The sequence below is a fragment of the Streptomyces sp. NPDC015532 genome, assembly GCF_043078065.1.
In the GTDB taxonomy this organism is placed as follows: domain Bacteria; phylum Actinomycetota; class Actinomycetes; order Streptomycetales; family Streptomycetaceae; genus Streptomyces.
Genome location: NZ_JBIBSY010000010.1, coordinates 1 through 112,369, shown reverse-complemented (window position 1 = coordinate 112,369; position 112,369 = coordinate 1). Strand labels below are relative to the sequence as shown.

The following is a 112,369-nucleotide window of genomic DNA, read 5'->3' as shown; positions in this document are numbered from 1 at the left end:
TCGGCACGTTCGTGCTCAACGCGGCCTTCTGGAACCCCGTGCTGCTGGCCCGTGAGGTGGCCACCACGGACGCGCTGACGGGCGGCCGTCTCGAACTCGGCCTCGGCACCGGATACGTACCGGCCGAACACGAGACGGCGGGTCTGCCCTTCGGCACCCCGCGCGAGCGGGTCGATCATCTCCTGCGCACGGTCGAGGAGTTGGAGCACCGACTGGGCGCGGACGGACTCTCCGACGGCACTCCGTGGCCGGGCGGGAAGGCGCCTGAGCAACCGAGCGGCGGGCCGTCGCGGGTACCCCTGCTGATCGGGGCCAACGGCGACCGGATGCTCGGTATCGCCGCGGAACACGCGGACATCGCGGCGTTCACGGGAGCGCGCACCGGACGGAACGGCACGCTGGAACCGCTCACGGCCACCGAGCTCGACGGACGGGTCGCGCTCCACCGGAAGGCGTCCGCCGCCCGCGAGGAACCCGCCGAGCTCAACCTGCTGATCCAGATCGTCGCCGTCACCGACGACCGCGCCGCCGCGGTCCGGCCGTGGCTGCCCCGGCTCCCGCATCTGACCGAGCGGGAGGTGCTGGAGCTGCCCATCGTCCTGATCGGCGCTGTGGACCAGCTCGTCGACCAGGTCCGCGAGCTGCGGGAGCGCTACGGGTTCTCGTATCTGACGGTGCTGGAGCCGAACCTGGAGGCCTTCGCTCCCGTGGTCCGCGAACTGAGCGGCCGATGATCGTCCGCATGACGGAAACGCCGTTCCGGCACCCTGTCGGCGTGATGGGATCGGACCATGACCGACTTGCGGATACGGGCCGCCCGGCCCGAGGACCTCGACGCCGTGCTCGCCTTCTGGAAGGTGGCCGCCGAGGGCACCAGCATCAGTGACGACCTCGGCGGCATGGAGGGGCTCGTCACCCGGGACCCCGGGGCGCTCCTGCTCGCGGAGCACACCGGGGAGCTGGTGGGCACGGTGATCGCCGGCTTCGACGGCTGGCGCTGTCACCTGTACCGGCTGGCGGTCCATCCGGGCCGGCGGCGCCTCGGCATCGGCTCCGCGCTGCTCGCCGCGGCGGAGGAGCGCTTCGTCCGGCTCGGGGGACGGCGCGGGGACGCCATGGTCCTGGAACGGAACGAGACCGCCCACCATGCCTGGCGGGCCGCCGGGTATACGCCGGAGGAACACTGGCGGCGCTGGGTGAAGCCGCTCACCGACTAGCCAGGACTCCTGGTCGTCGTCGGGGGCGGTCGCCCGCCGGGAATTGGTCGCTCCCCCGAACCCGGCGGGGGCGGCCGGCACCGGTCGGGCGTCACCACCCGGGAAGGTCACTTTGCCGATCCTTTACTCTTGTTGGACCAACGTACCTTCGACGAAAGGCGTGAGCGTCCATCCATGGGCGAGCCTCCCCGTACCCGCGGCCGTGATGCGCACGGCGGCCCGGGACATCGCGCGATCCCCCGGTCCCTGGCCGATCATGGGACGGAGGTGACCCGATGACCGAAGTGTTCCTCCTGCTGGTCGCAGTTCTGCTGTCGCTGGCCTGCGGCGGCTTCGTGGCGGCCGAGTTCTCCCTGACCACCGTCGAGCGCAGCGAGCTGGAACGCGCCGTGGAGCGCGGCGAGCGCGGCGCCTCCGGAGCCCTCAAGGCCGTACGGAACCTCACCTTCCAGCTCTCCGGGGCCCAGCTGGGCATCACCGTGACGAACCTTGTGGTCGGCATGCTCTCCGAGTCGTCGATCGCCAAGCTCATCGCGGGCCCCCTGGAGTCACTGGGTGTCCCGCCCTCCGCGTCGAACTCGGTGGCGCTGATCATCGGTACGGCGCTGTCGACCGTCTTCCTGATGGTCGTCGGCGAGCTGGTGCCCAAGAACTGGGCGATCTCCTCGCCGCTGGCCGTGGCCAAGCGGGTGGCGACGCCGCAGCGCTGGTTCAGCGCGGCGTTCCGCCCCTTCATCGCCCATCTCAACAACACCGCGAACCACGTCGTACGCCGCTTCGGCCTCGAACCCGCCGAGGAGCTGGCCTCCGCCCGCGGGCCCCAGGAGCTGGTGGCGCTCGCCCGGCACTCCGCCAAGGAGGGCGCCCTGGAGCCGGACACCGCCGAGCTGTTCGTGCGCACCCTGAACCTCGCCGACCTCACCGCGGAGAACGTGATGACACCGCGCGTCCAGGTCATCGCGCTGGACGTCCAGGCGACCTGCGAGGACGTGGCCAACGCGACCCGGGCGACCGGACTCTCGCGCTTCCCCGTCTACCAGGAAACCCTCGACGAGGTCGTCGGCGTCGCGCACATCAGGGACGTGCTGACCGTGCCCGCCGCGAACCGGACCCAGACTCCCGTCTCGCAGATCATGCGCGAGCCGCTGCTCGTACCGGAGTCGCTGACCGTCGACAGACTCCTGGACCGGCTGGCCGGCAAGCGCACGATGGCCGTCGTCATCGACGAATACGGCGGTACGGCGGGCGTCGCCACCCTGGAGGACATCGTCGAGGAGGTCGTCGGCGAGGTACGCGACGAGCACGACCCGCACGAGACGCCCGACCTCGCCCCGGTCGGCACGGACGCCGAGGGCCGGGCGCTGTACTCGGCCGACGGGTTCGCCCGTACCGACCAGCTCGCCCGGGTCGGACTGCGGGTGCCCGACGGACCGTACGAGACCCTGGCCGGTTTCATCGCGACCGAGCTCGGCCGGATCCCCGCCGAGGGCGACAGCGTCGTGGCCGACGACTGGCGGCTCGATGTCGTGGACGCCTCGGGGCGGCGGGCCTCACGGGTGCTGCTGCACGCCCCGCACGACGCCGAGGAGAGCACGCGATGACCGTCGTACAACTGCTGATCGGACTCGCGACCCTCGTCGTGAACGCCTTCTTCGTCGGTGCCGAGTTCGGGCTGATCTCGGTGCGCCGCAGCCAGATCGAACCGCACGCCGAGCGGGGCGACCGGCGTGCGCGGAGCGTTCTGTGGGGCCTCGAACACGTCTCGGCACTGCTCGCGACCGCGCAGCTCGGCATCACGCTGTGCACCCTGGTGCTCGGCATCGTGGCCGAACCGGCCATCGCCCACCTGCTGGAGCCGGTGTTCCACGCGGTGGGCGTCCCCTCCGGCGCGGGCCACGTGGTCTCCTTCGTCATCGCGCTCACCCTGGCGACGTATCTGCACATGCTGCTCGGTGAGATGGTGCCGAAGAACGTGGCACTCGCGGAGCCCGTCCGCACGGCACTGGTGCTCGGACCGCCGCTGGTCGCGCTCTCCCGCGCGCTGCGCCCGGTGATCTTCGCGGTCAACGCCTTCTCCAACGGGCTGCTGAAGCTGCTGCGGGTCGAGACGAAGGACGAGGTCGCGGCGACCTTCTCCGACGATGAACTCGCCCGCCTGGTCAAGGACTCCAGTGCGGCGGGGCTCATCGACCACCGTGCCCAGGAGCGGCTGCGTGACGCCCTGGAGCTGGGCCGCCGCCCGGTGCACGACGTCGTGCTCCCGGTGGAACGCGTCGTCTACGCGCGCGTGGGCGTCACTCCGGAGGAGCTGGAGCGGTTGTCCGCCGAGTCGGGGTTCTCCCGCTTCCCGGTCGTGGACGAGGGGCGCCGGATCGTCGGTTATCTGCACGTCAAGGACGCGCTGGACGCGGTCCCTCGCGAGGTGCCGTTCCGCGTGGAGGACATGCGGCACATCGCCCGCGTCCGCGAGAGCACCCCGCTGGACGACGTCCTGACCGCGATGCGCCGCAGTCGTACGCATCTCGCGGCGGTCATGGGCAGCGACGGGCGGCTCACGGGACTGGTGACGATGGAGGACGTCCTGAGAGAACTGTTCGGACAGCCGGCGTAGGCGGGACGCCCGGGCTCCGGTGCGGGAGAGCGGCGGGAACCCGGGGCCCGCTCGGCGCCAGGGTCACTCCCGGTCGACGCCGGGGCCACCCCCGGTCCACGCCGAGGTCACCCCGGGTCGACGCCGGGGTCACCCCCGCTCCGGTGGGACGGTCCGACCGACCGACGGGTATGTATTCGGGTTACCATCTTTCTCGCCATGCAGATAAATGCCTCATACACCAGCCTCGTCGCGGTCGGCGACTCCTTCACCGAGGGCATGTCGGACCTGTTGCCCGACGGTTCCTACCGAGGATGGGCCGACCTCCTCGCGGCCCGGATGGCCGCCCGGACGCCCGGTTTCCGCTACGCCAACCTCGCGGTGCGCGGCAAGCTGATCGGGCAGATCGTCGACGAGCAGGTGGCCGTGGCCGCCGCCATGCGCCCCGATGTCATCACGCTGGTGGGCGGTCTCAACGACACCCTGCGGCCCAAGGTCGACATGGGACGCGTCCGCGGTCTCCTGGAGGAGGCCGTGGAGCGGCTCGCCCCGGCCTGCGAGCAGCTCGTCCTGATGCGCAGCCCCGGCCGCAACGGTCCGGTCCTCGAACGCTTCCGGCCCCGCATGGAGGAGCTCTTCACCATCGTCGACGCCCTCGCCGAGCGGCACGGCGCTCTGGTGGTCGACCTCTACGGAGCCCCCTCGCTCGCCGACCCCCGCTCCTGGGACGTCGACCGGCTGCACCTGACCGCGGATGGACACCGCCGGGTCGCGGAAGCCGTGTGGCAGACGCTCGGACACGAAGCCGAGGACCCGGAGTGGCACGTCCCGTCGGCGCCCTCCGCGCCTCCCGGCTGGGCCTCCCGCCGCACCGCCGACGCCCGCTTCGCCCGGCAGCATCTGCTGCCGTGGATCGGGCGACGGCTGACAGGGCGCTCCTCCGGCGACGGACGGCCGGCGAAGCGGCCTGAGCTGCTGCCCTACGAGGATCACGTCACGGGCGGCCACGGCGGCTGAGTCCACGATCCACCGGGACGCCCCGGGCACCGCGACCCCTGTCACCCGCCGGCGGACCCGAACAGGGTGACCGCGAAGGCTGGGCCGAGCGCCGGGCGGGCGGCTTCCGCCGTGCCGCTCTCGCGAGTGACACGGCGGCCCATGCTCCGCATAGGGGAGAACGCTACCGGTTCACCCCGCGACCGCCACAGGGCGCACAGGGGGCGCTCGACAGCGTGGGAGCACCGTGGACGCGCCTGGGACTACGGCCGGGCCCGGCGCGTACGCCGGGCCCCGCCGACGGCCCCTCCAGCTTTGCGGAGCATGGAGAGGAGCCGTCTCGCCACCCTGGAGGGGATGGCAAGTAACAGGCCAGCCGGGAGTTCCCGCTGGAATCAGCATCCAAGCACTCAAGCGTGGGCCTGAGAAGTACGCCCCAGAGCACCGCCCGGCGAACTTGCCGGCACCTGTCCATGGGCGTGGCCGGGGCAAAGGCACGTGCGTACCTTTTGGCACCGACACGCCACCGGTGGACCGATCAGGGCCGATGTGCCCCATCGGCACCCTTGCGACGGACTGTCGGCAGGGTGGGAAACCAGCCATACCGAGCAACCTCGCCTGCAACAGGCCAGGGTCGCTCTGCGCCAGGTGCATTACACGGACGGTGAGCATGTGTGGACGCGTCGCCCCGGTTCGCCTCATGCAGAGGCGCGGTGCACCAGGAGTGAGAAACAGCCAGCCGGAACGGCGCCCCGGCTGCGGTCACGCGATGTCCCCGGCGATTCCGCCGGAGGGCAGGGGGGTCGCCGTCAGCGGGCCGTGCGCCATGACGATGGACGCGAGCGGATAGGGGGGACCGTCCGTACCGCGCAGGACCAGCAGGGGCATCCCCCGTTCGTCCTGGCGCCGGCCGAGCGACAGCCAGATGCGGTCGGCGCGGTCGACCTGCCCCACCCCGAGGTCGTAGATCCGCCCCCAGAGGAAGAAGGGATCGGCGGCCGTGTCGCTCGCCTCCTGGAGGAGTTCGGGGACACCGTGCGCGGTGAGGTGGACGGCGACTCCGTCGAGCGTCCCCGCGGCCACCTGAGCGTGCCCGGCCGTCCTGGTCCGGACGTTTCGGGGAGCACCGATCGCGTCGAGCCAATACTCCCAGTCGTCCAGACAGGTGGCCTTGATCGCCACCGTCACCCGCTCGCCGTCCGCCGTGATCTGCATGGCTTCCAGGCGGGCGAGGTGGTCGGACTGAAGGCTCGCTGCGACGGAGACCGCGCGGGCGGAGGCGCTGCCCCATCCGACCGGGCGCGACCGCGCGGAGGCCGGCCGCACCCGCGGGACCTGGCCCTCGACGCGTTGCGGCACCGATGCCGGCCCGTGCTCCGCCATGGCCCGTCCGGCACCGCGGTCGGCGAGATGCAGGACGATCGCACCCCGTGCGGGCGGCACGAGCGGCGAGGCGACGGAAGCCCGGTCGTGCCGCGGCTCGGGGTCCCCGCCACCGGAAACCGGCTCGCCGCGGTCCGGCACGGACGCGGGAGCGCGATCGTGCCGCGGCTCGGACTCATCGCCCGCGGGAACAGCTTCCCCGACGTCCGGTCCGGGCGCCGGGGCACGGTCGTGCCGTGGCTCGGCACCGTCGGCGACGACCTCTCGCGACTCGCGGTCAGGGACGGACGCCGGCGCACGCTCGTGCCTCGGCTCGACGTCGTCGCCGGGGATCAGTCCCTTGCGGTTGAGCGCGGTGGCGATCCGCATCGCGACCTCGCTCGGGTAGCCGCAGTCCTCGACGATCGTGTCGACGGCCGCGTGATAGGCCTCGGGACAGTTCTGCCCCGCCTCGACCTGCGTCCGCAGCCGTTCGAGAACACCTGCCCCGCCCGCTTCCACCAGACGCCCCTGCGCCTCCAGATCGGCAACGAACTCCCGGGCGAAAGCACTGAGTTGCTCGGCCAGATTGGCTTCGACGGCGGAACGGATCCCAGGCACGGTGGTCATGCCGCCACCCCCAGATACTCGCTGCGCAGCTTGGCCAGAGCCCGGAACTGCAGGGTCTTCACCGCGCCTTCGGACCGTGACATCTGACGTGCCGTCTCCAGCACCGAGAACTCCATGAGGAACCGGCGTGTGAGGACCTCGCGTTGGGGCGGCCGCAGTTGCTCCAGAGCCCGGCGCAGCAACTCCTCGTCCAGACTGATCAATACGGTGTCCTCGGTGCTGACCGTGAGATCCTCGTCGAAGCCGAGCATGTCCTCTACGACGAACTCGCGCCGCTGGGCACTCTTGCAATGGTCGATGACCTTGTTCCGGGCGATGGTGATCAGCCACCCCACGAAGCCGATGCCGCGGTACGTGAAAGTCTCGCGTTTCATCCAGGCGTTGAGAAAGGTCTCGCCGGTGATGTCCTCGGCGACCTGCCGATTGCGTACACGGCGCTGTACGTAGGCCAGGACCGCGGGGTGATGCAGAGCGTAGAGCTCCCCGAACGCGTCCCGGTCACCCGCGAGCGCACGGGCGATAAGGGCCGGTTCTCTGGTGTCGAACCGCGGTGGGGCGGCGTTAGCCTCGGCGATCAAGGCCTACTCCGTTCATGAGTGGATGAACTGTGGTGGGCATGTGCTGCGACGGTCCGCTCCGGCCATGGCCGGGCTCGGGCGCCGGATGACCGGGTCGTCGTGTCCGAAGGTTTCGAGGCGTCCCCCGCAGATGCCTCGCAGCTCCGGAGCCTGGTCGAGCCGATGCCGAGGCGGTGCAATCAGGGTCCCCTCAAAGGGACTTGCATACGTGCGACTAACTCACAGTCATGCAACATATGCAACTTGCGTACACGTGCGCAAGTTGCTTCGCCGGTATCACGACGAGACTTTTTGGTGGGAACTGGAGTGCGAGGCGTCCCCCTTGGCCTGGCATGACACATAAACGCCTACTGACCTGCGAAGATGCACGCATGCAAGTCGCGTGCAACTTGCATACACGCGCGCTACTCTCCGGAACATGCGGAGCATGGAAGAGTCCCCCCACGAGTCCCGCGGTGAGCGACAAGCTCTCGCAAGGAGGGTGGGCGAGTACCTCACAAATGCCGCGACAGCGGCCGGGTACGACGTACGCCCACGAGCCGGTGGCCGGGCTCAGCTGGCCATCGCGATTGGAGTGAGCCTGACGACGATCAGCAGAACACTGGAAGGCAGGACCCTCCCCCTTCCCTCGCAACTGACGACATGGGCGTCAGTACTTGGCCTCGACCAGCGAGAGATGTTGGTGAACAGCGGCATGCTTCCGCCGGAACACGGGCCTCAGCCCGCGGTGCGGAGGGTAGCCTCAGTAACACTCACCCCGGAGGAGGCCATGGACGCATGGGGAATCACTGATCTCAGAATCCGCACATTGCTCAGCGGGAACATCGTCCAAGCTATCGAGCTCCAGAAGGATCTCGACGCCGACGACAGCCGGGGGGCCACTGCAAGGGGGTAACGAAACGTGGCGTACAGACTGGCATCCGCGTCCACCGCCAGCTGCACAGCCGGCTGGGCATTCGTGGGCGCGGGTGTCTGGCACCATACATGGGAGTTGGCGACCGTCGGGATCGGCCTGTTAACCATGGGCGTGGCCGGGGCACTTGCGGCCGTACTCCGTCACACGGTGACGCAGGTCGACGCCCGCACCCGACATGATCTCAGCGTCATGGCTGAGCACAGACGCCGCCTCGAACTGGACATGCACAAGCGCGAGCTGGACCTCGCCCAGCGAGAGAAAGCCATGGCCCGCAGGGCCACCGTCACCGCCATCAGACTCGGCAGTCATGCCAGAGCCCTCGACGAGGCGCGGAACGCGAACACGGCACTCCGCGCCAAGAACTCCCAGCTCATGCAGGAGATCGAGGAAGTCAACGACGAGCGCAACCAGCTGATCACGGCAGAGCTCACCTTCGCCCACGACCGGTTCACCTCAAAGACGTACGGGGGTCTGCGCGCTGTCGTCGGCAGCGAGCAGCCCCACCCCGATCCCCACGCACAGGCCGGTTACGGAAGCCGTCCCCCGCGTTCCGGGTCCTGAGCACCGCCCTGCGAAAACGTTCCACCGAACCATCCACCCATCCATACGGTGAACAACTCCCCTCTGTTCAAAGGAGTTGAGCGTCAATCCGCCGGAGTCACCGGCGGACGCAGGAGCGACGACGTGGTCTGCGATGCGCGCCGAGCGCGACACCTCCGTCCCGTCCCCGCACCTCTCACGCACGCCCCGGTCCGCCGGGGGGTGCCGCTCCGCCGCGACCTGCGCATCCGGGACGCCTCGGACATATCAGGAGTCACGCCGGACAGCCGGTATGCTCCATGCACGTGACTGCCGCGCCTGCAAAGCCCCGAATCCCCAACGTCCTCGCCGGACGTTACGCCTCCGCCGAGCTCGCCACTCTCTGGTCCCCCGAGCAGAAGGTCAAGCTGGAGCGTCAGCTCTGGCTCGCCGTGCTGCGGGCCCAGAAGGACCTCGGGATCGAGGTGCCGGACGCCGCCGTCGCCGACTACGAGCGCGTCCTCGACCAGGTCGACCTCGCCTCCATCGCCGAGCGCGAGAAGGTCACCCGGCACGACGTGAAGGCGCGGATCGAGGAGTTCAACGACCTCGCCGGCCACGAGCACGTGCACAAGGGCATGACGTCCCGCGACCTCACCGAGAACGTCGAACAGCTGCAGATCCGGCTCTCCCTCGAACTGATGCGCGACCGTACGGTGGCGGTCCTCGCCCGGCTGGCCAAGCTCGCCGGCGAGTACGCCGAGCTCGTCATGGCCGGCCGCTCGCACAACGTGGCCGCACAGGCCACCACTCTGGGCAAGCGCTTCGCGACCGCCGCGGACGAGATGCTCGTCGCGTACGGCCGCCTCGAGGAGCTGCTCGCCCGCTACCCGCTGCGCGGCATCAAGGGCCCGGTCGGCACGGCCCAGGACATGCTCGACCTGCTGGGCGGCGACGCGGCCAAGCTCGCGGACCTGGAGCGGCGGATCGCCGGGCACCTCGGCTTCACGCAGGCCTTCACCTCCGTGGGCCAGGTCTACCCGCGCTCCCTGGACTACGACGTCGTGACCGCGCTGGTGCAGCTCGCCGCCGCCCCGTCCTCGACCGCCAAGACGATCCGGCTCATGGCCGGGCACGAGCTGGTCACCGAGGGCTTCAAGCCCGGCCAGGTCGGCTCCTCCGCGATGCCGCACAAGATGAACACCCGCTCCTGCGAGCGCGTCAACGGTCTGATGGTCATCCTGCGCGGCTACGCGTCGATGACCGGCGAACTGGCCGGCGACCAGTGGAACGAGGGCGACGTGTCCTGTTCGGTGGTGCGCCGGGTCGCGCTGCCGGACGCGTTCTTCGCGCTGGACGGTCTGCTGGAGACCTTCCTGACCGTCCTCGACGAGTTCGGCGCCTTCCCGGCCGTCGTCGCCCGCGAGCTGGACCGCTACCTGCCGTTCCTCGCGACGACCAAGGTCCTCATGGGCGCCGTGCGCGCCGGTGTCGGCCGTGAGGTCGCCCACGAGGCGATCAAGGAGAACGCCGTCGCCTCCGCCCTGGCCATGCGCGAGCAGGGCGCCGAGCGCAACGAGCTGCTCGACAAGCTCGCCGCGGACGAGCGGATCCCGCTGGACCGTGCGCGGCTCGACGAGCTGATGGCCGACAAGCTGTCCTTCACGGGAGCGGCGGCCGACCAGGTGGCCGTCGTCGTCGCCCGCGTCGAGGAGATCGTGAAGCAGCACCCGGAGGCCGCGGGCTACACGCCCGGGTCGATCCTCTGACCCACCTCGCTCGAGCGGACCTGGAGGCCGCCCGCGACCGGCTGCTCGTACCGATGCCGTCGCGGTCGGCCTCTCGGCGTTCTCCGGTGATGTGGAGCGGCGAGGAAACAGGTCGCGGACGGAAACGCGCCTCGGCAGAATCCGGGGTATGGAGCGACTGACGGAGATCGCGAACCGGTTGGCCGAGGTCGACGGCGTCGTCGGTGTGTGTCTGGGCGGCAGCCGGGCCGGCGGCACGCACGCTCCTGACTCCGACTTCGATCTGGGCCTCTACTACCGGCCGCCGCTGGACACCGCGGCTCTGCGCCGGCTCGCGGCCCGACTGGCCGGTGGCCCGGTGGAGGTGACCGAGCCGGGCGGCTGGGGGCCGTGGGTGGACGGGGGCGGCTGGCTGACCGTCGACGGTCACCGGGTCGACTGGATCTACCGTGACCTGGACCGCGTCCACCGCGTCTGGCGGCAGTGCCTCGCCGGGCGGTTCGAGATCGGTGCCCAGCCAGGACATCCCCTGGGTGTGTACTCCCACGCCTACGCCGGTGAGCTGGCCGTCGGACAGATCCTCGCCGACCCCCGCAGTGAGCTTCGGAGCCTGCGGGAGCGGACGCGCCACTACCCCGAGCCGCTGCGCGATGCGCTCATGGACAACGCGCGATGGGAGGCACCGTTCATCCTCACGGGCGCCCGCAAGGGGGCTGTGCGCGGCGATGTCTTCTACGTCTCCGGCTGCCTCTTCCGTGCGGTCGGACTGCTCACGCATGCCCTCCATGCCCAGGCCCGGCACTGGGTGCTCAACGAGAAGGGGGCGGTCCGGGCGGCGGGAGAACTCGCGGTCGCCCCACCGGAGTTCGCCGGACGGACCCACACCCTGTTCTCCGCGCTCGGTACCACCCCGGAGACACTGGCCGCCGCGCTCGACGACGCCGACAGCCTGGTCGCCGAGGTGTGCGGTCGCCTCGACACCTGATCGGGTCCCGAACGGGACGGTCTCCGCTTCTCCGTGTCACGCCGGTCACGCCGGTCACGCCGGTCACGCCGACGCGATCACGACCTCGGAGCAGGTCCGCCTCCGCGCTCACCGCGTCAGGGCGGGTCCGTCTCCGTGATCAGCGCCAGCAGCCTGAACTCCTGGCCCTCGCCGAGCCGGGAGATGCCGAGTGCGACCCAGCGGCCGGTGGCGTCCGCCCGCCACACCTGCGCGTTCCTCATGTGCGAACCGAGGGAGGCCCAGGGCTCGGGTATGCGCTCGTCGCCCTGCTGTGCGCGCAGGAACAGCCCGTCGAGACCTATCCAGTGCGGCTCCCCCCACCGGTCCGCGAGCCGCTGCGCGAGAGCCTCCCGTTGCGCCTCGTACTGCTCGGCCGCTTCCCGTTCGCCGTGCGGCTCCCCCGCGAAACCGCCGCTCCGCTCCAACTCGACCACATGGAAACCGGGTTCCCCGGGAGCGCCGTACGACCCGGCCACCGACCCACCGTGCACCGTGGGGAAATCCTCGGCGCACAGCCGGTCGATCGTGGCGAGATGCTGCGCGATGGTCATGACGTCCAGTAAAGCCGCCACCACTGACAATTGGTGAGGCGTCAGGAAGCCAGTGCGCTCATGCGTCCCTGCGCCGGACGCACCACGCCCCCGCGCCCAGGGCCGCGGCGGTCCACAGGGCCGTCACGGCGAGCCCGCTCCAGGGTCCCAGAGCGCCGTCCCACGACGCGTGCAGGACCGTCTGTCCGGCCTTGTCCGGCAGAAAGTCCGCCACGCCCGCCGAGGCTCCCCCCACGACGAAGGACACGATCAGGAGGAACGGGATCAGGATGCTCAGCGTGGCGACCCCGCTGCGCAGGACGGCCGCCAGACCCGCCGCGAACAGGGCCATCAAGCACAGGTAGACGGCGCAGCCGACCACGCCCCTGAGCTCCGCCGTCCAGGTCAGGGCGTCGGCACGGGAACCGAGCACGGACGTCCCGACGACCAGACTGAGAACCCCCGTGACCAGGCCGATCCCCAGGGCCGGTACGGCGATCGCCACCGTCTTCGCCAGGAACCAGCGTCCCCGGTCGGGAACCGCCGCCAGCGAGACGCGGAGCGCGCCGCCCTGGTATTCGGCCGAGACAGCCTGGGCTCCGAAGGTGATGGCCGCGATCTGGCCGAAACTGACACCGAAGAAGGTCGAGAAGAGCGGGTCGAAGTCCGCGTCGCCGGAGTCGTCGAGTCCGGCGAGCGCCGAGAACGCGACCGTGGCCAGGAGGACGGCGAGCAGTCCCCAGGTGAGCGAGCGCAACGTCCGGATCTTGATCCATTCCGCGCGGAGCACGGGTGCGAAGGACATGGTCAGGCCTCCTGGGGCTGGGTCGGGGCGGCGGCGAACTCGGTCTCGGTGGCGGTCAGATTCAGATAGGCCTGCTCCAACGTCCCTTCCTCCGCGGCGAGTTCGAGGACGGGGAGACCCGCGGCCGAGGTGAGGTGGCCGATGTCCTCCAGTCGTGCGTCGTACGCGGTCCAGCGGCCGTCCTCGCCCTCGGCGGCCTCGATGCCGTGTTCCGCGAGCAGGCCCCCCAGGGCACGGCTGTCCGTGCTGCGGACCCGGACGCGAGGCCGCACGCGCCCGTCGATGAACGCGCGCATGGGCATGTCGGCCAGAAGCCTGCCGCGGCCGAGGACGACGAGCTGGTCGGCGAAGGAGGCGGTCTCGTTCATGAGGTGGCTGGAGACGAGGACGGTGCGCCCTTCCCCGGCCAGCCGGCGCAGCAGCTCCCGGATCCAGATGATCCCTTCGGGGTCCAGGCCGTTCGACGGTTCGTCCAGGAGCATCACGGGCGGGTCTCCGAGGAGCGCGGCCGCGATGCCCAGACGCTGACGCATGCCCAGGGAGTACGTCTTCACCCGGTGCCCGGCCACCGGGGCGAGCCCCGTCTCCTCCAGCACCTCGTCGACCCGGCGTTCGGGAATGCGGTTGGTGGCGGCGAGGGCCCGCAGGTGGTTCCGGGCGGTCCGCGATCCGTGCGCCGCTCCCGCGTCGAGAAGGGCGCCCACCTTCCGCAGCGGTTCGTCGAGGGTGGCGTACGCGCGGCCCCCGAAGGTGGCGGTGCCGGAGGTGGGCCGGTCCAGGCCCAGCACGAGCCGCATGGTGGTGGACTTCCCGGCGCCGTTGGGGCCGAGGAATCCGGTGACACGGCCCGGGAGAACGCTGAAGGTCAGGTGGTCCACGGCCCGCTTGCCGCCGTACTCCTTGGTCAGGTCTTGGACGTCGATGCTGGTCATGGCCCCAGCCTGGCCGTCGCCGGCCGGTCCGCGCCTCCCCCGCGGGTGGAGATCCTCTCCCCCGCCCGGGGGAGGTCCGTTGTCAGTGGCGGCTGACACGATGGCGCAATGGCCCGATTTCTGCGCCCGCTGCTGTGGGGGACGACGTACACGCGTTTGCTGCACCTGTGGGTGCCGATGCTGTTCGTCAGCGTGTGGCTGTTCATCGACATGTCGAGGCCGTGGGTGCCCGCGCTGATGCTCATTCCGCTGGGGCTGATTCCGGCCGTGCGACGGGGTGAGGGTGTGCAGGCGCGGTTCATGCTGGCGCCGGGCGAGCGAAGTGGTGAGGACACGGCGTTCTCGGTCGCGCCCTCGGCCGGCCTGAGGGACCGGTGGCGGACCGTGCTCTGGCTGGAAGCGCGCATGCTGCTGAGCGTGGCGACCTCCGTGGTCACCGTCTGGCTGCCCGTGTTCGCCGTCGACCTCACCAGGGCGGCCCTCGGCCACTGGCCGTCCGGCGACCCCGTGATCCGGCTCCTGGACCCGCACTGGAGCTGCGCGCTGCTCATTCCCCTGCCCCTGCTCGCCCTGTACGGCGCGGTGGTCGGCCTCGGCGAGCTGACCACCGCGCTCGCCCGGCGGCTCCTCGGCCCCTCCCCCACCGAGCGGCTGGCCGCGCTGGAGGAACGCACCGAACAACTCCTGGAGCGCAACCGCATCGCCCGTGAGCTCCACGACTCCATCGGCCACGCGCTCACCGTCGCCGTGGTGCAGGCCGGCGCCGCACGCGCGGCCGGCGACCCGGAGTTCACCTCCCGTGCCCTGGCCGCCATCGAGGAGACCGGAAGGTCCGCCCTGGAGGATCTGGAGCGGGTGCTGGGTGTGCTGCGCGAGGCGGAGCGTCCCGTGAGCGGCCGTCCCACGCTGACCGACGCCGACCGGCTGCTGGAGTCGGCGCGCGTCTCGGGGGCCAAGGTGGACGCCGAGGTCTCGGGCCCGTTGGAGACGGTGGCGGGACCGGTGTCCAGAGAGGGGTACCGCATCCTCCAGGAGTCGCTCACCAATGTGATCCGGCATGCCGGGAGTGTCCCGGTGCGCGTCCGTATCGAGGTCGGGGACGGCACGCTCTCCCTGGAGGTCCGCAATCCGCTGCCGGACGGCAGATCCGGTGCCGGGCGGGGCAACGGTCTGCGGGGCATACGGGAGCGGGCCGCGCTGCTCGGCGGCAGCGCCCGGACGGGCCCGCACGAGGGTGACTGGCAGGTGCACGCCGAGCTGCCGTTGCACTGATCTACTCTGGCCGGATGCCGGTCACCGTTCTGCTCGTCGACGACGAACCCCTCGTACGCGCGGGGCTGCGCGCCGTACTGGAGGCGCAGCCCGACATCGAGGTCGTCGGTGAGGCCGCCGACGGCGCCGCCGTGATCCCGCTCGTCCGGCAGTTGCGGCCGGACGTGGTCGCCATGGACGTCCGGATGCCCCTGATGGACGGCATCGAGACGACTCGCGCGGTCCTGCGGACGGTCGCCGACCCGCCCAAGATCCTCGTGGTGACGACGTTCGAGAACGACGAGTACGTCTACGAGGCGCTGCGCGCGGGGGCCGACGGCTTCCTCCTCAAGCGGGCGCGGCCGGCCGAGATCGTGCACGCGGTGCGGCTGGTGGCCGAGGGCGAGTCCCTGCTGTTCCCCGCCTCCGTACGGCAGTTGGCGGCCGAGTACGGGGAGAACGGTGGGAATCCGGCGGCACGGGCGGCCATGGATCGGGCCGGGCTGACCGAGCGCGAGGCGGACGTGCTGCGGTTGATGGCACGGGGGATGTCCAACGCCGAGATCGCCGTGCGGCTCGTCGTCGGCACCGAGACGGTCAAGTCGCACGTCAGCTCCGTACTGGCGAAGCTGGGTGCCCGGGACCGTACTCAGGCGGTCATCGCGGCCTACGAGTCGGGGTTCGTGGCGCCGGGCTGATCGCGGCCCGTGCACGGGAAAGGGTCCCCGGCCCTCGCCGGGGTCCCCCACGACGAGTACGATCCGGCCAACACGCGTACAAGCTGGGAGGACGGACGTTGGGGCGGTTGACCGGCGGGGATCCCTCTCTGCTGCGACGGATCAATTCCGCGGTGGTCCTGCACGCCTTGCGTGCCACGGACTGCGCGACCCTCACCGAGATCACCCGGGTGACCGGATTGTCACGGCCGACGGTCGAAGGGGTCGTCGAGGGGCTGATCGAGAACGGGCTCGTCGTCGAGAAGGCGGCCGAGGAGGGCGCCGCACGGCGCCAGGGGCGTCCGGCGCGCAGGTTCCGGTTCCGGGCCGAGGCGGGGCATCTGCTGGGCCTGGAGATCGGCCCTCACCGCGTCGCGGCGCTGCTCGCGGACCTGGACGGGCGCGTGATGGGCGCGATGGCCAAGGACGTGGACGAGACGGCGTCCGCCGACGAGCGGCTGGAACGGCTGCGGGTCGCGGTCGCCGAGCTGCTGCGCAGGGCGGGTGTCGCCCGCAGCTCCCTGCGCGCGGTCGGTGTGGGAAGCCCCGGCATCGTGGAGGCGGACGGCACCGTGCGCCTGGGCACGGCGCTGCCGGAGTGGACGGGACTGCCGCTGGGCGAGCGGCTGAGCCGCTCCTTCAAATGCCCGGTGCTCGTCGAGAACGACGCCAACGCGGCGGCGGTCGCGGAGCACTGGAAGGGTGCGGCGACCGACTCCGACGACGTCGTGTTCGTCCTGGCCGGACTGAGTCCGGGTGCCGGCTCGCTGATCGGCGGGCGGCTGCACCGGGGGTTCGGCGGGGCGGCCGGTGAGATCGGAGCGCTGCACCTGCTGGGCCGTGACGTGACCCCCGAGACGTTGCTGTCGACGACGGACGAGCCGTTGCACCCGCTCGACGAGCAGGCGGTCGCCAAGGTGTTCGCGCTGGCCAGGGACGGCGACCAGCGGGCGCGTGCCGCGATGGACCGTTTCATCCAGCGGCTGGTGCACGACGTGGCGGCTCTGGTCCTCGCCCTCGATCCGGAGCTGGTCGTCATCGGGGGCTGGGCGGCCGGCCTGGACGGCGTGCTGGAGCCGCTGCGGAGTGAGTTGGCACGCTACTGCCTGCGTCCGCCCAAGGTGGCCCTCTCGATGCTGGGGGAGGCGGCCGTGGCGACCGGTGCGCTGCGCCTGGCCCTCGACCATGTGGAGGAGCAGTTGTTCGCGGTGGAGGGAACCGTGACCGCGCGCCGCTGAAGCGCGCGTGACGCCACGGCGCCGGCCCGGCCACAGCCACAGCCACAGCCACAGCCACAGCCACAGCCACAAAACCCGTCGCGCTCCGAAGTGTTCCGGGGTGCGACGGGTGTGGTCGGACGGGTGGGTCGGCGACGCGGACCGCCGAGCGCGGCGGGCCGGGCCGGACGGCTCAGGAGGCGCGACGCTCCGGGTCGTGGTGGATCTCCACGCGGCCGGAGTCACCGAACGTGAGCCGGCAGGTGTCCGCCCGGTACGTGGCCACGGACACCGCCGCGGTGCGCCCCTCGGTGAAGAAACGGGTCGTGACGACGAGAACGGGCGCGCCGGGAAGGCGGTCCAGCTCCTTGGCGTCGTCCGCGCGGGCCGAGCCCAGCTCGACGGCACGGTCCTGGCCTTCGAGTTCCAGGCGCTGGAGTTCGCGCAGCACGGCACGCGCGCGTGCGGCACCCGAGGGCGCGTCGATCGCCGACAGGTCCGGCACCGAGGACGCCGGGATGTACAGAAGCTCGGCGGCGGCGGGCTGACCGTGTGTCACCAGGGAACGGCGTACGGTGTGAACCGACTCGCCGTCGGCGGTCTCCAGGAAGCCGGCCACCGGCGCGGGCGGGGCCGCCACGGTGCAGTCCGCGGCGTGCCAGGCGTCACCTGCCGCCCCCGGCCACACATGCTGTTCGGTTCCGACGGCCACGCCCACGCGCGGTGGCGCGACCGTGGTGCCCACGCCGCGACGGCGCTGCAGGCGGCCTTCCAGTTCGAGCTGTTCGAGCGCCTGGCGCAAGGTCGCCCGAGCGACACCGAAACGGGCCGCCAGATCACGTTCGTTGGGCAGGATCTCGCCCACGGTGAACTCGGAGTCCAGCGCTTCACTGAGCACGGTCCTCAGGTGCCAGTACTTCGGTTCCGGCACCGATTCCAACTGCGTGGTCCCCACCCTGTCCTCCGCAATCGCCGTGGCCCGGCGGCGTTTTAACGCCCTTGTTTATTAAAGGTTCCTGCACTATCCCTGCGACGATAGGGCCGCCTCCACCCTTGGTCAAGACCAATCCTCGAACCCTTACGGATTGCACAGGCGCCCCGCCGCGGAGCGTTCACGGGGTGTTCTCGCCGGGAGACGTTCGCGACACAACGGCGAAAGCCCCCGTACAAGGACGGGGGCTTTCGGAGGCTTTCGCTCTCCTGCGGCGCTGGGGACGAAGGGGTCGTCGGGGCCTAGTCGGCGGGGATCGACACCAGCTTCTCCGGGTTGCGCACGATGTAGACGCACTGGATACGGCCGTCCGCCACGTCCAGTTGGATGATGCTGTCGGGCTTGCCCCCGGACAGCGCGAGCACCGCGAGACCGCCGTTGACCTCCAGGTAGCGCAGCGACAGCCCGGACACACCCTTCTTGGTGACGCCGACGACGAAGCGGCCGACCTTCTCGGCCGAGTCGAGGATCCGCAGCGGCGCCTGGGCGCGCCCTCCGCTGTCGCCGATGAGCCGGGCCTCCGGTGCCAGCAGGGCCACGAGGCCCTCCAGATCGCCCTCGCCCGCCGCGGCGAGGAACCGCTCGGTGAGGTCACGGCGTTCGGCCGGGTCGACCTCGTAGCGTGGCCGCCGTTCCTCCACGTGTCTGCGTGCCCGCCCGGCGAGTTGGCGCACCGCGGGTTCGCCCCGGTCGAGGACGGCGGCGATGTCGGCGTACGGATAGCCGAACGCCTCTCTCAGGACGAACACCGCCCGCTCCAGCGGTGACAGGGACTCCAGGACGACGAGGACGGCGAGGGAGACGGAGTCCGCGAGGACGGCCCGCTCGGCGCTGTCGGGCGCGGCGTCCCCGAAGTCGGTGACGTACGGTTCCGGGAGCCACGGCCCTACGTAGGCTTCACGGCGCGACTGGACCTGGCGCAGCCGGTCGATGGCGAGCCGGGTCGTGACGCGGACCAGATACCCGCGCGGTTCCCGCACGGCCGACCGGTCCTCGGCGGACCAGCGCAGCCACGCTTCCTGGACGACGTCCTCCGCGTCGGCCACCCGGGCGAGCATGCGGTACGCAACACCCATCAGGAAGGGGCGGTGTTCTTCGAAGACATCGGTCGCCGTGTCGCTTGCCACCGCACCATCCCACCCGACACATTCCCCGGTGTCCAGGCGAATCAGCCTCCCCGGAGCACAATGACCGCGGGCCGCCGGTGGCCGGCGGTCCCGAGAACGGGAGGAACGACGATGCGATACGGGGTACTGGGCACGGGCGACGTGGGGCGCGCTCTGGCCGGCAAGCTGGTCGAACTGGGCCACGAGGTCTCCTTGGGCTCGCGCACCAAGGACAACGCGGCGGCCGTCGAGTGGGCCGACGGCGCGGGTCCCACGGCCCATCACGGCACCTTCGCGGACGCCGCCGCGTTCGGCGAGGTGGTCGTGAACGCGGTGGGCGGGCAGGTCGCGCTCGCCGTGCTGAGGTCGGCCGGGGCGGAACACCTGGACGGCAAAGTGCTGTTGGACGTCTCCAACCCCCTGGCGTTCGAGGGCGGCGAGCTGCGGCTGTCCCCCGTCGAGTCGGACAGTGTGGGCGAGCAGATCCAGCGGGAGTTCCCGCGGGCCCGGGTGGTGAAGAGTCTCAACACCGTCAACTGCCAGGTGATGGTCGACCCTTCCAGAGTGCCGGGCGAGCACCAGATCTTCGTCTCCGGTGACGAGGAGAGCGCCAAGGAGCGGGTGACCGCGCTGCTGGGCGAGTTCGGCTGGCCCGCGGAGCGTGTGTTCGACCTGGGGGACATCCGGACCGCGCGGGTCGTGGAGATGTACGTGCCGCTGTGGGTCAAGCTCATGCAGGGCATCGGGCACGCGGACTTCAACGTGGAGGTGCGCAGGGCGCGTTAGTGCCCCACGGAGGCCCACGACCGGGTCCCGCTGTGTGTGGTGACCGGCGTGTGAAGGCTGCCGCGCGGTTCGTGAAAACTCGGGGCTACCCGTCGGTAGCAGTTGCTGACAAGCTGTCTACAGGATGGTTCGTCACGGCGTTCAGACGAGGAGCAGTCCCATGTCCGACACGGTCACCGTCAGCCTCCCCTCACCGCACGGCCCCAAGGCGGTCACCGTGTCCTACGCGCGCGTGGGCACCGGCGAACCGCTGCTCCTGCTGCACGGCATCGGCCATCACCGGCAGGCCTGGGACCCGGTCATCCCCATCCTCGCCGCCGAACGCGACGTGATCGCCGTCGACCTTCCCGGCTTCGGCGTGTCCCCGGCGCTCCCCGAGGGGATGACCCACGACCTGTCGACGGTGGTGTCCCTGCTCGGCGCGCTGTGCGAGGCGCTGGAGATCGGCCGGCCGCACGTCGCCGGCAACTCGCTCGGCGGCCTGCTGGCCCTGGGACTGGCGCGCGAGAAGCTCGTACGGTCCGTCACCGCGCTCTCGCCCGCCGGTTTCTGGTCACCGGTGGAGCGCCGGTACGCCTTCGGCCTGCTGATCGCCATGCGACAGGCGGCCCGCCGCATGCCCGTCCCGGTCATCGAGCGGCTCTCCCGCTCGGCGGCCGGGCGGACGGTGCTGACCAGCACCATCTACGCCCGGCCCGGCCGCCGTTCACCTGACGCGGTCGTCGCCGAGACTCTCGCCCTGGCCCACGCCGAGGGATTCCACGAGACCCTCCGGGCGGGTACGAACGTCCAGTTCACGGACGACATCCCGACGCTCCCCGTCACCGTGGCCTGGGGTACCCGGGACCGGCTGCTGATCCGGCGCCAGGGCGTCCGGGCCAAGCAGATCATTCCGCGGGCGCGGCTGGTGCGGCTGCCCGGCTGCGGCCACGTCCCGATGAACGACGACCCGGCGCTCGTCGCCCGCGTCATTCTCGACGGAAGCCGCTGAGCCGTCCTCGGCGGCAGCGGTCGAACGCCCCTGGTCGACAGCGGTCGAACCGCCTTGGTCGACGGTGGTCGTACGACTCTCGTCGGCAGCGGTCGTACGACCCCGGGGGGCAAGGCGCGTACGGCCCTGGGCGACGGCTTTCGACCTGCCATGGGCCGCTGTCGTCGAGCGGCCCTCCGCGGCAGCCCGGCGGCCGCGCCCGAGGACGAGGCTCAACGCTCCTGATCCGAGGGCGACTCCGGTGCCCACGAGGGCACTGCCCGCGGCCTGCGCGATACCGTACGTGCCCGTGCCCACGAGCGGCGCGGTGCAGGCGGCCGAGACCGGGATGAGGCCGGAGAAGAGCGTCGCGCGCTCCGCGCCGATGCGCTGCACGCCCATGTACCAGCACACGAAGCCGACGACCGTGACGATCGCCGCCTGCCACACCAGCGCGGTCGCCTCGGTCGCGTCCGGCATCCGCAGCCACCCGCCGCCGCCGCTGATCACCCCGACCACCGCCGACTCGGCCGCGGCGACACCGCACACGGTGGCCGACAACAGCCGCGGCCCGAGCGGACGCAGGACCGGCATGGCCAGGACGGCGAAGCCGGCTTCCCCGGCCAGCGCGCCCAGGGAGTACGCGATCCCGGCCGCGTCCGTGCGGCCCCATCCCTGAACGGCGAACGCGCCGAGAGCGACGAGCAACGCGCCGTACAGGACGAGGCGTTGCGGACGACGCCCCTCCTGAAGCGGCAGGAGCACGGCGACGACGACCGGGGCGCAGCCCACGAAGACGCCGGGGACGGCCGGTTCCGCCGTGCGCTCGGCGGCGAGCACCGCAAGGTTGAAGCCGACCATGCCGACGGCCGCGATCAGCGCGAGGCACCCCCACTGGCGGACCGTGAGCCGCCGGAGCGGGTCGGCGCCACCCCGGCCGACGAGGGGCAGCAGAAGGACACAGGCGAGGCCGTAGCGCAGGAACTGGCCGCCCGCGTACGGGTAGTGGCCCAGGACGCTGTTGGCGGTGAAGGAACCTCCGACGAGGACACAGGCGAGGGCGGCGAGCAACGCGCCCCGGGTGGTGGTGGCGTTCATGACTCCGACGCTATGAACGGACGTGGTCCGGTTTAAGGTCCACTTCCATGACGTCATCGGGGACCAATCGCGACGGGCCGCCGGGTCCCGCTCCGACAGCGCGGCCACCCTCGTGGACGGCCGCGTGGGAGCTGCTCCTGCCGGCGGCGTCGGCGCCGCCCCGCGCGCGGGGACGCACCCTTCAGGCCGCCCTGCGCGAGGCGGTCCGCTCCGGGCGGCTCGCGCCCGGCACCCGGCTGCCGTCCAGCCGTGAGCTGGCCGGTGATCTCGGCGTGTCGCGTGGGCTGGTCACGGAGGCGTACGAGCAGTTGACGGCGGAGGGGTATCTGCGCAGTGACCGCGGGGCCGGTACCTGGGTCGGTGGCGCGGTCCGCGCGGTCGGCCCGCGCGCGCGTGACCACGCCCCGCGGGCGGCAGGGGTGCGGGCCGACTTCGTCGCGGGAACGCCCGACCTGTCCCTCTTTCCGCGCTCCGCGTGGGCCGCGGCGCATCGCGGAGTGCTGGCCGAACTGCCCCACCAGGCACTGGGCTACCCGGATCCGCGTGGTCTGCCGGGACTGCGGACCGCGCTCGCCGAACTCCTCGTACGCCGCCGGGGCGTGGTCGCGGACCCGGAGCGCGTCATCGTGGTCTCCGGGGTCGCCCAGGCGATGACCCTGCTCGGATTCGTGCTCCACGCGCGCGGGACACCCGCCGTGGGCGTCGAGCGGCCGGGCAGCCCGGAACTGGGCTCGCTGTTCGCCTCGGCGGGCGTCGGCAGCGTACGGCTGCCGCTGGACGACGAGGGAATCACGGTCGCTCCGCTCCATGCCTCCGGCCTACGAGCCGTGGTGACGACGCCCGCCCACCAGTTCCCCACGGGGATCGCGTACTCGGCACGGCGCCGCGCCGAACTCCTCGACTGGGCCCGGTCCGTGGACGGGCTGGTGATCGAGGACGACTACGACGGCGATTTCCGCTACGACCGTGCCCCGGTGGGCGCGCTTCAGGGACTCGACCCCGAGCATGTCGCGTACACGGGCTCGGTCAGCAAATCGCTGGCTCCGGGGCTTCGGCTCGGCTGGCTCCTCGTTCCGGCCCGCCATTTCGAGGAGGTCGTCGAGCGCAAACGGACCATGGACCTCGGCAACCCGGTCCTCGACCAGGCGCTGCTGGCCCGTTTCGTCGAGCGCGGCGACTACGACCGTCAACTGCGCCGCTGCCAGCGCGCCTACCGGGAGCGGCGTGACGTCCTGGTCGCGGCCCTGGAGGAGCATTTTCCGGGCACGGAGGTCTCCGGCATCGCGGCGGGTCTGCATGTCGTCGCCGCGCTGCCCGCCCGGTACGGGCCACAGGACCGCTTCGTCGCACGGGGCGCGGCGGCCGGGGTCGTGGTCCGGCCGTCGGCACACTACGGAGCGACGGCCGCGGACGGCGTACGGCTCGTGCTGGGGTACGCCCATCTGGCGCCCGCGCGGATACGGGACGGCGTGCGGCTGATGGCGGAGGCCGTACGCGGCCGGGACGCGCTCGACGAGTCCCCGGCGCTCTGAGGGATCCTGGGGCCGGCTCCGCGGGATCCGCTTCGATTCCGTACCTCTCGGGACCGGTTGTTCACCCGTGGTTCGCGTGCGCGCCGCGGCGTACCAGTAGGTGTGGCTCTGCACACTGGCCGAGTCCGACCCCGGAGGCGTATCCATGGCGCACCGTCCGCTCAGCTCGTTCCCCGGCCGCCGCAGCGTGCTGCGCGGCTCCCTGGCCGCGTCGGCGGCCCTGGCCCTGCCCACCACGCTCGGCTCGGCACCGGCCCTCGCCCTGTCCGGCCGGCCGAAGGCGGGCTGGGGCGTCCAGACCGGTGACGTGACCACCGACTCCGGTCTGGTGTGGGTCCGCTCCGACCGGCCCGCCCGGATGATCGTCGAGACCTCGGCGACCGCGTCGTTCCGCGACTCGCGCAGATGGCACGGTCCGTTGCTCGGCGCGGACACGGACTTCACGGGGACCACCCGGCTGCGCGGACTGCCGTCCGGCGAACAGATCCACTACCGCGTCCTGCTCGCCGACCCCGACGACCCCCGGCGCACCGGGGAGCCGGTGAGCGGTACGTTCCGTACGGCTCCGCACAGCCGGCGCGACGGTGTCCGGTTCCTGTGGTCGGGCGACCTGGCGGGACAGGGCTGGGGCATCAACCCGGACATCGGCGGCTACCGCATCTACGACGCGATGGCCCGGCTCGACCCCGACTTCTTCCTGTGCAGCGGTGACAACATCTACGCGGACGGCCCGATCGCCGCGACGGCCGCTCTCCCCGACGGCAGCACCTGGCGGAACATCACGACCGAGGAGAAGTCCAAGGTCGCCGAGTCGCTGGCGGAGTTCCGCGGCAATTTCCGCTACAACCTGCTCGACGAGAACCTCAGACGCTTCAACGCCCAGGTGCCTTCCGTCATCCAGTGGGACGACCACGAGGTGCGCAACAACTGGTATCCCGGTGAGGTGGTCGCCACCACGGACACGCGCTACAAGGAGAAGAGCGTCGACGTCCTGGCGGCCCGGGCCCGGCGCGCGTTCGGCGAGTACTTCCCCGTGTCGACCCTGCGCCCGGGTGACCGGGACGGACGCGTGCACCGGGTCGTGCGGCACGGTCCGCTCCTGGACGTGTTCGTCCTCGACATGCGCACCTACCGCAACGCCAACTCCCCCGACGACCAGGCGACGGACCCGCAGGGCATCCTCGGCGCCGGGCAGTTGGAGTGGCTGAAGCGCGAACTGTCGCGCTCGCGGGCCGTGTGGAAGGTGATCGCCGCGGACATGCCGCTCGGCCTCGTCGTACCGGACACGACCGAAGGACGGCCGAACATCGAGGCCCTGGCGCAGGGCGACCCCGGCCTGCCCCTCGGACGGGAACTCCAGCTGGCCGAGCTGCTGCGCTTCGTCAAGCACCGCCGGATCACGGGCACCGTATGGCTCACCGCGGATGTGCACCACACCTCGGCGCAGCACTACCAGCCGTCGCGGGCCGCCTTCACCGACTTCGAGCCGTTCTGGGAGTTCGTCTCCGGTCCGCTGAACGCGGGAGCCTTCCCGGCCGGCGTGCTGGACAACACCTTCGGTCCGGAGCGGGTGTTCGTGAAGGCACCCGTCGCCTCGAACGTCTCGCCCGCCGGCGGCTATCAGTTCTTCGGCGAGGTCGACATCGACGGCGACAGCGGGGAGTTGACGGTGCGGCTGCGGGAACAGGACGGAACCGCGCTGTTCACACAGGTGCTCCAGCCGGGGCGCGTAGGCCAGTAAGGGCACCGGTCCGCCGCGCCGGAACCACAGCTGAACGGCTCGCCTCGGTCCTGAAGACTCCTCCGCGGCCTTCGCGGTACCGTCACGGCAGTCGATCACGGGGAGGGGCACGGATGATCAGGCGGTGGCCGATGACGGTGGGCGTGAACCTGCTGCTGGGAATCCCAGGGGTGGTGCCGATCTGGTTGCTGTGGTTCCTGACGGCGAACTGGATCGATCCGGCGCCGACGGAGAACGACGGCATGGCCCTCTGGCTGGTGATCGTCGTACCCGTCGTCGGCCTGTACGCGCTGCTGTGGTCGGTCACCAACCGGGCCCTTGCCCGCAGGACCGCGCTCCCTGCCCGGAGCTACTGGCTGCTCAGCGTGACGGGCGCGTTGGTGCCCACCACCGCACTCGTCCTGATGTACCCCTGATCCGTTCCGCACCGCTGTACCCCTGATCCGTTCCGCGCCGCAACGAGCGGTGGACCGCGGACCGTTGCGGAAAGACGCGGGTGCCTGCCGAAGGATCTCAACCGCGGTTGCCCTTCGGCGGGCGTCGTCGCAGGTCAGAGGTGATTGTCAGTGGTCGCCTCTACGGTTTTTCCATGACGCGATCGTTGCAGGCCGTGGCCTACACCCGACCCTCCGCGCTGGAGTCCGCGCCCGGCGGGCGGCGGCTGGGACTCGAGACCTCGCGGGGCTCGACGCCCACGGGTGTCGAGGACCATCCGCGGTTCTTCGCGGGCTTTCTGACGTCACCCCAAGTGGCCGCAGCGGGGCTGCTGGCGGTGGCCGATGTCGCCGCGGCGCGTTACTACCAGCCCCAACTGCGCGCGTCCCTCGACCCGGTGGTCACGGGCAACGGTGACCGTCTGCGGTTCGAGTCCTTCTCCGGCTGTGGCGGGGTGTACGCGCGTCTGGACGTGCTGGCACCGGGCCTCGACGGCGACGAGATCGGGCACGGGACGACGAACGTCGACGTCAACAACCCCCTGCGCGAGGCTCTTTCGCGCATCGGCACGGACGACCCCCTGCATCTCCGGGTCGGCCCCGACGAGATGGCCGTGACCACGCTGGACGGACCGGTGGTGGAGAAGAAGGTGCCGTTGCCCGACCGCTGGCTGCGCGGATTCGCCGAGGCCCAGGTGACGGCGGCGGGATTCGATCTGCGGGCCGAGCTCCCCGCGGCCGAGGCCGTGCGGTTCCTGCGTTCCCTCCCGCGGGGCACGGGACGCGGCAGGCCGGGAGGCGCACAGTGGGTGGTGCCGACGGGCCGGGGACTGCGTCCGACGACCCGGCCGGTTCCGGGAGCCGTGTGCCTGCCCGGGCCCGACCGGCTGATCGCGCTCCAGCGGGTGCTGCGCCATGCGACGGCCCTGCGGGTGTACGGCCCGCCGGTCACCGGGGACACCGCCCTGGCCGGCGCCTGGGAAGCGGTCCTGCCCGGCATGCGGCTGACGCTCACGCTGTCGCCCGATGCCTCCCGGGGCTTCTCCGGAGAGGGCGGGGTGCTGGACGCCCTCGCCACCGACGAGGCCGCCGAGGACGCGGAGCTGATCGCGGTGCTGCTGGCGTGGGAACCGCGCGTCGACGCGGGCGATCTGGCCGCCGCCTCCGGCCTGCCGGCCGAGCGGGTGAGAGCGGCCCTGGTCCGGCTGGGCACATCGGGGCGCGTGGGCTACGACACCGCGGAAGCCGCGTACTTCCACCGGGAACTGCCCTACGACGCGGGGCGGGCCGAGCGGCACAACCCGCGCCTGCGGTCGGCCCACGCCCTGGTCGGCGCGGGCGCGGTCACCCTGGACGGAGCCATCGGCACGGTGACCGCGGACGACGGACATGTGCACCGCGTCCGCGACGACGCGGGAACGCTGAGCTGTTCCTGCCTGTGGTGGGCGAAGTACCGGGGCGGCCGGGGGCCGTGCAAACACGCTCTCGCGGTACGCATGGTGCGGCGGGGCGCTCGGGCCGAGCACAAGACCCCGGCCGGAAACGGGAACGGAAACGGGAACGGTCAGGCCACGACCGCGGCTCCGGCTCCGGCTCCGGCTCCGGCTCCGGCTCCGGCTCCGGCTCCGGCTCCGGCTCCGGCTCCGGCTCCGGCTCCGGCTCCGGCTCCGGCTGGGGAACGACGTGAGGAATTCCTGGAAGTTCCGTTCGACGGGGGCGATGGGCGATGAGCGGCGAGGCACTGCTGAAGGCGGTACGGGCGGGACGGACGGTCGAGGCCGCCGGGCTCCTGGACGGGATGACCGATGGTGAACGCCGGGCCTGTCTGCCCGCGCTGAGGGAACTCCGCAAGGAGTTGCGGTCGTCGCCGTGGGACGCGGCGTCGCGCGTGGCCTGTCCCGCGCTGCACGCGGCGGGAGCCGCGTGTCACACGGGCGCCGCCGGCGCGGCGACCTGGATCGCCGGCGTCGACATGCGCTGGTCCCAGGCCTCCCCCGGTGTTCTGCTCCACGTGCTGGGCGACCGCGAGACCGACTGGCTCACCGATCTGACGCACCGGCTCGCCGCCCGGCCGGCGACGTCCCGGGTCCCGTTCGCCCTGTTGTCGGGTCTGGTGGCGTTGTCCGGCTGCGAGGTTCCGACGACCGACGCCTATGTGCGGGGCTGGCTGGAGCACATCGGTGCTTCATGGCACGGCGGAGGCACGGTGGCGCAGCGGTTGCGCAAGGAGCCGCACCTGTCCGTGATGATCACCGCGCTCTTCGAGTCGCTGGAGGTCACGGGTCAGATCGCCTGGCTGTTCGGCGACGGACCGGGCAGCTGGTACAGCGCCCTGGCCGAGCTGTCCGCGGAGGGAACCCTCGACCGGAAGGTCGTGCTGGACGCCTGCGTCGCGCGGCTCCTGCGCGGTGGCGCCCCGGCCGACCAGCGGGTCTTCCTGCGCCTGTTGTCGTCCCTGGCTCCGACGCGGGACGAGGAACGCGAGCGCTCCGGCGACTGGACGGTGCTCGCCTGCCAGGCCGTCCCGACCGTCGCCTGGTACGCGCAGTCGGTCCTCGCCTCTCTCGCGCTGGACGGCGAGTTGACGACCCGGCAGCTGGCCGAGATGTCCTCGGGCGTGCTCTTCCGTACGGAGAAGAAGCTGGTACGCGCCCAGCTCGTCCTGCTGGGGAAGGTCCTCAAGCGTGATCCCTCCACGGCTCAGGTGCTGCTGCCCGCGCTGGCGGAGGCCTTCGGGCACGAGGACACGGAGGTGCAGGAGCGTGCGCTCAAGCTGGTGGAGCGGCACGCCACCGCGCTGCCCGACTCGGGCGGCGCGCGGGAACGGCTCGGCGAGCTCACCGCCGACCTGAGCCCTGGGCTGCGGCTCCGGGCAGAGCGAGTCCTCGGCATCGAGTCGCCGGGCTCCGCTTCGGGGGTCCAGGAGGAGGTGCTGCCGCCCGTTCCCGAGCGGGCACGGCTGGCGGCGGCGCCGGCCTCGGTGACCGAACTGGCCGAGGAGGTCAGCGCGATACTGGCTTCCGGTGGCGGCGTCGCGGCGTTCGAGCGCGCTCTGGACGGCCTGGTCCGCCACGCCCACCGTGACCGGGTCGCTCTGGTAGAGGCCCTCGGTCCCGTGGTCGCGCGCTGCTGGTGGAAGGACCGCGATCCGAGCTACCCGGTCGTGGACCGGAGCTTCCGTGAGTCGGCGCAGGGTCTCGAAGTCGTCCTGGCGGCCCTGTTCGAGGGGGTCGGCATGGACACGCTCCATGCGGCGGTGCAGCACGGACCCACGAGCGGGAACTGCCATCACAGCGCGCTCTCCCGTGCCCTCGACGCGCGTCTGTGGGAGGCGGCCTACCGCCTCCGCACCGACCCGATGCCGTTCCTGCTGGCCACTCCCACCTGGGACACCGGGCTGCTGGAGCCGGACGAGCTGGTGGAACGCCTCACCGAGTACCGGCGGCTCGACGCCCGGCCGGGCACGGCCGACTTCGCGCAGGCACTCCTGCGCGTACGGCGCGACGACCGTGCGACGGCGGAGGCGGCCGCGGCGCGCGCCCGCAGGCTCGGCAGCCCCGAGGGGTACCGGCTGGCCCAGTGGCTCACCGCCGAAGGACCGCTGCTCCCGGCGAGCCGCCGACGGACCTCGGGCGCGCGCGTCCTTCTGGAACTGGGCGAACTGGAAGATATACAGGGCTTGTTCCCCAAGGAGTTCCGGCCGCTGGGCCGCCCCCTCACGGTGTTCAAGGGGCACGGGTACTGCCGGCACTGGGGTGTCATGGACCAGCGGCAGTGGCCGGCCGTCGTACCGGGACGCCGGGAACTGGTGGCGGCGCGTCTGCTGCGCGACATCAGCACGGCCGCGATGGAGGACAGCCGCATGGACGCCGCGATGCTGCCGCTGCTCGCCGAGGCCGACGGCACAGCGGGCGAGGCTCTGCACCTGTGCCTCGCGTACGGGCTCGGGGCCAGGTTTCCGGAGGACCGGCTCGCCGCGGTGGACGCCCTGCTGGTCCTCGCCGCCCGGGGACAGCTCGACGCCGGGCGGCTCGGCTCGGACATGGGGCAGCTCGTGCGCAGGGGCGCGCTGAAGAAGTCCCGACTGTCCGAGTCGATCCGCACGGCGGCGTCGACGGGCGCGTACGCCACGGTGTGGTCGGTGCTGCTCGGCCTGTTGCCGGCCCTGCTGACCGGCCTCGCCGCCGACAGGGCGGGCGGCGGCGGCGCGGTGCGGGGCCTCGGTGAGCTGCTGGCCATCGGCGCCGACTGCGCCGAGCGCTCCGGGGCGCGCGGTGATCTGGCCCATCTCGCCGGTACCGCCGAGCGGCAGGGCTCGTCCAAGGTCGTGATCCAGGCCAGACGGCTGCGGACCGCGCTGACGCGGGAGGCCGTCGCCTGACACAGGTCTCGCCGCCCGGCTCGGGGCCGCCGCCCGTGTGTTCTAGGACGATCAAGGGTCCGGCGGCTCTGACCAGGTGAGGCGGCCAGGTCTCGCGTCCGAGGCAAAAGACCCGCAAAAAGAACTGCAAAAAGGACAGAACGACACTTAACCGATCAGTCACAAGCCGTTCGTGATCACGCAACACCATTCCTTCACAGTGACGGTATGACTCCTGACATGTCTGATGTGACGCGTGCGAAGCACGGACGGCCCGTTCACCACTGGCGACGGGACCTCGTGGAACTCGCCGCGCTGTTCACGGCCGTGGCGGTCGCGGACGGCGTGGCCAATCTGATCGGGCACGGGCCCGACGGCCCCGCGCTGCTGGTGATCTCGGCGGTACTCCTGGTCGCCACGGCCGGATTCCACACATGGTGGGCACGGCGCCACGGTCACGCGCCCCCGACGACGGATACCGACGCCCGGCCGCCCTCGGACGGGCGAACGGGCGCGCTGTCCGGGGAGGCCGGGGCAGCCTCAGCGCCGCTGCCCGCCGTGGGGGCGACCGTGCTGCTGCGGATGCGTACGACGGTCCAGGACGCGCCGGGTTCGCTCGCCGCGCTGTGCACCGCGCTCGCACAGCACCAGGTCGACATCCTGAGCCTCCAGACGCACCCGCTGGCGGACGGAACGGTCGACGAGTTCCTGCTGCGCGCGCCCGCCGAGCTGGCCAGTTCCGAGATCACCCACAGCGTGGCGCAGGCCGGCGGCAGCTCGACGTGGATCGAGCGGGCCGATGCCCACGACCTGGTGGACGCACCGACCCGGGTGCTCGGCCTGGCCACCCGTACCGCCCTCGACGCCTCCGAACTGCCGCTCGCACTGAGGCAGTTGCTCGGCCGGTGCACGATCCGTTCACTGCCCGCCGCCTCTCCCCTCTCCGGCCGGGCGACGCAGGGCGCTCCCGTGGAGGGGGCACTTGAGGACACCGTGATGCGGCTGCGCGCTCCGGAGGGCGGGGTGATCACGGTGGAACGGCCGTATCTGCCGTTCACACCGACCGAGTTCGCCCGGGCGCGTGCGCTGGTCGAACTGGACGCGCGGCTCGGCCCCCGCGTTCCGCGCGGGCAGGACATGCTGACGCTGCCCGAGGGCAACGCGATCACGGTGCAGCGCGCGGACGTCTCCGACGTCGAGGCCGCCAAGGAGATGCACGAGCGCTGCTCGCCGCGCACGTTGAGCATGCGGTACCACGGCCCCGTCGGCGACGCGGACCGGTACCTCAACCACCTGCTCAGCCCCAGTTTCGGGCGCACGCTCGCCGTCCGGACGGCATCCGGCCGCATCGTCGGACTCGGTCACCTGCTCTGGGACGGTGACGAGACGGAGGTCGCGCTGCTCGTCGAGGACGACTGGCAGCGGCGGGGAATCGGCGTCGAACTGCTCGGCCGCCTCGTGACGATGGCGGTGGAGGCGGGCTGCGCGAGCGTGTACGCCGTCACGCAGGCGTCGAACACCGGCATGGTCGCCGCCATGCGCGGCCTCGGCCTCCCGCTCGACTACCAGATCGAGGAGGGCACCCTGGTCATCACCGCCCGCCTGGACACGACACCGGTGACGTCGCCGCAGCCGTACGCCCAGCACCACGGTCACAGCCACGCCCCGCAGGGCACGGCGAAGGGAATCGGCCAGGGAAGCAGGGGGACAGGGCGCTCCTAGCCCGAATCCCCGGTCCGCTCCCCCATCCCCGTCCACTCCGGGGCGCGCGCCCGGCACCACCGGGCGAGCGCCGCGGACCCCGGACGCCGGTCCCGCTCATTCCCCGCCGCGGGACCCCAGGGCCGTGTCCAGGTCGGACCACAGGTCGTCCACGTCCTCCAGGCCGACCGACAGGCGCAGCAGGCGGTCGCTGACGCCCGCGTCCTGGCGGTCCGCCGTCGGGACGATGCGGTGGCTTATGGAGGCCGGGTGCTGGATGAGGCTGTCGACGCTGCCGAGGCTCACGGCGGGGGTGATCAGCCGGACTCCGGCGATGACGTCGTGCGGGTCGCCGTGCACCTCGAAGGCGATCATCGCGCCGCCGATGCGCGGATAGTGGACACGGGCGACGCGGGGATCGCCGGCGAGCCGGCGGGCGAGTTCCGCGGCGTTCGAGGAGGCCGCCCGGACCCGGACGGGCAGGGTCGACAGGCCGCGCAGCAGGAGATAGCCGGCCAGCGGGTGCAGGACGCCTCCCGTCGCGAAGCGCACCTGACGCAGCTTGCGGGCGAACTCCTCGTCGCAGGCGACCACGCCGGCCATGACGTCCCCGTGTCCGCCCAGGTACTTGGTGGCGCTGTGCAGGACCAGTCGCGCGCCGTGCTCGGCGGGGCGTTGCAGCACGGGGGTCGCGAAGGTGTTGTCGGCGAGGAGCGGGACGGACCCGCAGGAGTGGGCCACGGCCCGCAGGTCGAGTTCGGCGAGCGTCGGGTTGGCCGGGGACTCGACCATCACGAGACCCGTGTCGGGGCGCAGCGCGTCGGCGATGCCGGCCGGGTCGACCCAGGTGACCTCGCTGCCGAGCAGCCCGGCGGTCAGGAGGTGGTCGCTGCAGCCGTACAGCGGACGCACGGCGACGACATGGCGCAGGCCCATCGCGTTGCGTACGAGGAGGACGGCGCTCAGCGCGGCCATACCGCTCGCGAAGGCGACCGCGCTCTGTGTGCCTTCGAGGCGCGCGAGGGCGGTCTCGAAGCGGGCCACGGTCGGATTGCCGAGGCGCGCGTAGACGGGCGGTCCCTCGGGTTCGGCGCCGTCGGCCGCGAAGGCGTCGATCCGGGCGGCCTCGCCGCGGCTGTCGTACGAGGGATAGGTGGTGGACAGGTCGATCGGGGCCGCGTGCAGCCCGAGGGCGGCCAGGTCCTCCCGGCCGGCGTGCACGGCTTCCGTGGCGAGTGCCCGGGTCGGAGCCGCGATGACCTGGCCGCTTCCGCTCAGGTCGTCCTGCGCGTCCTGCGCGCCCTGCGTGTCGTACACAACGGAGTCCATGCGCCGAAGCCTGAACACCGGGCGGGGTTTCGGCGCCGAATCCCGTGTTACGTTCGCGCCATGGCTGATTCCGTCGTACTCGATCCGGTCGATCTTCATCTGTTGCGGCTGTTGCAGAACGACGCACGGACGACCTACCGGGATCTCGCGGCACAGGTCGGCGTCGCGCCGTCGACCTGCCTCGACCGGGTGACCCGGCTGCGCCGGGCGGGAGTCATTCTCGGCCATCAGCTGCGACTGGACCCGGCGAAGCTCGGACGGGGTCTGGAGGCGCTGCTGTCCGTCCAGGTCCGCCCGCACCGCCGGGAACTGGTGGGACCCTTCGTCGACCGCATCCGGGTGCTCCCGGAGTCGCGGACCGTCTTCCATCTGACCGGCCCCGACGACTACCTCGTGCATGTCGCGGTCGCGGACATGGCGGATCTGCAGCGGCTGGTGCTCGACGAGTTCACCTCGCAGCGTGAAGTGGCCCGGGTCGAGACACGGTTGATATTCCAGCAGTGGGACTGCGGCCCCTTGCTGCCGCCCGCCGCGCCGGGCCCGTCGTCCCCGGCCAAATCCGGCTGATGCGGTGAAAAGCCCGGTTGGGCGGGCTGACGCGGCGCCCGTGCCCGTACGAGGATGTGCGCATGTCAGAGACGAAGAAGCCGCTGCCCCGCGAGGTCGCCGACACGTACGTCGACGAGCTCATCGCCCTCGACCCGGTTCTCGGTACCTACCTCGGCGTGAAGGAGAGCCACGGCAAGCTGCCCGACAACTCGCCCGCCGGTCAGGAGGCCGTCGCCGAGCTGGCGCGGGTGACCCTCGCGCGGCTGGACGAGGCGGAGCGGCTGCCGGACGCGGAACGTGACATCGAGCGCCGTTGTGCCCGGCTGCTGCGTGAGCGGCTGACCGCCGCGCTCGCGGTCCACGAGGCCGGCGAGGGCCTGCGGGCTGTGGGCAACCTGCACACACCGGTGCACTCCGTGCGGCAGGTCTTCACCCTGACGCCGACCGAGACCGACGAGGACTGGGCCACGGTCGCCGAGCGGCTGCGCGCGGTACCGGCCGCGCTCGCGGGCTACCGGGAATCCCTCGCGCTCGGACTCGACCGCAAGCTGTACGCGGGCCCGCGTCCGACCGCGACGTTCGTCGAACAGCTCACGGAGTGGTCGGACACGGACGGAGAGGGCCTCGGCTGGTTCGAGGACTTCGTCTCGGCGGGCCCCGGCTCCGCGCGCGAGGAACTGGACGCGGCGGCGCGTACCGCGACGCGGGCCGTGATCGCCCTGCGGGACTGGATGCGTGACGTGTACGCGCCGACGATTGAGGGTGCTCCGGACACCGTGGGCCACGAGCGGTACGCGCGGCTGGCGCGCTACTTCAACGGTACGGATCTCGACCTCGACGAGGCGTACGCGTACGGCTGGGCCGAGTACCACCGTCTGCTGGCCGAGATGAGGACCGAGGCCGAGAAGATCCTGCCCGGAGCGGCGACCCCCTGGGCGGCCCTCGCGCACCTCGACGAGCACGGCCGTCACATCGAGGGCGTCGAGGAGGTGCAGCGGTGGCTCCAGGGGCTGATGGACGAGGCGATCGCGGCCTTGGACGGCACGCACTTCGAACTCGCCGAGCCGGTGCGGAAGGTGGAGTCCCGCATCGCGCCGCCCGGCGGTGCGGCGGCTCCCTACTACACCGCCCCGTCGCAGGACTTCTCGCGGCCCGGCCGCACCTGGCTGCCCACGATGGGACAGACCCGCTTCCCCGTCTACGATCTCGTCTCGACCTGGTACCACGAGGGCGTGCCCGGCCATCACCTCCAGCTCGCGCAATGGGCGTACGTCGTCGACGACCTGTCCCGTTACCAGGCCACCGTCGGCCAGGTCAGCGCCAACTGCGAGGGCTGGGCGCTGTACGCGGAGCGGCTGATGGACGAGCTCGGCTTCCTCACCGACGCGGAGCAGCGGCTCGGCTACCTCGACGCGCAGATGATGCGTGCCGCCCGGGTCATCGTCGACATCGGCATGCACCTGGAGCTGGAGATCCCGGCGGACTCGCCCTTCCACCCGGGCGAGCGGTGGACCCCGGAGCTGGCGCAGGAGTTCTTCGGCGCGCACAGCAGCCGGCCGGCCGACTTCGTGGAGAGCGAACTGACCCGCTATCTCACGATGCCCGGCCAGGCCATCGGCTACAAGCTCGGCGAGCGTGCCTGGCTCCTCGGCCGTGAGAACGCGAGGAAGCGCCACGGTGACGCGTTCGACGCCAAGGCCTGGCACATGGCCGCCCTGTCCCAGGGTTCGCTGGGCCTGGACGACCTGGTGGACGAGCTCTCCCGGCTCTGACGGCCCCCGCGCGGCGGCCGGATCCCGGCCGCCGCGCGTCTCACGATGCCGGCTCGCCATCAGCGCCCTCGCCGGAACTCCCCCGTCGCCCAAGGCACTCAGCGCCCGGCACCCGGCATCGAAACGCCCGGCGTCAGGGCGTCAAGGCGTCAACCGGCGCAGTTGTACGAGTCCCACCCACGTCTCGGGCCCCGGTTCGACGCGCGCCGCGCGGACCCCGTACCGGCCCGGTTCGAGCGCCACCCTCAGGTGATCCGTACGCCCGGAGGCGGTGCCGGGCCACGCGGCGTCGAAGAGGACGACGGGACCGGGCACCCTCCACTCCACCTCCCGCTCCCACCGGGCCTGCGACAGCGCCGCCGGCACGACGGCGAGCAGTTCGTCCTCGGAATCGGCGGCGCACCAGCGGACGAAGGCGCCGTGCTCGGGGAGGTAGGTCGTCGAGGCGGGATCGTCGCCCAGGACGAGGGCCCTGGTGTCACCCACGGGCAGAAGGCCGACGAAGCCGTCGATGTCACAGGCCCGGTCGTAGTCGCAGGACATGTCGTCGCCGTCGGCCCCCGCCCAGAACGGGAGCACCGTCTCCGGAATCGCTATGAGCGGCCCGCCGCCCGACTCCACCCACTGGACCGCACCGGGGTCCGCGTATCTTGGCATGCGCAGAAGTTACACGGCACGCCTCCGCCCCCGTATGCCAGACGGCCCCAGGACACGGATTCCGGACACCGGCGGCAACGCGGGGGCCGAGAAGGCCGGTTCGGCCCCCTTCCGCAGGTCAGCAGCCGCAGTCCTCCGCGTCCACGGGCGCCGTCAACGGGTCCGCCGCGGGGCGCTCACGCCCCTGCCAGGTCTCGAACTCGAAGCCCTCGCGCACCCAGTACTCGAAGCCGCCGAGCATCTCCTTGACCTGGAAGCCGAGTTCGGCGAGGGCGAGGGCCGCGCGGGTGGCGCCGTTGCATCCGGGTCCCCAGCAATAGGTGACGACCGGAACCGACTTGTCCAGAAGCCGCTCGGCCTGCTCGGCGATGAGCGCGGTGGGCAGGTGGACCGCGCCGGGAACGTGGCCCTGGTCCCACGACGCGGTGGAGCGGGAGTCGAGGACGACGAACCCGGGGTCGCCGCCGGCCGCGAGGACGCCCGCGACGTCGGAGACGTCCGCGTGGAACGCGAGGCTCGCGCCGAAGTAGGCGGTGGCCGCGGCGTGGGACGCCGGCGGCACGCGCAGGACGGGGTTCGTCGCCGCCACGGAACCGGCCGCGGAAGGGGTCACCGCGTCCCCGGCCGTGGCCCGCGGGGAACCGTGCGGCGCGTCCGCTCCCGCGCTCGCCTCGGTCGCCGACGTGAAACCGGTCGCGGTGCCGTTCGTGATGCCTTCGGCAGTCGTAGTCATGACCTGGCCTTTCCTTGAATCCTGGCCCCGCCGGACCGATGCCGCCCTTGCCATCCCGGTGCTTCTTCCGCACCCCGTCCGCGGGACTTCCCGACCAAAAATCTACGGGCGTCGGCCTCCGTCCTGAAGTGACGATTCACGGCAGTGCTGTTGATCGGCAGGGGATTCCCCTGGTATTCATCAGGGATGACCGCGTATTCCCCGGACGCCACCGACTGGCGCATCCTCGACGTCCTCCAGCGCGAGGGCCGGGCCAGCTTCGCCGAGCTGGCACGGGCCGTCTCCATGTCCGCGAGCGCGGTCACCGAGCGGGTGCGCCGCATGGAGGAGGCGGGCGTCATTCAGGGGTACGCGGCCGTCGTCGACCCCGAGAACCTGGGGCTGCCGATCCTGGCGTTCGTCCGGCTCAGATATCCGAACGGCAACTACAAGCCGTTCCACGACCTCGTCGCGGTCACACCCGAGATCCTGGAGGCACACCACGTCACGGGTGACGACTGCTTCGTCATCAAGGTCGCGGCCCGGTCGATGATTCATCTGGAGACGGTGTCGGGCAAGATCGGCACGCTCGGGTCGGTGACGACGAGCGTCGTCTACTCCTCACCGCTGCCGCGCCGGCCGCTGGGTCACTGAGACCGCCACGGCGACGGTCGGGACAGTCCGTTCCCGGAGAGAGACGGGACAGCCGTTCCGGCGAGATCGGGGGGTCCCCCCTGCGAGGTCGGGACAGTCCGTTCCGGCGACGGTCACGCGCCCCGCTGCCGTACGACCGACCCCGTTCTCCCCTTCACGACCTCCAGCTGAGCGTGGATGCGGCGACGCAGGTCACCGACGTGGCTGACGATGCCGACGCTGCGGTCGCGTTCCCGCAGCGAGTCGAGGACGTCGAGCACCTCGTCGAGCGTCTGGTCGTCGAGGCTTCCGAAGCCCTCGTCGATGAAGAGCGTGTCCAGCCGCACACCGCCGGCCTCGTCGGTGACCACGTCGGCGAGACCGAGGGCCAGGGCGAGGGAGGCGAAGAAGGTCTCGCCGCCGGACAGCGTCGCCGTGTCACGCTCCCTTCCGGTCCAGGCGTCCACGACGTGCAGTCCGAGCCCGCTGCGTCCGCGGCCCGCCCGGCCGTCGGAGTGCACCAGGGTGTAGCGCCCCGAGGACATCCGCTGGAGGCGGACCGTGGCGGCGGCGGCGACCTGCTCCAGACGGGCGGCGAGGACGTACGCCTCCAGGCGCATCCTGCGTTCGTTGTCCGCCGAGGTGCCGGCCGCCAGACCGGCGAGGCGGGCCACACGCTCGTACTCCTCGCGCAGCGGGGCGAGCCGGCGGGCTCCGCCGGTCGCGCGGGTCGAGAGCGTGTTCAGCTCGGTGCAGCGCCGGGCCGCCGCGTCCCGCGCCGACGCGGTGTCCCGCAGCCGTCGGGAGGCGGACTCGGCCGCCCGCTCGGCGGCCCGCAGATCGACGGGAGGGCGCCGCGCCGCGGCCGCGGTGTCCGCCTCGGCGAGTACGGCGCGCACCGAGGACTCCTCCAACTGCCAGGCGTCGAGCTGCCGTTGCAGATCGCGGTGGGCCACGTCGTCGAGCATCGCGGCGGCCGCGGCCCGCGGGGTCTCGAAACCGGCGCGGAAGGCAGCGTCGGCGAGACGCGCGTCGGCGTCCTTGAGGCGCCGCGCGATGTCCTCCGCCGCCCGGACGCCGTCCGCGGCCTCGGTGAGCAGCGCGACCTGCCGCTCCAGCTGCGTGGCCCGCTCGGACACACTCGCGGCGGCGCCCCGCGCCTGCTCCAACTCCCCTTCCAGTGAAGCCTTTTCGCGGTCGAGGAAATCCCGGTGCGAGGCCCGTGCGGCGACCCGCCGCGCTGCTTCCTGCTGGGCGTTCAGCCGCCGCTCGTGTTCCCGCTCGGCCTGCTCACGGGCCTCGCGCGCGGCATGCAGCCCGGAGGCCACCGTGCGGGCCTCGCCGTGCAGCCGCTCCAGCTCCTCGGCCTGTTCGGCGAGTTGGCGGGTCGGCGCGTCGCCCGCCTCAGCGGTCGCGGCGGCCAGTGCCTCGCGTACGACGCCGAGCCGTCGCTCCGCCTCGGCGCGGGCCTCGTCGGCGCTGCGATAGGCGGCGAGAGCCCGTTCCTCCGTCTCACGGTCGACGTGGCCGGCGATCTTCCGGGCGGGCGCCGGGTGTTCGGTGGCACCGCACACGGCGCAGGACTCTCCGTCCACCAGACCGGCGGCGAGTTCGGCGGCGATGCCCTGGAGACGCTGTTCCTTCAGGTCGAGCCATTGGGCGTGCGCCTCGGTGGCCCGCTCGCGCGCGGCCAGGCTCCGGGCGTGGGCGGCCTCCGTGTCCTGGGCCAGCTCGTCGCGCAGCCGGGCCGCGGCGAGCCGCTTGGAAGCCGGTTCGCGCTGCACGGCGAGCTGCTCGGCGCGCGCCGCGGCCTCCTGCGCGGTGTCGACCTGTGCCTCGACTCCCGCGCGGGTCTCCTCCCAGTCGGCCAGCCAGCTCTCGGCGTCCTGGAGGACGTCCTCGTCGGCGCGTTCCTGGCGGTCCAAGGAGGCGCGCTCCGTGCCGAGTTCACCGAGGCGTCGCTCGGCGCGGCGGGCCGATTCCAGGCCGCCCAGTTCTTCGGCGGCCTTGCGCGCGGCGACCGCGAGACCGGGCGCTCCGGCACCGGCGAACGTCGCCGGCAGGGCGGCTCGCGTGCGGGTCTCCTCGGCGGCCGCTCGCCGGTGCTCGGCCTCGGCGGCGTCGCGCAGTTCGAGTGCGGGGGCCACGGTCTCGGCCTTGCGGGCTCTCTCCATGCGCGTGCGGGCGTCCCGGTGGGCGTCGGCGCGCTGCTCCAGTCGTGCGGCACGCTCCTGTGCCTCGGTGAACCGGCGCTGGAGCCGGTCGACTTCGCGTACGTCGTCGAGCGCGCGGTCGGCCGCGGCCTGCGCCGATTCCGCGGCGCCGCGGGCGCAGTCGGCGACGGTCACCGCCTCGCGAGCCGTGCTGCGGGCCACCGCGGCCCAGGCGAGCACCGAGCCGGCGAGGCCCGGATCGCCGGGCGCCAGGTCGGGCAGCGGCTCCTCGACGATGTGTCCGGCCGCCTGCTGCATCCGGTGCGCGTCGGCCAGCAACGCGGTGTCGCCGGCCCGCACTTCGGCCTCGGCGGCGCGCCGCCGCTCGGCGAGGCGCTTCTCGACCTCGGCGAAGCGGTGGGTGTCGAAGAGCCTGCCGAGCAGTTTGCCGCGGGCCTCGGCGTCGGCCCGCAGGAAGCGCGCGAAGTCGCCCTGGGGCAGCAGTACGACCTGGCAGAACTGCTCGCGGCTCATGCCGAGCAGCTGCGTGATCTCCTCGCCGATCTCCTGGTGGGAGCGGCTGAGGTCCTTCCAGGAGCCGGCCACCGAGTCGTATTGGCGCAGCCAGCTCTGGGCCTTCTCCGTCGTCGTCCCCGTGCCGCGCTTCTTGGGGCGCTCCCAGGGCGGCTGCCGGGTGACTTCGAGCCGGCGTCCGGCGACGCTGAGTTCGAGGCGGATCTCGGTCCGGACGTCGGGCGTCGCGTGGTCGCTGCGCAGCCCGAGGCCCTGACCGCTCTGCCGGGCGCCGGGAACCGCTCCGTACAGGGCGTAGCAGACGGCGTCGAGGACGGAGGTCTTGCCAGCGCCCGTCGGTCCGTGCAGCAGGAAGAGCCCGGCGGCGGACAGTTCGTCGAAGTCGACCCGCTGGGCGGAGCCGAACGGGCCGAAGGCGGTGATGTCCAGGCGGTGCAGCCTCATCGGGTTCCCTCGGTCTCCGGGCGGGTGGCCCCCTGGGTGTGCGGCGGACGTGATGTCACCGGGCGCTCTCCCGTACGGTCTCGTCGGCCCGGACGGCGTCGAACGCGTCCTGGAGCACGGCCTGTTCCCGGGCGTCGGGACCCACACCGCGGACATGGGCCACGAAGTCCTCGGCGATCTGTTCCTCGCTGCGGCCCGCGATCCGGCGGGCGTACGAGACGCCCGGGTCCTGCGGAGAGCGTTCCGGGTCGAAGACGAGGCTGAGCGTGTGGGGGAAGCGCCCGGCCAGCCGCGCCATGGGGTCGGCGGGCCGCACCGCGTCGGTGAGGGTCGCCTCGACCCAGGCGCCCGCGTGACGGTCGAGGGCCTGGTCGGCGAGCAGGTCCTCCAGGCGCCCGCGGAGGCGGGCGAGCGGGCGGGGCACCGGGCAGTCGATCCGCTCGGCGGCCAGGGAGCCGTCGGGGCCGAGATCCACGAGCCACATGCTCTTGCGGTGGTCGGACTCCGAGAAGGAGTACGGCAGCGGGGATCCGGAGTAACGCACGCGCTCGGTGATGGCCTGGCTGCCGTGCAGGTGTCCGAGGGCGGTGTAGTCGACTCCGTCGAAGACTCCGGCGGGCACGGAGGCGACACCGCCGACGGTGATGTCCCGCTCGCTGTCGCTCGCCTCGCCGCCGGTGACGAAGGCGTGGGCGAGGACGACGGAGCGGGTGCCCGGCGCACGGCCGGCGAGGTCGGCGCGCACCCGGTCCATGGCGGCGGCCAGCACGGTCTCGTGGCCCGCCTTCTCCACCCCGAACTCGTCCTTCACCAGGGCGGGTTCGAGATAGGGCAGGCCGTAGAAGGCGACATCACCGTGGGCGTCGGCCAGCACCACGGGGGTGCCGCAGCCCGCGGGGTCGGTGCGCAGATGAACGCCCGCGCGCCCGATGAGTCCGGCGCCGACGCCGAGCCGGCGCGCCGAGTCGTGGTTCCCGGAGATCATCACGGTGGGCACGCCGAGGTCGGCCAGGCGGTGCAGGGCGTCGTCGAAGAGCTGGACCGCGGCCAGTGGCGGCACGGCACGGTCGTACACGTCTCCCGAGACGACCACCGCGTCGACCTCGCGCTCGCGCGCGGTCGTGACGAGATGGCCGATGAAGCGCGACTGGGCGTCGAGCATGTTCACCCGGTGGAACGCCCGGCCCAGATGCCAGTCGGAAGTGTGCAGGAGCCTCATGATCCCCGAAGGGTAACGGCCGGGTCTGACATCACGGGCGGTTACTCCCGTATCAGCCCACCCTGCCCGTCATCTCAGGATGAAGATTCATCCCTGTTCGCCCGGATTGTCACGCTTCCCCGTAGGCCTCTCCGCCCAGCTCGAAGCCGGCGGTCCCCGCGGTCACGTCGGCCAACCAGGCCCGGAAGGACTCGACATCGGCGTCCGGCAGCCCGATCTCGATGGTGACGGCCTCGCCGTAACGCACATCACGTACCTCGCGGCCGGTGGACCGCAGATCGTTCTGCACCTTGCCGGCCCGCTGGTGGTCGACGGTGACCGTGGCCAGCCGGAAGCGCCGGCGGGTGATCGTGCCCACCGCGTCCAGCGCCTCGCCCACCGAGCCGCCGTACGCCCTGATGAGTCCACCGGCGCCCAGCTTGACCCCGCCGTAGTAGCGGGTGACGACGGCGACGACGTAGCGCATGTCGCGGCGCAGCAGCATCTGGAGCATGGGGACGCCCGCGGTCCCGCCCGGTTCGCCGTCGTCGCTCGCCCTCTGCACGGCGCCGTCGGCTCCGATGACGTACGCGAAGCAGTTGTGCGTGGCGTCCGCGTGTTCCTTCCTGACGGCCGCGACGAAGTCCTGGGCCTCCCGCTCGGTGGCGGCCGGGGCGAGGGCGCACAGGAATCGGGAGCGGTTGACCTCGGTCTCGTGCACGCCCGCGTGGGCCACTGTGCGGTACTCGTCCTGCATCACGCCAGCGTATGCGCTGTACGCGCCCGCGGCCGACGGGCCGGGTCGGCGCCCCCGCGCGAGCAGGTGGTCACCCGGCACGTCCACGCACGGCGGACGGGCCGGGACCGAGGCGACGGACGGCGGGCGGCCCATGAGCCCACGGGCACGCGCCGCACGCGCCGCACGCGCACAGCGGCCGGCCGGACGTGTCCCGGACCCGTCCCGGTTGGCCCGCCGCACGCCACGCGGCCGGCGGGCCAACCGGGACGCCGTCCGGAGCCGCGACGGCGCCACTCGGACACCTGCGGCCGGGTCTCACTCCTTCTTGCCCCTCGGCACGACGAGGTCCGTCAACAACGCGTCGCCGGGGCCGAGTTCGTGCCACGCGCTGCCGTGCCAGACCAGGACCGCGACCGCGGAGGTCGGAAACTTCGTCCGGACCCGTTCCAGTGTGCCCTCGAAGCCGTCCCCGGCGAGTTCCAGGACCAGTTCCTCCAGCCCCGGGTTGTGTCCGATCAGCAGCAAGGTCCGCACGCGTTCGGGGACTTCACGAACGGCCTCCAGCAACTCGGGTACGTCCGCCCCGTGCAGCCGCCCGTCGAACAGCACGGACGGCGGGGTGCCCCACTCCCGTGCCGCAGACTCCCAGGTCTCCCGGGCGCGTACGGCGGTCGAGCACAGAGCGAGGTCCGGCAGCAGGTCGGCGTCCGCCAGGGCGCGTCCGACGGCGGGGGCGTCGCGGCGGCCGCGCGGCGCGAGGGGCCGCTCGTGATCGGGCACCCCGTCGGGCCAGGCGGATTTGGCGTGCCTCAGGACGACCAGTCTTCGCATCGGTCCACCGGCCTTGCGCGAGGTCACAGGGACGTTCCGATCTCGCGGGTGAGTTCGAGGCCGAGCAGCCGGTCGGCGTGGGCGTACGTCTCGAACCGGGCGCCCTCCGCGATGTCGGAGGTCTCCACCGACCGCAGCACGTCGAGCACGGCGAGCACGTCCAGGTCGTCCTCCCAGGCGGCCCGCAACCGCAGGCGTACGTCCTCGGGGACCGGCTTGGAGGGCCGCGTCGCCCATCCGGCGACGGCGGCGCGCCAGCGCGCGAGCGTGCCCTCCGCCTCCGCGAGGGTCTCGGCGTCGAGGCTCAGCGGCAGGTCCCGGCGCCGTGCGAGCAGCGCCAGCCGCAGCGCGGTGGGATCCCCGGGAGCGGGAGCGGAGCCGTGCCCGGTGTCGACCGGGGCCACCTCGACGCGCGGTCCGTCCGTCGCCTCGGCCCCCTGGACGACGACGTCGATGGTCCGCGTCGCCGCCGGGCCCGGTCCCGTGTCCCGGTGATCCTCGAACGGCCGGATCCCGAGGTCGGCGGCGCGCGCCCGGAATCCCGTCCCGTTCCAGGAGGTCTCCCTGTCCCCAGGGTCCGCCGGTTCCTCGGACACCGCCGGGTCAGGCACCGAAGTCAGCGTCGCCCAGGCCGGGTTGCCGCCGATCTCCAGGGCCCGCATCAGGATGTCGGCGACCAGGAGCACACGCAGGCCGGTGACGTCGAACCCCGGCGGATGCGCGTGGACGCGGACCAGACCGCGGCGGGCGAGGGCGGCGTCGACGGTTTCGCCCGTACGGGCGTCGAGGATACGGAGCACGAGGTGAGCCTAGGCGGACGGTCGGGTAGGGGCGGGGAGGTGGAGGCTTTCCGGACACGCGCCCGCGCCCCCTGACCGGCGCCGTATCAGGGCGTGCGATGTCCGTGGACGGGGTGACGGTGACCATGAACAGCGCGTGCCGTACGGTCCGTTCGGGTTCCGGGGTCGCGGCCGGGCGGGCGTCGCACGGGACGAGGGCGCGGCCTTGACAATCCGCTTCCGTCGCCGAGAGGCTGACCGACCAGTCGGTATGAAGGAGTGGGTCGTGAACAGCGTGAGCATCTCCACCGCCGCCGGTGTGTTCGACGCCATCGCGGCGGGTCCGCCCGAGGGCCGCCCGGTGCTGCTGCTGCACGGTTTCCCGCAGACGGGGCTGGCCTGGCGGCGGCAGATCACGGCGCTGGCCGCGCGGGGCTACCGCGTCGTGGCGCCCGACCAGCGCGGCTACTCACCGGGGGTCCGCCCGGAGCGGGCCGAGGACTACCGCGTCAGCGCCCTGGTCGCGGACGTCCTCGCGATCACCGAGGAGCTGGGCTGGCCGACGTTCGACCTGGTCGGTCACGACTGGGGCGGCGCGGTGGCATGGTGGACCGCCGCCGGCCATCCCGGCCGCGTACGCACCCTGACGGTCGTCTCCACCCCGCACCCAGGCGCGCTCGCCGAGGCTCTCCGCTCCGACGACGACCAGCGCGCCCGGTCCCGGTACATGACCGACTGGCGGGACACGCCCGCGACCGAGGATCGCATGCTGGCCGACGACGCCGCGCTCCTTCGGACGCTCTACGCGGGAAAGGCCCCGCAGGCCAGCGCCGACGCCTACGTTCGGCACCTGTCCCGGCCCGGCGCCCTGACCGCGGCACTGAACTGGTACCGGTCGGGCCGCCCCGACGGCGAGATCGGCGCCGTCGAGGTGCCCACGCTCTACGTCTGGAGCACGGAGGACACCGCGTTCGGCCCGGCCCCCGCACAGGACACCGGGCGTTGGGTCGACGGGCCGTACCGGTTCGAGATCCTCGCGGGCCTCAGCCACTGGATCCCGGAGGAGGCACCCGAGACGCTGAACCGTCTGCTGCTCGACCATCTGCGAGCACACGGCGGGCGGAATCATCGCGCTCCGCTCACCGTTGAGGAGAACGGCAGACACTGACCGATTCCCCTGGAGGCCGAGCGTGTACGGCGACTCAGAGACGATCCGCAGGATCCTGACCGAGCAGGGCGACACCTGGGCGATCGTCGGGCTCTCGTCGAACCAGCGCCGCGCGGCCCACGGCGTCGCCGAGGTCCTCCAGCGCTACGGCAAACGGATCGTGCCCGTGCACCCGAAGGCCGAGACCGTCCACGGGGAGCGGGGATACGCCTCCCTCGCGGACATCCCCTTCGAGGTCGATGTGGTCGACGTCTTCGTGAACAGTCACCTCGCCGGGCCGGTCGCGGACGAGGCGGTCGCCATCGGCGCCAAGGCCGTCTGGTTCCAGCTCGACGTGATCGACGAGAGCGCGTACACGCGGACGCGCGCCGCCGGACTCGACATGGTGATGGACCGCTGCCCGGCCATCGAGATTCCGCGACTGGGCTGACACCACGCGGCGGCCCCGCTTCGGCGGGGCCCGGCAGCGGCCCGGGCCGACGCTGTTGACGGGGTGCGGCCCGCACCGGTTTCCTGCTCCGGTGCCCATCCTCCGCATCGAAGCGCCGGACGACGAGGCTCGCCTCGCGGACTGGCAGCACGTCCACAATGTGATCGTCCCGCCCGCCGCGATGTCGCTCGCCGAGGTGCGCGAGCGCGTCCGGCGCTACCGCCTGGAGATCGCCTACCTCGGCGACGTCCTTGTGGGCTGCACGACCGTGCGTCCGCCCACCGGCGACAGCGCGACGGCGACCGTGATCGCGCGCGTGCTGGCCGAGCACCGCGGGCGGGGTTTCGGCGAAGAGCTGTACACGCGCGGCCTGGAGCAGGCCCGTGCTTCGGGGGCCCGGGTGATCGAGACCGTCGTCCTCGCGGCGAACGAGGACGGACTGCGCTTCGCCCGACGGCACGGTTTCGCCGAGATCGAGCGCTACGTCCTCCCCGGCGAGACGGCGGAATGGGTCGACCTGAGACGGGGCTGAGCGCCCCGGGCGAGTCCGGTCCCGTCCGCGGGGAGGAGAGTCGGGGCACCGGTCATCGCCGTCCGCACCTCCGCGGGAACGCAATCTGACTGCTCATCAAACCCGTTGTGAAACAGCACGGTTGACGGTTCCGGGCCCTTACGTACGCGGGCATCACGACTCCGTCTCGCGTCACCTTCGCCTCCGGTTCTCCCGCCGTACGCCTCCGCTTGCTTCCATCGACGGATGGACCCAACACCTCGCTCGTGGCGGTCGCCATCGTTCCTCGGCCGCCCGGCCGTGATGGCCCGGGATCCATCCGATCGTTCCACATGCCCCCGAAACGGCATGAACAGGGTGATCGGCGGACAATCGGAGCACGGGAAGAGGAGGGCCGGATGACGGAACTGCTGACAGGGATGCGGGTGGACTACACCGACCACGACGACCCCGTACTGATCCGGCCGGACGGCAGCCCGGTGGACACCTGGCGGGAGAACTACCCGTACGAGCAGCGTATGGAGCGCAAGGAGTACGAGTGGCACAAGCGGCTCCAGCAGATCGAGCTGCTGAAGCTGCAGAGCTGGATCAAGGAGACCGGCCGACGGCTCGTCGTCGTCTTCGAGGGGCGCGACGCGGCGGGCAAGGGCGGCACGATCAAGCGGTTCACCGAGCATCTCAACCCGCGCGGCGCTCGCGTGGTGGCGCTGGTGAAGCCGACCGAGCGGGAGCGCGGGCAGTGGTACTTCCAGCGGTACGTGGAACATCTGCCGACCGCGGGCGAGATCGTGATGTTCGACCGGTCCTGGTACAACCGGGCGGGCGTGGAGCGCGTGATGGGCTTCTGCACCGACGACGAGTACCGGCGCTTCATGCGGCAGACACCGGCCTTCGAGCGGATGCTCGTCGATGACGGAGTGGACCTGATCAAATTCTGGTTCTCGGTCTCGCAGAGCGAGCAGCGCACCCGCTTCACGATCCGCCAGGTCGACCCGGTGCGGCAGTGGAAACTGAGCCCCATGGACCTGGCCTCGCTGGACCTCTGGGACGACTACACGGCGGCCAAGGTCGCGATGTTCCGCGAGACGGACACCGCGCAGGCGCCCTGGACCGTGGTGAAGAGCAACGACAAGAAGCGGGCCCGCGTCGAGGCCATGCGCAGCGTCCTCGCCCGCTTCACCTACGCCGACAAGGACGAGGAAGTCGTCGGCAGGCCCGACCCGAGCATCGTGGGCGCGGCGGCGAACCTGCTCGAAGAGGGCGAGGAGGGCGACGGCACCGCACCCGTGGTCGGCCACACGGTGACGGGCGACGGCACGCTCACGCGCTGACCACCGCGCCCCCACCCGGACTCGGGCCGCACGTGACCTCAGTCGTGCGCCGGGTGGTCGGAGAGCCGGTGGTCGGCCAGGCTCAGCGCCTCGTCGACCACCCGGCGCAGATGACCGTCACCGAGTGAGTAGATCACCCGGCGCCCTTCCTTCCTCGTGTTCACGAGCCCGGCGAGACGGAGTCGGGCCAGGTGCTGGCTGACGGCCGGGCGGGCCGCACCGCACCGCGCGGTCAGCGTCGTCACATCGGCCTCGCCGCCGGTCAGGGCGTGCAGCAGCGTGAGCCTGGTGCGGTCGGCGAGGAGAGCGAGGAGTTCGGCCGCGAGCGCGAACTGCTCCTCGCCGGGGGTGCGCGGGTGCGCATCGTGCGCAGGTGATAGGTGCATGCGTGCGCTCATACGCACATAATGGCCTCGTGGACACCAGCGCGTCCACTCCCGCACGGAAGGGGACACACGTGAACGAGCGGCACGGCCACGACCATCACGGGGACGGGGGCCACGACCATCACCACGGAGACGGGGCCGGAGACGGCTGCGGCAGCGGCAGCGGCAGCGGCCATGGCGACAGCAACGGCAGTCACGGCCGCGACCACGACAGCGACAGCGACAGCGACAGCGGCAGCGACCACGGCGGCGGCAAAGGCAGTCACGGCCGCGACCACGAGAGCAGCAGCGGCAGCGGCAGCGGCAGCGGCAGCGGCAGCGGCAGCCACGAGGGTGAGGGCACCGGCGGGCGGACACACCGGCACGGCCACACGCACGCGCACACGGACGAGAGCGGGCACGCTCACGGTGACGAGGACGGCCGAGACCCGGGCCACGCCCACGCGCACCCCCCGGGTCGTCCGCACCAGCACTCCCGCACACGCCCGGGGGACCACCGTCACCCGCACGGCCACCGGAGCAGGCTGCGCCATCTCCTCACCCCGCACTCCCACGAAACGGCCGACAAGCTCGACTCCGCGCTGGAGGCGTCGGCCCGGGGCATGCGGGCGCTGTGGGTCTCTCTGGCAGTCCTCGGCACAACGGCCTTGGCTCAAGCGGTCGTTGTCGTGCTGTCGGCGTCGGTCGCGCTGCTCGGCGACACCGTGCACAACGCGGCCGACGCCCTGACCGCCCTGCCGCTCGGAGTCGCCTTCACCCTGGGCCGCCGCGCGGCGACACGACGCTTCACCTACGGCTACGGGCGGGCGGAGGACCTGGCGGGCATCGTGATCGTGCTGACGATCGCGGCCTCCGGCGCCTTCGCGGCCTGGGCGGCGGTCGGCCGGCTGCTCGATCCGCAGCCCGTGCGGCACCTCCCGGCGGTCGCGGTCGCCGCCCTGATCGGCTTCGCCGGCAACGAGTGGGTCGCCCGGTACCGCATCCGCGTGGGGCGCGACATCGGCTCGGCCGCTCTGGTCGCGGACGGACTCCACGCCCGTACCGACGGATTCACCTCACTCGCCGTGCTGGTGGGCGCGGGCGGCGCGGCCCTCGGGTGGCAACTCGCCGACCCGTTGGTGGGGTTGGCGATCACCGCCGCGATCCTGCTGGTGCTGCGCGATGCCGCCAGGGAGGTCTTCCGGCGGGTGATGGACGCCGTGGAGCCGGAGTTGGTGGACCGGGCCGAGGAGGCGCTGCGGCGGGTCGACGGCGTGCGTGACGTGGGGGAACTGCGGCTGCGCTGGATCGGGCACCAGCTGCGCGCCGAGGTGGCGGTCGTGGTGGACGGCGAGGCGACCGTCCGCCACGCCCACGCCATCGCCGTGGACGCCGAACACGCTCTGCTGCACGCCGTCCCGAGGCTGACCGCCGCCCTGGTCCACGCCGATCCGGCCCCGGCACCCGGCGAGGCGGACCCGCACCGGACGCTGGCGCATCACGCCGCCGCGTGAACGGACAGCGGCACCCGGCGGGACCTCGCGCCCGACGGACACGGCCCGCCGACGCACACGGAGCACCGCCGGCCACCGTACGACCGACTCCTCTGCAGCGCGGCCGGAGACCGGACGGCCGACCCTGAGAAGCAGCGCGGGACCGGCCCGCCGGCGATCTCGAAGCGTCACCGCGCACCGGCACGTCTCTCCAGCGACGGAACGGGCCGGACGCGCACGCCTCACGAGCGGACGTGCGTCAACCGGCGACGCCCAAGCCCTCCAGGACCACCGCGTTCGGCAGTTCCGCGAACACCTTGCCCGGTACCAGGAGTTTGCCGCGACGACGGCCGCTGCCCACCAGTACGTACGGCAGCTCGACGACGGCCGAGTCGACCAACACAGGCCAGTCGCCGGGGAGTCCGACGGGGGTGATGCCGCCGTACTCCATGCCGGTCTCGCCCGTCGCGATGTCCATCGGGGCGAACGAGGCCTTCCGGGCGCCCAGTTGGCGACGTACGGCGCCGTTGACATCGACGCGGGTGGCGGACAGGACGACACACGCGGCGAGCGTGGTCTCGCCGCCCCGCTTGCCCGCGACGACCACGCAGTTGGCGGACGTGTCGAGCAGCTCCTTGCCGTAGTGCTCGACGAAGACGGCGGTGTCGGCCCACTCGGGGTTCGTGTCGACGTAGACGATCTGCTCGGCGGGGGTGCCACCGCGCCACCCGCGCACCGCGTCGGCGACGGGACGGATGAGGTCGTCCAGGCAGTCGGGGGCCGGGAAGGCGTGGTCGAAGTGTCCGATGGGTGCGCGCATGACGGCACGCTAACAGCCCCGCGGACCCGCCCGGCGGGAGCCTCCCGTGCTCGCGGGGACCGGCTCACCAAGGGCGGAAGCGGGCCCGGCCTCAGTGCACGAGCGGGACCGACACGGCCATGACCATCTCGACCGGGACCTCGCCCGCGTTGGCGTACGTGTGCGGGGTGTCGGCCTCGAACGACGCGCTCGCCCCCTGGGGGACGCGGTGCTCGACGCCGTCGACGGTGAGGGTCAGGTCGCCCGTGATGACATGCACGAGTTCGACGGTGCCGGAGGGGTGCGGGTCGGAGGGGCTGCCCTCGCCCGGCATGAGCCGCCAGTCCCACATCTCCAGCGGGCCGGGCGCCTCGGTGCCCGCCAGCAGCCGGTTGTAGCTGCCCGCTTCGGTGTGCCACAGCCGTACGGCCTGGTCGGCGGGGACGATCCGGACCCTGGGCCCCTGCTCGTAGTCGAGGAGGGTGGTGATGCTGACGCCGAGCGCGTCACCGATCTTGACGACGGTACCCAGACTGGGGTTGGTCCTGGCCTGCTCGATCTGGATGAGCATGCCGCGGCTGACTCCGGCGCGAGCGGCGAGCGCCTCCAGGGTGAAGCCCCGCTCGGTGCGCCAGCGCTTCACATTGCGCGCCAGGGATTGAGTCAGCAGGTCGAGGTCCGCCACATTCCGTCCAATATTTTGAATGACAGAGTTCAATCCGGTGAACTATCGTAGGGTGCACCTGATCGTTCACCGAACTGTACTGCGAGGCCCTCGTGACAGCACTCTTCGCCCTGGCCACCAGCCTCCTGTGGGGCCTGGCCGACTTCGGCGGAGGTCTGCTGACCCGGCGCAGCCCCGCTCTCACGGTGGTCGTCGTGTCCCAGTCGATCGCCGCGGTGGTCCTCGGCGCGATCGTGCTGGCCACCGGCGCCTGGAGCACGGCGGGCCCGCAGCTCTGGTTCGCGGTCGCCGCGGGCCTGGTGGGCCCCGTCGCGCTGCTCTCCTTCTACAAGGCGCTCGCCCTCGGGCCGATGGGCGTGGTCTCGCCGCTCGGCTCACTGGCCGTGGCCGTCCCCATCGGCGTCGGCCTGTTCCTCGGGGAGCGTCCGGGACTGACACAGATCGCGGGCATCGCGGTCGCCGTCTCGGGAGTCGTGCTCGCGGGCGGACCCCAGCTGCGGGGCGCGCCGGTGCAGCGGCAGGCGATCCTGCTGACCCTGATCGCGGCCGCCGGCTTCGGCACGGTGTTCGCGCTGATCGCGGAAGCCTCGTCGTCGGTCACCGGGCTCTTCCTGGCACTGTTCGTCCAGCGCGTGACCAATGTCGTCACCGGCGGCGCGGCTCTGGCCTTCTCCGTCCGACGCGGCGCCGCGGCCCTTCCCGGGGACGGATTCCCCTGGGCCTCCCTGCCCGCGCTCGCCTTCGTGGGTCTGGCCGACGTCGCGGCCAACGGCACGTACTCGGTCGCCGCCCAGCACGGCCCGGTCACCGTCGCCGCCGTCCTCGCCTCGCTCTACCCGGTGGTCACGGCCCTGGCCGCGCGCGGTGTCCTCAGGGAACGGCTGCGAGGGGTGCAGGCCACCGGAGCGGCGCTGGCACTGGTCGGCACGGTCCTGCTGGCCACCGGCTGAGGCGGCTCGCCGGTCCTGCCGCCGACCGGCCGGCCGGGCCGGTTCCGGCCCTCCGGAGGGCACCACGGGGGCAGCGGGCCGGTCCGCCGCTCCGCGGTCAGGACTCGGCGCGGACGTCCCCCGACTGCGCGTGCACGTCCCCCGCCGCGTCCCGCGGGTCGAGGTCCAGCTCGGCGAGCCGCGCGATGGTCTCCTCGTCCAGTTCCGCGAGCGCCTGGAGCTGCCCGGGAGTCACCCCGTCGGGGATGGGCACCGGCGGCGGTGTGCGCAGCGGCGGCTGCCATCCGGCGACCGGGTCCCAGCGCCGGACGACCTTCGCGGGAGCTCCGGCGACGACGGAGTGGTCCGGCACCGAACCGCGTACCACCGCACCCGCGGCGACCACGACGTTCCGGCCGATCCGCGCCCCGGGAAGGATCACCGCACCGGTCCCGATCCAGCAGCCGGGGCCGATCTCCACGGGCTCCATCCGCGGCCACTGCTTGCCGATGGGCTCGTGCGGATCGTCGTACGAGTGGTTCGTGGAGGTGACGTACACATAGGGCCCGAAGTAGCAGTCGCTGCCGATCGTGACCGTCGTGTCGGCGATGACATGGCTGCCGCGGCCGAGGACCACGCCGTCCCCGATGCGCAGGATCGGGTCGGGGCCGAGGTCCAGGTCGGGCATCAGGCCCGCGGTCAGCGTGACCTGCTCGGCGACGATGCAGTACGAGCCGAGGTGGATCCAGGGTTCGCCGAAGACCGTGCCCAGCGGGAAGGCCAGTCTGGTGTTCTCCCCCAGGGCACCGAAACGGAAGCGGCCCGGCCGCTCGGCCGAGACCGTACCCGCGCGCCGCACCCAGGCCCAGCCCGCGTGGACGGCGCGCTGCGCGAGGCGTCGCCGCCATGATGAGAACGTGTTCTTGCTCCTGGACACCCGCTCACGGTACTCAGCGCGGGACGGGTGGACGCGGCCGGACGCCTGTGATCTTCGCCCTACCGGAGGTACTCGGAGGTACTCGGAGGTGCCCTGAGGCGATGACATACGGTGCCGGTGTACGCAGAGGGCCGGACCACGAGACGACGAGACGGTGACACGGTGACGACGCATCAGGCGCTGATCAAGGGGATCGGCGGCAAGGATCCGCAGGTCGACGAGGAGGCGTTCGTCTCCCCCACCTCCGTGGTCATCGGAGACGTCACGCTGGGGGCGGGCGCGAGTGTCTGGTACGGCGCGGTGCTGCGCGCCGACTGCGGCCCGATCGTCATCGGCGCCGGCAGCAATGTGCAGGACAACTGCAGTCTTCATGTGGACCCCGGGTTCCCCATCACCGTCGGGGAGCGGGTCTCGGTCGGCCACAACGCCGTGCTGCACGGCGCCACCGTGGAGGACGACTGTCTGATCGGCATGGGGGCCACGGTGCTCAACGGGGCCGTGATCGGGGCCGGCTCGCTCGTGGCCGCGCAGGCACTGGTGCCTCAGGGGATGCGGGTCCCGCCGGGCTCACTCGTCGCGGGTGTCCCCGCCAAGGTCAAGCGCCCGCTGACCGACGAGGAACGCGAGGGCCTCTCACTGAACGGTGTCTTCTACGTGGAACTGGCGAAAGCGCACCGCGACATCCACGAGTAGACCCGGGGACGTACGAGGGTACGAGCGCCGCTCTACGCGGCGGCGCGCATCGCGGGAGCCGCGAGAGACCGCTCTACTCGGCGGCGGGGACGGGCTCCGTCTCCGCCGTGGCGTGCTGCGTCGCGGCCTGCTTGGCCTTGCGGCGGACGATCAGCATCGAGGCGAGACCGACGAGGACCGCGGCGACCAGGCCGAGCCACGAGAAGCGCTTGAGCCAGGACTCGGCGACGACGCCCACGTAGTAGATGACGGCGGTGGTGCCGCCGGCCCAGATGATGCCGCCGAGGACGTTGGCGATCAGGAACTTCCAGTACGGCATCCGCAGCACACCGGCGAGCGGTCCCGCGAAGATCCGCAGCAGGGCGATGAAGCGGCCGAAGAAGACGGCCCACATGCCCCACTTCTGGAAGGAACGCTCGGCCGTGGCGACATGGGCCTCGCCGAAGTGTCTGGGGAACTTCGCGCCGAGCCAGGCCAGCAGCGGGCGTCCGCCCTTGCGGCCGATGGCGTAGCCGATGGAGTCGCCGATGATCGCCCCGAGGCTGGCGCACACGCCGAGGATGACGGGGTTGATGCCGCCGTGCTGCGAGGACAGCAGCGCCGCCGAGACCAGGACGATCTCTCCGGGCAGCGGGATACCCAGGCTCTCCAGGCCGATGACCAGGGCCACGAGCGCGTAGATACTGACCGCAGGCACCGTTTCGAGCCAGTCCTGGACGTGCAACGCCGGTTCCTCCCGTTTCGGTGTACGTGACCCGGGCGACCGCGTTTCGCATGATCACCGAGGTGCGCTTCCCCGGAGCGCCCGCCGGAGAGCCTACCTGCTCGTGCTGAACGGCGGCCCGGACGTGGGGCTCGTCACGTCCGCCGCCGCCAGCTCTCGTAGTGGTCGAGCAGGGTCTCCTCGACCGGTCGGTAGCTGATTCCCAGTTCCCGCACGCTGCGGCTGTTGTCCACGCGGAACCGGATGCCGAGGTGCTTGCGGATGTAGTCCTGGGTCAGTCCGAACGCCGGGCCGAGGATGCGGACCGGCCAGTGCGGGAGCGCGGTGCGGGGCAGCCGGAGGGTTCGGGGGTACCGGCCGCGGATGACGCGTGCCATGTCGTGGAAGGACGTCATCGTCTCGGCCGCCACGATGTACCGGCCCTTGGCACCGTCGTGCTCCGCCGCCGCGATGTGCGCGTCCGCCACCTCGCGGACGTCCGCCGTGGTGAAGCTGAAATCGGGTGCGCCGTAGAAGAAGTAGCCCTTGAACAGTTCGTCCAGCAGGAACAGGCTGCCCGATTCGGACGCGGGGGTGAGTGACGGGCCGAGGACCAGACCGGGGTTGACGGACACCAGGCGCCAGCGGTCCTGGGCCGCCTCCGCCTCCCAGGCCGCGCGTTCCGCGAGCGTCTTCGCGTAGTGGTACGGGTTGTTCTCGACCGTGCTCGTGGTGTTGAAGTACCTCTCCGACAGGACACCGCCGTCCATGCTCCGCACGTCGACGTAGTCGCCGAAGATCGCGCCGACGGTGGAGGTGAGGACGAGTTTCCCGACGGTCGGTGTCCGTTCCACTCCGGCCAGTACGTTGCGTGTGCCGAGCAGCGCCGGGTCGACCATGTCGCGGTGGCCGTCCTTGATCCTCTCCGGCATCAGGAACGGCGACGCCACATGGAAGACCACGCCGCAGCCGCTCATCGCCGCGTCGAAGGAGCCGTCGGCCAGCAGATCCGCCTCGAACAGCTCGAGCCTGCCGGGAAAGGCCTCCTGCATCTCCCGGAGCGGCGACACCTTCGCCGCGTTCGCGGTCGTTCGTACGGTGGTGTGGACCCGGTAGCCCCGTTCCAGCAGCCGCCGCACCAGATGACTCCCGACGAACCCGCTGCCACCGGTCACCAGAACGGCACCCCGCCCGCCTGCACCCACGCGCGCACTCCTCTGATCCCGGTCCCCGGCTCAGGCCTTCGGGCGGTGTGCGCACCGCCCGAAGGCCAGAGTCGGGCATGGACGGCCGGAAGGGAACAGGTGCTCGGCGGACCACCGGATCGCACGCGGACTCCGCTCCGCCGGAACACCCGCTGACCGCAAGGGGAGTTGATAGAAAGGATCATCGACTTCCGTCCCACCCCTCCCACAAGGAGTCCGATGTGACCGTCACCGCCGAGGACATCTACGCGATGGCCCCGTACGCCAGGACCCTGGGTGTCCGCTTCACCGCCCTGTCGGCCGAGGGCGTGGACGCCGAACTCGACTTCGTGCACGAACTGTCCACCGCGGGAGGCGGGTTGCACGGGGGCGCGCTGATGGGCCTGGCCGACGTCGCCTCGGCGGTGTGCGCCGGGCTGAACGGCCCCGCGGGCGCCGTTCCCGCCACCACCACCTCCACCACGCATTTCCTGCGGCCCGTGCGCGAGGGGGCCGCGTACGCGAAGGCCCGGGTGCTGCGGGTGGGCCGCGACACGGCGGTCGTGGAGTGCGACATCGAGGACGACCGGCGTCGGCTCTGCACCCGGGTCACCCAGACGGTGAGCATACGGGTGCCGCGCGGCTGAACGGGCCGGTACGGGTCGGCGACGGAGTCCGTGCGCGGGTCGGCACGGCGCGTCCGCGAACACACGTCGGCCCCGGGTCCGCACGCGGGCCGACGCCCGGGTCCCGCACGGCGGCGGTCCCGCCACCCGCGCGAACGGCCACGTGACGGCCCGGGGCCCCGATCGGCTCGCACTCCCCGATCAGGGCCCTGCGGGCGGAGCGGGTCTCAGCCGTTCGGACGGAGCGTCCAGATGACCGTCATCTCGCCGGTCACCGCGCCGTCGGCGCGCCGGATGGCGATGGCGACGGGGAACTCGGGGCGCTGACCGGCGTCGAGCTCGGCGACGACGTCGGCGGCGGGGCGGCCGAGCGTGGCGGTGGCCGTGACGGGGCCCATCGCGAGCTTCTTGTACGCGATCTCGGCGCTGACCGCGAGCGGCACGGCGCGGGAGAGCTGGTCCCCGAAGGCAGCGAGCACGATCGCCCCGCTCGCCGACTCCCCCAGCGTGAACATGGCCCCGGCGTGCGGTCCGCCGACGTGGTTGTGGAAGTCGCCCTGGTCCGGGAGCGCCACGACGGCCTTCTCCGGAGTGGTCTCCACGAACTCGAGGTTCAGGGTCCGGGCCATCGGCACGGTCGCGGCGAGCATCTCGCCGATCGTCATCTGGTCTGCGCTCATACCGCGATGTTACCCATGAGTAGCAACCCTTGGCCAGCCCTCCCGTCCGGCGCGGAAGTCGATCAGCACGGAGGTCGATCAGCACGGCAGACCGAGCCGCACTCCGGTACGGGCCTGACGAGACGCGGTGACGGAAACGTTTCACAGGCGCCGTTGACGTGACCGCCCATGCGGCCAGGACAGGCGAAGAACACCGACGAGGTCGCCATGAATCAGGTCCCCTGGTGGGTGTTCTGCGGCTACACGCGGCCGGACAAGAAGAGCCTGACCTCCGGCAGGAAGGCCGAGCCGTACACCACGGATTCGGGTATCACCGGGAGCGTCGCCCGGGCCCGCTCCGAGAACACTCCCCGGAAGGGGAAGTGCGCGAGCGACGGCAAGGCCGTCACGTTCGGATTCAAGAACTCCGCGGGCGACTTCGTGGCGTGGAACCTCTACGGAGCCACCGGCGTGAGGGACGAGATCCCCGACGCGACCGTCCTGAAGATCCTGAGCACCGTCCGCCTGCACGGCGACCCGACGGGTTCCTGAGCCGGGATCAGTCGGCACGCCAGGACGGGACAGAGGCCCCGGCCGGGATCAGGTGGAGTTCCGAGCCGGGATCAATGGGACAAGTGGCATGCCTGCGCGGTCGTTTCGGGGACCGCCGTGGCACCCGGGTCAGGGGCCCCTCTATCGTTACCAGCCATGTGGCCAGGACAGCAGCCGCCCGGGGGCGAGCAGAATCCGCAGGACCAGAACCCGTACCAGCAGCCGGGGTACCAGCAACCGGGGTACCAGCAGCCCAACCCCTACCAGCAGCCCGGATACCAGCAGTCGGGGTATCCGCAGCCCGGTCCGTACGGACAGCAGCCGGGGCAGCCGCAGTGGGGAGCGCCGTCGGATCCTCTCGGCATGCCCCAGGCGCCCGGGGGCGGCGGCGGTGGCAACAAGACGAAGATCACCGCGATCGTCGCGGCCTCGGCGGTCGTGATCGCGGCCGGAGTCACCGGATTCCTCGTCCTGGGCGGTGGCGACAAGGACGACAAGGCCGGGGGCGACCCGTCCGGGTCCCCGAAGACGTCGGCCTCCACGTTGGCGAGCGCGAGTGCGAGCGCGAGCGCGGCCAACCCGCGCGGCGGCGACGACGAGAAGGCGACGATCGACGGCTGGAAGGTCGTGGTGAACCCGAAGTGGGGCACCGCCTTCGACGTACCGGCGGACTGGAAGGTCGAGACCCCCGGCACCTTCATCTTCTTCGAGGACAAGAAGAAGGGTGACGGTTCCGCCCTGATCGGCATGTCCGCGCCCGCCATCCTCAAGGAGAAGTGGTGCACCTCCGACGACGACAAGGATGGCCGCACGGACGACTCGTCGCTGGCGGCCGCGGGCACCAAGGGGCAGAGCGGCGCCAAGAACACCGACGACGTCGCGCGCAACGACTCGGCCTGGTGGGTCTTCGGCGGATACACGGACCAGAAGACCGCGTCGAAGAAGCTGCTCAGGATCGGCAAGCCCAAGGCGTACACGACGGCTTCGGGCGTCAGCGGCAGCGTCGTGACCACGTACTCGAGCGGCGTTCCCAAGAAGGGCAAGTGCGACTCCGACGGCGCCGCGACCACGTTCGCCTTCAAGAACTCGGCGGGCGACTTCGTCTCCTGGACGCTCTACGAGGCGAAGGGCGTGTCCGGCCAGGTCCCGGGCGCGACGGTGGCGAAGATCTTGAGCACGGTGCGCCTCTCGAAGAACGCACCCACCGAGTGACGGAAGACCAGTCAAATTACTTGCTGGTAACGTTCGTGGCCACCGTCAACTCCATTGCACAGGGGGACACATGCTCATCAAGCGCGCCATGCTCACCGGCGCCGCGGCAGCCATCGCCGTCATTTTTCCTTTGACCGCCTCGCCCGCCTGCGCCGCGGGTTCGCGGGACACCCTGCACGTCGACACGGCCTGGGGCGAGGCCACCGGTTACTACACCTGGACCAGCCCCTGGTCGATCAGCCCCCTCAAGCTGCACCTGCAGGACCAGAAGTCGGACGGCCACAGTGTCGGGGTGCGGGTCATCACGAACAGCCACAACCGGGGCGTCACCTACTGGACCATGCACAAGGTGACCGGGGGCTACCTGTCGTCCGACGGCTGGGACACGTACGTGAAGTTCGAGGATCACGACAACATGTCCTCGGCCAGGATGCAGATGTGCCTCCTGGAGAAGGACGAGATCCTCTCCTGCGGTGAGGACGTGTCGAAAAACCCGGGCAACTGGGACAACAACAGCTGACCGAGTTCAAGCGTCCGGGCCGGTGTCCGCGGACACCGGCCCGGCGTCGTCTCCGGTTTCCGGCGGGCGGTGGTCCGGCAGTGCGGTGAGCGACCGCGCAGAGGCCCGGTCCACCGCTCGGGTTTCCGCACGGCGCCCGGAGCGCGTGCGCCGGGTTTGGCAAGTCGAGCCCACGGCGGCGATAGTCTCCCGGTGACCTCAGCCCCCGGCCTCGCCCGACCCTCCCGCCGCCCCTCCTGGGCGGGCCGGAACTACACCCTCCTGACCGCCGCCGCGGTCGTCACCAACCTGGGCAGCCAGGGCGCGCTGATCGCCGCGGCGTTCGCGGTGCTCGCGGCGGGCGGCGACGGAGGCGATGTCGGCCTGGTGGCCGCGGCGCGCACGCTGCCGCTGGTGCTGTTCCTGCTGATCGGCGGAGCGGTCGCGGACCGGCTGCCGCGGCATCGGGTGATGGTCACGGCCAATGCCCTCAACTGTGTGTCGCAGGCGGCGGTCGCCGTCCTCGTGCTCTCCGGTGATGCGCACCTGTGGCAGATGATGCTGCTGTCCGCGCTCGGCGGCACCGGGCAGGCCTTCTTCAACCCGGCCGCCGAGGGCATGCTCATGTCCTCCGTCCGCGGTGAGCAGGCGAGCCGCGCGTTCGCCATGTTCCGGATGGCGATGCAGGGCGCGGGTCTCGGCGGAGCGGCCCTCGGCGGAGCGCTGGTGGCCGTGATCGGACCGGGCTGGGTGCTCGCCGTGGACGCGGTCGCCTTCGCGGTCGCCGGTGCGCTGCGTGCCTTTCTCGACGTGAGCCACATACCGCCGCGTGAACCGGGCGGCGGCCTGCTCGCCGACCTGCGCGAGGGCTGGCAGGAAGTCGTCGGACGGCCCTGGCTGTGGACGATCGTCGCGCAGTTCTCCGTGGTGGTCGCGGTCGTCGGAGCCGCGGACGCGGTCTACGGTCCGCTGGTCGCCCGGGACAGTCTGGGCGGGCCGGGACCCTGGGGCCTGGCGCTCGGCGCCTTCGGTGCCGGGACCGTGGGCGGCGCGCTGCTCATGACCCGCTGGAAGCCCCGCCGCCTGCTGCTCGCGGGTACCTTGTGCGTCTTCCCGCTCGCGGCACCCGCGGCCGCCCTCGCGGTCCCCCTGCCGGTGGGACCCCTGTACGCCGTGATGTTCGTCAGCGGTCTGGCCATAGAGGTCTTCGGTGTGTCGTGGATGACGGCGCTGCACCAGGAGATCCCCGAGGACAAGCTCTCGCGGGTGTCTGCGTACGACTGGTTCGGCTCGATCGCGATGGTCCCGCTGGCCACGGCACTGGCGGGCCCGGCGGAGCAGACCTTCGGCCGGACGCCCGCGCTGTGGGGCTGCGCGACATTCGTCGTGGTGGTCACGGCGGCGGTGCTGTGCGTCCCGGACGTCCGGAATCTGACACGGCGGTCCCGGGCGGTGGCGCAGGGCGCTCCCGCCGCGGTGTCCGTCACGGAGCACGCCTCAGCCGATGCCGAAGGACCCGCCGGGCGGCTCGGGTGAGGGAACCGCGTCCTCGTCGCGCACCGGAGCGGCCCCGCCGATGAAGTCCCGCAGCGCGGGGCCGTGTTCGACACGGGCCGGGAAGGCGTCGGCGGCGGTACGGCGGGCCAGGGCGGACGTGTCGAGCGGCTGGTGGGAGGCCACGAGCACGGCGTTCCCGAAGCGCCGGCCGCGCAGCACGCCGGGTTCGGCGATGAGGGCGATCTCCTCGAACACCGTGGAGAACGTGGCGAGCTGGGAGCGCAGGAAGGCGAAGGGCGCCGCGTCCGCGAGGTTGGCGAGGTAGACGCCGTCGGGGCGCAGCACGCGCTCGGCGGCGTTCGCGTAGGCGGTGGACGTCAGATGTGCCGGCACGCGCGAGCCGCCGAAGACGTCCGCGATCAGGATGTCCGCGGAGTCGGGGGCGGCGGCCTCGATCCAGGCGCGGGCGTCGGCGCGGTGCAGTGCGATGCCCGTGCCGCCGGGTACCGGCAGACACTCGCCGATCATGGCCAGCAGGCCCCGGTCCGCCTCGATCACGTCCTGGCGTGAACCGGGCCGGGTGGCCGCGACGTAGCGGGGCAGGGTGAGCGCTCCGCCGCCGAGGTGCAGCACGTCCAGGGCGTGACCCGGCCGCGCCACCGTGTCCAGCACGTGCCCGAGGCGCCGGGTGTACTCGAACTCCAGGTGCGTCGGTTCGTCCAGATCGACGTACGACTGGGGCGCGCCGTCCACGGTCAGCAGCCATGCCCGCTCGCGGTCGACGTCGGGCATCAGCTTGGCGGTCCCGTGATCCACGGCCCGCGTCACGGGTATCGGCTCGTCCACGGGTCCATTGTGCGGTACCCACCGCGACGCGAACGGGCGGGCCGCGGCGACGAGAACGGGGCCCGCCATGGTGTGGCGGGCCCCGTGTCCCTGGTCCGGCCGTGCGTCAGCCGACCGACGTCACCGTCCCGGCGCCGACCGTGCGGCCGCCCTCACGGATCGCGAAGCCGAGGCCCGGCTCCAGCGGCACCTCACGGCCGAGCTCGACGGTCATGACGACGGTGTCGCCGGGCCGGGCGACGGCCGCCTCGCCGAGGTCGACGTCGCCGACCACGTCAGCGGTGCGGATGTAGAACTGCGGCCGGTACCCGGTGGAGACCGCTGTCGTACGGCCGCCCTCGCGCGTCGACAGGACGTACACCCGCGCCGTGAAGCGGCTGCTGGGTACGACACTGCCGGGCGCGGCGACGATGTGCCCGCGGCGGACCGCGTCGCGGGGCACACCGCGCAGCAGCAGCGCCACGTTGTCGCCGGCCTGCGCCTCCTCCATGGGCTTGCCGAAGGTCTCCAGGCCGGTGACCACCGTGTCGACGCCGGCGCCGAGCACCTCGACCCGGTCGCCGACACGGATCGTGCCGCGCTCCACGGCACCGGTGACGACCGTTCCGCGTCCGGTGATGGTGAGCACGTTCTCGACCGGCATCAGGAACGGCGCGTCGAGATAGCGCTCGGGCATGGGCACATAGGTGTCCACGGCGTCGAGCAGCGCGTCGATCGCGGCCGTCCACCGGGGGTCCCCCTCCAGAGCCTTGAGACCGGACACCCGTACGACGGGTACGGAGTCGCCGCCGTAGCCCTGCGCGGAGAGCAGCTCGCGGACCTCCAGCTCGACGAGGTCGGCGAGCTCCTCGTCCGCCATGTCGGCCTTGTTGAGGGCGACGACGATGTGGTCGACGCCCACCTGCCGGGCGAGCAGGACGTGCTCGGCGGTCTGCGGCATGATCCCGTCCAGCGCGGACACGACGAGGATCGCCCCGTCGAGCTGGGCCGCGCCGGTGACCATGTTCTTGACGTAGTCGGCGTGGCCCGGCATGTCCACGTGCGCGTAGTGCCGGGTGTCGGTCTCGTACTCGACGTGCGCGATGTTGATGGTGATGCCGCGGGCGGCCTCCTCCGGCGCGCGGTCGATGCGGTCGAACGGGACGAAGGTGCCGGATCCCCGCTCGGCGAGGACCTTGGTGATGGCGGCGGTCAGGGTGGTCTTGCCGTGGTCGACGTGACCCATGGTGCCGATGTTCAGGTGCGGTTTGGTGCGCACGTAAGCCGTCTTGGGCATGGCTGTACCTCGAAGCCTCTTCGGTGTCAGCGGAGCTGAGTGATGGCCCCGGCGCATACGGGCCGGGACGGGGACCCCGAGGACTTCCCGACCCTCCCCCTGCGGGGTCCGCCGGACAATCCGGGAAGGGTCAGCTTCGGGCGCCGTCGACGGCTGCCGTGATGATCTGGACGGCAGCCTTCGGCGCATCCGCGACTGCGGATGCTGCGAGGAGGAAGGCGTACCGGAACATGAGGAGATCATCGCCGACGCGTCTGCCCACGTCGAATGGTTTTCGCCGCCCGCGGCCCGGTGCGGTGCGGGCGGTACGAACGGTGCGGGCGGTACCTCGTGAGCCCTCGGGGTGCGAGGGCACCCGCTGTCTCAGGGACCGATGTTCTTGAGCGCCTCACGCACGGACAGGGGCGCGAGTGCCGCCCGCCGCGCGGCCACGAAGTCCCGTACGGCGCGCGGGTCGGTCTTGGCGTATTCGCGCAGACACCATCCGATGGCCTTGCGGATGAAGAAGTCGGGATGGCCGGACTGCCGCACGCAGTACGCGAAGAGACGCCCGGTGTCGGTGGCCTCCTTGTACCGGAGCTGATGGAGCAGCGCCGTACGGGCGATCCACAGATCGTCGTCCTCGATCCAGGCGTCCATGTCGGTACGCAGTCCCGGGTCGGCGGCCACCAGGCCTCCCACCACGTGCGCGGCGAGCGCGTCGACGGTGTCCCACCAGGAGACGGTGGAGACGAGATGCCGGGCCACCGGCAGGAAGCCCGACGACAGGCGTGTCACATGGCGGCGCAGATAGTCGACGGCGAAGTACTGGTACTCGCGTTCCGGCAACCGCCAGCAGCGCAGGGCGAGCGCGGTGCAGTCCCGCTCGTCGGGCCGGGCGGTGTCCAGGAGCACGGTGCGGGACAGGGCGCGGCGCTCGGGTGTCGTCAGCCCGAGGAAGGGGGCGATGTCCTTCATGTACGCGCGCGTCGACGCAGCCCGTCGAGGGTCGGCCGCCGCCGGATACACGGTCGTGAGCCGTTCCAGGAGCGTGTCCGCGAGGACGCTGTCCGGCACGTCGAACCGCGCTCCCGACGTTCCGGAAGCTGTGACGCCCATGAGACGAACCATACGGCGATCACACACACGCGTCGGCTAGTGTCACCGGAATGCTCGATGCCACCACCCGCTCTGGGGGCACCGCCACGGCCACTCCCCAGGCCGCCGCCACGGAGCTCACCGTCGCCACCGACCTGGTCGTCGGCCCGGAGATCACCGTCGCCGCACCCGCCGTCCCGACCGCCGCACCCGTCGTCCCGACCGCCGTACGCGCCGAACCGGCCTCCCGCTTCCTGAGAGCACTGCTCTCGCCCTGGTCGCGGCTCTCGCTGCTGGTCGTGCTGCTCGCGGCGGCGGCGTCGAGCGTGTTTCTCTTCGACCCGCAGCGGCTGCTGGCCGACGGCTGGCCGCCCCAGCTCGGCGGCGCCGCGGCGGCCGTCGCGTTCGCCGTGGCGTACGGGCTGTGCACGCTCGCCTTCGTGCCCCGGCCACTGCTCAATCTGGCGGCCGGCGCCGTGTTCGGCTCCCAACTGGGGCTGGGGACCGCGCTGGTGGGCACGGTGCTCGGCGCGGGGGCCGCTTTCGGGCTCGGCCGGGTCCTCGGGCAGGACGCCCTGCGACCGCTGCTGCGGGCCCGCTGGCTGAAGGCCGCGGACGGCCAGCTCAGCCGGCACGGCTTCCGCTCCATGATGGTGGCCCGGCTGTTCCCCGGTGTGCCGTTCTGGGCCGCGAACTACTGCGCGGCCGTGTCCCGCATGGGCTGGCTGCCCTTCCTGGCCGCGACGGCGCTCGGCTCGATCCCGAACACCGCCGCGTACGCCGTCGCCGGTGCCCGCGCGTCGTCACCGACCTCCCCGGCGTTCTTGATCGCGATGGCCCTGATCACGGTCCCGGCCCTGGTCGGAACGGTGGTGGCCTGGCGCAAGCGCCACCACCTGCGCGGCCGCCGAGGCCCGCTCGACACCGCTACGGAGGCATGACCCGCGTCCGCTACGGACGTACGGCTTCCAGGATCATCGCGTTCGCCAGTCCGCCCGCCTCGCACATCGTCTGGAGCGCGTAGCGGGCGCCCCGGGCGCGCATCGCGTGGACGAGGGTCGTGGTCAGGCGGGTGCCGCTCGCGCCGAGCGGGTGCCCGATCGCGATCGCTCCGCCGTGCACGTTGACCTTCGACAGGTCGGCACCCGTCTCCTGCTGCCAGGCGAGAACGACGGCGGCGAAAGCCTCGTTCACCTCGAAGAGGTCGATGTCACCGAGGTCGAGACCGGCCTTGCGCAGCACCTTCTCGGTGGCCGGGACGACGCCGGTGAGCATCAGCAGCGGGTCGGAACCGGTGACGGCGAAGCTGTGCAGCCGGGCGACGGGCCGCAGGCCGAGGCGGGCGGCTGTCTCGCCCGACGTGATGAGCACCGCGGAGGCGCCGTCGTTGACCGGGCTCGCGTTCCCGGCCGTGACGGACCAGTCGATCTGCGGAAAGCGCTCGGCGAAGCCCGGGTCGTAGTACGCGGGCTTCAGCCCGGCGAGTGTCTCGGGGGTGCTGCCGGGGCGGACGCTCTCGTCCCGGACCAGGCCCTCCAGGGGCGCGACCTCCGCGTCGAACAGGCCGCCGTCCCACGCCTGTGCCGCCTTCCGGTGCGAGTCGATCGCGAAGGCGTCCATCCGCTCGCGGGCGATGCCCCACTTGGCGGCGATGAGCTCGGCGCTGATGCCCTGGGGCACCAGTCCCTCGGGGTAGCGCTCCGCGACCCCGGGCCCGAAGGGATCCGCGCCCTCCGGCACGTTGGACCACATCGGCACACGGCTCATCGATTCCACGCCGCAGGCCACGACCATGTCGTACGCCCCCGACATGACGCCCTGCGCGGCGAAGTGCACCGCCTGCTGCGACGAGCCGCACTGGCGGTCCACGGTGGTCGCGGGGACCGTCTCGGGGAATCCCGCGGAGAGCATGGCGTAGCGGGTGGTGTTCATGGCCTGCTCGCCGACCTGGTCGACCGTGCCGCCGATGACGTCGTCGATCAGCGCCGGGTCGATCCCGGAGCGCCCGACGAGCGCGCGAAGGGTGTGGGCGAGGAGTTCCACCGGGTGGACGTGGGCGAGCGAACCGTTCGCTCTGCCCTTGCCCACGGGGGTGCGTACGGCTTCGACGATCACGGCGTCACGCATGGGATGCCTCTCAGGTCGGTCGGATCTCTGAGGTCGGGGAACCGGCGACCGGGCGGGACCGGTCACCCGAAGTGAGTGAGTTGGATTTCCAAACCCACTAAGTGACCCAAGAGTAACCCAGTGAGTTGGAACATCCAACCCACCTTCGTAGACTGACGGCATGAAGGAGCCCCGCCCCTGCTCCATCGCCGCGACACTCGCCCTCGTCGGCGAGAAGTACTCCCTGCTGGTCCTGCGCGAGGTGTCGCTCGGCGCCACCCGCTTCGACCAGCTCGCGCGCAACATCGGCGCTCCCCGCGACGTGCTGACCGCCCGGCTGAAGCGCCTCGTCGACGCCGGGCTGCTGGAGAAGGCGGAGTACAGCGACCGTCCCAAGCGCTACGAGTACCGGCCCACGCGGGCGGGCCTCGAACTGGGACCCGTCCTGCTGATGCTGATGTCCTGGGGGGACCGGCACCTCCAGGAGGGCGGCTTCCGGCCCATGGTGCTGGAGCACACCTGCGGCCACGAACTGGTCCCCCAGGTCGTCTGCCGGGAATGCGGCGAGCAGGTCGAACACGAATCCCTCACGTCCCACCCCCAGGTCCCGGGCTGGACGGTGACGGGCCCCGTTCCGGAGTAGCCACCGCACCGGGATCCCGCGGCCGGCGCCGTCCCGGACACATCGGAAGGCCTCCGCGGAAGTCCCCGAAACCCCCCTGGCCGGGCTGTCACCGGCCCCGGTTAGGCTTCCCTCAGCGTCCGCGATCGCCGTTCACCGCGATCGGGCGTGCCCATCTCCCTTTCCACGATCAGCACTTGGACCACGTAACTTCATGTCTTGGTTTCAATCCCTCGTCCTCGGACTCGTCCAGGGGCTGACCGAATTCCTTCCCGTCTCCTCCAGCGCGCATCTGCGGCTGACCGCTGCCTTCGCGGGCTGGGACGACCCCGGTGCGGCGTTCACCGCGATCACGCAGCTCGGCACGGAGGCGGCGGTGCTGATCTACTTCCGCAAGGACGTGGGCAGGATCCTGTCGGCGTGGTTCCGCTCCCTCACCGACAAGGCGATGCGCCGCGACCATGACGCCCAGATGGGGTGGCTGGTGATCGTCGGCTCCATCCCGATCGGGGTGCTCGGGGTCACGCTCAAGGACCAGATCGAGGGGCCGTTCCGCGATCTGCGGGTCACCGCCACGATGCTGATCGTGATGGGCGTCGTCATAGGCATCGCCGACCGGCTCGCGGCCCGCGACGAGACGGGCGGCAGACACCGGGCGGCCAAGCAGCGCAAGGGACTCGAAGACCTCAGCACCCGGGACGGCCTGCTGTACGGCGTCTGCCAGGCGATGGCCCTGGTCCCCGGCGTCTCCCGGTCCGGCGCGACCATCAGTGGCGGCCTGTTCATGGGCTACAGCCGTGCGGCGGCCGCCCGCTACTCCTTCCTCCTCGCCATGCCTGCCGTCCTCGCCTCCGGCGTCTTCGAGCTGAAGGACGCGGCCGCGGAGGGTCATGTCTCCTGGGGGCCCACCGCCTTCGCGACGGTCATCGCCTTCGCCGTCGGATACGCCGTGATCGCGTGGTTCATGAAGTTCATCTCGCACAAGAGCTTCATGCCGTTCGTCTGGTACCGGATCGCTCTCGGCCTCGTCATCATCGGTCTGGTCGGCACCGATGCCCTCAGCCCTCACGCGGCCGAGTCGTCGGGCTGAGGGGATCACCGGTCGCCGCTCCCTGGGGGAGGGTCGAGGTCGTATGCCTGCTGATGACGCGACGGTCGCCGGCGCGGTGATCGTGCACGCCGGGCGCGTGCTGATGATCCGCCGCACTGCGCCCGCGGGCTCGCTTCTCTGGACGTTCCCGTCGGGGAAGGTCGAGGCGGACGAGTCTCCGGCGGACGCGGCGGCCAGGGAGGCCTTGGAGGAGACGGGGGTCACCGTGGAGCCGGGGTCGGTGCTGGGCGAGCGCGTACATCCGCTCACCGGTCGGCGGGTGGTCTACGTCGCCTGCCGTCTGGTGTCCGGTGAAGCGTGGGCGGCCTCTCCCCGGGAGGTGGCCGAGGTCGCCTGGGCACGGCTCGGGGACCTTCACCGGCTGGTTCCGGACGGCGTTTTCGAGCCCGTGCGGACGTACCTCGACAACGTGCTGCCGCACTGACACGGCGCCCCCCGGTACCCGTCCGTGGTGCGGTGACCTGAGCGGTAGGCCGTCTGGCCGAACGCTTCTGCGGTTCGGGTTGCGGCGCCTTAGCGTGGTCTCTCCGACTGGAGGTGGAGCATGCCGAAAGATCCCGCGCTGGGCCGGTTGGGCACGGAAGCGCGCAGTGTGAAGTTCCCGGACGGCAGCCGCGGGGTCATCCTGGTGAGCGCCGGTATTCCTCAGGAGGAGGCGGAGGCGCTCGCGGAGCGGGTCTGGGCGGAGCGGGCGGAGACGGGTGGAGACGGGCGGGCCCAACGGTTGACGTCCTGACAGCCCCGGAAGCATCCCGTCGCGGCACACCCGCCCGTCCCGGCCGTCCCGCCCGTCCCGGGTGGATGCCGCCAGGACGGGCCCGCACGTTTCCCCGGCCGTTTCGCTCCCCCTCCCGGGGGACAGGCCCGAAACGACCAACTCAAGCCACAGGAAAGGGAGTTCGGCCACCGAAGAGGCCCCGCGCGGAAAGACCGTGACGCAGCACATACGACGTGAGTAGCCGCCCGGTAGCGCAGTGTCAGTCCTTGCGCCTAGGCTGGTCCGCATGTCCCCCGATGTCACTCCGCCTGGTTCCGTGCGGTCTGCCGCCGCGTTGAACGAACAGATCCGCGCCCTGTGGACGCGGACAGGCGGCTCCCTGTCCGCACAGGAGCGGGCGGAGTACGAGCTCCTGATCGTGAAGTGGGCCGAGGCGATACGCGGCGAGATCATCGAAGCGGCGTAGATCCCTTCACCCTTCCGCCACGCACGGACTCACCGCCCGCCCACCCTCGACGACGTCCCGATCCCGGGCGCCACTTGCCCCACGGGCCCTCCACGACCGTGCGGGCGACGCCGGCCCAGGACGAGCGGCGCCGAACCGAACTCCACCGGACACGGAATACCCCCGCCCAGCCCCTTGGCGTGGCAGGCGCAGTGGCCAACACTGAGCCGATGACGCAGCGTGTGGAGCTCGCGACCGTGCTGGACCGGTTCTCCGTGGACGAGATCGTCACCGCGTACGCGGTGGCCGTGGACGACGGCGACTGGGAGGGATACCGCGGGCTGTTCGCGCCGAAGGGCCGCGCCGACTACCGATCGGCCGGCGGCATCGAGGGGGACGCGGCCGAGGTCGCCGAGTGGCTGGAGCAGAGCCTGGACCTGTTCGCGATGCGCCAGCATCTGATCGTCAACCGACGGGTGCGGTTCGGCGTCCTGGACCAGGACACCGGCGACACGGCCGAGGTGCGGGCGGAGTACATCAATCCGATGCGGTTCGCGGGGCAGGACGACGACTCCACCGCGCCCGACCTCGTGTGCGGCGGCCGCTACACCTTCGGCCTGCTGCGCACCGGCGACGGCTGGCGGCTGCTCCAGGTGGTCGTCCAGGAGAAGTGGCGCCGGATGGCACAGCCTCCGCACACCCCCAACACCTGAGTCGCCCGCGCTCGGTCCCTGCCCGCGGGTTCCCGCCCGGGCTCCGCGCCCCCGGCGTGCCCGTGGCCACCGGCGTGTCGCCGCCCGGCTCCGCGACCCAGGGACGCCCTCCCGCCGACGCGCCCCCTTCCGATCACCACGCCCCCTGTCGTAGATCGCCGCCGACGCGCACACTGGAGGCACCCCGGGGCAGGGAGGCGAAGGATGAACAGGCCCGACCGTGCGTTCGGCCCATGGCTGGTCTCCCCCTGGCGGCGCGGTGTCGTCGCCTCGCTGGCCGGCGCGCTGCCGATGCTCGCGTTCCCCGCCCCGTCGTGGTGGTGGTTCGCGTACGTGGCCGTGGTGCCCTGGATCCTCCTGGCGCGCTCGGCCCCCACGGGCAGGCAGGCCGCGTACGACGGCTGGTTCGGCGGGTTCGGTTTCATCCTGGCCGTGCACCATTGGCTGCTGCCGAGCCTGCACGTCTTCACGGTGGTCATAGCGGCGCTGCTCGGCGCGCTGTGGGCTCCGTGGAGCTGGCTCGTCCGGCGGTTCCTGGCCGGGGTGCCCTCCCCCGGCCGGGTCGGCGCCGCCCTGCTCGTTCTGCCGTCGGGATGGCTGATGGTCGAACTCGCCCGGTCCTGGCAGGGCCTGGGCGGTCCCTGGGGGCTGCTCGGATCGAGTCAGTGGCAGGTCGAGCCGGCGCTGCGGCTGGCCTCGGTCGGCGGGGTGTGGCTGCTCAGCTTCCTCGTCGTGGCGGTCAACGTCGCGGTCGCCGTGCTGGTCTCGGTGCGTGAGTCGCGTATGCCCGCGGTGGCCGGACTCGTCGCGACGGCCGCCGCGACCTCGGCGGCCTGGGCCTGGTCGCCGCGCCCGGACGTCGACGGCCGGGTGCGGATCGCGGTCGTGCAGCCCGGCGTCGTGGACGGGAGCACGAGCGGCGACAAGCGCTTCGCACGGGAGGTGGCGCTGACGCGTGAACTCGCGGGCCAGGGCGCGGACCTGGTCGTCTGGGGCGAGAGCAGTGTCGGCTTCGACCTGGCCGACCGGCCCGATCTGGCGGTCCGCGTGGCCAGGTTGTCCCGCGAGATCGGCGCCGACATCCTGGTGAACGTCGACGCGCGCCGCTCCGACCGGCCGGGCATCTACAAGAGCTCGGTCCTGGTGGGGCCGCACGGCCCGACCGGCGACCGCTACGACAAGATGCGCCTGGTCCCGTTCGGCGAGTACGTGCCCGCGCGCTCCCTGCTCGGCTGGGCCACCTCCGTCGGCAAGGCCGCGGGCGAGGACCGCAGGCGGGGCACCGAACAGGTGGTGATGAACGTCGGGCACGGGCTGCGCGTCGGTCCCATGATCTGCTTCGAGTCGGCGTTCCCCGACATGAGCCGCCGCCTCGCCCAGGACGGCGCCGAGGTGCTGGTCGCCCAGTCCTCGACGTCGACGTTCCAGCACAGCTGGGCCCCCGAGCAGCACGCCTCCCTCGCGGCGCTGCGGGCCGCCGAGACCGGCCGGACCATGGTGCACGCGACGCTCACCGGCGTCTCCGCCGTCTACGGCCCGGACGGCGAACGCGTCGGCTCCTGGCTCGGCACGGACACGAGCGGCGCGACGGTCTACGACGTGCCGCTGGCCCGGGGCGTCACGCCGTACGTCCGGTTCGGCGACTGGCCGGTGCACGGCGCCCTGCTGGTGATGGCGGCACTGTGCGTGGCGGAAGGCGCCCGCACGTTCAGGCTGCGGCGGGCCGCTCCTGAACCGCTCGTACCACCCGCTCGCACAACTCGTGAGTCGCCAGCGCGTCCCGGGCGCTGAGCACCTTTCCCGAGCGCACGGCGTCGAGGAACGCGAGGACCGCCTGCTCGATGCCGCGCTGCCGGGCCACCGGCACCCAGTCGCCGCGCCGGCGCACGGTCGGCTGCCCCTTGTGGTCGATCACCTCGGCGAGGTTGACCACCTGCCGCTTGGTGTCCTGGCCCGAGACCTCGAGGATCTCCTCGCTCGATCCGCTCAGCCGGTTCATCACGCCGAGTGCCGTGAATCCGTCCCCGGCGAGCTGGAGCACCACATGGTGCAGCAGCCCGTCCTCGGCACGGGCCCGCACCGTCACGTCGTCGACCGGACCCGGCACCAGGAAGCGCAGGGTGTCGACGACGTGGATGAAGTCGTCGAGGACCATGGTGCGCGGCTCCTCGGGCAGCCCCGTGCGGTTCTTCTGCATCAGGATCAGCTCGCGGGGGTGTTCGGCACACTGCGCGTACGCGGGTGCGTGACGCCGGTTGAAACCGACCGCGAGGCTGACGTCGCGCTCCTCGGCGAGCCGCACGAGCCGCTCCGACTCCCCCAGCTCGTACGCCAGCGGCTTGTCGACGTACGTGGGTACGCCCGCCTCCAGCAGCCGGGTGACGATCTCCGGGTGGGCGGCGGTGGGCGCGTGCACGAACGCCGCGTCGAGCTCCTGGGCCAGCAGCGCCTCCAGGTCGCCGTGGCGCTGGGCCGGTGGCAGGTGCAGGCTGTCGGCGACCCGGTCGAGCGTGGCGGGCGTCCGTGTCTGGAGATGCAGTTCGATCCCGGGCTGCACGCCGAGCACCGGCAGATACGCCTTCTGCGCGATGTCGCCGAGTCCGATGCAGCCGACCTTCACAGGAGTCTCCTTCAGTCACCGACGCGGGGTCCGTCGGAAGCATACGGCCGCCGCGTCGGCCGTACGGCCGGTGTTCGCGCGGAAGGTCCGCGGCACGGGCGCGGGCCGTGTTCAGCCTGTCAGCTCGCTGATGCCCGTGCCCGCCGGAGGAGCGGAAGGATCACCCGTGCGGGGCATCCCGCGCCTCTCCGTTCCCTGGAAGCGGTCCGGAACCAGCAGAGTTGGGCGGGTGCATCGAACGACGACGACCGCGACGCTCCTGGTCGCCGTGGCAGTCACCGCCCTCACCGGCTGTGTGACCGTCCAACGGCCGCCCTCCTCCGGACCTCCCGCCGCTCCGGCGGGGCGTACCGCGCCACATCCGGACAGCAAGGGGGGACCCCGGATCGTGCAGGCACCGGCTCGGGAGGCGCTGGAGCGCGTCGGCCCCTCCCCGGAACCCTCGCCCGAGGCGGCGGCCCGGCACCGGGTGGCTCCCCCGCCCCGGGCCGTGGCACCCCCTGCGCCCGAGCGGCATGCCCGCCCGGCCCAGCGTCCCGAGCCACGGCACCCCCGGCGCCGTACGGCCGTGCCGCCCGGCGTTCCCGACCTGGGGAAGCGTCCGGACGTGTGCGCGCTCGGCAGGAAGTACGGGGGCTGGAACGCGAACAGCCCGGAGGCGGTCCTCTGCGCGAAGACGTACGGCAACTGACGGCGCCCGGGCACCGTCGCGGCGAAGGCTCCACTACCGGGGCGCACCGAAGCCGGACTCCGGTAGCGGAGCGCCTGCGTACCGCACCACGACGTCCCCTGAACAGGCGTACCCGTGCTCGGGAGCGGTGCGCGTGCCGGACGGGGGTTGTTCAGGGCCGCTGTCTAGGCGGGCCCAGCGTCTCACCGCCCGGTCCGTCGAAGCGGTCGGATCCGCCGGCCCCCGGCGAGGTGCCGGTGTCCCGAAGCCGCAGCTCCAGGCGGCCGATCGCCGCGCGGACGCCGTCTCCGTACCGGTCGTCCGCGAGGGCGCCGGCCGCGCCGCGGGCCCGGCGCAGATGAGTACGGGCGGCCTCCGAGCGGCCGAGCTTCGCGTAGTCGGCGGCGAGGTTCAGATGCAGCGAGGGGTAGAACGCGCGCACGGCGAGCGACTGGTGGGGCTCGGCGACGCGGACGTCGCTCAGCTCCTCGGCCGCCGACAGGGCCCTCAGGTCCCAGGCGAGTTCGTCGGCGGGGTCGTCCTGGGTGTCGGCCATGTAGTGCGCCAGTGTGCAGCGGTGGAGGGCGTCGCCGCCGTCCCCGATCTCCCCCCACAGAGCCAGGAAACGGCCCCGGGCCTCCTCGCGGTCACCGGCGTGGTGCAGCATGACGGCCTGTCCGATCCGGGTCATCATGGCGTCCGGCGCCGCCTGCTCCTGCTGCTCCGCCACCGCGTCCTCCAGGCTCGTCACTGTCCCCCACGAAGCTAGCCGGAGCCGGTGACAATCCCGCTCAGGCGCCCCCGTACGCCGCTGGGCCAGGCCGGTGACGGTCCTGGCCCGCGGCTCGGCGGTCAGCCCAGGTCGGGGATGCGCCAGTCGATCGCCTCATGGCCCTGGGCGGCCACGGCCTCGTTGATCTGCGTGAAGGGACGCGAGCCGAAGAACTTCTTCGCGGACAGCGGTGAGGGGTGTGCCCCCTTCACCACGACGTGCCGCTCCTCGTCGATCAGCGGGAGCTTCTTCTGCGCGTAGTTGCCCCAGAGGACGAAGACGGCCGGGTCGGGGCGGTCGGCCACCGCGCGGATGACCGCGTCGGTGAACTTCTCCCAGCCCTTGCCCTTGTGCGAGTTCGCCTCACCGGAGCGGACCGTCAGCACCGCGTTGAGCAGCAGCACGCCCTGTTCGGCCCACGGCATCAGATAGCCGTTGTCCGGGATCGGGGTGCCCAGCTCCTCCTTCATCTCCTTGTAGATGTTCCGCAGCGACGGCGGTGTCTTGACTCCGGGACGGACGGAGAAGCACAGGCCGTGTCCCTGGCCCTCGCCGTGATACGGGTCCTGGCCGAGGACCAGCACCTTGACCCGCTCGTACGGAGTGGCGTCGAGCGCGGCGAAGACCTCCTCCCGGGGCGGGTAGACGGGACCCTTCGCGCGCTCCTCCTCGACGAACTCGGTGAGTTCCTGGAAGTAGGGCTGCTGAAGCTCGTCGCCCAGGACGCCGCGCCAGGACTCGGGCAACATGGCGATATCGGTCACGTCAACTTCCTTCGATGTGCGGTGACTTCCAGACCACAGAACCTACCGTCGCCCACTGACAATCGGTCCCGGGCCCATGCCCGGGCCGAACGACGGGTACGGTGTGCTCCCGCAGGCACCGCGGGGGCACGCGGGCAGGTCCCTCCGAAGCCCCCGCGTCACCCGGTCCCCGGGCCCGCTACCAGCTGGTCTTGCGGTCCAGCTCCCACATCATCATGATCGTCGAGGGGTCCAGGGCCCGCTCTCCGCCCGAGATCTCCTCGCTCGCGGCCACGTACTGCCTGCCCTGCCACAGGGGCAGCAGCCGGGCGTCACCGACGAGGATCCGCTGGGCCTCCTCGAACTCCTTGACCACCTCCCCGCGATCGCGCACGGCGCGCGACTGCGGCAGCAGGACGTCGGTGATCCGCGGGATCGGGTAGGGCGTCCCGAGAGCGTTCCGCTCCCCCACGAAGGGCGCGATGAAGTTCTCGGCGTCGGGGAAGTCGGGGAACCAGCCGCGGCCGAACACCGGGTACTCGCCGCTGCGGTAGCCCGCTTCGTACGTCTTCCAGGGGCGGCTCCTGAGCGTGACGCTGAACAGGCCGGAGCCATCGAGCTGGCGCTTGAGCTCGCTGAACTCCGGGGCGGTCTCGGAGCCGTAGCGGTCGGTCGTGTACCAGAGGGTGAGCGGGACGCGTTCGTCGATGCCCGCGTCGTGCAGGATCTTGCGGGCCTTGGACGGACTGGGGCTGCCGTACTGGTCGAAGTAGCCGGTGGTGTGCCCGGTCAGTCCGGCGGGGACCATCGAGTAGAGCGGGTCGACGGTGTCCTGGTAGACCTTGTGCACGATGGCCGGTCTGTCGACGATCTGCGCGATCGCGTGGCGGACGGCGGGCTTCCCCGCCCACGGGTCCCTGGGGTTGAAGACCAGGTAGTTGATCTCGGTGCCCGCCCCGTCGATGAGCTGGAGGCCCTTTCGGTCGCCGTGTCCCTGGAGGGCGACGATGTCCGAGGCGGCGAGGCCGCGGTAGGTGACATCGATCTTCTTGTCCCGCAGAGCTCCGACCAACTGGGCCGAGTCCTGGAAGTAACGGATCGTCACCGCGCTGTTCTTGCGCTTGGCGAAGCCGACGTAGTGGTCGTTCCTGACGAGTTCGGCCCGCTTGCCCTCCGCGTAGGAGCGCAGGGTGTAAGGCCCGGAGCCGGAGACCTTGTCGCCCTCGCGCAGGGCGTCGGCGGGGTAGTCGTCCGGGTCGACGATCGACATCGCCGGCGTGGCCAGCACCAGCGGAAAGGTGGCGTCCGGCTTGGCGAGGTGGAAGACGACGTCACGGCTGCCCAGCACCTGGACCCGTTGGAGACTGCCCAGCAGCCCGGCGGGGCCGCCGCTCACTCCGATCTTCCTGATGCGGTCGATCGAGTACTTGACGGCCGACGCGTCGAGCGGGTCGCCGTCGGAGAACGTCATGCCCGGGCGTAGTTCGCAGCGGTAGGCGGTGTTGGTTCCATCCGTGAACCCGCACGTCGCGGCGGCGTCGGGCCGCGGGGTGAGCGAGCCGGTCGGGTAGCTCAGCAGCGTCTGGTAGATGTTGCGGAACAGTTCCCACGATCCGTCCCAGGAGGCCGCCGGGTCCAGGGTGCTGGGGGCGCTGGTGGTGCCCACCACGATCGGCCCCTTGTCGGCAGGCGAACCCGAGGAGAACGCGCCGCACCCGGCCACCAGGGTTATGGACGTGATCGCCGCCAGCTGTCGCAGGTATCGGTTCCGGTTGAACACGTACACGCTCCTCGATCTGCCGTACCAAGGGTCGGCAGACCATACCGCAGCGCCCCGCCAGGGAACCGTGTTTCCCTGACAGGGCACTTGATCAGCATGTATGTGACTACGTTGTCAGAATCCGGTGAAGGCGTCGGCACTCGGGCACCCGGACTCCGGCCCGCTCGACGCGGGCTGAGTGTTTGTCAATTTTCAACAAGAGGCCGGTCGGACGTCGCCCGCGCGCGGGGAACGTCCGACCGGCCTCGTGTCACTCGACTCCGGCGTTGAGGAACATCCCGCCGTCGACCACGAGCGTCTGGCCGGTGACCCAGTCCGACTGCTGCGAGGTGAGGAACGCGGCCGCGCCTCCGATGTCGGAGGGCACGCCGAGCCGGCCGAGCGGGTAGGCCGCGGCGGCCTCCGCCTCCCGGCCCTCGTAGAGTGCGGCAGCAAACTTCGTCTTCACCACGGCGGGCGCGATCGCGTTGACCCGCACCTTGGGCGCGAACTCGTGCGCGAGCTGCACCGTCAGGTTGATCATCGCCGCCTTGCTGACGCCGTACGCGCCGATGAAGGGCGAGGGCGCGAGACCGGCCACGGAGGCGATGTTGACGATCGCGCCGCCGTTCTCGCTCTGCCAGGCCTTCCAGGTCTGCTGGGCGAAGCCGAGCGCGGAGATGACGTTGGTCTCGAAGACCTTGCGCGCCACGTTGAGGTCCAGCTCGGCGATCGGCCCGAACACCGGGTTCGTACCGGCGTTGTTGACCAGGAAGTCGACGCGCCCGAAGGCTTCCATGGCGCGCTCGACGGCGGTGGCCTGGTGGGCCTCGTCGTGGGCCTTGCCGGCCACACCGATGACGCGGTCGGAACCGAGCGTCTCGACGGCCTCCTTGAGGGCGTCCTCGTTGCGGCCGGTGATGCAGACGCGGTCGCCGCGGGCCACGAGGGCCTCCGCGACGCCGTAGCCGATGCCGCGGCTCGCACCCGTGATGAGCGCGACCTTGCCCGAGAGTTCGGGGAGCGTGGTCATGTGTGTTTCCCCTGCGTCTAGTTGAGCGGTCCGCCGGCCACGTACAGCACCTGGCCGGAGACGAATCCGGCGGCCTCGCCGGTGAAGAAGGCGATGCTGTTGGCGATGTCGTCGGGGTTGCCGACACGCTGCACGGGGATCTGGGTCGCGGCCGCGGCCTGGAAGTCGTCGAAGTCCATCCCGACGCGGGCGGCGGTGGCGGCGGTCATGTCGGTGACGATGAAGCCGGGCGCCACGGCGTTCGCGGTCACGCCGAACTTGCCGAGCTCGATGGCCAGGGTCTTGGTGAAGCCCTGGAGACCGGCCTTGGCCGTGGAGTAGTTGGCCTGGCCGCGGTTGCCCAGCGCCGACGAGGACGACAGGTTGACGATGCGGCCGAACTTGGCCTCCACCATGTACTTCTGGACGGCCTTCGCCATCAGGAACGCACCGCGCAGGTGCACGTTCATGACGGTGTCCCAGTCGGACGCGCCCATCTTGAACAGCAGGTTGTCACGGAGGACACCCGCGTTGTTCACCAGGATGGTCGGCGCGCCGAGCTCCTCGGCGATCCGCGCGACGGCGGCCTCCACCTGGGCCTCGTCGGAAACGTCGCAGCCGACCGCGAGAGCCCTGCCGCCGGCGGCGGTGATCTTCTCGACGGTGTCCTTGCACGCGGCCTCGTCGAGGTCGATCACCGCGACGGCGCGGCCCTCCGCGGCCAGTCGTACGGCGGTCGCGGCACCGATGCCGCGCGCGGCACCGGTGACTACGGCGACGCGCTGCTCAGTGGTGGACATTGCTGGTTCTCCTCGCCCTTGGAAAAGCCGGCCCAAGCCCGGCCAAGCTGTCTCGACAACCTTGCGGCACCTTCGGGAGCCCCGAAGGACCTGCGGCTCACACGGTACGCCCGTCCGGTGAGCGACCGCTTAGTACCTTCAGCAGACGTGACGCTAGAAGCCCTGGCACCCGGTGTCAACGGCGCACCGCGCGCATGTGATCCATTACCTGACCAGGAGCTGGAGCAACCGCTCGGTCTCGGCCTCGGGATCGGCGGTCAGGCCGGTGTGCACGGGACCCGGCTGCACCACCGTCGAACGCGGCGCGATCAGCCAGCGAAAACGCCGTCCGGCATCGTCGCCCGCCGCCTGACCAGCGGCTTTCCCTCCGGCGCAGACGCCTTCGACGGCTCGCAGCGCGGCTCGTACGCCCCGCACGTCCGCGTCCGGGTCGAGCGCGAGCAGCTTGTTCTCGTCCAGATGGGTGCGGGCCGCGACGAAGGAGTGGGCGCGGCAGTACACCAGCACGCCCGCGTTGAAGCACTCGCCGCGCTCGACCCGTGGCACCACGCGCAGCAGCGCGTACTCGAAGACGTTCCGCTCGTTCACTTGTCCCCCTTCGTGCCGTCGATGCCGTCGACGCCCTTGATCCGCTCGTGGATGACCGCGGCGCGCGCCAGCAGCGGCCGCGCGTAGGCGCGTCGCAGCGCGTCCACCGTGTCGAAGCCCGGCTCGTCCGCCAGCCAGGCCTCGGGGATCTCGGCCGTGACCTCGGCTAGCAGGTCCTCGGTGACCAGCGGGGCCAGTTCGGCGGCGGCCGAGGCGATGTCGGGGCCGAAGGGGGCGAGCGCGTGGTCGGAGATGTCGTACGGCTTGGCGGCGGAGGCCTCGGCGCCGGGCCAGTGGTGGTGCCAGATCATCGTGGCGCCGTGGTCGATGAGCCACAGATCGCCGTGCCACATCAGCAGGTTGGGGTTGCGCCAGGAGCGGTCGACGTTGTTGACCAGGGCGTCGAACCAGACGATCCGGCCGGCTTCCTCGGCGCTCACCTCGAAGGCGAGGGGGTCGAAGCCGATGGCGCGGGGAAGGAAGTCCATCCCGAGGTTCGGCCCTCCGCTCGACTTCAGCAGGTCCTGGACCTCCTGGTCCGGTTCGCCGAGCCCGAGGACCGGGTCGAGGCCGATCGTCACCAGTCCGGGCACCCGCAGGCCGAGCCGGCGGGCGAGTTCACCGCAGACGACCTCCGCGACGAGCGTCTTGCGCCCCTGTCCGGCGCCCGTGAATTTCATGACGTACGTCCCGAGGTCGTCGGCCTCGACGAGTCCCGGCAGCGAGCCGCCCTCGCGCAACGGCGTGATGTAGCGGGAGGCGTTCACTTCCTTGAGCATCGCCCCAGGTTACTGGGGTGGTCCCGCCCGGGGGACGCGACCCGGTGACGGTGACCGGAGCGGTGCCCCGTGTCGGGGGCGAGCGGGGATCGTGGCCCCGCACACCCGGCTGTCGGCGCGCTGTGGATCAGGTCAAGAAGTCGCCATTGCCTGAACAGGACGCACGGGTGGACCGTACCTCTGAGCAGATCCAGATCATGTCCGCTGAAGGGAAAGCCAGCATGACCAGCGAATCGCTTCACTCCGCGCAGGCCCCTGCCCGACGCACCGTCGTGGCGGCGGTCGGCGCGGCAGGGCTCGCCGTCGCGCTGACGGCGTGCGGGGCGGACGACAACGCCTCCGACACCGTGGGCTCCGACAACGGCGCCGGCGGGAACGCGGCCGGTACGGAACTGGCCAAGACCAGCGACATCCCGGAGGGCGGCGGCAAGGTCTTCGCCGACAAGGGGGTCGTGGTGACCCAGCCGACGGCGGGCACGTACAAGGCCTTCTCGTCCAAGTGCACCCATCAGGGCTGTGCGGTCAAGGGCATCGCGAACGGTGTCATCACCTGTCCTTGTCACGGCAGCGAGTTCTCCGCCACCGACGGCAGCGTGAAGAAGGGGCCCGCGACGACCGGACTGGCCGCCGCGGACATCACCGTCGACGGGGGCGCCATCAAGCTCGCCTGACCGCCGGTACCGGCCGCGGGGCCACGCGCGGCTCCGGGGCGTCAGCGCCGTCGTCGTTCGAAGCAGGCGAGCACGTCGTCGGTGGTCGTGATGGTGGCGACCAGCGCGAGCGTGTTCCGGACCATCGCGGGGGTGTACTCGGAGGGCACCCCCGCGATGGCGTCCGCGGGAACGACGACGGTGTATCCGCGGTTCACGGCGTCGAACACTGCGTTGGGAACGGCGATGTTGGCCGAGACCCCCGTCACGACGAGGGTGCGGCAGCCCAGGTTGCGCAGCAGCGGGTCGACGTCGGTGCCCGAGATCGGCGACAGACCGTGCAGCCGGCGTACGACGAAGTCCTCCTCGGCGACCTCGACGGGCGGCGCGATCCGCACGGCCGTCGTGCCGGTCAGCTGCCGCACGGGCAGTCGTTCGGCCGCCCGGAACAGCCGGGCGTTGTGGTTGGCGCCGCGGCCGTCCGGGCGGCGCTCGGCGACCGCGTGGATCACCTGCACCCCGCTCTCGTGCGCGGCGGCCACCAGCCGGGCGATCCGGGCGAGCGCTCCGGACGACCGTGCCTCCTGGGCGAGTTCGGGCAGCGCGCTGTCCGGGCCCACGACGCCCTGCTGGCACTCCACGGTGAGCAGTACGGTGCCGGTGGGGTCGAGGAGTTCACTGAGGTGCTCGGACGACGGCATGGCTCTCCTTGTCGTCGCGGTTCGGGACGGCGGAGCGTAACGACCATTGCGCGAGGACGGAAGACGGCTCATGATTTCCTGACGGAACGTCAGAAAGCTTTACCGGAAGCGCCGACGGACAGAACCGGTACACACGACATGATCGGCAGGACCTGGCCGATGCACAGGAACAAGAGACCTGGCCGATGCACAGGACAAGAGGGGACCGTATGACCGTCACGCAGCGCAGGGGCCGGAAGATCATGATGACTCCCGGTGAACTGGACGAGTTTCTCACCACCCAGCGCACCTGCCGTGTCGCCTCCGTGTCGAAGGACGGAGTCCCGCATGTGAGTGCCCTCTGGTTCACCTGGGACGGCACCTCGTTGTGGCTGTACTCGGTGGTGCGCAGCAAGCGCTGGGTGCAGCTGAGGAACGACCCCCGGGTCGCGGTGGTGATCGACTCCGGTGAGGAGTACGGGGAGCTGCGGGGTGTCGAGCTGTCCGGCACGGTGGAGTTCGTCGGCGAGTTCCCGCGCACCGGGGAACTGTGCGCCGAACTCGACGTCCCGGAGACGCTGTTCGCCCGCAAGAACTTCGGCCTGGAGGAGATGCCGCACGACGGCCGGCACGCGTGGATGCGGCTGACCCCGGCGGCGATCGCCTCGTGGGACTTCCGCAAGCTCCCTCCGCTGTAGCCGGGCCGGCCCTTCCGTGCTGTAGCCGGCCGGCCGCTCCGCCGCCATGGCCTGGCCGACCCTCCACGGCTACAGCCGGGCGGCTCCCCGCCGATGACGCGGCCGGACCGACCGGTCCCGCCCAGGCGGCCGGAGTGGGCCAGCCGCCCCACCGGCGCGACCGGAGCCGATTCACCTTCGCCTCCCGCTACTCGACGGCCGCTCCGGCCTTGCGCAAGGCGTCCACCGCCGCCCTGATCGAGGGCCGGCGGTCGGCGTCGGCCCGCCAGACGACGTAGACATGGCGACGCACCCGCTGCCGGACCGGCACCGTGACGACCCCCTCGGGCATCGGACGGCGCCCGAGGAGCGGGGCCACGCACACTCCGAGCCCCGCGGCGACGAGTCCGAGCTGGGTGTGCGTCTCCCCGGCGCGGTGCCCGATGCGCGGCTCGACGCCCTGGGAGCGCAGCGTGAACATCAGCCATTCGTGGCAGAACTCGCCCTCGCCCCAGGTGATCCACTCGTCGTCGGCGAAGTCCCCGAGGTCCACCTCGCCGCGACCGGCGAGCCGATGGCCGGCCGGCATCGCCACATCGGCGGGGTCGTCGAGGATCGACGCCTTCACCAGTCCGTCGGGCAGGGGCATCGGCTTGTTGTACCAGTCGAGCACGACCGCGAGGTCCAGGTCCCCGCGCACCACTCCCGCGACCCCGGCCTCCGGCTCCAGCTCGCTGGAGCGCACCCGCAGCGTCGGGTGCTCGGCGCGCAGTTCCGCGAGCGCCGCCGGGAACAGTCCGCGCGCCGCGGTCGGGAACGCGGACAGTCTCAGCTCACCGGCCACCTGACCGCGCTGTGCCTCCAGGTCGGACTGCGCGAGCTCGACCTGGGACAGGATGCGGGCCGCGTGTTCGGCCAGGAGCCGCCCGGCGTCGGTCAGGCGCACGCCCCGGCCGTTCTTGGCGAGCAGCTGCTGTCCCACCTCGCGCTCCAGCTTCGACATCTGCTGGGAGACGGCGGAGGTGGTCACATGCAGCCCCTCGGCCGCGCCGCTCACCGAGCCGTGCCGGGCGAGGGCGTCGAGGGTGCGCAGTCGCTCCAGATTCAACATGTAAGTAATGCTACGAGATATCGCTTGAGAATTCTCGCTTGTGCTACGAGATCGTTCTGCCTCATTCTTGACGGCATGAGCACCGTCGCCTCCCCCCGCCCCGTCACGCCGAACGGCGTCGCACCCCGCCGCCGCACCGCCCTCGACTGGCGGATCCGCTTCGGCGTCCTGTCGCTGATCTGGGGCTTCAGCTTCCTGCTCATCAAGGTCGGCACCCACGGGTACGCGCCCTTCCAGGTCACCTTCGGCCGACTGCTGTTCGGAAGCGCGGTGCTCGTGGCGGCGATGGCCGTGAAGCGGGAGCGGCTGCCGCGCGGGGCGCGGACATGGGGGCACCTCGCGGTGGCGGCCCTCCTGCTGAACGCGCTGCCGTTCTCGCTCTTCGCCTACTCCGAGCTGACGATCCCGTCCACGCTCGCGGGGATCTGCAACGCGACGTCGCCACTGTGGGGCATGGCCCTGTCCCTGGTCGCCCTCTCCGAGGACCGGCCGACCCGGCGCAGAGTGGCCGGTCTCGGCATCGGCTTCCTCGGCGTCCTGACGGTCCTCGGTGTCTGGCAGGGCTTCCACGGCCTGGACGCCACGGGCACGGCGATGGCCCTGCTGGCGTCGCTGAGCTATCCGGTCGGCTGGATATACGTCCGCCGGACCCTCGCGGGCACCGGCCACTCGCATCTGTCGATGACCGGCGCCCAACTGCTCCTGGCCACCGCCCAACTGGCCTTCGTCACCCCGCTGTTCACCACGTTCCCGAGCCGTGTCGCCTGGGTTCCGCTGCTCGCGATCGCGGCTCTGGGGGCACTCGGCACCGGTCTGGCCATGCTCCTCCAGTACGGCATCGTCGCCGAGGTCGGCCCGACGACGGCCCAGATGGTCACGTACTTCATCCCGGTCATCGCCACCGCGGCCGGTGTGGCGATCCTCGGCGAGTCGCTGGCCTGGTCGACACCGGTCGGCGCGGTGATCGTCCTCGCGGGCGCCGCCCTGACCCAGGCGAAGCCGCGCCACTGACGCCCGGGGCGCCCGGCGCCCCCGCAGCCCGCACCCCCGCGGCCCGGCCCCATGACACCGCCGTCCACGCTCGCCCGGTGACGCGGCTCAGATGTAACGGCGTGCGGGGGCCGGGCCCACGGCGGACGCGACGGCGTCCGCGAGCGGCCCGGCGTCCTCGGGCCGCAGCGTGGAGACGGTGATCCGGATGCCCGGCGGCGAGCTCATCCGGAAACGGGCTCCGGGAGCGACCGCCCATCCGCGGTGCAGCAGCCGGGAGACGGCCCCGGTCTCGTCCGGTACGGGGATCCAGACGTTCATCCCGCTGCGTCCGCGCGCTTCGACACCGCGTTCCCGCAGTGCGTCGATCAGCATGTCGCGGCGCGCCCCGTAGGCCGCCGCGACGACCCCCGCGTCGACCGTGCCGGAGGTCCACAGGTGGACCACGGCCTTCTGGAGCAGCCGGCTCACCCAGCCGGGGCCGAGCCGCTGCCGCCCGTGCACCCGGTCGACCGTGACGGGGTCTCCGGTGAGCACGGCGAGCCGGAGATCGGGCCCGTACGCCTTGGCGACGGAGCGCACGAAGGCCCAGTTGTGGGTGATTCCGGCGAGCGGATGCAAGGGCAGGTCGACGATCCGATGGCCGTGGTCGTCCTCGATGAGCAGGGTCCGCGGGTACGCGCGGAGTACCGAGCGCAGGTCACTCGCGCGGGCGGCGGTGACCGCGGCGCCGGTGGGGTTCTGCGCCCGGTCGGTGACGATCAGGGCCCGTGCCCCGGCCGCCAGCGCGCGCCGCACGTCGGCCGGGAGCGGGCCGTCGTCGTCGACACCGACGCCGGCCGTACGCAGCCCCAGCGCCGGAAGCAGGTCGAACAGGCTGCCCCAGCCGGGGTCCTCGACGGCCACGGTGTCGCCGGGCCTGAGGTGGGCCATCAGCACACGCTCGATCGCGTCGAGTGATCCTGAGGTGACGACGACCGGCCCCGCGGGCACCCCGTCCGCGTCGAGCCCCGCGCGGGCGAGGCGCTCCAGCTCCGGCTCGACGGCGTCCTGCCCGTACTGCACGGGGTGGCGGTCCGACTCCCGGGCCGCCACCGCGAAGGCCTCGGAGAGCGCGGGCAGCAGGGCCGGATCGGGATTGCCCTCGCCCAGGTCCCGCACGCCCTCGGGCGCCTCGACGCGCAGGTGTTCCCGGCCCGTGGTGGCCGGCTTCGGGCGCACCCGGCTGCCCCGGCGGCCGGCGGTCTCGATGACCCCGCGTTCGCGCAGCGTGCGATAGGCCGCCGCGACCGTGTTCGGGTTGACCCCCAGCTCCTCCGCCAGCTCTCTCATCGGGGGCAGGAGTTGCCCCGGCTCCAGATCCCCCGCTCCGACCGCCCGCTCCACGTCGGCGGCAATCTCTGCTGCGCGACGCCCTTCGATCCGATACTCTCCTAGCACAAAAAACATTATGCACTAATGCAATGGAGATGGCGATGTCGGAGACAAGCACCCAGCCGAGCGCGACGGGGCCCGCTGCCTACACCCCGACCGACCGCACTGTCCCCACCCGCTCCAGGGAACGCGCCGCGTACGACCGGGAGCTGGTGCACGCGATACTCGACGAGGGGTACGTCTGCCATCTCGGGTTCGTCCGTGACGGCGCGCCCGTCGTTCTGCCCACGCTGTACGCACGGGTCGGCGAGCGGCTCTACGTGCACGGCTCGACGGGATCGCGTCCGCTGCGGATGACCGGCCGGCCCGACCCCGGGCTGGCCGTCTGCCTGACCGTGACCCACGTCGACGGACTGGTGCTGGCCCGCTCGGCCTTCCATCACTCGATCAACTACCGCTCCGTGGTCGTGCACGGCATCGCCCACGAGGTGACGGACCCCGGGGAGAGGGTCCTGGCACTGGACGCGCTGGTCGACCACATCGTCCCCGGCCGCTCGGCCGACATCCGTCCCGCCAACGCCAAGGAACTCGCCGCCACGGCCGTGATCAGCCTGGATCTCGACGAAGTCTCCGCCAAGCTGCGCACCGGCGACCCGAGCGACGAGCCCGAGGACCTCTCCCTTCCCCACTGGACCGGTGTGGTCCCGCTGGCCAAGGGGTACGGCGCCCCGGTCCCGGCGAACGACCTGGCACCGGGCATCGAACTGCCCGGCTATCTGAAGACCCTGTGAGCGCGGGGCCCTCTCACCCCGTGGGCCGAGAGGGCCCGGGTCAGACGAGAAGGGCCTCCTCGGGCGCCGCGATCCGTTCGGCGCCCGCGGCACGCGCCTCCGCCACCGCGAGTCCGGCGACCGAGCCGAGCATCAGCAGGGTGCCGACGAGTGTCGCCGGGGTGAGCCGCTCGCCGAGCAGCCCGACGGCGAGCACGGCCGCGCAGACCGGCTCCAGGAGCATGATCACGGACACGGCGGCGGAGCGGACGACGGCGGCGCCGGCGAAGAACAGCGCGTAGGCCAGCGCCGTCGGGACGGCGGCGATGTAGGCCAGCAGTGCCGACAGGAGAACAGGCCGGGCGGTGTGCGGGATCAGCCCCTCGGCGAGCCCGAACGGCAGCAGGCACACGGTGGTGACGGCGAACGCCCACACCGTCGTGCTCGACCCGTCGACGCGGCCGTCGCGCCCCCACCACCGGGTGAGCAGCGTCATCGCGGAGTATCCGGCCGCGGAGAGCACCGCGAGCAGGACACCCCAGGGACGCACGGTGGCGTCCCCGCCGCCCAGGACCAGGACGCCGAGTCCGGTCAGCGCCCCGAGCACGGCGGCGCTCCCGCCCCGGCCGAGACGCTCCCCCATGGCCAGCCGGGCGCCGACCGCGATGAGAACGGGCCCCGCGCCCAGGGTGACCACGGTCGCCACCGCCAGGCCGGTCGCCTCGACGGCGGCGAAGTAGGCGGTCTGGAAGAGGGCCAGCCCGAGGCCGGTCAGACCGATACGCAGCACCTTGGTGCCGAGGGGCTCCCGCACGGCGGGGCGGACCACGCGCCGCCCGGGGAGACGGCGCGGGCGAAGGGCCGGACCACGGCGCAGACGTACGGCGAGGAGCAGGGCGAGTCCGCCCGCGCAGCGCCAGAAGGAGAGGGCGACCGGCCCCATGTCACTGGCCCGGTAGACCAGTGACGCGGCGGCACCCGCGGTGCCCCAGGCGGCACCGGCGACGATCAGATAGAGCAGGCCTCGCCCGACGGGCAGGCCGACAGCGGTGTTCGACACGTGTTCTCTCCGCAGTTCCGCAGAAGTTCGGGAAGGGACCGCGTCGCAGCCCGTGCCACGGGGGCAGGGGCGTACGGAAGGTCCTCGGACTTCTTCTGCGGGCAGCGCCGTTCCGCCCGGCACGGGGCCGGGCGGTGTTCCGGTACGCCCGCCTCAGGCGGCCGGAGGCGGAAGAACGAGCGTCGCAGGCATGATCAGCACTTTAGACGGCCGTTCCGTTGGCCGACAACTCTCGTCCGGTCTCGCTCGCCCCCCGCGCGACCGGCTCCTGCGAGGGTTTCGCCGGGGCCGACGACTGCGCGATGAACGCGCCGAGCAGGACCACCGCTCCGCCGACGATCTGGGGCGCCGAGAGGTGTTCACCCAGCAGCACCCATGCCAGGACCGTGGCGATCACCGCTTCGAGACACGCCACCACGCCCGCGACCTGCGGGGAGAGCCTGCGCACGGAGAGGACGCCGGTGGCATAGGCGACGACGGTGGCGACGAGGACGATCCAGCCGAGGAGCAGGGAGGCGGGCACGGACGTCCCGTCCATGTCCGCGCTGCCCCCGAGAACGGACCACCGCATGGTCCAGGGGCGCGCGACCGCGGTCAGCACGAGGGTGCCGACGAGGAGCCCGTACGCGATCACGCCCAGCGGGTCGGGTGCCTCGTCGCCCGCGTCGCTGCCCTGGTCGGACAGGACGAAGTAGCCGACCTGGCAGCAGGCGGCGCCCAGCGCGAGCACCAGTCCGAGGGCATCGAAGCCGAGCCCCGACCACACCTCCACCACACAGGCGAGTCCGCCGGCCGCGAGGACGACTCCGAGAGCCGCGGCACGGGTGACGGGCCGGCGCTGCACGAAGCGCACCCAGCCGAGCACCAGCGCGGGGGCGAGGTACTCCACGAGGAGGGCGACGCCCACGGGGACACGGGAGATCGCGGCGAAATAGCAGGCCTGGACACCGGCCACGCCGAGGAGCCCGAAGCCGGCGAGCAGCGCGGGGCGTCGCTTGACCAGCGCCCGGTGCCGCACGGCGACCGGCAGCATGACGAGCGCGGCGCCGGCGACCCGCAGCCACACCACGTGGAGCGGGTCGAGCCCTGCCTCGATCAGCGGCTTGGCCGCGACACCCGATCCGCCGAAAGCGACCGCCGACACGAGCGCCAGGCCCAGACCGACGCCTCTTCCGTGGTTGCCCTGACTGCCCTGAGACGTATGCACCGGCACATGATGACAGGCGACGACATGACCGTCACCCCCGAAGACACCTGTCTCAGCGACTGGACTCCGGAACGAGCCCACGCCGTCCGCGACGGCCCGGCCCGGTCAGATCTCGCGTCCAGGGTTCAGGCTTCCGGGCGACGCAGCTCCCTCTCGGAAGGGCCGTGGGGTTCCGGACTCTCGCCAGCCGGTGTCTTCCCGGCCGACGCGCTCCTCGCGTCCGCTGCCGCCACGCTCCTCATGGCCACCCTCGACCCGTTCCTCGTGGCCGTTCTCGACGCGCTCAAGCAGCCGCGGGAGGTCGACACCGGCCCGTCCGAGAACCTCGGCGGCACGCGACCGGGGATCGGCGAAAAGCGCCGCGAGCAGGTCGAGACCCCCGGCCCGCACGTCACCGCGCAGCACGGCACGCTCGTACGCCTCCCCCAGGGCATGGGCCGCCACCGGGGACCAGTTGTTGCCTCCGGCCGCCACGGGCCCGGCGCCCGAGTTCTCGACGGCGCTCCGCCAGCGGAGTCCGTATCCGATGCTGCGCTGCACGAGGTAACCGAGGAGCCGGACGAGCTGCGGCCCGCCCTCGAAGACGGCACGTACCTCGGGGTCGCATTCCAGCAGGGAGTGCAGCAGATGAGCCGTGTCGATCTGCCGGTCCCCGTCGCGCAGCGCTCTTCGGCGCGCGCCGGAGACCACCGGGGCCAGCTCCGCGCCGAGTCCGGCCTCGATGCCGACGTGCTTCGGTCCGCTCGCGCCGGCGGACTGCTGGGGAATACGGGGCGGCACAACCTCCACCCCATCAGCCGCGCCACGCCACGTCATCCGCGGCGGGCAGCATCTTCGGGTCCGACACAGGGTGGGCATCCTTGTGCGGACTCTCCTCCTTGCGGATGACTTCGCGCCGATTTCCCCCCGGAGGGCGCGCGCCGCCTTGCCCAAACCCTCCCGGACACCCCCGCCGCCCGCCCCGGTACGGGGCCGAGCATCCCCTCCACAATTCCTGACGGTTCATCAGTATTGAATGTTCCAGGGCCTGGAGCTACGTTCCGCGACACCGTAGCTGCGCCGGGCGCAGCGCCCGACACGAAGAGGTGGTCGCATGGCCGAAGTCAGCGCGGAAGCACGGATCGAGGCGCCCGCCGAGAAGATCTGGTCCCAGCTCACCGACTGGTCCGCCTACGGCGAGTGGAACGCGACGCACACCAACTTCCCGAAGGGCGGCCCGGAAAAGCTCGAGGTGGGCGGCACCTTCGCGGAGAACATGAAGCTCATGGGCTTCCCGGCCGAGGTCACCTGGACCATCGAGGAACTGGAGCCCGGCCGCACCCTGGCCATCCGCGGCAAGGGCCCGATGTCGGTGAACGTGACCACCCGCTACACGCTCACCCCCGACGGCGACGCCACCTCGGTGCGCATCGACGGGGAGTTCACGGGTGCGGCCGTCTCGTTGATGGCCGGCAAGCTCAAGGACTCGGCGACGGCCGCCCTCGACGAGTCGCTGCGCAAACTGGCCGGGCTGGTGGCCTGAGACGCGCGCGTCCGCGCGACGCCCGAAGCGGCGCCCGGCACTCCGTAGACCGACAGGCGCCCCGCGGAAACACTTCCACGGGGCGCCGGCAGGTACCACAACACGCCGTCAGTCCTCGTCGGCGAGGATCAGGTACAGCTTCTTGCGGGCTTCGTTGATGACCGCCAGCGCCTTGTCGCGCTGGCCCTTGCTGCCGGTCTTCCAGACCTGGCCGAAGGCCTCCATGAGACCGAAACCGGCCTGCCGGATCTCGTGCAGCGTCTCCCAGTCGACCCCGCGCCCGGCCTCTTCCCAGGGCGCGTCGGGACCCTCGTCGGCCGCGCTGCGGCCCGACTCGGTGAGCGAGAACAGCTTCTTGCCGCCCTCGGCCTCGCTGATGATCAGGCCTTCGTCCTCCAGCAGCTGAAGGGTCGGGTACACCGAACCCGGGCTGGGCTTCCACGCCCCGCCGCTGCGCTCGGCGATCTCCTGGATCATCTCGTAGCCGTGCATGGACCGGTCCTTGAGCAGGGCGAGGATCGACGCGCGTACGTCGCCGCGCCGCGCCCTCCCCCGCGGTCCGCCCCGGCCGCCGCGCCCGCCCCAGGGGCCCGGCCCGAAGCCGGGTCCGCCGAAGCCGGGGCCTCCGGGACCACCCGGCCCGAAGGGCCCGAAAGCCCCGCGCAGCCCCTCGAAGCCGCCCCGACCCCGATGGCCGGGTCCGCCGTGGTGTCCCTGTCCGTGTCCGTGCTCGTATCCGAAGTCTTCTCCACGGGAACGCATCGCAATCACTCCATTCCATCGTTGATCGGTCGCGATGCGTCAACGATATATCGGTACCACTCGCATGACAACCCCCTTCCCGGAAGGGCGCTTCGCATCGCTGCCTGGAGGCGGGGCCTGACGCGCCCGAGCCGGGCCCTCGCGACCGAGTGGACTTCCGTCGCTTGAGAGGATCGGCCCCATGACGGACTCACCCATGCAGGTCAACGCGCTCATCGTCGATGCGACGGACCCCGAGCGGCTCGCGGCGTTCTGGTCCGAGGTGCTCGGCAGGCCGGTCGTCGGCCGCATGGGTCCGTATGTCTGGCTTCGGCGGGAGAACGGCCTCGGCCTGGGCTTCCAGCGGACCGGCGCACCCAAGGCGGGCAAGAACCGCATGCACTTCGACGTCACCTCACCCGACCCCGCCGCCCAGCAGGAACGGGTGGAGAAGCTCGGCGGACGCAGACTGGAGCAGTACGACGACGGGGGGTTCCTGGTGATGGCGGACCCTGAGGGCAACGAGTTCTGCGTCATCCCCGAGGGCGCGTTCGAGCTCGACGACGAGGGACGCGCGGACTACCTCGCCTGACCCGCCACGGGCCGTACGCCCCCGCGCCGCATACGAAATCCACGGCCGCGCCCGCGTACGTAACCCCGAGGCCACGCCGCGCACGACACCCGGCGCACGACACCTGGTGGCCACGCCGCGTACGACTCCCGTGGCCCGCGCCCGAGACCGGTACCGCCGGAGACGGAAGCTGCACCCGAGTCACCCGCCCGCGCCGCGAGGGGCCAGATCCCGCGGATTGGCCTTGGCCAGTGGCCGGCGGGCGCCGCTAGCTTCGGAGCATGCGGATTCGTATCGTCGACGCCTTCACCGACCGCCCCTTCTCCGGCAACCCGGCAGGGGTCCTCCTCCTCGGCTCCTTCCCCGACGACGCCTGGCTCCAGAGCGTGGCCATGGAGATCAACCACGCGGAGACGGCGTTCACCCACCGTCTCCCGGAGGGCGGCGAGGCCGACTGGGCGCTGCGCTGGTTCACCCCCACCACCGAGGTCGCCCTGTGCGGACACGCGACCCTCGCGACAGCGCACGTCCTGGCCACCACCGGCGCCCACCAGGGCCCTGTGCGCTTCGCCACGCGCAGCGGTGTCCTCATCGCCACCCCGGAAACCGACGGCTCGATCACCCTCGACTTTCCGACCGCGCCCCTCACCCCGGTCGAGACCCCCGAGGGTGTCGCCGGGGCGCTCGGCGCCGAGCCGCTCCGCACCCTCGACACCGGCCCGAACACCGGTGACCTGCTGGTCGAGGTCGCCGACGAGAAGACGGTCCGCGCTCTCGCCCCGGACCACAAGGCGCTCGCCCGCTACTCCGAGCGCGGCATCATCGCGACCGCCCGCGCCGAAGACCCGTCACGGGGCTACGACTTCGTCTCCCGCTGCTTCTTCCCGAACGTCGGCATCGACGAGGACCCGGTCACCGGCAGCGCCCACACGGCCCTGGCCCCCTTCTGGTCGGACCGCCTCGGCCGCCCCGTCCTCACCGGCCTCCAGGCCTCCCCACGCTCCGGCCTGGTCCGCACCGAAGTCCGCGGCGACCGCACGCTGCTCTCGGGCCACGCGGTCACGGTCATCGAGGGCGACCTGCTCGTCTAGCGAGCCCTCGGGAACCGGTACAACGGCCCCCGGGACCCGTGCGACAGGGCCCGCACGCGCGCGACGGCAGACGGGAAGGGGCGTACGAGATGGTCGTACGCCCCTCCCGGAACCGGATCCGCCGCACCCCGTCGGGAACCGGCTCCGCCGCTCAGTGCTCGTGAGCGCGGCTCAAGCCGTCGGGAGCCAGCCCACCTTCCCCGCGAGCAGCGCGTACCCCACGAAGGCACCGATGTCGAGCAGGGAGTGCGCGACCACGAGCGGCCCGACCCGGCCCCAACGCCGGTACAGGTACACGAAGACCACACCCATCACCATGTTGCCGACGAACCCGCCGATGCCCTGGTAGAGGTGGTACGAGCCGCGCAGCACCGCACTCGCCATCAGCGCCGTCCCCGGTGTCCAGCCCAACTGCCCGAGGCGGCGCAGCAGATACCCGACGACGATGACCTCCTCCAGCACGGCGTTCTGCACGGCCGACAGGATCAGCACGGGGAACTTCCACCAGACGTCCGGCAACGCCTCGGGCACCACCGTGAGGTTGGCGCCGAACGCGCGCGCAGCCAGGTAGAAGGCGATTCCCGAGCTGCCGATCACCGCGGCGACCATGGCACCGCGTCCGAGGTCCGGCCAGGGGCGCGTACGGTCGAAGCCGATCACGCGCATGCCCTGGCCCTCGCGCAGCAGCAGGTGCGCGACGAGCGCGACCGGCACCAGCGCGGACGCGATGCCGAAGAGCTGCCAGGCCAGGTCGAGCCAGGGCCGGCCCGGCGCCGCCGAGGCGTTGAGGGTGGCCGCCTGGTCCTTGAGACCTCCGGGTTTCGTCACCGACCCGACGAAACTGATCAGCGCGGACACTCCGCTCGCACCGAGCGACAGCGCCAGGACGAGCAGCGTCTCGTCCCGGAGAATCCGTCGGGTCAGCCTCTCCCCCGGAAAAGAATCGGCCACCGATCCCGCCTCCACCTGCACTCCCGCCTCCAGTTGGGTATTCCCACCGCATCCCCGTCCTCGCCCCGCTAGGGTCTCGAAAGAAGTTACGAAGATCGTGCGCGACAGGCCGTCGGGGGGCGGGCACCGTACGGGGCAACGTCCCCTTTCGCCTGTTCTGCGGCTGTCTCACGGCTCAGGCTCATCTGGGAGGACCTCACCGTCATGGGACGTCACAGCTTGCCCGACGCTCGACGGGCGGGCTCCGCCGACCCCCGGATCCGCGCACGCCGCCGCAATACGGCCCTGGCGACGGCACTCGTCCTCACCGTCGTCGGAGGCACGGCAGCCGCGGTCCGCGGGGGCCTGTTCTCCTTCGGAGGCTCCTGCGGGGACGATGTCATCCACATCGAGGTGGCCGCCTCGCCGGACATCGCGCCGGCGCTCCGGGCCGTCGCGAAGGACGCCCGCGCGAAGAACGTCGCCTCCGACGGCCGCTGTCTCGACGTCGGCGTGAGCGCGCGCGAGTCCTACCAGGTCGCCGCCGCGCTCGGCGCGGGCAAGAAGTCCGACGTGCAGGTGTGGGTGCCGGACTCCGACGCTTGGGTGGAGCGGGTCGCCGACACCGGCTCCGCCACACAGGTCACCAGCCTGGGCAACGTCGCCTCCTCACCCGTCGGCGTCGCCGTCGTCCCGGCGGCCGCCAAGCGGCTGGGCTGGCCCGCGAAGACGTACACCTGGACCGAGCTGGCCGGGGGGACGACACGGGCCGGGAAGCTCGAACTGGGCGCGGTGGATCCCACCCGCAGCTCGACGGGACTGCTCGCGCTGGCGCGGATCAGCGCGGCCACCTCCGGCGTCAAGGACGGTGACGTACGGGCGGCGGCCATGGCCAAGTCGCTCTCGCGGCACACGTCCGACAGCGACACCGACCTCCTGGACACCCTGCCGCACGACGGCTCGGCCACCGGACGGAAGGGCGCCGGCGGCAATCAGGCGCTGATCCTCTCCGAGCAGGCGGCGTTCGCGCACAACAGCGCGGCGGACGGCGGCCAGGACCTCGACCTCTTCTACCCCGAAGACGGCTCGCCGCTGCTCGACTACCCGTACACGCTGGTCGACGAGCCGCGGCTGAGCACCGACGAGGGCCGTGCGGCCCTGCGGTTCATGACCCTGCTCGGAGAGGCGGCACCCCGGCAGTTCCTGCGGACGTTCGGGTTCCGCACGGACGCGGAGAGCCCGTCGGACACCCTCGTCGCCGAGGCCGGCGGAAGGTCCCCGCAGCCGTACACGCGCATCCTGGCCGACTCCGCGTCGAAAGGCGCGGTCCAGGAGGCCCTCGGCATGTGGACGATCACGGTGGAGAGCGCCCGGATCACCACGATCGTCGACGCCTCCTCCTCCATGGGCGTGACGCTGCCGGGCGACGGCCGCTCCCGTATGGATGTCACCAAGGAATCCCTGCTCCAGGCGCTCGCCACCTTCACCGCCGAGGACGAGATCGGGCTGTGGAAGTTCTCCACGAAGCTCGACGGCGACAAGGACTACCGCGTGCTCGTGCCGACCGGGCGGCTCGGGGAGAGCAAGAAGAAGGGCGGCCAACGTGCGAAGCTGACCGCCGCCTTCAAGTCCCTGAAGCCGGTCCCGCACGGAGAGACCGGCCTGTACGACACCACGCTCGCCGCGTACAAGGCGGCCGTCGCCTCCTACGCGAAGGGCCGGTTCAACGCGCTGGTCGTCCTCACGGACGGGGTCAACCGGGACCCCGGCAGCATCTCCCGGTCCGAGCTCGTCTCCGAGCTCCAGAAGCTGGCCGACCCGGAGCACCCGGTACCGCTGATCGCCATCGCGGTGGGCCCCGACAGCGACCGGCGCGAGGTCGACCAGATCGCCAGGGCGACCGGCGGCTCCGGCCAGCGGGTCAACGAGCCCTCACAGATCCACGCGGCGATGCTCAAGGCGATCACAGCGGCCGGCGCCGGCAACCCCGACTGACCGCCCCCACACGAGCGCCCCGGACCCGACCACGTCAACGCGGGCGGCCGGGGCCGACCGAATCCGCGCGAGCGCCCCGGACCCACCACGACCATGCGGGTGCCCGGACTGACCACATCCACGCGGTCGACCCCGACCGACCGCGATCACCTGGATACGCGCAGCACGCGAACGCCCTTCACCGGCCACGACCGCCCGCCCGCGCGGGCCACCGTCCCGTCGCCCACGCCCACGCCGAGCCGTCGGGGACGGGCCTCGACGACAGACCCCGAAGCCCGATGGCCGGCGCCGGGCCCCGCGCACCGTCGCGCGTCACCCCAGCGGAACCGGCTCCGGCAGTCCCACCGGCCAGGTGTGCACGGGCTCCCCGAGATGCATCAGCTCGCCGTAGCGCCGCGTCGTCGCGGCAAGCGCGGCCTCGCGGCCGAGCCCCTTCTCCAGGGCCCGGTGGAAGGTGGCCGCCTGCCAGGTCGCGCCGTTGACGCGCAGCCTGCACCGGTCCTCGATCACGCCCAGATAGAAGTCCCGGTCGGCGGGCTCGACCCCCCAGGCGTCCAGCCCGGCGGCGGCCAGCGGCAGCAGTTCGTCGCGCACCAGGCTCACCGCGTCCACCTGCGCGGTCCCGCCGTAGCGGCCACGCCGCGGCCACTCCAGGCGCGCGTCGATGCCGTGCCGGCAGGCCTCGTCGAAGTTGGCGGCGGCCGCCTCGAAGGACAGCCGGGTCCACACCGGACGCTGCTCCTCGGCGAGCGCGCGGACCAGACCGTAGTAGAAGGCCGCGTTGGCGAGGACGTCGGTGACGGTCGGTCCCGCGGGCAGCACCCGGTTCTCGACCCGCAGATGCGGGACGCCGTCGGCGATGCCGTACACAGGCCGGTTCCAGCGGTACACCGTGCCGTTGTGCAGCACCAGTTCGGCGAGCCTGGGCACGCCCCCGGCATCGAGGACACCGAGCGGGTCCTCGTCGTCGCAGATGGGCAGCAGCGGCGGGAAGAACCGCAGGTTCTCCTCGAACAGCTCGTACGCCGAAGTGACCCACCGTTCGCCGAACCAGGTGCGGGGCCGGACTCCCTGTGCCTGGAGCTCCGGCGGCCGGGTGTCGGTGGACTGCTGGAAGAGCGGGGGCCTCGACTCCCGCCACAGCTCACGCCCGAACAGGAAGGGAGAGTTGGCGCCGATCGCGACCTGTGGGGCCGCGACCGCCTGCGCCGCGTTCCACACGTCCGCGAACCGGCCCGGCGTGACCTGGAGGTGCAACTGCACGGAGGTGCAGGCGGCTTCGGGGGCGATGGACGCCGACCGGCAGACCAGACGCTCCACCCCGTCGATGTCGAGTTCGAAATCCTCACCGCGCGCGGCCACGATCTGATCGTTGAGCAGCGTGTACCGGTCGACGTCCGACAGGTTGGAGGACACCAGATCGTCCTGCCCGAGCGTCGGCAGAATACCGATCATGACGATTCCGGCGTCGACCTCACTGGCTTTCCGGTGGGCGTAGGCGAGCGAGGTGCGGATCTCCTCGGCGAGCCGGTCGAATACCCGGCCACCCAATCGGTGTGGGGCTATGTTGACTTCCAGGTTGAACATGGCGAGTTCTGTCTGGAAGTCGCGGCTCGCAATCCTTTCGAGTACTTGCCCGTTCATCATTCTGGGCATGCCGTCGGGACCTGCGAGATTCAATTCGATCTCCAGGCCCATCAGGTTCTTCGGGCGGTCGAACCGCTTCTCCTCCAGCAGTCGCTCCAGCCCCGCCAGACACTGTCGGAGCTTGTCGCGATGGCGCTGCCGATCGGACAGGCCGAACGTCCCTGCCACGACCTTCTCCCCCATCGAAGTGTCCCTCCTTGGATGGGCAGGCCGTCATCCGGCCCTGGCGTCCCGGGTCACGGGGGATGATGCCCAGGCAACACGATCCATAACGTCCCGCGCGCGCTCTTCGGCCGCTAGTCTGGACATCGGCCCCGGGCACATTCACGAGGCATGGGGCATTCAGCAAGTTTGCCGCCCGAAACGATCTCGTAAAAAACGCCGACGAGAATCGGCCGACCGCTCGGGCGAAGTATTCCGAGGTCACCGCGATTCGATCGCACAGAACCGGGATGAATCCCGCATTTCACCGACCGGATATCGACTTGTTCTTCGAATTCGGGGCGACTAGACGAAACAACGCCTGAACACGCGTCGTATAAACTCCGCTACCGAGGCAGAGAGTTGGCGCTCGCGGTCCTTGGTCCTGTCGTCACGGTGACGGCGGCAGGCGACACCCTGTCGGCAGATCCAGACCCCTCGCCCTCTGACCCGAGAGCTGACAGCGCCGTCCGCCCCCGCCCTCGCGCCACTGTGCCTGTCGAATGAGAGGCGACCCACATGCCGCTGCACGTACCCCCGGCTCCCGCGCCCGCCCTGCGCACCGTACTCACGGCACTCGGTTCCCCCACCGCTGTCCGCGAAGCCCGCACCCCGTCCCTGCGCCTGGCACAGGGACCTGTCACCCCCGAACTCCCGCTGCCCGTCCACGTCCTGGATCGCATCACTCCCGCGGGCGCCTCCGCCACCCGGCTCGCCGGGTGGCGTTTCCTGATCCGCTCCGGCGACCGTGCGGTGGCCGCGGCCGACACCATGCTGACTCCGGACGGCTGGGCCTTCTCGCGCTTCTTCGAGGGCCCTTACGTCACCGCCACCGAGCTCGCCCTGCGGCAGGCCGAGACCATGCAACAGCCCTACCAAGCACGCCTGTTGTCCGTGCCGGAGCTGTACATGCTCACGCTCTGGCTGCACGGCGACTGCACAGCGGACGGCGCCACCGGCCATCCGGCCGCCACCGACCTCCTGGTCCCGCTCGCACCCGCCCCGCCCGGCATCGCCGCGCACCGGCCCTACCTCGTCACCGAACTGCTGCCGGTCCTCACCCACCGGGTCACCCCGGCACCGCTCCTCAGCTCGCCCGCCTGAGTCTCCGCCGCCTCGCGTCCGTGCCCCGCAGCCGTACCCCACACGGGTAAACCTGCAGCGGGGCACGGCGCTGTCACGAACCCCGAGAGCACCTCGCTCGTTAGGGCCGAAGACCGCTCGTACGAGGGGAAACGCGCTGAACGCCCGACCGGACTAGCCCGATCCGGCCCCCTCGAACCACCCGAAAGGACAGCGCGGTTGGGGTGAACCCTCCGCACGGGTGACGCGTCATAAACCTGTGAGAAGCGGTGCCCCCAAATCCCTGCGGATTGGCGCCCGTGGGGCAACACTGGGGTCAGGTCACACATCAACGGGGGGCGGCCATGAGTACCTCAAGCCGCAAGACAGACACCACAGCCAACACTCACGTCTCGACCCAGCGAAAGATCCCATCCATGTGCCAGCACCAGCCACCGTGTCCGTCAGCCGAATCAGCCGACCGGGAGTCCGCCCGCCTCGCGGCGCACCACCCGGAGCAGGGATGGAGCCTGCTGTGCAACGGCGTTCTGCTCTTCGAGGACACCGGTGAGCTCCTGCCGGACGGCCAGATCATCGCCCCGCACCGCCCGCTGGGCGGCGCGCCGGTGATGACGGCCGCCTGAGGCCGCACGACCCCGGGCGGCCGCGCCAGGCCGCCCAGACACACAAGGGGCCGGCCCGGAGACGCACTCTCCGAACCGGCCCCGACGCATGTCCGAGGATGGTCACTCCTCGTAGGCGTCCACGTGCCGAGCGCTGATCAGTCCTCGTAGGCGTCCAGCGGCGGGCAGGAGCAGACGAGGTTCCGGTCGCCGTACGCCTGGTCGATGCGGCGCACCGGCGGCCAGTACTTGTCGGCGGCCGAGACACCGGCCGGGAAGACGGCCACCTCGCGGCTGTAGGGGTGCTCCCAGTCGCCGCCGAGCGCGGCGGCCGTGTGCGGCGCCCCGCGCAGCGGGTTGTCGTCCACGGACCACTCGCCGCCGCCGACCTTCTCGATCTCCGCGCGGATCGCGATCATCGCGTCGCAGAACCGGTCGATCTCGCCCAGGTCCTCGGACTCGGTCGGTTCGATCATCAGCGTGCCGGCCACCGGGAACGACATCGTCGGCGCGTGGAAGCCGTAGTCGATCAGGCGCTTGGCGATGTCGTCGACGCTCACGCCGGTCGCCTTGGTGAGCGGACGCAGGTCGATGATGCACTCGTGCGCGACCAGGCCACCGGGGCCGGTGTAGAGCACCGGGTAGTGCGGCTCCAGGCGCTTGGCGATGTAGTTGGCGGAGAGCACGGCCACCTGCGTGGCGCGCTTGAGGCCCTCGCCGCCCATCAGCCGGACGTAGGACCAGGAGATGGGCAGGATGCCCGCGGAACCCCAGGGAGCGGCCGAGATCGGGCCGACACCGGTCTCGGGACCGGCCTCGGGCTGGAGCGGGTGGTTCGGCAGGTACGGCGCCAGGTGCGCGCGCACACCGACCGGGCCGACGCCGGGGCCGCCGCCGCCGTGCGGGATGCAGAAGGTCTTGTGCAGGTTCAGGTGCGAGACGTCGCCGCCGAAGTGACCCGGCTTGGCGAGACCCACCAGGGCGTTGAGGTTGGCGCCGTCGACGTAGACCTGGCCGCCGGCCTCGTGCACCTGGGCGCAGATGTCGGCGACGTGCTCCTCGAACACACCGTGCGTCGAGGGGTACGTGATCATCAGGACCGACAGCTCGTCGCGGTACTGCTCGATCTTGGCGCGCAGGTCCGCGACGTCGATCTCGCCGTCGTCCGCGGTCTTCACGACGACGACCTTCATACCGGCCATCACGGCGCTGGCGGCGTTGGTGCCGTGCGCGGAGGACGGGATGAGGCAGACGGTGCGCTGGTCGTCGCCGTTGGCACGGTGGTAGCCGCGGACGGCCAGCAGACCGGCCAGCTCGCCCTGCGAACCGGCGTTGGGCTGGAGCGACACCTTGTCGTAGCCGGTGACCTCGGCGAGCTGGTCCTCCAGCTCGTGGATGAGCGTCAGGTAGCCGCGCGCCTGCTCGGCGGGCACGAAGGGGTGCAGCTGCCCGAACTCGGGCCAGGTGACCGGCTCCATCTCGGTGGTCGCGTTGAGCTTCATGGTGCAGGAGCCCAGCGGGATCATGCCGCGGTCGAGCGCGTAGTCGCGGTCGGAGAGCCTGCGCAGGTAGCGCAGCATCGCCGTCTCGGAGCGGTGCTCGTGGAACACGGGGTGCGTCAGGTACGCGTCGGTCCGCTGCAGCGCGGCCGGCAGGGTGTCCTCGGTGCTCGCGTCCAGCGCCTCGACGTCGCCCTCGGCGCCGAACGCGGTCCACACGGCGGCGAGCTGCTCGCGCGTGGTCGTCTCGTCGCACGAGATCGACACCTGGTCGGCGTCGACGAGGTGGAGGTTGACGCCGTGGTCGCGCGCGGCGGCCACGATCGCGGCGGCGCGGCCCGGGACCCGCACGGTGAGCGTGTCGAAGTACGCGCCGTGCACGACCTCGGCGCCGCCGGCGGTGAGACCCGCGGCCAGGACGGTGGCGTAGCGGTGGGTACGCCGTGCGATGGTCCGCAGGCCCTCGGGGCCGTGGTAGACGGCGTACATGCCGGCCATCACGGCGAGCAGCACCTGAGCGGTACAGATGTTGCTGGTCGCCTTCTCACGGCGGATGTGCTGCTCACGCGTCTGGAGGGCGAGGCGGTACGCCTTGTGCCCGTCGGCGTCCACGGACACACCGACCAGCCGGCCGGGGAGGCTGCGCGCGAACTTCTCGCGCACCGCCATGTAACCGGCGTGCGGGCCCCCGAAGCCCATCGGCACACCGAAGCGCTGCGTCGTACCGACCGCGATGTCCGCGTCGAGCTCGCCGGGCGAGGTCAGCAGGGTCAGGGCGAGCAGATCGGCGGCGACGGTGACGACCGCGCCCAGCTCGTGCGCCTGCTGGATGATCGGCTTGATGTCGCGTACGGCACCGGAGGCGCCCGGGTACTGGATCAGCACGCCGTTGATCTCGCGTCCGGCGAGGTCGGCCGGGATGCCGTCGGCGAGGTCGGCGACGACGATCTCGACACCGGTCGGCTCGGCACGTGTCTCTATGACGGCGATGGTCTGCGGCAGCGCGTCCGCGTCGACCAGGAAGAGGCCCTTCTTGTTCTTGCCCATGCGGCGGGACAGCGCCATGGCCTCGGCGGCGGCGGTGCCCTCGTCGAGGAGGGAGGCGCCGGAGGTCGGCAGACCGGTCAGCTCGGCGACGACGGTCTGGAAGTTCAGCAGCGCCTCGAGGCGGCCCTGCGAGATCTCCGGCTGGTACGGCGTGTACGCGGTGTACCAGGCCGGGTTCTCCATGACGTTGCGCAGGATCACCGGCGGCGTGAACGTGCCGTAGTAACCGAGGCCGATCATCGAACCGAGCACCTGGTTGCGGTCCGCGAGGGAGCGGAGCTCGGCCAGGACCTCGGCCTCGGTGCGCGCGGCCGGCAGCTTCAGGGCCTCGACGTTCTTGATCACGTCCGGCACCGCGGCGGCCGTCAGCTCGTCGAGCGAGCCGTATCCGACCTGCGCGAGCATCTTGGCCCGGGCTTCGGAGTCGGGGCCGATGTGGCGCTGCTCGAAGGGGATTCCCTGTTCGAGCTCGGAGAGCGGAATGCGAGGGGCGGTCATGGCGGAGGCCTCCTGGTCTGACGCGACCTTCGAGGGGCACCCCGGCACGGGCACCCCGACGGCCTCCCCCTCTGTCATCTCAACCTGAGAGTTTCACCGGATGGTCCCGTGGACGACCCGGCTTTCACCGTCGGTGAGAGCGGATGCCATAAGCACTCGCTCTGCTTTCCAGAGTGACCTCGTCCGTGCGGTACGTGAGCCTGAGAGATTCCGGGGAGGAGTTGCTCCTTCGGCGCCTCCGCGAAATCCGGAGGACTCTCCCGCACGGGATCAGCAGCCGCTTGCCAGCCTACCAGCGAGGACAAGACGGCAGCCTTCGAGTGGCCACCTTCACAAATGTGCTCTTTCGTAGTACCTACGGATGAGTTTGCGACCAATGGAGGGACCGTGCAGACCGACATCGATCCGCGCAACCTGATCGGCCGCAAGGCGTTCGACAGCAACGGCACCAAGATCGGCACGATCGACGAGGTCTACCTCGACGACGCGACCGGTGTCCCGGAATGGGCGGCCATACGCACCGGGCTGTTCAGCAGGGACGCCTTCGTGCCCCTGGAGCCCAGCGAGATCGTCGAGGGGACCCTGCGCATCCCGTTCGAGCGGGCCCTGATCAAGGACGCCCCCGACTTCGGCGTCGGGCGCCACCTCTCCCCGGAACAGGAGCTCCAGCTCTACCACCACTACGGCCTCGACGTGGCGTCCCCTCCGCCCCCGGACCGGGACTTCGGCCGGCTCGCGGGCTCGGAGGACACCTGATCCCCAGGGCCTGAGCCGTGCGTCCCGACCGCTGACACCGACGGCCCGGCGCCGGCCGGCTGCCCGCCGGCGTCCTCGGGTCTTCGCTCCACCAGGGGCAGCGGGTCGGCCGGCTCCAGCTGCGGATCGTCCGTCCGGAAGGTCCGCACCCGGCCGGGCCCGGAGTACGGCGTCTCGAAGCGCACCGTGACCCGCCCCAGCCCGCTCCCCTGCACCCAGCCGTGCCCGAACTCGCCATGCCGCACGTCGTGCCCGGAAGGCCACCGCCGCTCCGCCGGGGCCGTCTCCCCGTCCGAGGCGGCCGCCTCGGACGGTTCGTCCGCGGCATGCTCCTCGGCCGCCGGCTCCCCAGCGGCCGCGGCCTGCGCCTGAGCGAACAGGTCCTCCTGCGTGTAGTCCGCGAGCCCGGTGACGCCGACCCCCAGCAGACGGACGCCACCGGTCGTGTCCACGCCCTCCAGGAGCCGGGCGGCGGCCTCCCGGACGACTCCGGGGTCGTCCGTGGGCCCCCGCAGCGTCTCGGACCGGGTCAGCGTCGAGAAGTCGTACCGGCGCACCTTCAGCACGATGGTCCGGCCCGACAGCGCGGCCCGGCGCAGCCGCCGCACACACCGGTCCGCGAGCCGCTGCACCTCCAGCTCCACCCTGACCCGCTCGTGGATGTCCACGTCGTACGTGTCCTCGACCGAGACCGACTTGGTCTCCCGCTCGGCCACCACGGGCCGCTCGTCGTGGGCCAGCGCCATCGCGAACAGGGCGTGCCCGTGGGCCTTGCCCAGCAGCCGTACGAGCTCGTCCTCGCCCGCCTCGGCGAGCTCCTCGACGGTGGTGATGCCCGCCCGGCGCAGATGGTCGCCGGTCGCCGGCCCCACGCCCGGCAGCGTCCGCACCGGCAGCGGTCCCAGCAGCGCGCGCTCGGTGCCCGGCTCGATCAGGACGAGACCGTCCGGCTTGGCCTGCTCCGAGGCGATCTTCGCCAGCATCTTGGAGGCGGCGAGCCCCACCGACCCCGTGAGCCCCGTGACGGCCCGGATGTCCGCGCGCAGCTTGGCCCCGGTCAGCCGCGCCGACGCCTCGTCCCACGCCGTCCCGCCCGCCTCCAGGTCCACGAACGCCTCGTCCAGGCTCAGCGGCTCCACCAGCGGCGACAGGGCCCGCAGCAGCCCCATCACCTGCTCGCTGACCTCTCGGTACAGCCCGAAGCGCGGCACGAGATAGGCGGCGTTCGGCGCGCGCCTGCGGGCCTGGGCCATGGGCATCGCGGAGTTCACCCCGAAGACGCGCGCCTCGTACGAGGCGGTGGCGACGACGCCACGGGGCCCGAGCCCGCCCACCACGACGGCCTTCCCGCGCAGGCTCGGCTTGGACGCCTGCTCCGCCGAGGCGAAGAAGGCATCCATGTCGAGATGCAGGATCGTGGGCGTGGTTCTCACATCTCCGATGCTGCCCTACGCCACTGACAATGCCCCGGCACTCCGGGGCATCGCGTCATCGGAGCGGCTCACACCGCGCGGTTGCGTCTGCGCGCCAGTTCGTCGGCGGGATGGTGCGCGAGAAGTGTCTCGCCGGTGTCCACGCGCTCTCCGTGCAACTGGGACAGGGCGCCCTCGACGTCCCGCCACACCACTCCCACGGCGATACCGAAGATGCCCTGGCCGCCCTGGAGCAGGGCGTGGACCTCGTCCGGGGAGGTGCACTCGTAGACCGTCGCGCCATCGCTCATGAGCGTCATGCGCTCCAGGTCCTGGAAGCCGCGCTCCCTCAGGTGCTGGACCGTGGTGCGGATGTTCTGCAACGACACCCCCGTGTCGAGGAACCGCTTGACGATCTTCAGCACCACCACGTCCCGGAAACTGTAGAGACGCTGCGTCCCCGACCCGTAGGCGGGACGCACGCTGGGCTCGACCAGTCCGGTCCGCGCCCAGTAGTCGAGCTGCCGGTAGGTGATGCCCGCGGCGGCACACGCCGTGGGCCCCCGGTAACCGACCTCCTCGGGAACAGTCCCTCCCTCATCGGGCACTGCCGCCGGCCGCACCGGAAGGTGGTCGGCCGCACTGCCATGCTGGGGGCGCCCCCCGCTCGAGCCGAGCCGAGAGCTTGGGGGAGGGTACGGGCCGCTCTCTCCCGGACCGTGTCCGGGAGCACCCCCAGCCGTACCGTCGCCGCTGCTTCTCACGCCGACCTCCGTCCTTGACCTGCCTTCTCGACGGTAGGCAGTCACCAGGGGCGCGTCAACGATCGCCACACTCGGCACGCCGAGTGATAATCACCCTAAGAGTGGTTTCCCGTGCCCTACCGCGGGGAAAGGCTAGCCGAATGCTCTCGGCACGGGCCGCGGCACACCACACGCGCCGCGGGCAAATGCCACCCGGAGAGGCCGTCCGCCCGGCCGGCTCACTGACTGTTGGTGCCGAAGTCCTCGGGCGAGATCTGGTCGAGGAACTCGCGGAACTTCTCCACCTCGTCCTCCTGCTCGTCCGGGATCGCGATGCCCGCGTCGTCGAGCACCCCGTCGCTGCCGTAGATGGGCGTCCCGGTGCGCAGGGCCAGCGCTATGGCGTCCGACGGCCTGGCACTCACCTCGACCCCGCTGGCGAAGACGAGCTCGGCGTAGAAGACGCCCTCGCGCAGGTCGGTGATCCGTACTTCGGTGAGCTCCTGGCCGACGGCCTCCAGCACGTCCTTGAACAGGTCGTGGGTCAGCGGTCGTGCGGGGGCCATGCCCTGCTGAGCGAAGGCGATCGCCGTCGCCTCCCCCGGTCCGATCCAGATGGGGAGGTAGCGGTCGCCTCCCACTTCACGCAGAAGCACGATCGGTTGGTTGGAGGGCATTTCGACCCGGACACCTACGACATCGAGCTCGTTCACACAGCAACCCTAGGCCGTGCCCGGGACGTTTGGGTAGTCGGGCACAGAACGGGTGGACGATCCACGGTCCGCGCCGGTGGCACGGATCAGCGCAGACGCACACCAAGCGCGGTCTGCACGAGCGCCGCGTGCAGCTTCACCGTGAGGCCCGCGAGTTCCTTCGTACGCGCCTCGGCGTGGGCCCGCGTCTGCGGATTGCGATGGAGCCGCAGGGGGGCGACCACCTGGTCCACCAGACCCGCGTCCCGTTCCGCCGCGGCCTTCATCGCCCTCAGATGGCGCGGCTCGATCCCGAAGCGGCCCAGCTCGACGACGAGCGCGGCGACGGTCACCGCCTCCGCGTCGTAGACACCGTCGGGCAACGGACCGATCAGTCCGTACGACTCCCACTCCTGGAGCTGCTGCTCACCGATCTCGGCGGCGGCCAGCAGCTCCTCACGGCCCACCCGGGCCACCGTGGGCCCCTCGGGCTCCCCGTAGAGCTCTCCGGGGTGCTCTCCCTCCCCCGCGCCGCGCTGGCGGCCCACGGAGGGCAGGCGCACCTGCTCGCCGCGCGCCAGGGCGTCCAGATGCTCGCGGATCACCTTCAGCGGGAGGTAGTGGTCACGCTGCATCCTCAGGACGTGGCCGAGACGCTCGACATCGTCCGCGCTGAACTTGCGATACCCCGAAGGGGTCCGCCGCGGCTCGACCAGCCCCTCCGACTCCAAAAACCTGATCTTGGAGATGGTGACTTCGGGGAACTCGTCGCGCAGCAGGCTCAGCACCGCGCCGATGCTCATCAGCCCACTGTCCGCGGCGGCGGTACCGCTGCCGGCACCGCCGGCGGTGCCGGCGGCGGTACCGCTGCCGGCACCGCCGCTCGGTGTTTGAAGCATGGACATTCCCTCGGTGTCCCCCCGGACGGAGTTGGGGGAGGGTCAGATGCCCCGCTGGCTCGCGTAGAACACCAGCCGGTACTTGCCGATCTGCACCTCGTCACCGTTCGACAGAGGCACCTGGTCGATCCGCTCCCGGTTGACGTACGTGCCGTTCAGGCTGCCGACGTCGGCGACCGTGAACGAGCCGTCCGCGACGCGACGGAACTCCACGTGCCGACGCGACACCGTCACGTCGTCGAGGAAGATGTCGCTCTGCGGATGACGCCCGGCCGTGGTCAGCTCACCGTCCAGCAGGAAGCGGCTGCCCGAGTTGGGGCCACGGCGCACCACCAGGAGCGCCGAACCGACCGGCAGCGCGTCGACGGCCGCCTGCGCCTCCGGGGAGAGCATCGGCGACGGCGTCTGGCCCGTCACCTCGGCGTCGTAGGCCTCGATGCCGGAGATGGAGATCGTGGAGGTCGTCTCCGACGGACGCTCCGGTCCACCCCGCAGCGGCGCACCGCAGTTGGAACAGAACCGGCTGTTCTCCGCGTTGCGGTTCCCGCACCTCGTACACACCTGGGCCGACATGGACGGATCCTCCTGCCGCGGCTGCCCACCAGGGGCATGGGACGCATACGGGTCGGAGGCGAACCCTCCACCCGCGCTCGAGGCTGACGGTTCCCCGAAACCTATGCGGCCGGGCTGGCCAGGGTCAACAGACGACGCGCCCTGACCACCGGGACCGGTGACCTGGTCCCGGAACAGCGGGCGGTCGCCGCTCTGGGCCTCCGCGTCTCCCTGGCGCGGTGCGCGATGACGGGCGGACGCGTTGTCGCCGCTGTCCTCTCGCGAGCTCTTGCCGAACAACTTCGCAAACAACTTCACGGGCGATTCCCCTTGACCGAAACAGACCCGCCCGTGGGGCAGGACGAACCCTGATTGAACACACCGGTCGACCCGGACATCCTCACAACGTCCGTATCCACCAGACAGTTTCCACCACGCACCACCCATTCGGTGCGCCGACCCCCCGCAACCTCCTGCCCTCGCCCGACGGCCCTCATCCGACCGCCGTTCACCGGGAGGACGACCGAGCGTAGTCAGGCCGCTCCGCCGGTCGCAAGGCATCTACGATGATCTTCGTGGAGCGGTCCACCGTGACGGTGGCCTGCTCCTTCTCCAGTGTCTGCACCACGCCTCCCGGAATGTTCAGCGCCGGCTCCAGGTCCTGCGGCTTGCCGATGACCTTGAAACGATACGGCTGGGTGATCTTGTTCCCGTCGACCTTCACTCCGCTCCCGGAGTCGGACAGGTAGGTACCGGCGACCACGCGCACGCCGTTCACCTGGATCGCCTCCGCACCGGCGGCGCGCAGCTCCTGGACGGCGTCGAGCAGCATGTCCGCCTTGACCGTCCCCTTCGCGTCGTCGATGGTCAACGTGATGCCGGGCCCCTGAGCGGCCACGGTGCCCGCCAGAATGCCGAGTTGTTTCTCCTTCTCGACCGTCTGCTTGCGGGCCTCCTCGGCCTGGTCCGAGCTGTTCTCCAGCTCGGTGCGCTGGTCCTCGAGACCCTGCTTCTCGTCCTCAAGACGCTGAGTGCGGCTGTCGAGTTCATCGAGAATGCGCACGAGATCCTCCTGGCGCGCGCCGCGCAGCGCGCTGTCACCGTCGCTGTTGGACGCCACCTGGACGGCCAGGCCGAAGCCAAGACCGAACAGCAGCACCGCGACGATGAGTTGGGCACGCGACACCCGCGGCGGCCACAGCCCCTTGACCAGCCTCTGACGGCCGGACAGCGACGGCACGCCACTCTCCTCGGCCGCCTGAGGCTCGGGCTCCTCCACGGCCGGGGGGACCTCTTCCGGCAGCTCCCTGCGCAGCGGGTTCTCGGGGGTCTCGGCTTCGTTCTCGTTGCTCATCGGCCTCACGCCCGGAACACGTGCCGGCGGATGGCCGCGGCGTTGGAGAAGATCCGGATGCCGAGGACGACCACGACACCCGTGGACAGCTGGGCGCCCACGCCCAACTTGTCACCCAGGAAGACGATCAGCGCGGCGACGACCACGTTCGACAGGAACGAGACCACGAAGACCTTGTCGTCGAAGATGCCGTCGAGCATCGCGCGCAGACCGCCGAACACGGCGTCGAGCGCCGCCACGACGGCGATCGGAAGGTAAGGCTCGACGACCGCCGGAACCTCGGGCCGGACCAACAGTCCAGCCACGACTCCCACGACGAGGCCCAGTACGGCGATCACGGTGTGCCCTTCTCTGTTCTCGGCTCTGCTGTACGTACGATCACACTCGGTGCGGCGGACAACCGGACGTCCCCCTCGACGGAGATGCCGGTCCTGATGCCGTAGTTCTCCTGCAGGGCATGCAGATACAGCCCGTCGGCGCTGTTCTGGAACCTGGTGCTGAGCCGCTGGCCGTCCCCCACCGCGAGCACCGTGTACGGCGGCACCAGCGGCTTGTTGTCGACCAGTATCGCGTCACCCGCGGCCCGGATGGCCGACAGAGCGGTCAGCCGCTGTCCGTTGACGGAGACGGCCTCGGCGCCCGACTCCCACAGCCCGTTGACCACGCGCTGCATGTCACGGTCCCGGACCCGTCCGGTGTCGGAGAATCCCGAGGTCTCCCGCGGGTTGGTGCCGTCACCGCCCTTACTGGCTTCCTTGGCGTCGTTGACGACGAGCTTCACACCCGGACCGTGCACGTCGGTGGCGCCGGACAGGACGCTCACCAGATCGGCCTGCTCACCGCCGTCCTTCTTCAGCGCCGCGCGCTGGCGGGCGCTCACATCGGCGCGCAGGGTGTCGACGCCGCTCTCCAGCTTGTCCGCGGCCGTCGTCTCGCGCTCGACGCGGTCGATCAGCTCCTGGCGCTCCTTGGCCACGACAGGGGCCGCGAGCCGGGCGTTCGCCGCCCCGACGGTGACCACGAGCGCGGCGAGCACCAGACCCGCCGCCAGAGCCAGCTTGGCCCGGACCGTCTTCGGCAGGCCACCGGCACCCTCGGCCTCCTTGCGGGCCGCCGCCTCGGCATACCCCTCGTCGAGGCTGTGGTCCATGACGTTGGTGAGCAGCGACATGGAGGCGTCCGGGCGCGAGGGGCGCGGAGCGCTGCTCCGAACGGGGGGCTGCTGCGGCATGCCGCACATCGTCGCACGTCGCGGGTGCTACCTCCGAATGGCCCCACCAACGTGCCGGACAGGCCCCCTTGGGGGCACTTGTCCGACACGTACGGGTGAAGATCGTTTCAGCGGCCTGCGCTGTCCACGACGGCCGCCCACTCGTCGAGCAGAGCCTCCGCGGAGGTGTCGTCCGGCCCCTCCGCCCACAGATGGGTGACAGCCTCGGCCGGGTCCGGCAGCACCATCACCCAGCGTCCGTCCGTCTCCACGACACGGACACCGTCCGTCGTGTCCACGAAGCGGTCTCCCGCCTCCTCCACGACCCGGCGCATCACCAGCCCCTTCACGGCCCACGGAGTCGCGAGATCCCGCTTGAGAACATGCGCCCGCGGAATCCGGGCGTCGATCTGGCTGAGCGTGAGCTGTGTCCGCGCCACCAGACCGATGAGCCGTACGAAGGCGGCCGCACCGTCGAAGACGCCGCTGAACTCGGGAATGATGAACCCGCCGCGCGCGTCGCCGCCGAAGATCGTCGACTCCTCGCGGCCGACCCGGGTCAGGTCGTCCGGCGACGTGGTCGTCCACTCCACCTGCGTGCCGTGGTACGCCGCCACCTGTTCGGCGATCCGTGTGGTCGTCACGGGCAGCGCCACCCGCCCGCTGCGCCGCTCTGCGGCCACCAGGTCGAGCATCACGAGCAGGGCCCGGTCGTCCTCGACGATCCGCCCCTTCTCGTCGACGAGCGAGAGCCGCTCGCCCACCGGGTCGAAGCGCACACCGAACGCGGCCCGCGCGGAGGCGACGATCTCGCCCAGCCGCACCAGGCCGGCCCGACGCGTCTCCACCGTCTCGGTCGGCCTGGACTCGTCAAGACCGGGATTGATCACCAGAGAGTCCACACCGAGCTTGCCCAGCAGGCTGGGCAGCACCAGTCCGGCACTGCCGTTGGAGGCGTCGACGACCACTTTCAGCCCGGAATCCGCGATCCCGGTGGTGTCGACGTTGCGCAGCAGGGATCCCGTGTACGAGTCGAAGACACTCGCGGGGAAGTGCAGGTCCCCGATCTCGCCGGGGAAGGCGCGCCGGTACTCCTGTCGCGCGAACACCCGGTCCAGCTTCCGCTGACCACCCTGCGACAGGTCGGCACCCTGCCCGTCGAAGAACATGATGTCGACGGAGTCGGGCACTCCTGGCGTCGTCCGGATCATGATTCCGCCGGCACTGCCCCGGGCCGTCTGCTGCCGGGCCACGGGCAGGGGTACGTTCTCCAGGTCGCGTACGTCCATGGCGCTGGCCTGCAACGCGGAGATCACCGCCCGTTTCAGCGCACGAGCACCTCGGGAGTGGTCGCGGGCCGTGGTGACGGTGGAACCCTTCTTGAGGGTCGTCGCGTAGGCACCCGCCAGACGCACGGCCAGCTCCGGGGTGATCTCGACGTTCAGGATCCCGGAGACGCCACGAGCGCCGAAAAGGTGGGCCTGGCCCCGCGACTCCCAGATCACCGAGGTGTTGACGAAGGCGCCGGCCTCGATGGTCTTGAACGGGTAGACGCGGACGTTGCCCTGAATGATCGATTCTTCACCGACGAGGCACTCGTCGCCGATCACGGCGCCGTCCTCGATGCGGGCGGCCCGCATGATGTCGGTGTTCTTCCCGACCACACAGCCGCGCAGATTGCTGTGCTGCCCGATGTACACGTTGTCGTGCACGACGGCCCGGTGCAGGAACGCGCCGCTCTTGACGACGACGTTGGAGCCGACGACGGTGTGCTCGCGGATCTCGGCGTTGGCCTCGACCTTGGCGTAGTCACCGATGTAGAGCGGCCCGCGCAGCACGGCGTCGGGGTGCACCTCCGCGCCCTCGGCCACCCAGACGCCCGGGGAGATCTCGAACCCGTCGAGTTCGACGTCGACCTTGCCCTCCAGGACGTCGGCCTGGGCCTTCACATAGCTCTCGTGGGTTCCGACGTCCTCCCAGTAGCCCTCGGCGATATAGCCGTAGACGGGCTTGCCTTCCTTCATCAGCTGGGGGAAGACGTCGCCGGACCAGTCGACGGAGACATCGGCCTCGACGTAGTCGAAGACCTCGGGCTCCATGACGTAGATGCCCGTGTTCACGGTGTCCGAGAAGACCTGGCCCCAGGTCGGCTTCTCCAGGAAGCGTTCGACCTTGCCTTCCTCGTCCACGATGGTGATGCCGAATTCCAGCGGATTGGGAACGCGCGTCAGACAGACGGTGACGAGGGCGCCCTTTTCCTTGTGGAAGGCGATGAGTTCGGTGAGATCGAAGTCGGTAAGGGCGTCACCGGAGATGACGAGGAAGGCGTCGTCTTTCAACGCCTCCTCGGCGTTCTTGACGCTGCCGGCAGTACCGAGTGGCTTCTCCTCATTGGCATAGGTGAGCTCCATGCCGAGCTCTTCGCCGTCACCGAAGTAGTTCTTGACCATGGAGGCCAGGAACTGGACAGTGACGACTGTTTCGTTGAGCCCATGCCTTTTGAGCAGCCTGAGCACGTGCTCCATGATCGGGCGGTTCGCCACGGGCAGGAGCGGCTTGGGCATGCTCGAGGTCATCGGGCGAAGGCGTGTGCCTTCGCCTCCGGCCATCACGACGGCCTTCATGTCGGAAGCGTCCTCCTTGAAGAGACGACGGTACAGCCGACTTCACCCGTCCTGATTGTCCCGCAGATTTCGAGCGGGGGCCATCGGGGCACCAGAGCCGCCCAATCGGGCCGAGCTCAATCGGCCATGGTGTCCGCTCGGATCAACCGGCGGACCTGTACCACGTAGAGGACTCCTGCCCACCAATAGAGGGTTGTACCCCATCCGGCGAACGCCCATCCGAAAATAGCGCCGACTGTCGCGATCCAGCCGCTCGCGTCGCTGAGCAGCAGCAACGGGAACGCGTACATCAGGTTGAAGGTGGCCGCCTTCCCGAGGAAGTTCACCTGCGGTGGCGGATAGCCGTGGCGCCGGAGGATCCACACCATCACCAGCAGAACCAGCTCGCGGGCGAGAAGGGCCGCCGTGAGCCAGATCGGGAGAATCTCGCGCCAGGTGAGTCCGACAAGGGTCGACAGAATGTAGAGCCGGTCGGCCGCGGGATCCAGCAGTCGGCCGAGGCTGCTGATCTGGTTCCAGCGCCGGGCGAGCTTGCCGTCCAGATAGTCGCTGATACCGCTCAGCATGAGGACGAGCAGGGCCCAACCGTCACTGTTGGGACCACCGAACTCCGGCCTGAGGATCAACCACAGGAAGAGGGGCACGCCGGCGAGGCGCGCCATGCTGAGGATGTTCGGGATGGTGAGGACCCGGTTCGTCTGAACGCGGGTCTCCTGGACCTCCACCCGGGGGCCTCCTGTGGGAAACGAGCCAACGATGCCCCCTGACCTTACCCGCAGCCGCGGCGCCCCAGCGCAGAGGGGGAGGCACGAGCGGGGGCGTCATCGGGGAACACTGCTGAAAAGGCTGCTGGAAAACAAAAAAGCTCCGGCTCTCGGGAAGATTCCCGAGAGCCGGAGCTCTAATTTTAGTTCGGCGGCGTCCTACTCTCCCACAGGGTCCCCCCTGCAGTACCATCGGCGCTGTGAGGCTTAGCTTCCGGGTTCGGAATGTAACCGGGCGTTTCCCTCACGCTATGACCACCGAAACACTATGAAACTGTCAACCAGCCACGCTCTGTGACAAACGTGGGGTTGTTCGTGGTTTCAGAACCAACACAGTGGACGCGAGCAACTGAGGACAAGCCCTCGGCCTATTAGTACCAGTCACCTCCACCCGTTGCCGGGCTTCCAGATCTGGCCTATCAACC

Annotated in this window: 107 protein-coding genes, 1 rRNA gene, 3 pseudogenes and 1 riboswitch (1 of these 112 cut by a window edge); of the genes and pseudogenes, 55 read left to right on the top strand and 56 right to left on the bottom strand. The window is 71.4% G+C overall.

All coding sequences use genetic code 11. The features are described 5' to 3' along the window. The 5 genes from ACF07B_RS27175 to ACF07B_RS27155 all read left to right on the top strand — a co-directional run. Positions 1–734: the 3' portion of an LLM class F420-dependent oxidoreductase gene (locus ACF07B_RS27175; protein ID WP_392180853.1), read on the top strand. It extends 184 nt beyond the left edge of the window; the window shows 734 of its 918 coding nt (coding positions 185–918); the start codon falls outside the window, past its left edge; the stop codon is at positions 732–734. A 57-nt stretch (positions 735–791) separates the two neighbouring features. After that, positions 792–1,217 carry a GNAT family N-acetyltransferase gene (locus tag ACF07B_RS27170; RefSeq protein ID WP_392180852.1) on the top strand — a complete coding sequence of 142 codons (426 nt, stop codon included), beginning with the start codon at positions 792–794 and terminating at the stop codon, positions 1,215–1,217. Between the two features lie 275 nt (positions 1,218–1,492). Continuing rightward, on the top strand, positions 1,493–2,818 hold the full coding sequence (locus ACF07B_RS27165; RefSeq protein WP_384240475.1) for a hemolysin family protein: 1,326 nt from the start codon (positions 1,493–1,495) through the stop codon (positions 2,816–2,818). After that, positions 2,815–3,828, top strand: a complete 1,014-nt coding sequence (locus ACF07B_RS27160) for a hemolysin family protein (protein ID WP_392180851.1) — start codon at positions 2,815–2,817, stop codon at positions 3,826–3,828. Before ACF07B_RS27165 ends, ACF07B_RS27160 begins: the two co-directional genes overlap by 4 nt. A gap of 198 nt (positions 3,829–4,026) precedes the next feature. Further along, on the top strand, positions 4,027–4,824 hold the full coding sequence (locus ACF07B_RS27155; protein ID WP_392180850.1) for an SGNH/GDSL hydrolase family protein: 798 nt from the start codon (positions 4,027–4,029) through the stop codon (positions 4,822–4,824). Positions 4,825–5,565: 741 nt separating this feature from the next. Here the strand turns inward: ACF07B_RS27155 and ACF07B_RS27150 are convergent. Beyond that, positions 5,566–6,795, bottom strand: a complete 1,230-nt coding sequence (locus ACF07B_RS27150; protein ID WP_392180849.1) for a BN159_2729 family protein — start codon at positions 6,793–6,795, stop codon at positions 5,566–5,568. Continuing rightward, positions 6,792–7,373: an RNA polymerase sigma factor gene (locus ACF07B_RS27145; RefSeq protein ID WP_369484674.1), complete on the bottom strand. Its 582-nt coding sequence runs from the start codon at positions 7,371–7,373 to the stop codon at positions 6,792–6,794. The genes ACF07B_RS27150 and ACF07B_RS27145 overlap by 4 nt, the downstream gene beginning before the upstream one ends. A gap of 418 nt (positions 7,374–7,791) precedes the next feature. Between ACF07B_RS27145 and ACF07B_RS27140 the strand changes: the two genes are divergently transcribed. From ACF07B_RS27140 to ACF07B_RS27125, 4 genes are all read left to right on the top strand, one after another. After that, a complete protein-coding gene (locus ACF07B_RS27140; protein WP_392180848.1) occupies positions 7,792–8,268 on the top strand; it encodes a transcriptional regulator in 477 nt (158 codons plus the stop codon). Positions 8,269–8,478: 210 nt separating this feature from the next. Continuing rightward, positions 8,479–8,850 carry a hypothetical protein gene (locus ACF07B_RS27135; RefSeq protein ID WP_362400850.1) on the top strand — a complete coding sequence of 124 codons (372 nt, stop codon included), beginning with the start codon at positions 8,479–8,481 and terminating at the stop codon, positions 8,848–8,850. A gap of 284 nt (positions 8,851–9,134) precedes the next feature. Continuing rightward, the gene (gene purB, locus ACF07B_RS27130) at positions 9,135–10,577 is read left to right on the top strand and encodes an adenylosuccinate lyase (protein ID WP_392180847.1); all 1,443 of its coding nucleotides are present in this window, start codon (positions 9,135–9,137) and stop codon (positions 10,575–10,577) included. Positions 10,578–10,725: 148 nt separating this feature from the next. Then, positions 10,726–11,541, top strand: a complete 816-nt coding sequence (locus ACF07B_RS27125) for a nucleotidyltransferase domain-containing protein (RefSeq protein ID WP_392180846.1) — start codon at positions 10,726–10,728, stop codon at positions 11,539–11,541. A 116-nt stretch (positions 11,542–11,657) separates the two neighbouring features. On the opposite strand, the gene ACF07B_RS27120 is transcribed toward ACF07B_RS27125, so the two are convergent. Genes ACF07B_RS27120 through ACF07B_RS27110 form a run of 3 tightly spaced genes read right to left on the bottom strand, consistent with a single transcriptional unit; the run spans position 11,658 to position 13,829 of the window. Next, positions 11,658–12,113, bottom strand: coding sequence for a hypothetical protein (locus ACF07B_RS27120; RefSeq protein ID WP_392180845.1), 456 nt, complete (start codon positions 12,111–12,113; stop codon positions 11,658–11,660). 58 nt (positions 12,114–12,171) lie between these two features. Then, complete coding sequence (locus tag ACF07B_RS27115) at positions 12,172–12,897, bottom strand: ABC transporter permease subunit (protein ID WP_392180844.1); 726 nt, start codon at positions 12,895–12,897, stop codon at positions 12,172–12,174. Between the two features lie 2 nt (positions 12,898–12,899). Further along, a complete protein-coding gene (locus ACF07B_RS27110; RefSeq protein ID WP_392180843.1) occupies positions 12,900–13,829 on the bottom strand; it encodes an ATP-binding cassette domain-containing protein in 930 nt (309 codons plus the stop codon). Positions 13,830–13,937: 108 nt separating this feature from the next. Between ACF07B_RS27110 and ACF07B_RS27105 the strand changes: the two genes are divergently transcribed. From ACF07B_RS27105 to ACF07B_RS27095, 3 genes are all read left to right on the top strand, one after another. Continuing rightward, positions 13,938–15,101 (top strand): sensor histidine kinase, encoded by a 1,164-nt coding sequence (locus tag ACF07B_RS27105; RefSeq protein ID WP_392180842.1) that lies wholly within the window; start codon positions 13,938–13,940, stop codon positions 15,099–15,101. Between the two features lie 14 nt (positions 15,102–15,115). Then, complete coding sequence (locus ACF07B_RS27100; protein WP_392180841.1) at positions 15,116–15,778, top strand: response regulator; 663 nt, start codon at positions 15,116–15,118, stop codon at positions 15,776–15,778. A 98-nt stretch (positions 15,779–15,876) separates the two neighbouring features. Next, the gene (locus ACF07B_RS27095) at positions 15,877–17,034 is read left to right on the top strand and encodes an ROK family transcriptional regulator (RefSeq protein WP_384236243.1); all 1,158 of its coding nucleotides are present in this window, start codon (positions 15,877–15,879) and stop codon (positions 17,032–17,034) included. Between the two features lie 172 nt (positions 17,035–17,206). On the opposite strand, the gene ACF07B_RS27090 is transcribed toward ACF07B_RS27095, so the two are convergent. Both ACF07B_RS27090 and sigJ read right to left on the bottom strand, forming a co-directional pair. Continuing rightward, entirely contained in the window at positions 17,207–17,968 is a 762-nt protein-coding gene (locus tag ACF07B_RS27090; RefSeq protein ID WP_369484664.1) for a GntR family transcriptional regulator, read from the bottom strand. 278 nt (positions 17,969–18,246) lie between these two features. After that, positions 18,247–19,131: an RNA polymerase sigma factor SigJ gene (gene sigJ, locus ACF07B_RS27085; RefSeq protein ID WP_392180840.1), complete on the bottom strand. Its 885-nt coding sequence runs from the start codon at positions 19,129–19,131 to the stop codon at positions 18,247–18,249. Positions 19,132–19,242: 111 nt separating this feature from the next. Here sigJ and ACF07B_RS27080 point away from each other — a divergent pair, with 111 nt between their 5' ends. Both ACF07B_RS27080 and ACF07B_RS27075 read left to right on the top strand, forming a co-directional pair. Then, entirely contained in the window at positions 19,243–19,896 is a 654-nt protein-coding gene (locus ACF07B_RS27080; protein ID WP_369484662.1) for an NADPH-dependent F420 reductase, read from the top strand. 160 nt (positions 19,897–20,056) lie between these two features. After that, entirely contained in the window at positions 20,057–20,887 is an 831-nt protein-coding gene (locus ACF07B_RS27075) for an alpha/beta fold hydrolase (RefSeq protein WP_384236249.1), read from the top strand. A 240-nt stretch (positions 20,888–21,127) separates the two neighbouring features. Here the strand turns inward: ACF07B_RS27075 and ACF07B_RS27070 are convergent. Continuing rightward, positions 21,128–21,964: pseudogene (locus tag ACF07B_RS27070) on the bottom strand (DMT family transporter); the annotation flags it as partial. Positions 21,965–22,011: 47 nt separating this feature from the next. Here ACF07B_RS27070 and ACF07B_RS27065 point away from each other — a divergent pair. From ACF07B_RS27065 to ACF07B_RS27040, 6 genes are all read left to right on the top strand, one after another. Continuing rightward, positions 22,012–23,496, top strand: coding sequence for a PLP-dependent aminotransferase family protein (locus ACF07B_RS27065; protein WP_392180839.1), 1,485 nt, complete (start codon positions 22,012–22,014; stop codon positions 23,494–23,496). A gap of 145 nt (positions 23,497–23,641) precedes the next feature. After that, positions 23,642–25,237 (top strand): alkaline phosphatase D family protein, encoded by a 1,596-nt coding sequence (locus ACF07B_RS27060; protein WP_392180838.1) that lies wholly within the window; start codon positions 23,642–23,644, stop codon positions 25,235–25,237. Positions 25,238–25,350: 113 nt separating this feature from the next. Continuing rightward, the gene (locus ACF07B_RS27055) at positions 25,351–25,653 is read left to right on the top strand and encodes a hypothetical protein (RefSeq protein WP_392180837.1); all 303 of its coding nucleotides are present in this window, start codon (positions 25,351–25,353) and stop codon (positions 25,651–25,653) included. 173 nt (positions 25,654–25,826) lie between these two features. Then, positions 25,827–27,401: an SWIM zinc finger family protein gene (locus tag ACF07B_RS27050; protein WP_392180836.1), complete on the top strand. Its 1,575-nt coding sequence runs from the start codon at positions 25,827–25,829 to the stop codon at positions 27,399–27,401. Beyond that, on the top strand, positions 27,398–30,052 hold the full coding sequence (locus ACF07B_RS27045; RefSeq protein WP_392180835.1) for a DUF6493 family protein: 2,655 nt from the start codon (positions 27,398–27,400) through the stop codon (positions 30,050–30,052). The genes ACF07B_RS27050 and ACF07B_RS27045 overlap by 4 nt, the downstream gene beginning before the upstream one ends. A 219-nt stretch (positions 30,053–30,271) precedes the next feature. Next, complete coding sequence (locus ACF07B_RS27040) at positions 30,272–31,753, top strand: GNAT family N-acetyltransferase (RefSeq protein ID WP_392180834.1); 1,482 nt, start codon at positions 30,272–30,274, stop codon at positions 31,751–31,753. A gap of 96 nt (positions 31,754–31,849) precedes the next feature. On the opposite strand, the gene ACF07B_RS27035 is transcribed toward ACF07B_RS27040, so the two are convergent. After that, positions 31,850–33,061 (bottom strand): trans-sulfuration enzyme family protein, encoded by a 1,212-nt coding sequence (locus tag ACF07B_RS27035; protein ID WP_392180833.1) that lies wholly within the window; start codon positions 33,059–33,061, stop codon positions 31,850–31,852. Positions 33,062–33,121: 60 nt separating this feature from the next. Here ACF07B_RS27035 and ACF07B_RS27030 point away from each other — a divergent pair, with 60 nt between their 5' ends. Beyond that, a complete protein-coding gene (locus tag ACF07B_RS27030; protein WP_326789089.1) occupies positions 33,122–33,628 on the top strand; it encodes an Lrp/AsnC family transcriptional regulator in 507 nt (168 codons plus the stop codon). 62 nt (positions 33,629–33,690) lie between these two features. Then, positions 33,691–35,382, top strand: a complete 1,692-nt coding sequence (locus ACF07B_RS27025; protein WP_392180832.1) for a DUF885 domain-containing protein — start codon at positions 33,691–33,693, stop codon at positions 35,380–35,382. A 141-nt stretch (positions 35,383–35,523) separates the two neighbouring features. Here ACF07B_RS27025 and ACF07B_RS27020 read toward each other — a convergent pair whose 3' ends face one another. Both ACF07B_RS27020 and ACF07B_RS27015 read right to left on the bottom strand, forming a co-directional pair. Next, a complete protein-coding gene (locus ACF07B_RS27020; protein ID WP_392180831.1) occupies positions 35,524–36,039 on the bottom strand; it encodes an immunity 21 family protein in 516 nt (171 codons plus the stop codon). A 118-nt stretch (positions 36,040–36,157) separates the two neighbouring features. Continuing rightward, positions 36,158–36,652 (bottom strand): rhodanese-like domain-containing protein, encoded by a 495-nt coding sequence (locus ACF07B_RS27015; protein WP_392180991.1) that lies wholly within the window; start codon positions 36,650–36,652, stop codon positions 36,158–36,160. Positions 36,653–36,958: 306 nt separating this feature from the next. Here ACF07B_RS27015 and ACF07B_RS27010 point away from each other — a divergent pair, with 306 nt between their 5' ends. Continuing rightward, positions 36,959–37,405, top strand: a complete 447-nt coding sequence (locus ACF07B_RS27010; protein WP_369484257.1) for an Lrp/AsnC family transcriptional regulator — start codon at positions 36,959–36,961, stop codon at positions 37,403–37,405. A 113-nt stretch (positions 37,406–37,518) separates the two neighbouring features. On the opposite strand, the gene ACF07B_RS27005 is transcribed toward ACF07B_RS27010, so the two are convergent. The 5 genes from ACF07B_RS27005 to ACF07B_RS26985 all read right to left on the bottom strand — a co-directional run bounded on the left by ACF07B_RS27005 (position 37,519) and on the right by ACF07B_RS26985 (position 44,083). Continuing rightward, on the bottom strand, positions 37,519–40,515 hold the full coding sequence (locus ACF07B_RS27005) for an AAA family ATPase (RefSeq protein ID WP_392180830.1): 2,997 nt from the start codon (positions 40,513–40,515) through the stop codon (positions 37,519–37,521). A gap of 55 nt (positions 40,516–40,570) precedes the next feature. Then, positions 40,571–41,734: an exonuclease SbcCD subunit D gene (locus tag ACF07B_RS27000; protein WP_392180829.1), complete on the bottom strand. Its 1,164-nt coding sequence runs from the start codon at positions 41,732–41,734 to the stop codon at positions 40,571–40,573. A 109-nt stretch (positions 41,735–41,843) separates the two neighbouring features. Then, entirely contained in the window at positions 41,844–42,470 is a 627-nt protein-coding gene (locus ACF07B_RS26995) for a YigZ family protein (protein ID WP_392180828.1), read from the bottom strand. 297 nt (positions 42,471–42,767) lie between these two features. After that, a complete protein-coding gene (locus tag ACF07B_RS26990) occupies positions 42,768–43,283 on the bottom strand; it encodes a SixA phosphatase family protein (RefSeq protein WP_392180990.1) in 516 nt (171 codons plus the stop codon). A 23-nt stretch (positions 43,284–43,306) separates the two neighbouring features. Beyond that, positions 43,307–44,083 (bottom strand): hypothetical protein, encoded by a 777-nt coding sequence (locus ACF07B_RS26985; protein WP_392180827.1) that lies wholly within the window; start codon positions 44,081–44,083, stop codon positions 43,307–43,309. Between the two features lie 274 nt (positions 44,084–44,357). On the opposite strand from ACF07B_RS26985, the gene ACF07B_RS26980 reads away from it, so the two are divergent. From ACF07B_RS26980 to ppk2, 4 genes are all read left to right on the top strand, one after another. Next, the gene (locus ACF07B_RS26980) at positions 44,358–45,230 is read left to right on the top strand and encodes an alpha/beta fold hydrolase (protein WP_392180989.1); all 873 of its coding nucleotides are present in this window, start codon (positions 44,358–44,360) and stop codon (positions 45,228–45,230) included. A 22-nt stretch (positions 45,231–45,252) separates the two neighbouring features. Continuing rightward, complete coding sequence (locus tag ACF07B_RS26975) at positions 45,253–45,660, top strand: CoA-binding protein (protein ID WP_392180826.1); 408 nt, start codon at positions 45,253–45,255, stop codon at positions 45,658–45,660. Between the two features lie 91 nt (positions 45,661–45,751). Continuing rightward, complete coding sequence (locus ACF07B_RS26970; protein ID WP_392180825.1) at positions 45,752–46,192, top strand: GNAT family N-acetyltransferase; 441 nt, start codon at positions 45,752–45,754, stop codon at positions 46,190–46,192. A gap of 377 nt (positions 46,193–46,569) precedes the next feature. After that, on the top strand, positions 46,570–47,502 hold the full coding sequence (gene ppk2 / locus ACF07B_RS26965; RefSeq protein WP_392180824.1) for a polyphosphate kinase 2: 933 nt from the start codon (positions 46,570–46,572) through the stop codon (positions 47,500–47,502). A gap of 38 nt (positions 47,503–47,540) precedes the next feature. On the opposite strand, the gene ACF07B_RS26960 is transcribed toward ppk2, so the two are convergent. After that, positions 47,541–47,900, bottom strand: coding sequence for an ArsR/SmtB family transcription factor (locus ACF07B_RS26960; RefSeq protein WP_392180823.1), 360 nt, complete (start codon positions 47,898–47,900; stop codon positions 47,541–47,543). A 512-nt stretch (positions 47,901–48,412) separates the two neighbouring features. Here ACF07B_RS26960 and ACF07B_RS26955 point away from each other — a divergent pair. Continuing rightward, a complete protein-coding gene (locus ACF07B_RS26955) occupies positions 48,413–49,381 on the top strand; it encodes a cation diffusion facilitator family transporter (protein ID WP_392180988.1) in 969 nt (322 codons plus the stop codon). A 238-nt stretch (positions 49,382–49,619) separates the two neighbouring features. Here ACF07B_RS26955 and ACF07B_RS26950 read toward each other — a convergent pair whose 3' ends face one another. Continuing rightward, complete coding sequence (locus ACF07B_RS26950) at positions 49,620–50,180, bottom strand: YbaK/EbsC family protein (RefSeq protein WP_392180822.1); 561 nt, start codon at positions 50,178–50,180, stop codon at positions 49,620–49,622. Between the two features lie 91 nt (positions 50,181–50,271). Then, positions 50,272–50,844: a helix-turn-helix domain-containing protein gene (locus tag ACF07B_RS26945; RefSeq protein WP_369484269.1), complete on the bottom strand. Its 573-nt coding sequence runs from the start codon at positions 50,842–50,844 to the stop codon at positions 50,272–50,274. Between the two features lie 92 nt (positions 50,845–50,936). On the opposite strand from ACF07B_RS26945, the gene ACF07B_RS26940 reads away from it, so the two are divergent. Continuing rightward, complete coding sequence (locus ACF07B_RS26940) at positions 50,937–51,794, top strand: EamA family transporter (RefSeq protein WP_392180821.1); 858 nt, start codon at positions 50,937–50,939, stop codon at positions 51,792–51,794. Positions 51,795–51,891: 97 nt separating this feature from the next. On the opposite strand, the gene ACF07B_RS26935 is transcribed toward ACF07B_RS26940, so the two are convergent. Beyond that, entirely contained in the window at positions 51,892–52,710 is an 819-nt protein-coding gene (locus ACF07B_RS26935) for an acyltransferase (protein ID WP_384234311.1), read from the bottom strand. Positions 52,711–52,872: 162 nt separating this feature from the next. Here ACF07B_RS26935 and ACF07B_RS26930 point away from each other — a divergent pair, with 162 nt between their 5' ends. Then, on the top strand, positions 52,873–53,403 hold the full coding sequence (locus ACF07B_RS26930) for a gamma carbonic anhydrase family protein (RefSeq protein WP_362407990.1): 531 nt from the start codon (positions 52,873–52,875) through the stop codon (positions 53,401–53,403). 73 nt (positions 53,404–53,476) lie between these two features. Here ACF07B_RS26930 and ACF07B_RS26925 read toward each other — a convergent pair whose 3' ends face one another. Both ACF07B_RS26925 and ACF07B_RS26920 read right to left on the bottom strand, forming a co-directional pair. Continuing rightward, a complete protein-coding gene (locus tag ACF07B_RS26925; RefSeq protein WP_369484272.1) occupies positions 53,477–54,127 on the bottom strand; it encodes a DedA family protein in 651 nt (216 codons plus the stop codon). Positions 54,128–54,261: 134 nt separating this feature from the next. After that, positions 54,262–55,311, bottom strand: a complete 1,050-nt coding sequence (locus tag ACF07B_RS26920; protein ID WP_392180820.1) for an NAD-dependent epimerase/dehydratase family protein — start codon at positions 55,309–55,311, stop codon at positions 54,262–54,264. Between the two features lie 221 nt (positions 55,312–55,532). On the opposite strand from ACF07B_RS26920, the gene ACF07B_RS26915 reads away from it, so the two are divergent. Next, positions 55,533–55,937 (top strand): PaaI family thioesterase, encoded by a 405-nt coding sequence (locus tag ACF07B_RS26915; protein ID WP_392180819.1) that lies wholly within the window; start codon positions 55,533–55,535, stop codon positions 55,935–55,937. Between the two features lie 206 nt (positions 55,938–56,143). On the opposite strand, the gene ACF07B_RS26910 is transcribed toward ACF07B_RS26915, so the two are convergent. Further along, positions 56,144–56,596, bottom strand: coding sequence for a DUF4442 domain-containing protein (locus tag ACF07B_RS26910; RefSeq protein ID WP_362407998.1), 453 nt, complete (start codon positions 56,594–56,596; stop codon positions 56,144–56,146). A gap of 183 nt (positions 56,597–56,779) precedes the next feature. Between ACF07B_RS26910 and ACF07B_RS26905 the strand changes: the two are divergent. The 4 genes and pseudogenes from ACF07B_RS26905 to ACF07B_RS26890 form a co-directional block, all read left to right on the top strand. Then, positions 56,780–57,127, top strand: a pseudogene (locus ACF07B_RS26905) (hypothetical protein); the annotation flags it as partial. A gap of 156 nt (positions 57,128–57,283) precedes the next feature. Then, entirely contained in the window at positions 57,284–58,339 is a 1,056-nt protein-coding gene (locus ACF07B_RS26900; protein ID WP_392180818.1) for a hypothetical protein, read from the top strand. 70 nt (positions 58,340–58,409) lie between these two features. Next, positions 58,410–58,859, top strand: coding sequence for a hypothetical protein (locus tag ACF07B_RS26895; RefSeq protein WP_392180817.1), 450 nt, complete (start codon positions 58,410–58,412; stop codon positions 58,857–58,859). Between the two features lie 192 nt (positions 58,860–59,051). Further along, positions 59,052–60,374 (top strand): MFS transporter, encoded by a 1,323-nt coding sequence (locus ACF07B_RS26890; protein ID WP_392180816.1) that lies wholly within the window; start codon positions 59,052–59,054, stop codon positions 60,372–60,374. On the opposite strand, the gene ACF07B_RS26885 is transcribed toward ACF07B_RS26890, so the two are convergent. The 3 genes from ACF07B_RS26885 to ACF07B_RS26875 form a co-directional block, all read right to left on the bottom strand. Next, entirely contained in the window at positions 60,336–61,181 is an 846-nt protein-coding gene (locus tag ACF07B_RS26885) for a spermidine synthase (protein ID WP_392180815.1), read from the bottom strand. The genes ACF07B_RS26890 and ACF07B_RS26885 overlap by 39 nt on opposite strands. A gap of 106 nt (positions 61,182–61,287) precedes the next feature. Beyond that, positions 61,288–62,457: an elongation factor Tu gene (gene tuf, locus ACF07B_RS26880; protein WP_362408008.1), complete on the bottom strand. Its 1,170-nt coding sequence runs from the start codon at positions 62,455–62,457 to the stop codon at positions 61,288–61,290. Positions 62,458–62,820: 363 nt separating this feature from the next. Then, positions 62,821–63,555, bottom strand: coding sequence for a DNA alkylation repair protein (locus tag ACF07B_RS26875; protein ID WP_392180814.1), 735 nt, complete (start codon positions 63,553–63,555; stop codon positions 62,821–62,823). Positions 63,556–63,605: 50 nt separating this feature from the next. Here ACF07B_RS26875 and ACF07B_RS26870 point away from each other — a divergent pair, with 50 nt between their 5' ends. Next, positions 63,606–64,475, top strand: coding sequence for a TVP38/TMEM64 family protein (locus ACF07B_RS26870; RefSeq protein WP_392180813.1), 870 nt, complete (start codon positions 63,606–63,608; stop codon positions 64,473–64,475). Positions 64,476–64,485: 10 nt separating this feature from the next. Here ACF07B_RS26870 and ACF07B_RS26865 read toward each other — a convergent pair whose 3' ends face one another. Next, on the bottom strand, positions 64,486–65,661 hold the full coding sequence (locus ACF07B_RS26865) for a thiolase family protein (protein ID WP_392180812.1): 1,176 nt from the start codon (positions 65,659–65,661) through the stop codon (positions 64,486–64,488). A 160-nt stretch (positions 65,662–65,821) separates the two neighbouring features. Here ACF07B_RS26865 and ACF07B_RS26860 point away from each other — a divergent pair, with 160 nt between their 5' ends. The 7 genes from ACF07B_RS26860 to lnt all read left to right on the top strand — a co-directional run bounded on the left by ACF07B_RS26860 (position 65,822) and on the right by lnt (position 71,040). Further along, positions 65,822–66,283, top strand: coding sequence for a winged helix-turn-helix transcriptional regulator (locus ACF07B_RS26860; protein ID WP_392180811.1), 462 nt, complete (start codon positions 65,822–65,824; stop codon positions 66,281–66,283). Positions 66,284–66,476: 193 nt separating this feature from the next. Further along, on the top strand, positions 66,477–67,352 hold the full coding sequence (locus ACF07B_RS26855) for an undecaprenyl-diphosphate phosphatase (protein ID WP_392180810.1): 876 nt from the start codon (positions 66,477–66,479) through the stop codon (positions 67,350–67,352). 43 nt (positions 67,353–67,395) lie between these two features. Further along, the gene (locus tag ACF07B_RS26850; protein ID WP_392180809.1) at positions 67,396–67,797 is read left to right on the top strand and encodes an NUDIX hydrolase; all 402 of its coding nucleotides are present in this window, start codon (positions 67,396–67,398) and stop codon (positions 67,795–67,797) included. 120 nt (positions 67,798–67,917) lie between these two features. Beyond that, positions 67,918–68,109: a hypothetical protein gene (locus ACF07B_RS26845; protein WP_392180808.1), complete on the top strand. Its 192-nt coding sequence runs from the start codon at positions 67,918–67,920 to the stop codon at positions 68,107–68,109. 268 nt (positions 68,110–68,377) lie between these two features. After that, entirely contained in the window at positions 68,378–68,557 is a 180-nt protein-coding gene (locus tag ACF07B_RS26840) for a hypothetical protein (protein WP_151470596.1), read from the top strand. 209 nt (positions 68,558–68,766) lie between these two features. After that, the gene (locus ACF07B_RS26835; RefSeq protein WP_392180807.1) at positions 68,767–69,249 is read left to right on the top strand and encodes a nuclear transport factor 2 family protein; all 483 of its coding nucleotides are present in this window, start codon (positions 68,767–68,769) and stop codon (positions 69,247–69,249) included. Between the two features lie 204 nt (positions 69,250–69,453). Further along, on the top strand, positions 69,454–71,040 hold the full coding sequence (gene lnt / locus ACF07B_RS26830) for an apolipoprotein N-acyltransferase (RefSeq protein ID WP_392180806.1): 1,587 nt from the start codon (positions 69,454–69,456) through the stop codon (positions 71,038–71,040). On the opposite strand, the gene ACF07B_RS26825 is transcribed toward lnt, so the two are convergent. Continuing rightward, positions 70,958–71,869, bottom strand: a complete 912-nt coding sequence (locus ACF07B_RS26825; protein ID WP_392180805.1) for a Gfo/Idh/MocA family protein — start codon at positions 71,867–71,869, stop codon at positions 70,958–70,960. The genes lnt and ACF07B_RS26825 overlap by 83 nt on opposite strands. Before the next feature lie 229 nt (positions 71,870–72,098). Here ACF07B_RS26825 and ACF07B_RS26820 point away from each other — a divergent pair, with 229 nt between their 5' ends. Continuing rightward, positions 72,099–72,560, top strand: a complete 462-nt coding sequence (locus tag ACF07B_RS26820) for a hypothetical protein (RefSeq protein ID WP_392180804.1) — start codon at positions 72,099–72,101, stop codon at positions 72,558–72,560. Between the two features lie 151 nt (positions 72,561–72,711). Here ACF07B_RS26820 and ACF07B_RS26815 read toward each other — a convergent pair whose 3' ends face one another. From ACF07B_RS26815 to ACF07B_RS26785, 7 genes are all read right to left on the bottom strand, one after another. Beyond that, positions 72,712–73,269, bottom strand: a complete 558-nt coding sequence (locus tag ACF07B_RS26815) for a hypothetical protein (RefSeq protein WP_369484294.1) — start codon at positions 73,267–73,269, stop codon at positions 72,712–72,714. A gap of 122 nt (positions 73,270–73,391) precedes the next feature. After that, positions 73,392–74,075 carry a uracil-DNA glycosylase gene (locus tag ACF07B_RS26810; RefSeq protein WP_392180803.1) on the bottom strand — a complete coding sequence of 228 codons (684 nt, stop codon included), beginning with the start codon at positions 74,073–74,075 and terminating at the stop codon, positions 73,392–73,394. A 178-nt stretch (positions 74,076–74,253) separates the two neighbouring features. Continuing rightward, positions 74,254–75,834, bottom strand: coding sequence for an ABC transporter substrate-binding protein (locus ACF07B_RS26805; RefSeq protein ID WP_369484291.1), 1,581 nt, complete (start codon positions 75,832–75,834; stop codon positions 74,254–74,256). Between the two features lie 250 nt (positions 75,835–76,084). Next, positions 76,085–76,846, bottom strand: coding sequence for an SDR family oxidoreductase (locus ACF07B_RS26800; protein ID WP_384241454.1), 762 nt, complete (start codon positions 76,844–76,846; stop codon positions 76,085–76,087). Positions 76,847–76,863: 17 nt separating this feature from the next. Continuing rightward, entirely contained in the window at positions 76,864–77,625 is a 762-nt protein-coding gene (fabG, locus tag ACF07B_RS26795) for a 3-oxoacyl-ACP reductase FabG (protein WP_362407876.1), read from the bottom strand. 204 nt (positions 77,626–77,829) lie between these two features. Further along, positions 77,830–78,213, bottom strand: a complete 384-nt coding sequence (locus tag ACF07B_RS26790; protein ID WP_392180802.1) for a DUF3037 domain-containing protein — start codon at positions 78,211–78,213, stop codon at positions 77,830–77,832. Further along, the gene (locus ACF07B_RS26785) at positions 78,210–78,992 is read right to left on the bottom strand and encodes a HipA family kinase (RefSeq protein ID WP_392180801.1); all 783 of its coding nucleotides are present in this window, start codon (positions 78,990–78,992) and stop codon (positions 78,210–78,212) included. Before ACF07B_RS26785 ends, ACF07B_RS26790 begins: the two co-directional genes overlap by 4 nt. 221 nt (positions 78,993–79,213) lie before the next feature. Between ACF07B_RS26785 and ACF07B_RS26780 the strand changes: the two genes are divergently transcribed. Next, a complete protein-coding gene (locus tag ACF07B_RS26780; RefSeq protein ID WP_362407870.1) occupies positions 79,214–79,663 on the top strand; it encodes a Rieske (2Fe-2S) protein in 450 nt (149 codons plus the stop codon). Between the two features lie 41 nt (positions 79,664–79,704). On the opposite strand, the gene ACF07B_RS26775 is transcribed toward ACF07B_RS26780, so the two are convergent. Then, complete coding sequence (locus ACF07B_RS26775; RefSeq protein WP_392180800.1) at positions 79,705–80,343, bottom strand: cysteine hydrolase; 639 nt, start codon at positions 80,341–80,343, stop codon at positions 79,705–79,707. 209 nt (positions 80,344–80,552) lie between these two features. On the opposite strand from ACF07B_RS26775, the gene ACF07B_RS26770 reads away from it, so the two are divergent. Continuing rightward, positions 80,553–81,020: a pyridoxamine 5'-phosphate oxidase family protein gene (locus ACF07B_RS26770; protein ID WP_328454784.1), complete on the top strand. Its 468-nt coding sequence runs from the start codon at positions 80,553–80,555 to the stop codon at positions 81,018–81,020. Positions 81,021–81,207: 187 nt separating this feature from the next. Here ACF07B_RS26770 and ACF07B_RS26765 read toward each other — a convergent pair whose 3' ends face one another. Beyond that, positions 81,208–82,110, bottom strand: a complete 903-nt coding sequence (locus ACF07B_RS26765; protein WP_369484768.1) for a LysR family transcriptional regulator — start codon at positions 82,108–82,110, stop codon at positions 81,208–81,210. Positions 82,111–82,185: 75 nt separating this feature from the next. Between ACF07B_RS26765 and ACF07B_RS26760 the strand changes: the two genes are divergently transcribed. After that, on the top strand, positions 82,186–83,121 hold the full coding sequence (locus ACF07B_RS26760; protein ID WP_384236709.1) for a DMT family transporter: 936 nt from the start codon (positions 82,186–82,188) through the stop codon (positions 83,119–83,121). An 87-nt stretch (positions 83,122–83,208) separates the two neighbouring features. Here ACF07B_RS26760 and ACF07B_RS26755 read toward each other — a convergent pair whose 3' ends face one another. After that, positions 83,209–84,540 carry an aminotransferase class I/II-fold pyridoxal phosphate-dependent enzyme gene (locus ACF07B_RS26755; protein ID WP_369484770.1) on the bottom strand — a complete coding sequence of 444 codons (1,332 nt, stop codon included), beginning with the start codon at positions 84,538–84,540 and terminating at the stop codon, positions 83,209–83,211. Positions 84,541–84,575: 35 nt separating this feature from the next. Here ACF07B_RS26755 and ACF07B_RS26750 point away from each other — a divergent pair, with 35 nt between their 5' ends. Further along, entirely contained in the window at positions 84,576–85,265 is a 690-nt protein-coding gene (locus ACF07B_RS26750) for a pyridoxamine 5'-phosphate oxidase family protein (RefSeq protein WP_392180799.1), read from the top strand. A gap of 40 nt (positions 85,266–85,305) precedes the next feature. Here the strand turns inward: ACF07B_RS26750 and ACF07B_RS26745 are convergent, their stop codons facing one another. From ACF07B_RS26745 to ACF07B_RS26735, 3 genes and pseudogenes are all read right to left on the bottom strand, one after another. Beyond that, the gene (locus ACF07B_RS26745) at positions 85,306–86,304 is read right to left on the bottom strand and encodes a DMT family transporter (RefSeq protein WP_392180798.1); all 999 of its coding nucleotides are present in this window, start codon (positions 86,302–86,304) and stop codon (positions 85,306–85,308) included. 202 nt (positions 86,305–86,506) lie between these two features. Continuing rightward, positions 86,507–87,517 carry a DMT family transporter gene (locus ACF07B_RS26740; RefSeq protein WP_384236719.1) on the bottom strand — a complete coding sequence of 337 codons (1,011 nt, stop codon included), beginning with the start codon at positions 87,515–87,517 and terminating at the stop codon, positions 86,507–86,509. 255 nt (positions 87,518–87,772) lie between these two features. Beyond that, positions 87,773–88,327: pseudogene (locus tag ACF07B_RS26735) on the bottom strand (Clp protease N-terminal domain-containing protein); the annotation flags it as partial. A 277-nt stretch (positions 88,328–88,604) separates the two neighbouring features. Between ACF07B_RS26735 and ACF07B_RS26730 the strand changes: the two are divergent. Continuing rightward, positions 88,605–89,033: an SRPBCC family protein gene (locus ACF07B_RS26730; protein WP_326789036.1), complete on the top strand. Its 429-nt coding sequence runs from the start codon at positions 88,605–88,607 to the stop codon at positions 89,031–89,033. Between the two features lie 108 nt (positions 89,034–89,141). On the opposite strand, the gene ACF07B_RS26725 is transcribed toward ACF07B_RS26730, so the two are convergent. Then, positions 89,142–89,795, bottom strand: a complete 654-nt coding sequence (locus ACF07B_RS26725) for a PadR family transcriptional regulator (protein WP_369484775.1) — start codon at positions 89,793–89,795, stop codon at positions 89,142–89,144. 181 nt (positions 89,796–89,976) lie between these two features. On the opposite strand from ACF07B_RS26725, the gene ACF07B_RS26720 reads away from it, so the two are divergent. Beyond that, on the top strand, positions 89,977–90,366 hold the full coding sequence (locus tag ACF07B_RS26720; RefSeq protein WP_392180797.1) for a VOC family protein: 390 nt from the start codon (positions 89,977–89,979) through the stop codon (positions 90,364–90,366). Positions 90,367–90,626: 260 nt separating this feature from the next. Further along, positions 90,627–91,436 (top strand): PhzF family phenazine biosynthesis protein, encoded by an 810-nt coding sequence (locus ACF07B_RS26715; RefSeq protein ID WP_392180796.1) that lies wholly within the window; start codon positions 90,627–90,629, stop codon positions 91,434–91,436. Between the two features lie 171 nt (positions 91,437–91,607). Here ACF07B_RS26715 and ACF07B_RS26710 read toward each other — a convergent pair whose 3' ends face one another. Beyond that, positions 91,608–92,408, bottom strand: coding sequence for a type II CAAX endopeptidase family protein (locus ACF07B_RS26710; protein WP_326789033.1), 801 nt, complete (start codon positions 92,406–92,408; stop codon positions 91,608–91,610). A 183-nt stretch (positions 92,409–92,591) separates the two neighbouring features. On the opposite strand from ACF07B_RS26710, the gene ACF07B_RS26705 reads away from it, so the two are divergent. Then, positions 92,592–94,361 (top strand): substrate-binding domain-containing protein, encoded by a 1,770-nt coding sequence (locus ACF07B_RS26705; protein WP_392180795.1) that lies wholly within the window; start codon positions 92,592–92,594, stop codon positions 94,359–94,361. A 312-nt stretch (positions 94,362–94,673) separates the two neighbouring features. Here ACF07B_RS26705 and ACF07B_RS26700 read toward each other — a convergent pair whose 3' ends face one another. Further along, positions 94,674–96,191 carry a glutamate--cysteine ligase gene (locus ACF07B_RS26700; protein WP_392180794.1) on the bottom strand — a complete coding sequence of 506 codons (1,518 nt, stop codon included), beginning with the start codon at positions 96,189–96,191 and terminating at the stop codon, positions 94,674–94,676. A gap of 537 nt (positions 96,192–96,728) precedes the next feature. On the opposite strand from ACF07B_RS26700, the gene ACF07B_RS26695 reads away from it, so the two are divergent. Together ACF07B_RS26695 and ACF07B_RS26690 are read left to right on the top strand one after the other, a co-directional pair. Continuing rightward, the gene (locus ACF07B_RS26695; RefSeq protein WP_392180793.1) at positions 96,729–97,313 is read left to right on the top strand and encodes a hypothetical protein; all 585 of its coding nucleotides are present in this window, start codon (positions 96,729–96,731) and stop codon (positions 97,311–97,313) included. Positions 97,314–97,708: 395 nt separating this feature from the next. Next, positions 97,709–97,915, top strand: coding sequence for a DUF5999 family protein (locus ACF07B_RS26690; RefSeq protein WP_261704097.1), 207 nt, complete (start codon positions 97,709–97,711; stop codon positions 97,913–97,915). A gap of 137 nt (positions 97,916–98,052) precedes the next feature. Here ACF07B_RS26690 and gcvP read toward each other — a convergent pair whose 3' ends face one another. Then, the gene (gene gcvP, locus ACF07B_RS26685) at positions 98,053–100,938 is read right to left on the bottom strand and encodes an aminomethyl-transferring glycine dehydrogenase (protein ID WP_392180792.1); all 2,886 of its coding nucleotides are present in this window, start codon (positions 100,936–100,938) and stop codon (positions 98,053–98,055) included. A gap of 178 nt (positions 100,939–101,116) precedes the next feature. Next, a riboswitch (glycine riboswitch) is annotated at positions 101,117–101,211 on the bottom strand. Positions 101,212–101,325: 114 nt separating this feature from the next. Here gcvP and ACF07B_RS26680 point away from each other — a divergent pair. Next, positions 101,326–101,694 (top strand): PRC-barrel domain-containing protein, encoded by a 369-nt coding sequence (locus ACF07B_RS26680; protein WP_369484781.1) that lies wholly within the window; start codon positions 101,326–101,328, stop codon positions 101,692–101,694. On the opposite strand, the gene ACF07B_RS26675 is transcribed toward ACF07B_RS26680, so the two are convergent. The 11 genes from ACF07B_RS26675 to rrf all read right to left on the bottom strand — a co-directional run bounded on the left by ACF07B_RS26675 (position 101,619) and on the right by rrf (position 112,207). Then, positions 101,619–103,127 (bottom strand): DNA polymerase IV, encoded by a 1,509-nt coding sequence (locus tag ACF07B_RS26675; RefSeq protein ID WP_392180791.1) that lies wholly within the window; start codon positions 103,125–103,127, stop codon positions 101,619–101,621. The two genes, ACF07B_RS26680 and ACF07B_RS26675, sit on opposite strands and share 76 nt — an antisense overlap. 68 nt (positions 103,128–103,195) lie before the next feature. Next, on the bottom strand, positions 103,196–103,870 hold the full coding sequence (locus tag ACF07B_RS26670; protein ID WP_362407815.1) for a MerR family transcriptional regulator: 675 nt from the start codon (positions 103,868–103,870) through the stop codon (positions 103,196–103,198). Between the two features lie 218 nt (positions 103,871–104,088). Beyond that, on the bottom strand, positions 104,089–104,562 hold the full coding sequence (locus ACF07B_RS26665) for a bifunctional nuclease family protein (protein ID WP_006123076.1): 474 nt from the start codon (positions 104,560–104,562) through the stop codon (positions 104,089–104,091). 86 nt (positions 104,563–104,648) lie between these two features. Further along, positions 104,649–105,440: a MerR family transcriptional regulator gene (locus tag ACF07B_RS26660; RefSeq protein ID WP_392180790.1), complete on the bottom strand. Its 792-nt coding sequence runs from the start codon at positions 105,438–105,440 to the stop codon at positions 104,649–104,651. Positions 105,441–105,482: 42 nt separating this feature from the next. Further along, on the bottom strand, positions 105,483–106,439 hold the full coding sequence (locus tag ACF07B_RS26655) for an FHA domain-containing protein (RefSeq protein ID WP_362407808.1): 957 nt from the start codon (positions 106,437–106,439) through the stop codon (positions 105,483–105,485). 61 nt (positions 106,440–106,500) lie between these two features. Beyond that, positions 106,501–107,346: a DUF881 domain-containing protein gene (locus tag ACF07B_RS26650; protein WP_369484784.1), complete on the bottom strand. Its 846-nt coding sequence runs from the start codon at positions 107,344–107,346 to the stop codon at positions 106,501–106,503. 5 nt (positions 107,347–107,351) lie between these two features. Further along, a complete protein-coding gene (locus tag ACF07B_RS26645) occupies positions 107,352–107,684 on the bottom strand; it encodes a small basic family protein (RefSeq protein WP_003988855.1) in 333 nt (110 codons plus the stop codon). Then, a complete protein-coding gene (locus ACF07B_RS26640) occupies positions 107,681–108,586 on the bottom strand; it encodes a DUF881 domain-containing protein (RefSeq protein WP_392180789.1) in 906 nt (301 codons plus the stop codon). The genes ACF07B_RS26645 and ACF07B_RS26640 overlap by 4 nt, the downstream gene beginning before the upstream one ends. A 98-nt stretch (positions 108,587–108,684) precedes the next feature. After that, positions 108,685–111,180 carry a mannose-1-phosphate guanyltransferase gene (locus ACF07B_RS26635; RefSeq protein WP_362407799.1) on the bottom strand — a complete coding sequence of 832 codons (2,496 nt, stop codon included), beginning with the start codon at positions 111,178–111,180 and terminating at the stop codon, positions 108,685–108,687. A 116-nt stretch (positions 111,181–111,296) separates the two neighbouring features. After that, the gene (locus ACF07B_RS26630) at positions 111,297–111,905 is read right to left on the bottom strand and encodes a CDP-alcohol phosphatidyltransferase family protein (protein WP_362407796.1); all 609 of its coding nucleotides are present in this window, start codon (positions 111,903–111,905) and stop codon (positions 111,297–111,299) included. A gap of 185 nt (positions 111,906–112,090) precedes the next feature. Next, a 5S ribosomal RNA gene (rrf, locus tag ACF07B_RS26625) occupies positions 112,091–112,207 on the bottom strand. Positions 112,208–112,369 lie beyond the last annotated feature (162 nt).

What these genes read in the sequence shown, in the direction of transcription:
- ACF07B_RS27170 (WP_392180852.1), top strand. Translation starts at nt 792, where the DNA reads ATGACCGACTTGCGGATACGGGCCGCCCGGCCCGAGGACCTCGACGCC.
- ACF07B_RS27165 (WP_384240475.1), top strand. Translation starts at nt 1,493, where the DNA reads ATGACCGAAGTGTTCCTCCTGCTGGTCGCAGTTCTGCTGTCGCTGGCC.
- ACF07B_RS27160 (WP_392180851.1), top strand. Translation starts at nt 2,815, where the DNA reads ATGACCGTCGTACAACTGCTGATCGGACTCGCGACCCTCGTCGTGAAC.
- ACF07B_RS27155 (WP_392180850.1), top strand. Translation starts at nt 4,027, where the DNA reads ATGCAGATAAATGCCTCATACACCAGCCTCGTCGCGGTCGGCGACTCC.
- ACF07B_RS27150 (WP_392180849.1), bottom strand. Translation starts at nt 6,795, where the DNA reads ATGACCACCGTGCCTGGGATCCGTTCCGCCGTCGAAGCCAATCTGGCC.
- ACF07B_RS27140 (WP_392180848.1), top strand. Translation starts at nt 7,792, where the DNA reads ATGCGGAGCATGGAAGAGTCCCCCCACGAGTCCCGCGGTGAGCGACAA.
- ACF07B_RS27135 (WP_362400850.1), top strand. Translation starts at nt 8,479, where the DNA reads ATGGCTGAGCACAGACGCCGCCTCGAACTGGACATGCACAAGCGCGAG.
- ACF07B_RS27125 (WP_392180846.1), top strand. Translation starts at nt 10,726, where the DNA reads ATGGAGCGACTGACGGAGATCGCGAACCGGTTGGCCGAGGTCGACGGC.
- ACF07B_RS27120 (WP_392180845.1), bottom strand. Translation starts at nt 12,113, where the DNA reads ATGACCATCGCGCAGCATCTCGCCACGATCGACCGGCTGTGCGCCGAG.
- ACF07B_RS27115 (WP_392180844.1), bottom strand. Translation starts at nt 12,897, where the DNA reads ATGTCCTTCGCACCCGTGCTCCGCGCGGAATGGATCAAGATCCGGACG.
- ACF07B_RS27110 (WP_392180843.1), bottom strand. Translation starts at nt 13,829, where the DNA reads ATGACCAGCATCGACGTCCAAGACCTGACCAAGGAGTACGGCGGCAAG.
- ACF07B_RS27105 (WP_392180842.1), top strand. Translation starts at nt 13,938, where the DNA reads ATGGCCCGATTTCTGCGCCCGCTGCTGTGGGGGACGACGTACACGCGT.
- ACF07B_RS27100 (WP_392180841.1), top strand. Translation starts at nt 15,116, where the DNA reads ATGCCGGTCACCGTTCTGCTCGTCGACGACGAACCCCTCGTACGCGCG.
- ACF07B_RS27080 (WP_369484662.1), top strand. Translation starts at nt 19,243, where the DNA reads ATGCGATACGGGGTACTGGGCACGGGCGACGTGGGGCGCGCTCTGGCC.
- ACF07B_RS27075 (WP_384236249.1), top strand. Translation starts at nt 20,057, where the DNA reads ATGTCCGACACGGTCACCGTCAGCCTCCCCTCACCGCACGGCCCCAAG.
- ACF07B_RS27065 (WP_392180839.1), top strand. Translation starts at nt 22,012, where the DNA reads ATGACGTCATCGGGGACCAATCGCGACGGGCCGCCGGGTCCCGCTCCG.
- ACF07B_RS27060 (WP_392180838.1), top strand. Translation starts at nt 23,642, where the DNA reads ATGGCGCACCGTCCGCTCAGCTCGTTCCCCGGCCGCCGCAGCGTGCTG.
- ACF07B_RS27055 (WP_392180837.1), top strand. Translation starts at nt 25,351, where the DNA reads ATGATCAGGCGGTGGCCGATGACGGTGGGCGTGAACCTGCTGCTGGGA.
- ACF07B_RS27050 (WP_392180836.1), top strand. Translation starts at nt 25,827, where the DNA reads ATGACGCGATCGTTGCAGGCCGTGGCCTACACCCGACCCTCCGCGCTG.
- ACF07B_RS27045 (WP_392180835.1), top strand. Translation starts at nt 27,398, where the DNA reads ATGAGCGGCGAGGCACTGCTGAAGGCGGTACGGGCGGGACGGACGGTC.
- ACF07B_RS27040 (WP_392180834.1), top strand. Translation starts at nt 30,272, where the DNA reads ATGTCTGATGTGACGCGTGCGAAGCACGGACGGCCCGTTCACCACTGG.
- ACF07B_RS27035 (WP_392180833.1), bottom strand. Translation starts at nt 33,061, where the DNA reads ATGGACTCCGTTGTGTACGACACGCAGGGCGCGCAGGACGCGCAGGAC.
- ACF07B_RS27030 (WP_326789089.1), top strand. Translation starts at nt 33,122, where the DNA reads ATGGCTGATTCCGTCGTACTCGATCCGGTCGATCTTCATCTGTTGCGG.
- ACF07B_RS27025 (WP_392180832.1), top strand. Translation starts at nt 33,691, where the DNA reads ATGTCAGAGACGAAGAAGCCGCTGCCCCGCGAGGTCGCCGACACGTAC.
- ACF07B_RS27020 (WP_392180831.1), bottom strand. Translation starts at nt 36,039, where the DNA reads ATGCCAAGATACGCGGACCCCGGTGCGGTCCAGTGGGTGGAGTCGGGC.
- ACF07B_RS27010 (WP_369484257.1), top strand. Translation starts at nt 36,959, where the DNA reads ATGACCGCGTATTCCCCGGACGCCACCGACTGGCGCATCCTCGACGTC.
- ACF07B_RS27005 (WP_392180830.1), bottom strand. Translation starts at nt 40,515, where the DNA reads ATGAGGCTGCACCGCCTGGACATCACCGCCTTCGGCCCGTTCGGCTCC.
- ACF07B_RS27000 (WP_392180829.1), bottom strand. Translation starts at nt 41,734, where the DNA reads ATGAGGCTCCTGCACACTTCCGACTGGCATCTGGGCCGGGCGTTCCAC.
- ACF07B_RS26995 (WP_392180828.1), bottom strand. Translation starts at nt 42,470, where the DNA reads ATGCAGGACGAGTACCGCACAGTGGCCCACGCGGGCGTGCACGAGACC.
- ACF07B_RS26990 (WP_392180990.1), bottom strand. Translation starts at nt 43,283, where the DNA reads ATGCGAAGACTGGTCGTCCTGAGGCACGCCAAATCCGCCTGGCCCGAC.
- ppk2 (WP_392180824.1), top strand. Translation starts at nt 46,570, where the DNA reads ATGACGGAACTGCTGACAGGGATGCGGGTGGACTACACCGACCACGAC.
- ACF07B_RS26960 (WP_392180823.1), bottom strand. Translation starts at nt 47,900, where the DNA reads ATGAGCGCACGCATGCACCTATCACCTGCGCACGATGCGCACCCGCGC.
- ACF07B_RS26950 (WP_392180822.1), bottom strand. Translation starts at nt 50,180, where the DNA reads ATGCGCGCACCCATCGGACACTTCGACCACGCCTTCCCGGCCCCCGAC.
- ACF07B_RS26910 (WP_362407998.1), bottom strand. Translation starts at nt 56,596, where the DNA reads ATGAGCGCAGACCAGATGACGATCGGCGAGATGCTCGCCGCGACCGTG.
- ACF07B_RS26900 (WP_392180818.1), top strand. Translation starts at nt 57,284, where the DNA reads ATGTGGCCAGGACAGCAGCCGCCCGGGGGCGAGCAGAATCCGCAGGAC.
- ACF07B_RS26895 (WP_392180817.1), top strand. Translation starts at nt 58,410, where the DNA reads ATGCTCATCAAGCGCGCCATGCTCACCGGCGCCGCGGCAGCCATCGCC.
- tuf (WP_362408008.1), bottom strand. Translation starts at nt 62,457, where the DNA reads ATGCCCAAGACGGCTTACGTGCGCACCAAACCGCACCTGAACATCGGC.
- ACF07B_RS26875 (WP_392180814.1), bottom strand. Translation starts at nt 63,555, where the DNA reads ATGGGCGTCACAGCTTCCGGAACGTCGGGAGCGCGGTTCGACGTGCCG.
- ACF07B_RS26870 (WP_392180813.1), top strand. Translation starts at nt 63,606, where the DNA reads ATGCTCGATGCCACCACCCGCTCTGGGGGCACCGCCACGGCCACTCCC.
- ACF07B_RS26865 (WP_392180812.1), bottom strand. Translation starts at nt 65,661, where the DNA reads ATGCGTGACGCCGTGATCGTCGAAGCCGTACGCACCCCCGTGGGCAAG.
- ACF07B_RS26860 (WP_392180811.1), top strand. Translation starts at nt 65,822, where the DNA reads ATGAAGGAGCCCCGCCCCTGCTCCATCGCCGCGACACTCGCCCTCGTC.
- ACF07B_RS26855 (WP_392180810.1), top strand. Translation starts at nt 66,477, where the DNA reads ATGTCTTGGTTTCAATCCCTCGTCCTCGGACTCGTCCAGGGGCTGACC.
- ACF07B_RS26850 (WP_392180809.1), top strand. Translation starts at nt 67,396, where the DNA reads ATGCCTGCTGATGACGCGACGGTCGCCGGCGCGGTGATCGTGCACGCC.
- ACF07B_RS26845 (WP_392180808.1), top strand. Translation starts at nt 67,918, where the DNA reads ATGCCGAAAGATCCCGCGCTGGGCCGGTTGGGCACGGAAGCGCGCAGT.
- ACF07B_RS26840 (WP_151470596.1), top strand. Translation starts at nt 68,378, where the DNA reads ATGTCCCCCGATGTCACTCCGCCTGGTTCCGTGCGGTCTGCCGCCGCG.
- ACF07B_RS26835 (WP_392180807.1), top strand. Translation starts at nt 68,767, where the DNA reads ATGACGCAGCGTGTGGAGCTCGCGACCGTGCTGGACCGGTTCTCCGTG.
- lnt (WP_392180806.1), top strand. Translation starts at nt 69,454, where the DNA reads ATGAACAGGCCCGACCGTGCGTTCGGCCCATGGCTGGTCTCCCCCTGG.
- ACF07B_RS26800 (WP_384241454.1), bottom strand. Translation starts at nt 76,846, where the DNA reads ATGACCACGCTCCCCGAACTCTCGGGCAAGGTCGCGCTCATCACGGGT.
- fabG (WP_362407876.1), bottom strand. Translation starts at nt 77,625, where the DNA reads ATGTCCACCACTGAGCAGCGCGTCGCCGTAGTCACCGGTGCCGCGCGC.
- ACF07B_RS26785 (WP_392180801.1), bottom strand. Translation starts at nt 78,992, where the DNA reads ATGCTCAAGGAAGTGAACGCCTCCCGCTACATCACGCCGTTGCGCGAG.
- ACF07B_RS26780 (WP_362407870.1), top strand. Translation starts at nt 79,214, where the DNA reads ATGACCAGCGAATCGCTTCACTCCGCGCAGGCCCCTGCCCGACGCACC.
- ACF07B_RS26775 (WP_392180800.1), bottom strand. Translation starts at nt 80,343, where the DNA reads ATGCCGTCGTCCGAGCACCTCAGTGAACTCCTCGACCCCACCGGCACC.
- ACF07B_RS26770 (WP_328454784.1), top strand. Translation starts at nt 80,553, where the DNA reads ATGACCGTCACGCAGCGCAGGGGCCGGAAGATCATGATGACTCCCGGT.
- ACF07B_RS26765 (WP_369484768.1), bottom strand. Translation starts at nt 82,110, where the DNA reads ATGTTGAATCTGGAGCGACTGCGCACCCTCGACGCCCTCGCCCGGCAC.
- ACF07B_RS26760 (WP_384236709.1), top strand. Translation starts at nt 82,186, where the DNA reads ATGAGCACCGTCGCCTCCCCCCGCCCCGTCACGCCGAACGGCGTCGCA.
- ACF07B_RS26750 (WP_392180799.1), top strand. Translation starts at nt 84,576, where the DNA reads ATGTCGGAGACAAGCACCCAGCCGAGCGCGACGGGGCCCGCTGCCTAC.
- ACF07B_RS26730 (WP_326789036.1), top strand. Translation starts at nt 88,605, where the DNA reads ATGGCCGAAGTCAGCGCGGAAGCACGGATCGAGGCGCCCGCCGAGAAG.
- ACF07B_RS26725 (WP_369484775.1), bottom strand. Translation starts at nt 89,795, where the DNA reads ATGCGTTCCCGTGGAGAAGACTTCGGATACGAGCACGGACACGGACAG.
- ACF07B_RS26720 (WP_392180797.1), top strand. Translation starts at nt 89,977, where the DNA reads ATGACGGACTCACCCATGCAGGTCAACGCGCTCATCGTCGATGCGACG.
- ACF07B_RS26715 (WP_392180796.1), top strand. Translation starts at nt 90,627, where the DNA reads ATGCGGATTCGTATCGTCGACGCCTTCACCGACCGCCCCTTCTCCGGC.
- ACF07B_RS26705 (WP_392180795.1), top strand. Translation starts at nt 92,592, where the DNA reads ATGGGACGTCACAGCTTGCCCGACGCTCGACGGGCGGGCTCCGCCGAC.
- ACF07B_RS26700 (WP_392180794.1), bottom strand. Translation starts at nt 96,191, where the DNA reads ATGGGGGAGAAGGTCGTGGCAGGGACGTTCGGCCTGTCCGATCGGCAG.
- ACF07B_RS26695 (WP_392180793.1), top strand. Translation starts at nt 96,729, where the DNA reads ATGCCGCTGCACGTACCCCCGGCTCCCGCGCCCGCCCTGCGCACCGTA.
- ACF07B_RS26690 (WP_261704097.1), top strand. Translation starts at nt 97,709, where the DNA reads ATGTGCCAGCACCAGCCACCGTGTCCGTCAGCCGAATCAGCCGACCGG.
- gcvP (WP_392180792.1), bottom strand. Translation starts at nt 100,938, where the DNA reads ATGACCGCCCCTCGCATTCCGCTCTCCGAGCTCGAACAGGGAATCCCC.
- ACF07B_RS26660 (WP_392180790.1), bottom strand. Translation starts at nt 105,440, where the DNA reads ATGCTTCAAACACCGAGCGGCGGTGCCGGCAGCGGTACCGCCGCCGGC.
- ACF07B_RS26655 (WP_362407808.1), bottom strand. Translation starts at nt 106,439, where the DNA reads ATGGGTGGTGCGTGGTGGAAACTGTCTGGTGGATACGGACGTTGTGAG.
- ACF07B_RS26650 (WP_369484784.1), bottom strand. Translation starts at nt 107,346, where the DNA reads ATGAGCAACGAGAACGAAGCCGAGACCCCCGAGAACCCGCTGCGCAGG.
- ACF07B_RS26640 (WP_392180789.1), bottom strand. Translation starts at nt 108,586, where the DNA reads ATGTGCGGCATGCCGCAGCAGCCCCCCGTTCGGAGCAGCGCTCCGCGC.
- ACF07B_RS26635 (WP_362407799.1), bottom strand. Translation starts at nt 111,180, where the DNA reads ATGAAGGCCGTCGTGATGGCCGGAGGCGAAGGCACACGCCTTCGCCCG.